Source organism: Microcoleus sp. B3-D2 (assembly GCF_036705345.1).
Taxonomy (GTDB): domain Bacteria; phylum Cyanobacteriota; class Cyanobacteriia; order Cyanobacteriales; family Microcoleaceae; genus Microcoleus.
The window spans coordinates 1-89,601 of record NZ_JAUBUG010000018.1 but is presented as its reverse complement, the minus strand read 5'-3'; the positions used below and the strand labels follow the sequence as shown (position 1 = coordinate 89,601).

74 protein-coding genes, 1 tRNA gene and 1 pseudogene are annotated in these 89,601 nt (G+C 46.2%); 45 read left to right on the top strand and 31 right to left on the bottom strand.

Annotated elements, in window-relative coordinates; genetic code table 11:
• Positions 1–240: pseudogene (locus QUB14_RS09745) on the top strand (hypothetical protein); the annotation flags it as partial.
• 82 nt (positions 241–322) lie between these two features.
• Here the strand turns inward: QUB14_RS09745 and fabG are convergent.
• Positions 323–1,087 carry a 3-oxoacyl-[acyl-carrier-protein] reductase gene (fabG, locus tag QUB14_RS09740; RefSeq protein WP_333218878.1) on the bottom strand — a complete coding sequence of 255 codons (765 nt, stop codon included), beginning with the start codon at positions 1,085–1,087 and terminating at the stop codon, positions 323–325.
• A gap of 73 nt (positions 1,088–1,160) precedes the next feature.
• Between fabG and trxA the strand changes: the two genes are divergently transcribed.
• Positions 1,161–1,478, top strand: a complete 318-nt coding sequence (gene trxA / locus QUB14_RS09735) for a thioredoxin (protein ID WP_333218880.1) — start codon at positions 1,161–1,163, stop codon at positions 1,476–1,478.
• An 87-nt stretch (positions 1,479–1,565) separates the two neighbouring features.
• Positions 1,566–2,159 carry a hypothetical protein gene (locus QUB14_RS09730; RefSeq protein WP_333218883.1) on the top strand — a complete coding sequence of 198 codons (594 nt, stop codon included), beginning with the start codon at positions 1,566–1,568 and terminating at the stop codon, positions 2,157–2,159.
• Between the two features lie 230 nt (positions 2,160–2,389).
• Here QUB14_RS09730 and prmA read toward each other — a convergent pair whose 3' ends face one another.
• Positions 2,390–3,280: a 50S ribosomal protein L11 methyltransferase gene (prmA, locus tag QUB14_RS09725; RefSeq protein WP_333057863.1), complete on the bottom strand. Its 891-nt coding sequence runs from the start codon at positions 3,278–3,280 to the stop codon at positions 2,390–2,392.
• A 184-nt stretch (positions 3,281–3,464) separates the two neighbouring features.
• Positions 3,465–5,048, bottom strand: coding sequence for a phosphoglycerate dehydrogenase (serA, locus tag QUB14_RS09720; RefSeq protein WP_333218885.1), 1,584 nt, complete (start codon positions 5,046–5,048; stop codon positions 3,465–3,467).
• A gap of 671 nt (positions 5,049–5,719) precedes the next feature.
• On the opposite strand from serA, the gene QUB14_RS09715 reads away from it, so the two are divergent.
• The 3 genes from QUB14_RS09715 (at position 5,720) to QUB14_RS09705 (ending at position 10,559) form a co-directional block, all read left to right on the top strand.
• Complete coding sequence (locus tag QUB14_RS09715; protein WP_333218887.1) at positions 5,720–6,226, top strand: hypothetical protein; 507 nt, start codon at positions 5,720–5,722, stop codon at positions 6,224–6,226.
• A gap of 133 nt (positions 6,227–6,359) precedes the next feature.
• Positions 6,360–9,638 (top strand): DEAD/DEAH box helicase, encoded by a 3,279-nt coding sequence (locus tag QUB14_RS09710; RefSeq protein WP_333218889.1) that lies wholly within the window; start codon positions 6,360–6,362, stop codon positions 9,636–9,638.
• Between the two features lie 96 nt (positions 9,639–9,734).
• Positions 9,735–10,559: an SWIM zinc finger family protein gene (locus QUB14_RS09705; protein ID WP_333218891.1), complete on the top strand. Its 825-nt coding sequence runs from the start codon at positions 9,735–9,737 to the stop codon at positions 10,557–10,559.
• Here the strand turns inward: QUB14_RS09705 and QUB14_RS09700 are convergent.
• Entirely contained in the window at positions 10,510–11,580 is a 1,071-nt protein-coding gene (locus QUB14_RS09700) for a site-specific DNA-methyltransferase (RefSeq protein WP_333218893.1), read from the bottom strand. The two genes, QUB14_RS09705 and QUB14_RS09700, sit on opposite strands and share 50 nt — an antisense overlap.
• 171 nt (positions 11,581–11,751) lie before the next feature.
• Between QUB14_RS09700 and QUB14_RS09695 the strand changes: the two genes are divergently transcribed.
• Complete coding sequence (locus QUB14_RS09695) at positions 11,752–12,531, top strand: photosystem II S4 domain protein (RefSeq protein WP_333048915.1); 780 nt, start codon at positions 11,752–11,754, stop codon at positions 12,529–12,531.
• A 250-nt stretch (positions 12,532–12,781) separates the two neighbouring features.
• Here QUB14_RS09695 and QUB14_RS09690 read toward each other — a convergent pair whose 3' ends face one another.
• The 3 genes from QUB14_RS09690 to QUB14_RS09680 form a co-directional block, all read right to left on the bottom strand.
• Entirely contained in the window at positions 12,782–14,236 is a 1,455-nt protein-coding gene (locus QUB14_RS09690; RefSeq protein WP_333218895.1) for a hypothetical protein, read from the bottom strand.
• A 166-nt stretch (positions 14,237–14,402) separates the two neighbouring features.
• Entirely contained in the window at positions 14,403–17,417 is a 3,015-nt protein-coding gene (locus QUB14_RS09685; protein ID WP_333218897.1) for a CHAT domain-containing tetratricopeptide repeat protein, read from the bottom strand.
• A 512-nt stretch (positions 17,418–17,929) separates the two neighbouring features.
• Positions 17,930–18,718 carry an SDR family oxidoreductase gene (locus tag QUB14_RS09680; RefSeq protein ID WP_333218899.1) on the bottom strand — a complete coding sequence of 263 codons (789 nt, stop codon included), beginning with the start codon at positions 18,716–18,718 and terminating at the stop codon, positions 17,930–17,932.
• A 96-nt stretch (positions 18,719–18,814) separates the two neighbouring features.
• Here QUB14_RS09680 and QUB14_RS09675 point away from each other — a divergent pair, with 96 nt between their 5' ends.
• Entirely contained in the window at positions 18,815–20,149 is a 1,335-nt protein-coding gene (locus tag QUB14_RS09675) for a hypothetical protein (protein WP_333218901.1), read from the top strand.
• Positions 20,150–20,207: 58 nt separating this feature from the next.
• Here QUB14_RS09675 and QUB14_RS09670 read toward each other — a convergent pair whose 3' ends face one another.
• The 3 genes from QUB14_RS09670 to QUB14_RS09660 form a co-directional block, all read right to left on the bottom strand.
• Positions 20,208–20,444 carry a 2Fe-2S iron-sulfur cluster binding domain-containing protein gene (locus QUB14_RS09670; RefSeq protein ID WP_333218903.1) on the bottom strand — a complete coding sequence of 79 codons (237 nt, stop codon included), beginning with the start codon at positions 20,442–20,444 and terminating at the stop codon, positions 20,208–20,210.
• A gap of 89 nt (positions 20,445–20,533) precedes the next feature.
• The gene (cobQ, locus tag QUB14_RS09665) at positions 20,534–22,000 is read right to left on the bottom strand and encodes a cobyric acid synthase CobQ (RefSeq protein ID WP_333218905.1); all 1,467 of its coding nucleotides are present in this window, start codon (positions 21,998–22,000) and stop codon (positions 20,534–20,536) included.
• Positions 22,001–22,339: 339 nt separating this feature from the next.
• Complete coding sequence (locus tag QUB14_RS09660) at positions 22,340–23,974, bottom strand: Ycf66 family protein (RefSeq protein ID WP_333218907.1); 1,635 nt, start codon at positions 23,972–23,974, stop codon at positions 22,340–22,342.
• Positions 23,975–24,347: 373 nt separating this feature from the next.
• Here QUB14_RS09660 and QUB14_RS09655 point away from each other — a divergent pair, with 373 nt between their 5' ends.
• A complete protein-coding gene (locus tag QUB14_RS09655) occupies positions 24,348–24,530 on the top strand; it encodes a hypothetical protein (RefSeq protein WP_190657149.1) in 183 nt (60 codons plus the stop codon).
• 373 nt (positions 24,531–24,903) lie between these two features.
• Positions 24,904–25,341, top strand: coding sequence for a DUF6918 family protein (locus QUB14_RS09650; RefSeq protein WP_333040283.1), 438 nt, complete (start codon positions 24,904–24,906; stop codon positions 25,339–25,341).
• Positions 25,342–25,461: 120 nt separating this feature from the next.
• Here QUB14_RS09650 and QUB14_RS09645 read toward each other — a convergent pair whose 3' ends face one another.
• The 3 genes from QUB14_RS09645 to QUB14_RS09635 all read right to left on the bottom strand — a co-directional run bounded on the left by QUB14_RS09645 (position 25,462) and on the right by QUB14_RS09635 (position 29,965).
• Positions 25,462–26,952 (bottom strand): HoxN/HupN/NixA family nickel/cobalt transporter, encoded by a 1,491-nt coding sequence (locus QUB14_RS09645; protein ID WP_333218909.1) that lies wholly within the window; start codon positions 26,950–26,952, stop codon positions 25,462–25,464.
• 275 nt (positions 26,953–27,227) lie between these two features.
• Positions 27,228–28,634, bottom strand: coding sequence for a tetratricopeptide repeat protein (locus QUB14_RS09640; protein WP_333218911.1), 1,407 nt, complete (start codon positions 28,632–28,634; stop codon positions 27,228–27,230).
• A gap of 116 nt (positions 28,635–28,750) precedes the next feature.
• A complete protein-coding gene (locus tag QUB14_RS09635) occupies positions 28,751–29,965 on the bottom strand; it encodes a DUF4331 domain-containing protein (protein WP_333218913.1) in 1,215 nt (404 codons plus the stop codon).
• Between the two features lie 622 nt (positions 29,966–30,587).
• Here QUB14_RS09635 and QUB14_RS09630 point away from each other — a divergent pair.
• The 4 genes from QUB14_RS09630 to QUB14_RS09615 all read left to right on the top strand — a co-directional run bounded on the left by QUB14_RS09630 (position 30,588) and on the right by QUB14_RS09615 (position 33,571).
• On the top strand, positions 30,588–31,154 hold the full coding sequence (locus tag QUB14_RS09630) for a sigma-70 family RNA polymerase sigma factor (RefSeq protein ID WP_333218915.1): 567 nt from the start codon (positions 30,588–30,590) through the stop codon (positions 31,152–31,154).
• A gap of 143 nt (positions 31,155–31,297) precedes the next feature.
• The gene (locus QUB14_RS09625; RefSeq protein ID WP_333297167.1) at positions 31,298–31,918 is read left to right on the top strand and encodes a cupin domain-containing protein; all 621 of its coding nucleotides are present in this window, start codon (positions 31,298–31,300) and stop codon (positions 31,916–31,918) included.
• A gap of 190 nt (positions 31,919–32,108) precedes the next feature.
• Positions 32,109–32,582, top strand: coding sequence for a DUF732 domain-containing protein (locus QUB14_RS09620; RefSeq protein WP_333218919.1), 474 nt, complete (start codon positions 32,109–32,111; stop codon positions 32,580–32,582).
• A gap of 170 nt (positions 32,583–32,752) precedes the next feature.
• Positions 32,753–33,571, top strand: coding sequence for a hypothetical protein (locus QUB14_RS09615; RefSeq protein WP_333218920.1), 819 nt, complete (start codon positions 32,753–32,755; stop codon positions 33,569–33,571).
• Between the two features lie 92 nt (positions 33,572–33,663).
• Here the strand turns inward: QUB14_RS09615 and QUB14_RS09610 are convergent, their stop codons facing one another.
• Both QUB14_RS09610 and QUB14_RS09605 read right to left on the bottom strand, forming a co-directional pair.
• Positions 33,664–34,251 carry an acireductone dioxygenase gene (locus QUB14_RS09610; protein WP_333218922.1) on the bottom strand — a complete coding sequence of 196 codons (588 nt, stop codon included), beginning with the start codon at positions 34,249–34,251 and terminating at the stop codon, positions 33,664–33,666.
• A 221-nt stretch (positions 34,252–34,472) separates the two neighbouring features.
• Positions 34,473–35,681: a NupC/NupG family nucleoside CNT transporter gene (locus QUB14_RS09605; RefSeq protein WP_333218925.1), complete on the bottom strand. Its 1,209-nt coding sequence runs from the start codon at positions 35,679–35,681 to the stop codon at positions 34,473–34,475.
• A 249-nt stretch (positions 35,682–35,930) separates the two neighbouring features.
• On the opposite strand from QUB14_RS09605, the gene der reads away from it, so the two are divergent.
• The 7 genes from der (at position 35,931) to proC (ending at position 42,105) form a co-directional block, all read left to right on the top strand.
• Entirely contained in the window at positions 35,931–37,292 is a 1,362-nt protein-coding gene (der, locus tag QUB14_RS09600) for a ribosome biogenesis GTPase Der (protein ID WP_333218926.1), read from the top strand.
• A 353-nt stretch (positions 37,293–37,645) separates the two neighbouring features.
• The gene (locus QUB14_RS09595) at positions 37,646–38,641 is read left to right on the top strand and encodes an energy-coupling factor transporter transmembrane protein EcfT (protein ID WP_333218928.1); all 996 of its coding nucleotides are present in this window, start codon (positions 37,646–37,648) and stop codon (positions 38,639–38,641) included.
• A 182-nt stretch (positions 38,642–38,823) separates the two neighbouring features.
• The gene (gene acpS, locus QUB14_RS09590; RefSeq protein ID WP_190738677.1) at positions 38,824–39,282 is read left to right on the top strand and encodes a holo-ACP synthase; all 459 of its coding nucleotides are present in this window, start codon (positions 38,824–38,826) and stop codon (positions 39,280–39,282) included.
• A 42-nt stretch (positions 39,283–39,324) separates the two neighbouring features.
• Entirely contained in the window at positions 39,325–39,594 is a 270-nt protein-coding gene (gene pipX / locus QUB14_RS09585) for a transcriptional coactivator PipX (protein ID WP_006634205.1), read from the top strand.
• A gap of 72 nt (positions 39,595–39,666) precedes the next feature.
• On the top strand, positions 39,667–40,332 hold the full coding sequence (locus QUB14_RS09580) for a YggS family pyridoxal phosphate-dependent enzyme (protein ID WP_333218931.1): 666 nt from the start codon (positions 39,667–39,669) through the stop codon (positions 40,330–40,332).
• Between the two features lie 117 nt (positions 40,333–40,449).
• Complete coding sequence (locus QUB14_RS09575) at positions 40,450–41,067, top strand: cell division protein SepF (RefSeq protein WP_190656556.1); 618 nt, start codon at positions 40,450–40,452, stop codon at positions 41,065–41,067.
• Between the two features lie 192 nt (positions 41,068–41,259).
• Positions 41,260–42,105, top strand: a complete 846-nt coding sequence (proC, locus tag QUB14_RS09570) for a pyrroline-5-carboxylate reductase (protein ID WP_333218933.1) — start codon at positions 41,260–41,262, stop codon at positions 42,103–42,105.
• Between the two features lie 36 nt (positions 42,106–42,141).
• Here the strand turns inward: proC and QUB14_RS09565 are convergent, their stop codons facing one another.
• The 3 genes from QUB14_RS09565 to QUB14_RS09555 form a co-directional block, all read right to left on the bottom strand.
• Complete coding sequence (locus QUB14_RS09565) at positions 42,142–44,538, bottom strand: bifunctional serine/threonine-protein kinase/ABC transporter substrate-binding protein (RefSeq protein ID WP_333297165.1); 2,397 nt, start codon at positions 44,536–44,538, stop codon at positions 42,142–42,144.
• A gap of 168 nt (positions 44,539–44,706) precedes the next feature.
• Positions 44,707–47,118, bottom strand: a complete 2,412-nt coding sequence (locus tag QUB14_RS09560; RefSeq protein ID WP_333297162.1) for a bifunctional serine/threonine-protein kinase/ABC transporter substrate-binding protein — start codon at positions 47,116–47,118, stop codon at positions 44,707–44,709.
• Between the two features lie 168 nt (positions 47,119–47,286).
• Positions 47,287–49,650 carry a bifunctional serine/threonine-protein kinase/ABC transporter substrate-binding protein gene (locus QUB14_RS09555; protein WP_333218995.1) on the bottom strand — a complete coding sequence of 788 codons (2,364 nt, stop codon included), beginning with the start codon at positions 49,648–49,650 and terminating at the stop codon, positions 47,287–47,289.
• Between the two features lie 155 nt (positions 49,651–49,805).
• Here QUB14_RS09555 and QUB14_RS09550 point away from each other — a divergent pair, with 155 nt between their 5' ends.
• The gene (locus QUB14_RS09550) at positions 49,806–50,591 is read left to right on the top strand and encodes a calcium-binding protein (protein ID WP_333218997.1); all 786 of its coding nucleotides are present in this window, start codon (positions 49,806–49,808) and stop codon (positions 50,589–50,591) included.
• A gap of 97 nt (positions 50,592–50,688) precedes the next feature.
• On the opposite strand, the gene plsY is transcribed toward QUB14_RS09550, so the two are convergent.
• The 4 genes from plsY to QUB14_RS09530 all read right to left on the bottom strand — a co-directional run bounded on the left by plsY (position 50,689) and on the right by QUB14_RS09530 (position 54,233).
• Positions 50,689–51,369 (bottom strand): glycerol-3-phosphate 1-O-acyltransferase PlsY, encoded by a 681-nt coding sequence (gene plsY / locus QUB14_RS09545; RefSeq protein ID WP_333218999.1) that lies wholly within the window; start codon positions 51,367–51,369, stop codon positions 50,689–50,691.
• A 223-nt stretch (positions 51,370–51,592) separates the two neighbouring features.
• Positions 51,593–52,924 carry a DUF3086 domain-containing protein gene (locus tag QUB14_RS09540; protein ID WP_333219001.1) on the bottom strand — a complete coding sequence of 444 codons (1,332 nt, stop codon included), beginning with the start codon at positions 52,922–52,924 and terminating at the stop codon, positions 51,593–51,595.
• Positions 52,925–52,982: 58 nt separating this feature from the next.
• Complete coding sequence (locus tag QUB14_RS09535) at positions 52,983–53,375, bottom strand: DUF3119 family protein (protein ID WP_333219003.1); 393 nt, start codon at positions 53,373–53,375, stop codon at positions 52,983–52,985.
• Between the two features lie 63 nt (positions 53,376–53,438).
• Positions 53,439–54,233, bottom strand: a complete 795-nt coding sequence (locus tag QUB14_RS09530) for an MlaE family lipid ABC transporter permease subunit (protein ID WP_333219005.1) — start codon at positions 54,231–54,233, stop codon at positions 53,439–53,441.
• Positions 54,234–54,419: 186 nt separating this feature from the next.
• Between QUB14_RS09530 and QUB14_RS09525 the strand changes: the two genes are divergently transcribed.
• The gene (locus QUB14_RS09525) at positions 54,420–54,707 is read left to right on the top strand and encodes a hypothetical protein (RefSeq protein WP_190656534.1); all 288 of its coding nucleotides are present in this window, start codon (positions 54,420–54,422) and stop codon (positions 54,705–54,707) included.
• Positions 54,708–54,752: 45 nt separating this feature from the next.
• On the opposite strand, the gene QUB14_RS09520 is transcribed toward QUB14_RS09525, so the two are convergent.
• The gene (locus tag QUB14_RS09520) at positions 54,753–54,962 is read right to left on the bottom strand and encodes a hypothetical protein (RefSeq protein WP_333219007.1); all 210 of its coding nucleotides are present in this window, start codon (positions 54,960–54,962) and stop codon (positions 54,753–54,755) included.
• Between the two features lie 240 nt (positions 54,963–55,202).
• Here QUB14_RS09520 and QUB14_RS09515 point away from each other — a divergent pair, with 240 nt between their 5' ends.
• On the top strand, positions 55,203–55,646 hold the full coding sequence (locus QUB14_RS09515) for an Hsp20/alpha crystallin family protein (RefSeq protein WP_333219008.1): 444 nt from the start codon (positions 55,203–55,205) through the stop codon (positions 55,644–55,646).
• Between the two features lie 143 nt (positions 55,647–55,789).
• On the opposite strand, the gene QUB14_RS09510 is transcribed toward QUB14_RS09515, so the two are convergent.
• Positions 55,790–55,966: a hypothetical protein gene (locus QUB14_RS09510; protein WP_333219010.1), complete on the bottom strand. Its 177-nt coding sequence runs from the start codon at positions 55,964–55,966 to the stop codon at positions 55,790–55,792.
• A gap of 23 nt (positions 55,967–55,989) precedes the next feature.
• Here QUB14_RS09510 and QUB14_RS09505 point away from each other — a divergent pair, with 23 nt between their 5' ends.
• The 14 genes from QUB14_RS09505 to QUB14_RS09440 all read left to right on the top strand — a co-directional run bounded on the left by QUB14_RS09505 (position 55,990) and on the right by QUB14_RS09440 (position 72,980).
• Positions 55,990–56,271, top strand: coding sequence for a hypothetical protein (locus QUB14_RS09505; protein ID WP_333219012.1), 282 nt, complete (start codon positions 55,990–55,992; stop codon positions 56,269–56,271).
• A gap of 1 nt (position 56,272) precedes the next feature.
• On the top strand, positions 56,273–56,662 hold the full coding sequence (locus QUB14_RS09500) for a hypothetical protein (protein WP_333219014.1): 390 nt from the start codon (positions 56,273–56,275) through the stop codon (positions 56,660–56,662).
• 348 nt (positions 56,663–57,010) lie between these two features.
• Complete coding sequence (locus QUB14_RS09495) at positions 57,011–57,412, top strand: fasciclin domain-containing protein (RefSeq protein ID WP_006634220.1); 402 nt, start codon at positions 57,011–57,013, stop codon at positions 57,410–57,412.
• 205 nt (positions 57,413–57,617) lie between these two features.
• Entirely contained in the window at positions 57,618–62,726 is a 5,109-nt protein-coding gene (locus QUB14_RS09490) for a PAS domain S-box protein (protein ID WP_333219060.1), read from the top strand.
• Between the two features lie 316 nt (positions 62,727–63,042).
• Positions 63,043–63,270: a hypothetical protein gene (locus QUB14_RS09485; RefSeq protein WP_333219016.1), complete on the top strand. Its 228-nt coding sequence runs from the start codon at positions 63,043–63,045 to the stop codon at positions 63,268–63,270.
• 320 nt (positions 63,271–63,590) lie between these two features.
• Complete coding sequence (locus QUB14_RS09480) at positions 63,591–64,676, top strand: amino acid ABC transporter substrate-binding protein (RefSeq protein WP_333219018.1); 1,086 nt, start codon at positions 63,591–63,593, stop codon at positions 64,674–64,676.
• A gap of 194 nt (positions 64,677–64,870) precedes the next feature.
• Positions 64,871–66,085, top strand: a complete 1,215-nt coding sequence (locus tag QUB14_RS09475; protein WP_333219020.1) for an ABC transporter permease subunit — start codon at positions 64,871–64,873, stop codon at positions 66,083–66,085.
• Between the two features lie 50 nt (positions 66,086–66,135).
• Complete coding sequence (locus tag QUB14_RS09470; protein WP_333219022.1) at positions 66,136–66,735, top strand: hypothetical protein; 600 nt, start codon at positions 66,136–66,138, stop codon at positions 66,733–66,735.
• A 16-nt stretch (positions 66,736–66,751) separates the two neighbouring features.
• Positions 66,752–67,987, top strand: coding sequence for an amino acid ABC transporter permease (locus QUB14_RS09465; protein ID WP_333219024.1), 1,236 nt, complete (start codon positions 66,752–66,754; stop codon positions 67,985–67,987).
• 74 nt (positions 67,988–68,061) lie between these two features.
• Positions 68,062–68,814, top strand: coding sequence for an amino acid ABC transporter ATP-binding protein (locus QUB14_RS09460; RefSeq protein ID WP_333219026.1), 753 nt, complete (start codon positions 68,062–68,064; stop codon positions 68,812–68,814).
• A 116-nt stretch (positions 68,815–68,930) separates the two neighbouring features.
• Positions 68,931–70,958, top strand: coding sequence for an excinuclease ABC subunit UvrC (uvrC, locus tag QUB14_RS09455; protein ID WP_333219028.1), 2,028 nt, complete (start codon positions 68,931–68,933; stop codon positions 70,956–70,958).
• A 162-nt stretch (positions 70,959–71,120) separates the two neighbouring features.
• Positions 71,121–71,191, top strand: a tRNA-Gly gene (locus QUB14_RS09450).
• Positions 71,192–71,562: 371 nt separating this feature from the next.
• Positions 71,563–72,240: an actin-binding WH2 domain-containing protein gene (locus QUB14_RS09445; RefSeq protein ID WP_333219030.1), complete on the top strand. Its 678-nt coding sequence runs from the start codon at positions 71,563–71,565 to the stop codon at positions 72,238–72,240.
• A 29-nt stretch (positions 72,241–72,269) separates the two neighbouring features.
• Positions 72,270–72,980, top strand: a complete 711-nt coding sequence (locus QUB14_RS09440; RefSeq protein WP_333219032.1) for a hypothetical protein — start codon at positions 72,270–72,272, stop codon at positions 72,978–72,980.
• A 192-nt stretch (positions 72,981–73,172) separates the two neighbouring features.
• Here QUB14_RS09440 and mutS read toward each other — a convergent pair whose 3' ends face one another.
• On the bottom strand, positions 73,173–75,800 hold the full coding sequence (gene mutS, locus QUB14_RS09435; protein ID WP_333219034.1) for a DNA mismatch repair protein MutS: 2,628 nt from the start codon (positions 75,798–75,800) through the stop codon (positions 73,173–73,175).
• A 641-nt stretch (positions 75,801–76,441) separates the two neighbouring features.
• Between mutS and QUB14_RS09430 the strand changes: the two genes are divergently transcribed.
• The 4 genes from QUB14_RS09430 (at position 76,442) to QUB14_RS09415 (ending at position 79,989) form a co-directional block, all read left to right on the top strand.
• Positions 76,442–77,608, top strand: coding sequence for a zinc-dependent alcohol dehydrogenase (locus tag QUB14_RS09430; RefSeq protein ID WP_333219036.1), 1,167 nt, complete (start codon positions 76,442–76,444; stop codon positions 77,606–77,608).
• 27 nt (positions 77,609–77,635) lie between these two features.
• On the top strand, positions 77,636–77,845 hold the full coding sequence (locus QUB14_RS09425; protein WP_333219038.1) for an acetyltransferase: 210 nt from the start codon (positions 77,636–77,638) through the stop codon (positions 77,843–77,845).
• 370 nt (positions 77,846–78,215) lie between these two features.
• Complete coding sequence (locus tag QUB14_RS09420) at positions 78,216–79,070, top strand: manganese catalase family protein (protein WP_333219040.1); 855 nt, start codon at positions 78,216–78,218, stop codon at positions 79,068–79,070.
• Positions 79,071–79,302: 232 nt separating this feature from the next.
• Complete coding sequence (locus QUB14_RS09415) at positions 79,303–79,989, top strand: HAD family hydrolase (protein WP_333219042.1); 687 nt, start codon at positions 79,303–79,305, stop codon at positions 79,987–79,989.
• A gap of 34 nt (positions 79,990–80,023) precedes the next feature.
• Here QUB14_RS09415 and QUB14_RS09410 read toward each other — a convergent pair whose 3' ends face one another.
• Positions 80,024–81,184: an AAA family ATPase gene (locus QUB14_RS09410; protein WP_333219044.1), complete on the bottom strand. Its 1,161-nt coding sequence runs from the start codon at positions 81,182–81,184 to the stop codon at positions 80,024–80,026.
• Positions 81,185–81,199: 15 nt separating this feature from the next.
• Positions 81,200–81,991 carry an RNA ligase family protein gene (locus QUB14_RS09405; RefSeq protein ID WP_333219046.1) on the bottom strand — a complete coding sequence of 264 codons (792 nt, stop codon included), beginning with the start codon at positions 81,989–81,991 and terminating at the stop codon, positions 81,200–81,202.
• A gap of 135 nt (positions 81,992–82,126) precedes the next feature.
• Here QUB14_RS09405 and QUB14_RS09400 point away from each other — a divergent pair, with 135 nt between their 5' ends.
• The 3 genes from QUB14_RS09400 to hpxZ all read left to right on the top strand — a co-directional run bounded on the left by QUB14_RS09400 (position 82,127) and on the right by hpxZ (position 84,136).
• Positions 82,127–82,996, top strand: coding sequence for a prohibitin family protein (locus QUB14_RS09400; protein WP_333219048.1), 870 nt, complete (start codon positions 82,127–82,129; stop codon positions 82,994–82,996).
• Positions 82,997–83,232: 236 nt separating this feature from the next.
• Positions 83,233–83,652 carry a peptidylprolyl isomerase gene (locus tag QUB14_RS09395; RefSeq protein WP_332982885.1) on the top strand — a complete coding sequence of 140 codons (420 nt, stop codon included), beginning with the start codon at positions 83,233–83,235 and terminating at the stop codon, positions 83,650–83,652.
• Between the two features lie 91 nt (positions 83,653–83,743).
• The gene (hpxZ, locus tag QUB14_RS09390; RefSeq protein ID WP_333219050.1) at positions 83,744–84,136 is read left to right on the top strand and encodes an oxalurate catabolism protein HpxZ; all 393 of its coding nucleotides are present in this window, start codon (positions 83,744–83,746) and stop codon (positions 84,134–84,136) included.
• An 18-nt stretch (positions 84,137–84,154) separates the two neighbouring features.
• Here hpxZ and QUB14_RS09385 read toward each other — a convergent pair whose 3' ends face one another.
• The 4 genes from QUB14_RS09385 to QUB14_RS09370 form a co-directional block, all read right to left on the bottom strand.
• A complete protein-coding gene (locus QUB14_RS09385; protein WP_333219052.1) occupies positions 84,155–84,814 on the bottom strand; it encodes a hypothetical protein in 660 nt (219 codons plus the stop codon).
• 157 nt (positions 84,815–84,971) lie between these two features.
• Positions 84,972–86,096: a THUMP domain-containing protein gene (locus QUB14_RS09380; protein ID WP_333219054.1), complete on the bottom strand. Its 1,125-nt coding sequence runs from the start codon at positions 86,094–86,096 to the stop codon at positions 84,972–84,974.
• Between the two features lie 305 nt (positions 86,097–86,401).
• Positions 86,402–87,748: a TldD/PmbA family protein gene (locus QUB14_RS09375; RefSeq protein ID WP_333219056.1), complete on the bottom strand. Its 1,347-nt coding sequence runs from the start codon at positions 87,746–87,748 to the stop codon at positions 86,402–86,404.
• Between the two features lie 122 nt (positions 87,749–87,870).
• A complete protein-coding gene (locus QUB14_RS09370) occupies positions 87,871–89,349 on the bottom strand; it encodes a TldD/PmbA family protein (RefSeq protein ID WP_333219058.1) in 1,479 nt (492 codons plus the stop codon).
• Positions 89,350–89,601: the final 252 nt, after the last annotated feature.

Genomic DNA, 89,601 nt, shown 5'->3' with positions numbered 1-89,601 from the left:
AAAAATTATGTGTCGCTGAACTTGAATCATTCCTCAATTGCTATCGTGATTTTTCTTAACTTATTCAGCAAGCCCTATTTAGAACGTGTGATTGCCAACCCGAGCGCACTGCGAGTCAAGATCGCTGATGTTACTCATAACCTCGATCTTGGTCGCATCGCCAATCCCACAGAGGCAGATTTTCAACGCATTGCCCAATACAAAAAAGTCCTCAGTCAGTTGCGTGCCGCCTTAAAATAATTATTAACCGCAGATAGCCGCCTTCATCGTGGCACAGGCATCTTGCCTGTGCGATATCTGCGGTTAAAAAAATCCCGAAATCCTAAGCCATTACCATCCCCCCATCCACATTAAAAACCTGCCCCGTTATATAAGCGGCCGCCGCATCTGCCGCCAAAAACTTCACCATACCCGCAACTTCCTCAACTTCCCCGTATCTCCCCAGCGGAATATACTTCAAAATCTCATCAGACTTGACATCCTTAGTCATATCTGTAGTGATAAAACCCGGTGCAACTGCATTCACAGTAATCCCGCGAGTCGCCAACTCTTTCGCCACAGTTTTAGTAAACCCAATTACCCCAGCTTTCGCCGCACTGTAATTAGCTTGTCCGGGATTGCCCATTTGCCCAGCAACCGAAGCAATATTAATAATTCGGCCCCTTCGCTGTTTCAGCATGATTTTACTGGCCGCTTTTGCACACAAAAATACGCCCGTTAAATTCAAATCAATCACAGCTTGCCAATCTTCCAGTTTCATCCGCAGCAGCAAAGTATCGCGAGTAATGCCGGCATTGTTCACCAAAACGTCAATCCGTCCCCATTTTTCCATGACATTACTGGCGAGTAAATCTACTTGGTCAGTTTTCGAGACATCTGCTGCAAGTGCGATAGCTTCTCCTCCAGCCGCGACTATTTCTGCTACCACCTCATCAGCAGCAGCACTCGAACTGGCATAGTTGACGGCGACTTTAGCGCCTTCTGCTGCTAGTGTTAAAGCGACGGCGCGACCGATTCCCCGCGACGCACCGGTCACGACAGCAACTTGACCCCGCAATCTCTGAAAATTCTCTGGCAATAATTCCATAATTGTATCCTCGCAATCTACCAGAGAATTTTGCACTAAAATCGAGCCAGAACCCAAAAAATTATTTTGTCTTATGGCAGTTCAAAAACAGTTCAGCAGTTTTGAAGAGTTACTATCGGGCTCTGACTTGCCGGTGTTGGTAGATTTTTACGCTACTTGGTGCGGGCCTTGTCAGATGATGGCACCGATTTTGGAGCAAGTGAGCGGTCAGACGAAAGACAAGCTCATGGTTGTCAAAATTGACACCGATAAGTACGAACAGTTGGCGTCGCAGTATCACATTTATGCTTTGCCGACTTTGGTGCTGTTCAAAAATGGCGCTGAGGTCGATCGCATTGAGGGAGTGATGCAAGCGGCGCAGTTGATCGATCGACTGCAACCTTTCTTGTAACACGAGCCAATTATCTCACACGTAGGGTGCGTCAGCCAATATCTGATTAATTAGGAATAAGATAATCCTAGTTGACGCACCCTACTTATGAAGACTCCCAGCCACGCTATTATCAATCTGGCAATTCTCGGCAAACCGCAACTGCCGCAAGCTAATCTCATTATTGCGATCGGCGGAATTTTGCCGGATATTCCGATATTTTTATTTTACTTTTGGGCGAAATACATTGCTCGCTTGCCCGAAGGTACAATTTGGTCAAAAGCATATTATGAGCCTTTTGTCCAGAATGTTGTTGCTCTGTTTCATTCCATTCCCATTGCGGTTATTGGTTGGCTAATGGCTTATTACTTTGGCTGGCAAAGCGTGCAAATTCTGTTTATTAGCATGATACTGCACTCTCTGGGAGATTTGCCTGTCCACAATGACGACGCTCACCGGCACTTTTTTCCGTTCAGCAATTACCGTTTTATCAGCCCATTTTCTTATTGGGATAGAAAGCACTACGGTTCAATTGTTTCTGTGGTTGAAATGTTGTTAGTGCTGCTGTCTACTTTCCGGGTTTTTGGTTTTGTTAATTCTTATGTTGGAAAAACGTTGTTGATTTTGGTGAATTGCTTTTACTGGATTGGATATGTGTATTTTTCCGCTCGTGCTTGGTTAAAATTCACTTCCGAAAGATGAAGTAAGCCACTACGCATATAAATTGCTTGCTTTCGGGAGGCAGGAGAGGGCCAGAGGCAGAGAATTGCCCAATTAAGCTCGCTCAGCATTTAAATTGCACGTCAAGAAATAATCAAACCAGGAATGGCCCGTTGCTCTGAGCAAAGCCAAAAATATGCAGTTTAAATGCACAACAGCTTACTAATTACCAATTCTCAATTTCCAATTTCTAATTTCCAATTTCCAGATCGTTAACTGCGCCGAATATTAAAACAACACCAATCTTGGCGCTTCCACAGAGTAGCCACAATCCAGCCGTGCTGTTCGAGAGTGTCGGCAATTGGCTTAGCTTGTTCGAGCAAAATGCCGCTGAGCACGGCCCAAGTAGTTGGTTTGCTAATTGCAGTGAACTGCGGGATTAAATCAATGATTACTTCTGCTAAAATGTTGCAGATCAAACCGTCGATCGGCTCATCTACCATTTCTTTCAAACGATCGATACTTCCGAGCTCTGCAACTAACTGCTGAGAATTAACGCGGTTGAGCAGTCTGTTGCTAATGGTCGATCGCACTGCCAAAGGATCTGTATCCAAAGCATAAACTTTTGTAGCGCCCAACAACACGGCGCCGATCGACAAAATACCAGACCCGCAGCCGATATCCGCAACGATGCACTCTTTGTCATCAAAACCGAGACGCATTTCCAGCGACTCCAGACAAAGTTGAGTAGTAGCGTGAGCACCTGTACCGAAGGCCACCCCCGGATCTAAACGCAAAATGACGCGATCGGTATCAGTCGGTAGGGGCAGCCAGGCCGGATTAATTAAAAAGCGATCGCCCACTTCTTGAGGCTGCCAGTGCTCCTTCCAAGTGCTGCCCCAGTCTTCGTCTTCAATCAAATCCCACTGCATCGCAGGTAGGGGCAAACCTGCACACAGAGCATCTTGGCGCAGCCACAGAGACAGAGCGGCCAAATCCAGCAATCCTGCCTGTTCTTCGGGCAAATAAGCCGACATCAGGCAGGAATTGCTTTTGATCTCAGTAGCAGTTCCCCGACAGTTAAACCGTTCCAGACGCCAAAAGATGATATCTTCCAGCGCCGGATCGCAAAGAATTCTAATTTCCCACCAGCTATGTGCCATAACGATTTTAGATTTTAGATTTTAGATTGTAGATTGGCCTAGGGGAACTGGAGACTGGGAACAGGGGAGTGAGGAAGGAGGATTGGCTAAAAGAAAAATTCCCGCTTTCTTGCCAATGACCAATGACCAATTACCCATTACCAATTATCAGCCCTTGCATCCAAAATCTAAACTCCAAAATCCGTCAAAGATTTACCGTGTAAGCATCCCGAATTCCCGGAACTTTTAGGATCTCAGCCAGTATCCCCTCTGGTAGAGGGTCATCGAGGCTCAAAACCATCACCGCATCGCCTCGCACGATTTTACGGCCTACTTGCATACTGGCAATATTGACATTAAAACTGCCCAATTGGGAACCAATTTTGCCAATAATCCCCGGCATATCGCGGTGCAGGGTAAACAGCATATGGTGAGTGGGGGAAACGTTGACCGGGAAATCGTCAACACTGGTAATCCGAATTTCGCTTTCGCCGAGCACTGCACCTGTCACGGTGTGTTCGCCGAGGGTTCCCTTGGCCGAGAGGTGCAGGGAGCCTGTGTAGTCGCGAATTGAGGCGTCTCTGGTTTCGACGACGCGAATTCCGCGCTCTTTAGCTTCAATGCTGGCGTTGACGTAGTTAACGCGCTCTCGCAAGGCTTGGGAGAGCAGACCTTTGAGGGCGGCGACGACTACGGGCTGACCTTGGTTGGTGGCCAATTCGCCTTGGAGTTGGACGTTGAGGTAATCGACTCGGCCTCCGGCTAGCTGGCTGACGAGGTTGCCGAGGGTTTCGGCGAGTTGCAGGTAAGGTTTGAGTTTTTCGATCGAGTCTGGGAAAATGCCGGGTATGTTGACAGCCGATCGCGCTGGCAGCCCCAACAGAACGTCGCGAATTTGTTCAGCAACATCGATCGCCACATTCACCTGAGCTTCCGCTGTGGATGCTCCCAAGTGGGGCGTCAGCACGATGTTTTGGCCGACACTCCGCAGCGGGGAATCGGCTTGCAGCGGTTCCTGTTCGTAAACGTCGATCGCGGCGCCGGCGATCTTGCCTTCTTTGATGGCTTCTGCGAGGGCTGCTTCGTCGATGATGCCGCCTCTGGCGCAGTTTATGATCCTGGCCGTGGGCTTCATTTTCGACAGCACTTCAGCGTTAATTAAGTGCAGGGTTTCCGGCGTTTTGGGGATGTGCAGGGTGATGTAGTCGGATTCGCGCATCAACAGTTCTAGTTCTACCAAGCGACAGCCCAACTGGTCGGCTCTTTCGGTGGAGATGAAGGGGTCGTAGGCGAGCAGTTTCATGCCCATTGCTTTGGCTGCGGCGGCGAGGTGCGAGCCGATTTTGCCCAAACCGACGATGCCGAGGGTTTTTTTGTAAACTTCTACGCCGATAAAGCGGTTGCGTTCCCATTTACCCGCTTTGACGGATGCGTTGGCTTCCGGGATGTGGCGGGACATGGAGAGCATCATGGCGAGCGCGTGTTCGGCGGCGGCGATCGTGTTGCCTTCGGGGGAATTGACGACTACAATTCCTTTGCGGGTAGCGGCGGGTACATCGACATTATCTACGCCGACGCCGGCTCTGCCGATGATTTTGAGTGAATTGCCGGCTTCTATGATTTCTTTGGTAACTTGGGTGCCTGAACGGATCATTAAAGCGTCGTAATCTGCAATAATTCCTACCAGTTGTTCGGCTGAGAGTCCTGTGTTTACGTCAACTTGCGCGACTTGGGAGAGGATGTCAATTCCGGCTTGGTCGATCGGATCGGATACTAGAACTTTAGGCATAGCAAGCAATTGAGTGGAATTAGTAAAAATAGGCAAGCGCGTTGGCGAGCACAAAGTTGAGGCTTAAACCTGGGGCAGTATCTCACGGCTGAGCTCAAGCTTGCGTTTGTGCAGTTTGAATTGTATCTGCATTCGGTCTTGACCGACCGTTTTTGCTTGAAATATTTTAGGTTTCGGGGCGATCGGACTCTCTGACCGCGTTAAAATCCCCGAACTGCTTAGCTAGTATGTATTTTCGGTCTATAATAGACTTTGGCTATTCAAGCCTAACTATCAGGAATTGTTTTCTAGTCAGTAACTCAGGGCTAAAGCCACTGAGCTTGTAAGAGCAATCAAAGCAAGCTGTACTGACCAGCTTCAGTCTTAACTGACTACGTTATTTAGGTCATGACACCCTGGGATGCGAAGCTAGTCCCCCGCTCTGTCGCTGGTGGTTAAACAGTTTTAAAGTCACTGAAACAGTGCTGCCAGCCTAACAAGCCTTTATAACATTGGCGAAGCTAACTTTGACCCCGCAAGGGAGTTGAGGCAACCATACCTCAAAAAATCGGAGAGGTTGTATTAAATTCCCTCTCCGCCCCGTAAGGGGAATTAAGGCGATTGAAATCGCCTGGTCGTTTTCCACGAGCGGGCTAAAGCCACGCTCGTTTCCCACTTACCGAGTATTTTTTATGAATTATCTTATCGCCGTACTGCCCGATCGAATTCAAGCCGAAGCTGCCTACAGTGCTCTGGAAAAAGAAGGCTTGCCCATGAAGCAAGTGAGCATTTTGGGCCGCGGCTACAAAACTGCTGATGAATTTGGCTTGATCGACCCCAACCAGCAAGCGAATAAACAAGCTAAACTCATGGCTGTTTGGCTGGTGCCGTTTGGCTTTATTGCTGGCGTTACTTTCAGTCTGATGACTCAGTTGAAGACTTTTGCGTGGGCGGGCGAAATTGGCGATCACGCGATCGGCGGAGTGCTAGGTGCGATCGCCGGCGGGATGGGCAGCTTTGTTGTTGGCGGAGCCGGGGGCATGGCTTTTGGCAGCGGCGATGCTTTGCCTTACCGCAACCGTTTGAATGCGGGTAAATTTTTGATTGCGGTTAAGGGTAATGATGATTTGACTGGGAAAGCTGCGAAGATTTTGCAGCAGTTTGAACCGGAAAATATCCAAGGTTATACAGAGACTTAGTTATTTGTTTGTTAACAGTTGACTGTTGACTGTTGACTGTTGACATTCAACTCGTGGAATATTTGGAGGCAGTTATCTTTTCCCACTCATTCATGATATGATAGGCTGCCAAAGGTTGCGTTTGGTATGACCTATGAAAATCCTCCACGGGACTTGGATTCCTCAAGCAGAAGAGAATTTTATTCAACCTGGAACGTTTTATATTTGGGTTGAAACCACTCAAAAGAAAAAACAGCCGGCTAAGGTTCATCCCCGACAATTGGAGACGGCACAGTTAAGAGAGTTTCTAACGAAAGAAGCCGGGATTCAACTGTCAGCAGTCAGCAATACAAGTGCGATGGGGCGAGAATACGCGATCGTCCCTCGGTATTTTTTACTCCCCACTGCCGATAACCAGCCGTTACCATCTTTAGAGTTAGCGCGATATTTAGAGACAGAATTACCCGAAACATTTGAGTTGGAATATTGGGAAGTCGATTGTGTGTGCATCGCCACCCACACTTTGACTAAAGTATTGAACGATTTGCATTTTTTTGCCCTCTACGATTTAGCAGAAGTTCAGTTTGGTTCAGACTTGCTATTTTGGTATCACTACACCCAAACTTTTAAGCAAATTATTCTGAAAGACCATTATATTCCGGCGTTGCGCTATCGAGAAACTGCTCCGATCGCGATCGCACCCATCGAAACATCCGAACCCGCTGAGAAAGCCACGCGCGGGCGTAAGAAAGCGGGCGAGACAAAAACCAAAACAACTGCAAAAACTCCAAAAACACCTGCCCAAATTGCACCCAGCTTTGAGATTTATCCGGGATGGGAAATTGTTTCAACACAGTACGAAACTGATTTACAACGCTATGTTGAATGGATGCCTTTAGTTTGTGTGTCCGGTTTTCGGAAGATCCAGCTACAAGATACACCAAAGTTCTACGATCGCGAACGGTTGCTGCGGCATTTTTCCGAGTGTGCGATCGCGGAAATTGTCACTCAAACCCCCATCCCAGCATCGTTTGAAAATAAGATTGCGGATTCTTTACTGCAAATCTGCCTCAACCAAACACGAAAAATCGCGCGAGTAAGCCTTGAACAATACCGGCAATGGCAAACCTGGCGCGATCGCATTACGCGCAATCAATCTGCTGACTCATTCTCCCTCTGCTTTCAACTACAATCCCCCGAAAACCCCGAACAACCTTGGGTTTTAGAGTTTCAGGTGGCTGCGAAAAAAGACCCATCTCTGCGGATGCCGTTGCAGGATTATTGGCGATCGCGATCGACTCAACAAAAAAAGTTGCAAACACAATTCGGCGACAACTTTGAGCAACATTTGCTGACAAATCTAGGCTACGCTGCCCGCATTTATCCCCAACTTTGGCAAGGGCTAGAAACCGACAAACCCGTTAACATTACCCTCAGCTTAGATGATGCTTTCACCTTTCTGAGCGAGTCTGCTTGGGTATTAGAAGATGCTGGATACAAAGTGATTGTCCCCGCTTGGTGGACGCCGAAGGGACGACAGCGGGCAAAGATTCGCCTGCAAGTCAAAGGAAAGGGCAGCAAAAGCGCTGCAATCAAGGGGAAAGGATTGTTTTCGGCGGATTCCTTGGTGGAATATCAGTATGAATTGGCGATCGGGGGTGAACGGGTTAGCGAACAAGAATGGCAGGCGTTAGTAAATAGCAAAACACCGCTGGTGCAGTTCCGAGGACAATGGATGGAACTGGACAAAGACAAGATGCAGGAGATGCTAAGTTTTTGGCAAAAACATCGCGAAGAGAATCCCGATGTCAGCTTGATTGACTTTATGAAGTTGACGGCAGAAGGAGAAGCTAGTGAAGAGTTAGAGGTGGAGCGCGATCGGGCTTTATCGGATATGTTGGAGAAGCTGAACGATAAGAGTCGGTTAGAGTTAATTGCAGATCCAGCAAAGTTTCAGGGCAAGTTACGGGATTATCAAAAGCGCGGTGTTTCTTGGTTGAGTTATTTGGAAAGTTTGGGATTAAATGGCTGTCTTGCCGATGATATGGGTTTGGGTAAATCGGCGCAGGTAATTGCTCGATTATTGCAAGAAAGGGAAGTTTTATCTACTACAAAACAGACAGAAAAAGCGACAAAAAATGCGGTTCTACCCACGCTGCTAATTGCGCCCACTTCCGTAGTTGGTAACTGGCAAAAGGAAATGGAAAAATTTGCTCCTGAATTGCGATCGCTGATTCACCACGGCCCTCAACGTTTGCAAGATGCCAAAGCATTTAAAGCCGCCGTCGAAGGTTGCGATATGTTGATCACTTCCTTTACCTTGGTGAGAAAAGACGAAAAGCTGTTGAGCAGCGTAGCGTGGCATCGCGTGGTAATTGATGAAGCGCAGAATATTAAAAATCCGAAAGCGGCGCAAACCAAGGCGATTTTAAAGTTACCCGCTACCCATCGACTAGCATTGACTGGAACACCCGTGGAAAATCGATTGTTGGATTTATGGTCAATTTTTAATTTCCTCAATCCCGGATATTTGGGAAAAGAGGCGCAGTTTCGGAAGTTGTTTGAATTACCGATTCAAAAACATGGGAGTCGCACGCAATCTGCAGCGCTCAAAAAATTAGTAGAACCTTTTATCCTGCGCCGTCTGAAAACCGATAAGTCGATTATTCAGGATCTCCCCGACAAAGTTGAGCAAAAGCTCTACTGCAATCTCACCCGCGAGCAAGCTTCGCTTTATGAAGCGATTGTGAAAGAGGTAGAACAAGAAATTGACGCGGCGGAAGGGATGAAGCGCAAGGGGATGATTTTGGCGACACTGCTGAAGCTGAAGCAAATTTGTAACCATCCGCGCCAGTTTTTGCAGGATGAAAGTGAGTTTACACCAGAGCGATCGCACAAACTGGAACGGCTGATCGAGATGATTGAGGAAGTCAAAGCAGAAGGCGAAAGTTTATTGGTATTTACGCAGTTTACAGAATTGGGAAGCGCCTTGGAAAAATACATTAAACACACGCTACATTACAACACTTACTACATCCACGGGGGAACCAGTCGCGAAAAACGGGAACGGATGATTTCAGAGTTTCAAGATCCAGAGTCTGAACCTTCGGTATTTATTCTGTCACTGAAGGCGGGCGGCGTGGGAATTACGCTAACAAAAGCCAATCATGTATTCCATTTCGATCGCTGGTGGAATCCGGCGGTGGAAGATCAGGCGACGGATCGGGCGTTTCGGATTGGACAGGAAAAAAATGTGTTTGTGCATAAGTTTGTAGCGATTGGCACGTTGGAAGAAAAGATTGACCAAATGATTGAGGACAAAAAGAAATTGGCAGGGTCAATTATTGGTGCGGATGAGTCGTGGTTGACTGAGTTGGATAATGAGGCATTTAAGAAATTAATTAGGCTCAATAAAAATGCGGTTCTAGATTAGGAGAAACAACATAAGAGAGGGAGAGGGGGAGAGGGGGAGAGAGGGAGAGGATTTTTGATTGTCATCGAAATATACAATTTAAATGCAGAACAGCTTATGTCACAATTTACTAGGACTTGGTGGGGCAATAAATTTATCGATGCGTTAGAAAGATTTACTGATTCTGGGCGACTCGGACGGGGACGTGCCTATGCACGAAATGGCAAGGTAAAAAGCTTTGGCATGAATGATGGCTTAGTGATGGCACAGGTGAGAGGCTCGGTTAATCCTTATTTTGGGGTTTATAAGGAGCCTCTGTACACAACTCAAATTGAGTTTGAGCCAATTAGTCAGGCAAAGTGGAAAGTGGCGATCGCCCAAATGGCATCAAAAGCCAGCTTCATTTCCCGGCTGCTGCTCAACGAAATGCCCGACAATATTGAAAAGGCTTTTGCACCCCTCGGATTGCACCTTTTACCCAGCAGCCGCGAGGACTTTAAGACTACTTGCTCTTGCCCAGACTATAGCAATCCCTGCAAACATATTGCCGGAGTTTATTATTTGGTGGCGGCCGAATTGGACAAAGATCCATTTTTACTGTTTGAATTACGGGGGCTTTCTAAGGAAGTGCTGCACCGCGAATTGGCAAAAACGCCTTTGGGCTTGGCGCTTTCTGCCGAGTTAACGGCGGATGCAGCGGCCCCTGTGGCGGTGGATTCCTATTACACGCAGGCGATCGCCAGTGAGGCACAAACGGTCAGCCTGAAAGAGTTTTGGCATGGTGCGAAGCGATTACCGCAGACGATTGAGGTGGCAGCGCAAAGTGGGGTAAGTGCGATCGTGGTGAAGAAACAGGGAGATTTTCCACCGTTTTGGCACAAGGATGGTTCGTTTATTGAGGCGATGGAAGAGCTGTATTTGCGGGTGAAGAAGAATAAGTAGTTGGGTGGACAACGCGCAAGCCATACGTCTCCTGCATCCGTTTCAGCGCTAGGTGAGGGTAAGTTGGCTCAACATCTACCCCGATACTGTTGCGCCCCCAGTTGGCGGCGGCGACGCAGGTTGTTCCTGTCCCCATAAATGGGTCAAGTACCGTGTCCCCTGCAAAAGAAAACATCCGCACCAGTCGTTCTGCCAGTTCCAAAGGATATGGGGCAGGGTGTTGCTTGGTGGAAGCGCCTTTGATATCCTGCCAAATCTGTTGAAACCACTGTCGGTGGAGAGTTTCCGGTATTACGGACAATACCCGTGCTGTGAGAGTGGGACTGCGGTAGCCGCCCGGTTTGCGCTGCATCAGGATAAATTCGATGTCGTTTTTGATGACACCTCCGGGCTCATAAGGTTTGCCGAGAAAACTCGTGCCATTCCCGGCTGCTTCCAGGGAAGCATTGGCGATTTTGTACCAGATAATCGGTGCGAGGTTATCAAATCCCAGATGGCGACAGTGTTCCTGAATACTCGCGTGCAGGGGAAATACCATGTGCCTGCCAAACCGCCTGCGGGCAACACAGACATCGCCCACCACAATCACCAGCCGTCCGCCGGGGACTAAAACCCGCCATACCTGCTGCCATACTCGATCGAGCTCCTGCAAAAACTTTTCGTAGTCTGCTATTTCGCCAAGCTGGTTGAGATTTTTGAGATATTCTTTTAAATTCCAGTACGGGGGCGATGTGACTACCAGATGTACGCTTTCATCGGGAATATGTGTCAAGTTTCGGCTATCGCCCTGTAGCAGGGAATGGAAAGATGGCAACCCCTGCACCCGATTCTGAATTTCCTGGATCAACGCCTTATTTTTGCTGATGGCAGGAATGGCGCGTTGCTCGTCTGCTGTTAGTAATGCCGTTGCTTCCTCGGGTACAAGGCTTTTATCCTGTAGCGCTTGTTTCAACGGTTCGGCTGCTTCCTGACACAGCAACCGCGTTGAAATATTAACCTTGCTTAAACTCGAGGACTTCATACATTTGGTACAATAATCATGTTCATCATATCAGCTTTGCGAGTCCCAAAAATCATAAGTTCGTTATTGGATTATCTTAGACTATAATTAAAGTAGTGCGACTGTTAAAAAAGTAGACTTTGTAGTTACAGCAAGCTTTGGCAATTTCAAATTAGAATCTAGCATTAACTGATGTTACAAAGAGAAGAACTGTTAAAAGGCATCGAAAACCGCGAATGTGTGGCGCGGGCGATCGACCAAGCGGAACAAGCAATTAAAACTTGGGAAGTTACTCTGACTGATTTTCTGTCGCCTCCGGAATTGGCGGACACTCTGACGGTATTTAAGCGCTTAACTGATGTGGAATTAGTGGCTTGGGGTGGCTACCCGCAAGCTGAAAGACAAAGAATTGCGATCGCGCGATCGGATATCCCGATCGACTCTGCTAGCGTTAACGTTGCTGCGGTGGAGATTGCTGGCAATTTCTTGTTCGATACAGCTTCTCACCGCGACTTTTTGGGGGCGATGTTGGGTACGGGAATTGTCCGGGAGAAAACTGGCGATGTGATTGTTTTGGGAGAACGCGGCGCGCAAGCCATTGTCATGCCGGAGATGGTAGAGTATTTGGAGATGAGTTTGCAGCAAGTGCGATCGGTTCCTGTACAAACGCGGCGCATTGAGTTGAGCGAACTCAAAATTAGAGAACCCAAAAAGAAAGAAATGACAACCGTTGAAGCATCGATGAGATTGGATGCTGTCGCCTCGGCTGGATTCGCAATGTCTCGCAGCAAAATGGCCGATTTAATTGACAGCGGCGACGTGCGAGTTAACTGGAAAGATGTTACTCAAGCTAGTTATAATGTCAAGTCTGGAGATTTAATTGCTGTTACCGGCAAGGGAAGATTGGAAATTGGGGAAGTTGCTGTTACTAAGAAAGAACGCTATCGAGTGCAGTTAACTCGATATTTGTAATTTATGGGCGGCATCTTCGGCCCAACCCCTCCTCCCCCCAAAAAATTGACTCTTTGTGGAACAGGCATCTTGCCTGTTCTTAAGAATGCTGAGGCGAAGATGCCCAACCCCTACTCCCGACAAAAAATTGACTCTTTGTGGAACAGGCATCTTGCCTGTTCTTAAGAATGCTGCAACCTATGAGTTATACCACCCAAAAACCCCGAAAAACCCGGTTTCTTTGGTTTTATGCGTAAGTCCTAAATCCAAATTATCGGGGAAAAGTTTTCCTTACCCACACGGCGATACCCAGCATTAACAAGCCAAATAGTAAGCCAAACAGCAGACTCCAGATAATTGTCGCAGCAAACGGATGCAGCGGTAGAGAAAAATCGAGTTGCCATTGAATCGGTTTATCCTTAATTAGAGGATAGGCGGCCGAAAAGATTTGTCCGCCGCCGATCGCAGTTCCGACAAAAAAGATGATATTCTCAAGCTGGCGATCGCGCTTTTTCTCCCCGTCTTCCTGTTCCCTGTCCAATTCCACCTGTTCAATTTCCACCATCCCGCGCACAGTGGATATCGACTGCTGGAACAAATCTTGACTGGCAATCAGGTAGTTTAAATCGATTTCAATTTGCCGCTGATATTTATTCTCAGCCAAATCTAGAAACCTCTGCCAAAAATCCAGATTATCGCCTGGGATGCACAAACTTCTAATTTTTGTCAAGGCCTCACCATAATTTTCAGCATTAGTGTCAATAGTATTTTTGTCTTCTTTCAAATACCGCACTTGCTGAGCACAATCAAACATTTTAGTGCGGACTTCAGCCAGCAATTGCTTTAACTTCTGCAACTTAACTTGTCTATCTTGTTCGCTTTCTATTTGACTGAATTCGGGAAGCTTCTTTTCTAACTCGCTGACTATTTGCTGTGCTTGGCGATACTTTTTCCTAGCTTCGCGATACACAAATACGATTTTAGCGCGAGAGCACAGCAGATTCATCAAGTAAGAGTTAAATGTCGGCGTTGCCAATTTCAAAGTTTGGGAATTCTCTTGCAACCATACTAGAAAGTGACATCGCTTATTCGCATCATCTTGGCGGCTATCATACTCAAAAATCGGACTACCGAATAACTTTCCTTCGGCGCGAAACTCTACTGATGGGGGCTGTTTATCTTGTACAAAAGCTTTAACCGATTCGTCAGCTAGTTTCCGGTAAGTATCATAAACTGCTGGTTCGGCATATAACAATAACGTTTGTCCCAGAGACGGTTGAATTGCATTTGGCAACAAGCAACCTTGGGGATTTAATCGAGTTAAGTCCGCTACTTTTATTGTGACATTTTGATAGTAAAATGTCAAGTCTGCGGTGTAAGTGTCGTGAACTCGCAGGGCATAGATAGAACCATCAAGTTTCTGGTTATCGGGCTGAGTTATTGGCTGAAAATTAAGAGTTTTTCCATCGGGCTTTAGTAATTTGCCGTTATTCTGATTTTCCTGTTTATCGTCTGGTTCGTACTGTCCGTTTTTGTAGCAAATTAGCTTGTCTCTGAGGGATTTGAGTTCGTTGAACTTAAATTCTTTGCCGACATTATCTGCTAGATTTTCCCACAAGGATTGAGCATTTTTGGCTACTTGCCCGTAGCCTTCGTCGCTATCATCCCGCAGGTGGAAAGGATAGAGGGTAATGCTGGGATTTTTAATTTGCCATTCTTGGCTCATAATCAAGTTTGTTAATTATTTTAGGGGATTCCGTGGCGGTTCAAAGTCCCCCTTATTAAGGGGGATTTAGGGGTATCAAGACTGGAGTGCAAGCGAGATTTATCTGTGACTCCACATTCCTCCGATCCCCCCTAGCCCCCCTTAATAAGGGGGGGACAAGAGTTTTTTATGTCGATTCTGTGCCCGAAGTATCAGTTTCAACCACCACAGAAGACCCAGACAAACCCAGTCGAATCTGATTTTCCTTCAGCGTTTCGCAAAACTCCCTCACGATTTCCTCCGGTGCATCGCTATCAGTACCACCCGCACCCATTTGATAAATTTCGTTCTCTAAATTCTCTTCAATTTGAGGCCGAGTTTCGCACCAATCCTTGATTGTTTGAGCGATAATGTTGATATTATCGGTCGAACCAACATTAATCGCTGATAATTGTTTGACAAATTGCGGCTCGGATATTTTCAATAACTTACTGAAAGCCGCCACAATTTCTTCTGGTGTGGCATCATCGGGAAGTGACATTACTAATCTCCTTAAATCACTCTTTTCAGTTGACAGCGGTAAAGTTTCGGTTTCGCCAATTAAGGTAAATGCAGCCCAAGCTATGGGACTCGGAAATCGAGCTTTTGTGGTTAGCATAGCACACCGCAAGGCGGCTGCTCGATTCTCGCCCCGTGCTAAATTTTGGTAAAATTCAGTCATTAGTAATTTGGCTGCTGGCGCACCCATATTCCACAGGGAAACAATGATGCTGGGGACTCCGGCGAGGATGAAGCAGCGCGACAATCCGATGACTCCATCTCCGGTGATTTTACCGCCTCCCGTGCTGCACGCGCTTAAAACTACGAGTTCAGAATCGAGTTTTAATTGCAGGATTTCTGCGGCGTTAAGTGCGCCGTCGTCGGTGTCTCCTGATGGTGCTAAAATAATCGCGCCGGGGATGCCGGAACCTTGGAAATCGTCGAGGAGTCCGTGGGCCGATAAATGGACGATGCGGGTGTTTAGCATCCTGTCTAAAATGGCGAGTTTTGTGGCATTTTTTCCGCTAATGGCTTCGGTTACTAAAGTTGCGGCAATGGCTTCGGCGGCTTCTTTTGCCCTGGGAATTTGTCGGAGTTTGTAGGGGTTTTCGTTGAATTTTGGGGCGATGGTTGGATCGCCGACTATCAGGGCGGCTTGTCTCAATCCTCGCACTCGCTGTTGATGTTCGGCGGTTTTTTCTAATACTTGGATGGAAGGGGCGGTGAGGATGGTATGATTTTCGATTAGGTAGCGGTTGTTGCTATCTTGCAAGGCGGCGAAAGGAACTAAAAATAATTCGTAGTGGGGGACGAAGATGATGGGGGAATTGGCATCGGTGGGGAGTAAGTCGATGATAGGTTCGATCAGGATTTGATGGAGGAGTTGCAATAGGGGAAAGCCGCCTGTTTCGTCTCGATTGTACTGGGATTCTAGCTGAATTTTGTTGCCTGCGTCGTCCGTTTCTACGGTGCCGATGGAGATGCGGGTTTTGAGGATGATTTGTTTGAGGGATTGGTTTTGTTGGTTGAGGGGTTCGAGGTTGGCGGCGCGATGGGTGATGTTGCCGTTTGGTTGGATTACCCAGATGTAAATTTCTGGATTGACAATGGAATATTCAACTATTGTGGAGTTTCTGTCGCGGGCGATTTGTTGGATTTTAGGAATTGATAATTTATTTGTTTTGTCATTGGCTGGCAAATCATTGGTTAATAGGGTTTGTTGCAATAACTCGACGAAGGCACGGGTGCGGGACATTTCTGATATTTCTAAGGCTTCATCAAATTTAGATTGGGCAACTAGGACATTTTGTAGGTTGCGATAGGGAGATAGTTGAGTTTCAAAAAATGAGGCTTTGTGGTCGTTACTGACTAATTCAGAACGCAGAGTTTCACGAATTTCAATTGAGGCACGAATCGCTGATTCTGCTTGTTCAAGGCAATAATTATCAAAAATTATGAAGATTTTTTTAAGAATGAAAGCTAGGATTTTGGGAATACTTTTATAACGCATCCCAAGTCCCTTGCTGATTTGATAGTAAACTAAGCCCAAATTGCCAAGGGAATTGGTTTCCCATTGGCGGTGTCCTATTTCCTGTGAAATCTCTAAAGACTGCTGGTAAAACTCGATCGCCTTGTGGAATTGCCCTAGGGAATAGTAAGCAATGCCCAAATTGCAAAGGCAACCCGCTTCCCATTGGCGATTCCCGATTTCCCTGTCAATCTCTAAAGACTGTTCGAGAAATTCGATCGCCCTGTAGTATTGCCCTAGATAATTGTAATCTAAGCCCAAACAGCCGAGGGAATTAGCTTCTGCTTGGCGAGCTCCGATTTCTTGTTTAATCTTTAAAGATTTTTCATGACATTCGATCGCCAGTTGATATTGTCCTAGGGAATTGTAAGCATGGCCCAAACCGTCCAGGGAAGCAGCTTCTCCTTGGCGGTATCCTATTTCCTGTGAAATCTCTAAAGACTGCTGGTAAAACTCGATCGCCCTGTGGTATTGCCCTAGGTAATTGTAAGCCTTGGCCAAACCGCCCAGGGAAGCAGCTTCTTCTGAGCGATATCCAATTTCCCGTGAAATCTCTAAATCCTGTTCGTAAAATTCGATCGCCCTGTGGTATTGGTCTAGGCAATAGTAAGTATTACCCAAACAGCCGAGGGAATTGGCTTCTCCTTGGCGATATCCGATTTCCCGTGAAATCTCTAAATACTGTTGGTGAAATTCGATCGCCCTGTGGTATTGCCCTAAGGAAGAGTAAGCATTGCCCAAATTGCCCAGGGAAGCAGCTTCGTCTGGGCGATATCCGATTTTCCGATAGATAGTTAATGCCTGTTCCCAAGACTGCAAAGCTTCTCGAAATTTACTAATTTTATACTGCTGAATCGCTTGTTTAAACATTCTATCTGCTTCCGCTTTCAGTGCAATTCCCGCTAGGAAGTCGCCCTCCACCTTACCCAGTAGCCATGCCACATGTTTCAACCGATTAGCATTACTTAGTTCGCCAAATTCTCTGAGACGATCGGCCTCTTCTAGAATTGCGGCCACCAAGCCATCATCCAGCAATTCCGGCTGAGTCTCTAATACCTCCGCTTCATCGCCGCTGGGACAGGTTAGCAGTTGATTTATCAGGTTGAGATAGGCTGGTTGGCGTTCAGAGTTCATCGCGATTTAGGATTTGGGATTGTGCGATCCATTAATTTATTATCGGTTAAACTCATCTTTTTGGGGCTGGCGATGCCAAGTTTTTTGTAGGTTCTCGCATTGGGGCGACAATATTTGCAACACCACGGGGATTTATCGTTTATTTGTCGGCCCGATGGTTTGTCCGTGGGTGCGATGGTTTGTCCAGGGGGTCGTTTGTTTGTCCGCGAGTCCGCCAGGGGTTGAAACCCCTGTCTCATAGCTAAAGTCGGTTGAAACCGACTGAAGAATGGTGAAAAATACTCGATTATGGTGACAAATACTTGATTGTTTATTTAATTTGCTTTTGAGTCCTCTTTTAGAGGACTTTCGCTATGAGACGGGGGTTTCAACCCCCGGCGGACTTGTGGGGTAGCGTCGGGGATTTTGGTAGCCCGAATGTGCGATCGACTTTTGGGAAAATTTGGGTTAGGGGGGATCGAATGTTTGTCCTTGGGTGGGGGCGGGTTTATTTATATTGTCAACGATCGCGATTATTCCTCTTTCGCCCGAAACACCTTTTCTACCGACTTCACCAAAAGTTCTCGCGGCATCAATCGAGGCATATTGGCGATGATTTGATTGGGAATTCCCCCTGTGACAACATTAGACTCATTTTTGTCTAAAGCTTTCAAAGCATCTCGCACTACTTCCGCAGCAGGAACGAGTTTTTGCCCGCTGCTGGATGCCATAGCTTTCGGAAATTCAGCTACTGCAAAAAAGTCCGATTCTGTAGGCCCTGGACAAACGCACAAAACGCCAATTCCTAAATCTTTGTTTTCCGCCCAAAGTGCCTCGCTGAAACTTAAAACAAAGGCTTTAGTAGCAGCATACATTGCCAAGTACGGCATCGGTTGAAAAGCTGCGATGGAGGCAACATTGATAATATTTCCTGACTTTCGCTGCCGCATTCCCTGCAAAAATAAGTGCGAGAGTTCAACTAATGCTACAATATTTAGTTGCACCATTGTTAGTTGTTTCGCAAGCGGGCGATCGGCAAAAGCACCGTAATCGCCAAAACCCGCATTGTTCACCAACAAATCAACCGTCCAACCTTTTTTAACAACCGCGTCAAATACAGCAGTTGTGGCTCCTGGTGCGGTCAAATCTTGAACGATAATTTCCACCAAAATATTGAATTCCTGTTGCAGTTGAGCAGCTAGCTGTTGCAATTTGGCTTCGGAACGAGCTACCAAGATTAGATTGTGCTGGCGTTTAGCTAATTCGGCGGCAAATGCTGCGCCAATTCCGCCAGAAGCACCGGTGATTAAAGCAGTCGGCATGAACTTAATTCGGATTATTTGATATAAACTTTATATATTTTAACAATTATTTTGACGGGAACCTGTAAAATAACTAAAAGGGAATAGGTGAGTTTTATGGCGCGTCTTACCGATCGAGCTTTTGAAATTTTGCGGGCCGAAGTTGACAAGTGCGCGGCGGCTAATAGTCTAGCGGGTGAAGTGTACCGACGGATGGTAATCAAGCGGTTGGAGAAGTTACGATCGCAAAACGGCACTTTCGCCTCAAGAGAAGAAATCCGCGATACCTTCAAAGACGAATTTCCTAACTTCAGCGAACAAGCTCTCAAAGCTGCAGTCAAAGCCAACCGCCCGCCCGGATTGTTCGGTAAAATCATCTTTGCTGGGAGTTTGCTGGGAAGTGCTGCGGGGATAATTTGGCTGATTAACCTGCCTTTTCCGATGATTCGCTGGCCCGTGGCGAAAACAATGCCGATATTGTTGCTGCCGAGTTTTAGGAGTATGGATTACAATTACCGGCAGGCGATCGCCCTTGTGGAACAATCCGATCAACTGGTGAATAAAGCCACGGCTGTCGCTGATTTTGACTTGGGCGAAATTAAAGCAAAAGAGGCTCAAAAACACCTCGACGCCTTGCCAGTGTGGTTCCTCGGCTATTACCCAAAGAGGTACTGCTCTTTTTTTAGCTGCCGTTGGCGGTTTACACTCGATGAATTTCAAGCCGCCCGCAAAAATGTCGGGCGGATGGAGGCTCAAATTTTCCAGCAAAAAAATGCTTTTACTCAGTTAAATCAAGTCGAACAAACGCTAAAGGCGGCGAAACAGCAGTATCAGGAAGCAAAAACTGCCGCAGACAGACAAAAAGCGACGGTAAATTGGCAAAGTGCGATCGACCAACTCAATCAAATTCCCGGCGAAACCCTCGCAGGAGAAACCGCTAAGAAAACACTCAAAGCAGCAGAAAGAGACTTTCAAGCAATGGGCGGCGTCGCCACCGGTTCTGTGCAGGCTGACAACTTAATTGAAGCTGCCAAAGAATTTGCTCTCTCCGCCGCCGTCGCCTCCCAAAAACCTCCCCATCCCGCCGCACAGTGGGAGCAAATAGCAGAATTGTGGCAAGAAGGTATTAACAGACTGAAATTGATTTCTGTCGATAACCCTGGGTATCTCGACGCTCAAACCAAACTCGCTGAATATCAAAAAAATTTAGGAATTACCCAGATTAGACTGGAAGCAGAAAAAGATTCTACCACAGCTTTGCAAGCAGCTAAAAACTTGTTTGCCAACTTGCAAAAAGATGTGAATTCTCAAAATCCCGGTTACTCCCTCAGCCAGTTGCAACAAATTATCAATCAATTAGAATCCGTGAAACCCGGCACAACTGTTTATCCCGAATCCCAAAAATGGCTGCAATCTGCTCGCAAAAAACAGCAAGAATGGCAAAAAAATTAGCCCGTTGTCAGTTGTCAGTTGTCAGTCAACAGTTAACAGTCAACCGTCAACTAACAAATTACCAAGTCGGGTCAACATACAGATTAATTGTCACTTGCTTTCTCCCCGAAGGGATGCCGGAAATACAAGCACAAATCGTATCTCCGCCATCAATTTCTACTTCGCAAGCGTGACAAGAACCCATGAGACAGCCGGTAGGAATAGAAACCCCTGCACGTTTAGCTACATCTAGTAAAAGCTCTCCTGGTTCAGCTTCAACTGTCACGTTATCTGGTAAAAAACAAACTTTTGTCATTGAATTTGAACCTCAACTCTAACAAACAATAATCAACAGTTAACAGTTAACAGTCAACAGTCAACAGTCAACAGTCAACAGTTAACTAATTAACCTAAAATATGCTTGATATCTAAATGCTTTTCCACGGTATCTGCTAGAGAGTCTAACAGAGTTTCTCGGTGTTCTCGGTAATTAGGAATACCCGTAGGCAACGCGCGGAGTCCCCGCTGCTGCCGCAAGTGATTTAACCAAGCTCGCCGCCAAGCTCCGTTGTCAAAGATGCCGTGCAGGTATGTACCCCAAATTGATTGAGAAGTATTGACAATGCCTAAACTAGCATCGTCAAATAGCGGTTGAGTCAAATCTGACTCTAGGATTTGCGTTTTTCCTTGATGAATTTCGTAACCGGAAACTGGCAAACCCGGTTGAGGATAGTTAGATGTTACGATGCGTTGGCGGGCAATTTTGTTCGGTGCCATCGCAGTTTTCAAAGGCAGCAACCCCAATCCTGGAAATTCTCCCTTTTCTCCCTCAACCCCTTCTTTATCCGTGATACTTTGTCCCAGCATCTGAAAGCCGCCACAAACTCCCATGACTGTACCGCCAGCTACTAAATAATTTTGAATAGCTTTTGCCATACCTGTTTGGCGCAGCACCTGCAAATCGGAAATTGTAGTTTTAGAGCCTGGTAAAATCACGGCGTCTGGATGGCCTAACTGGTCTTTTGGGCTGACATATTTGACAGTGACGGAAGTTTCCGACTCTAGGGGGTCAAAGTCTGTAAAATTGGAAATTCGGGGCAGGCGGATGACGGAAATATTGATGTCGGTTTGAGCATTGGGAGAACGCCGATCGAGCAAATCGAGAGAATCTTCTGAGGGAAACACTTCGTCTATCCAAGGAATCACCCCAACTACCGGGATTCCCGTCCTTTCTTCTAGCCAAGTCAGGCCCGGATCTAAGATCGATTTTTGTCCTCGGAACTTATTAATAATAAATCCTTTAATTAAAGCTCGTTCGTCGGGATCTAGCAATTCCAAAGTACCGATAATGTGAGCAAAAGCACCGCCGCGATCGATATCAACTACTAGCAAAGTTCGAGCCTTTAAATATTTAGCTACCCGCATATTTGTTAAATCGCGGTGTTTGAGATTAATCTCAGCAGGGCTACCGGCTCCCTCACACACAATCATGTCAAATTCTTGGCCGAGAAATTCTAAAGATTCCCGAATAGCTTGCCAGCCGATATCGAAATACTGCTCGTAATATTGAGATGCTCGCACATTGGCGATCGCCCTGCCCTTGACAATTAATTGAGAAGTCATGTCTCCTTGTGGCTTGAGCAAAATCGGATTCATTTCTACCCAAGGTGCGACGCCCGCAGCCCAAGCTTGCACTGCTTGAGCGTAACCAATCTCTCCGCCGGCCGCTGTGACATAGGAATTCAGTGCCATATTCTGACCTTTAAACGGAGTTACCCGCCAGCCTCGCCGAGAAAAGATTCGACACAAAGCTGCCACGAGTAAAGATTTCCCTGCGTGAGATGTTGTTCCCACGACCATAATTGCTTTCATAATATTAAGGGAGAAGGAAGTTCGGCAACGCGCAGTGTAAGGGATTTAATATCTATTCCCGTTGCACCGTCCGTGATTGTTGATTGTTGAGTGTAAACTGCTGACTCGGAGTCTAAAAACTAAATGGTTGAGTGTTAACTGTTGACTCGATTTTATTATTCCGATGCAACCGGAAACGATATAACGGATTTAACGGATTTAACGGATGGATGTTGAGAGCCGAAGTCAAGCGTGAATAAGGAGGAAGGAAGAGGGCCTAAGTAAGAAGTAAGGAGTAAGAAGTAAGAAGGCAGAAAACAGAATCAAAAAAATTCTGGTTTCTACCTTTTGCTTTTTGCCTCAAGATAACGGCTTATCTTCGCCGGATACATTCTCAGACTTGGATTCATGGGCCGCTTGAGCAGCTTCTACTAGATCCGGAGGGGGGGGATTCGGGCGAATCAATTCCGGGTGTTCTCCCTCAGAAGATGGTTTTTTATCTGTTGATTCGATCGAGATCACTGATACTGAAACCGTTTCCACCTGCACGCTCAACCCAGGTTCTCCCGGTACTTCTATCTCTACAGGCGCTGCCATTTCCACCACAGTCATTTCTATCGATGCTGCAGGGGCTTCTGCTTCCGGTACGCCTGCTGCTGGTTCCGGTTCACCAACCGCAGCCAGCGGTGTCTGGGTTTCCAGAGATACAGCAGGGGCTTCTGCTTCTAGTACGCCTGCTGCTGCTTCCGGTTCACCAACCGCAGCCAGCGGTGTCTGGATTTCAGCGGACGATCGATCTTCGATCGGAGTTTCCCCTATTTTGTCAGAACTCGCGGTTTCTGTGGCCATCAAAAAGGCCATTGCTTCAACATCGTTGGGAAACGGCACTCCTTGGCTTGTTTCAACAGCAGTGTTGCTACTTTCGGCTGCCACTTCCGCAGCCACCTCGGCTAATTCGGATTCTAGAATTTGGTCGATACCGGGTGCAGGAGTTGCCGTTATTTTAGATTCAGGTGCGATCGATTCTGGAGTCACTGAAGGTTTTGGCGTCTGGGGGGTTGCATCAGACTTGTTTTTACCCGCACCTCTTCCCAACATACCGCCGAGACTATTTTTGATATTGTCGAACAGACTTCCGAAACCGCCGGATTTTTTAGCTGGTTTAGGAGGAGTAGGAGGAGTTGGGGCCACCGCCGCCGCTGCCGCTGCCGCCTGCGACTCTTTAACGGCTGTCCTCCATTCTGTTTCCTCGTCAAAATCATCTGCTTCTGGCTGCTGTGGAGGTTCTGGCTGAGCCTCTGCTGGCTCCACACTCGGTGCAACGGCTATTTCTGAAATTTCTAGAGGTAGAGGTAGAGGAGTGAAACTGCTGGCTAATTCTGCTGGGGTTGGTGAAGTCTCAGCAGCAGGAGTTTCGACTGAAAACACTGGTATTTCTGCAATTGCAGGTGGTTTCGAGTCGGGAATTGTCCAGTCAGGGGCGATCGCACTTTCAGTCGTCGGAGCGATCGAACTTTCAGCAATAATTTCAGCTATGGGGGGAATCGTCGGCTGTTCCTCTAGCTTTACCTCGCTCTTATCCAGAGTGGGTGCTGGAACCACATCAGTTTTCGGTTTGGGCGATCGAACAAACTTAGGTTTTTTCGCTGCAGGTTCTTGTTTCTTGGGAAACAAGCCCGCCAACAGTCCACCTGCAGCCCCCGGCAAAATGACCGACTGAGGAATCGGCGTTTGCTCAGCAACGGGCGTCACCTGCCGGCGCAAAGTCAGAGTTTCCCAGGCAAACCAGCCCAACATCGCCACGCCCGCCATTTGACCAAGCAGGAGAGCACCAGTAATTCGTCCCGCACAAGCCCATAAAATTAACGCATAAAAAAGCCCTACCCCGCTCCAGGTAAAATCACTTTTGCGGTGTACTTCTGGAAAAAAGAAGGCCGCCATGTAAATACTGAAGCTGCCTAGACCGACCGCCAACGCCAGAATGTATGCAAGCATCTTGTCGGTACCTCCGCTGTGTCAAATAACTTCTACGCGCTAATTCTACCTTTGAGAGAGACTCAACGGCTTCTTTCTCTAGGACAATTCTTGATTTGGGGGGAAGTTCGGCAACGAACCGATGTAAGGAATTTAACACGTTCAACCGATGTTGACGGTACAACTGCCAGGAAAGATTTCCCACTCTCCCCCAGTTCCCTAGGGTCCATCACCCCCTCTCCCCACACCCCCTATTCCCATCACCCCCTTCTCCGTGGTGATAGATGTCACTTAAACTATGCCCGTGCGATCGCACCAAGCGACTGAGGATGTTTATATGTTGTAGGTGTAAGAGGAATTATGCCTTAGGGCATATGTAATTGGAGACAGTGCCATGTTAGAAAAAGTATTATTAGCTGCTGGCTTAACCTTATCGCTTCAAGTATTTCCCGGACTTACCACTTCCGCGCCGTTACCGAAAAATTTGGTATTGCGATCGAGCGATCGCCCGGCTCAAACCCAGAAAGTTCCCATCGTTGCAGTACCTGCTGCCCTCAAGCCCAACGTCCAATCCTAATGATACGTGCCAGCTCATACGTGCAAGTGCGATCGGACTTAGGCAGAGCCTTTCTAATATTTTTTTCGAGCTGTTCTATTTTTTATGTGACTGTTCACAACTCATCAGTTTGTAGTCAGGGCTTTAGTCCTCATTAATATCACCTAATAAGGACTAAAGCCCTTACTACAAACCGCAGCCAAATAATTAGTAGCAGATAGAACATTAATTCCCATAACATACGAGACAAAACTCAACATTAGGTTCTGTCATAGACACATTCAAACCTTAAAAAACTTGGGAAACCTTGAATAAAGGCTCAAAATAGATATATGATGTCAGATTGAGCTCAAAGCTAATAAGCACATTGACTATTAAATCAAGGAAAGTGAAAATGGGACTTAGTGATATTCTCTTGAATGAAAACCACAGAGAAACTTTTGTTGATGACTGTGTAAAGTTGATAGACCAACAAGTTGCTGCAGCGTCAGGATTGGGTGGTATGGCTCTTAAAGCTGCCTACTCTACTGTCAAGGGGATACGGGCTGACTATTGCGCCCAAGTCGTCGATCAACTTCTGCCAGAAATCTCGATCGCACTCGATCCGATGTGGACGGAAGCCGTAAACAATGGCAACCCAGTCGAATATTTTGCTCAAAGAAAAGGTGAAGTAGCAGACGAATTGCTCCAGATAAGTGACAAAAGGGTCGAGAAAAGCACAAGAGGGATGGTTAAAGGCGCCTATGCCAAACTCCGCCCCTCAGCTAAGACTTACGTAGAAAAGGGAGTACCGGATTTAGCCCAAATTATTAATAAACATAGTGCGGCCTGATAAGTGAGCAACGGCTAAAAAACAGGATACCCAGATACCCGGATTCTTCCAGAAATCGGGTATCTAAAAGCAGACTTATTCGTAAGTTTGCAGTTAGGAGGGAGAGTCCTAATTTTATGCTTATCCATTGCCAATTACCCACTGATTTGCCGCCAATATTTTCAACATCGCCTGTCCGGTAATTCCCAACCCCAATAACATTACAAACATCGCACTAATCGCCGGCAGAAATTTGACTGCTGTTATCTGTTTGGGCAGTTTATCAAAATTTCGTTTGGCATAAACTAAGATTAATCCGATCGCACTCAGCACTAAAGCCAATCCCAAACTAAACGCTACCACTAGCGTCATTCCCAAACCAACATTGCCCAAAGCCGACGCGCTCAACAGCATCACCAAAGCGGAAGGACAAGGCAACAAACCGCCGGAAATTCCCAACGCTAATAAGCTTTTCCAAGTAATAGCAGAACCGTCAGTACCGGGCGGCAAATGCGAGTGAAGGCGGCCGTCGCCGTGATCGTGGTAGTGGTGAGATATATCGGGTTTTACAGGTTTAAATTCTCTCTCCCAACTTCCCCTAGTCAAAAGATTCACTGGTTCTTCACATTCCGCAGTAAGGACTTTACTCCTTAAAAACCAGTTTTTATTAAAATTTTTAGTTTTAATTTTTTTGAGAACTTCAGTCTTCACTACCAACCTAGTCTTAATTTTGGATAAGAGTAAGTTAAACCCGATTACGGCTACTAATAAACCAGAGATTAAACTCAGCCAAGGATCTAATTTTTCCGGGTCGATCAAGTTAGAAGCAAATAAAGTAATTCCGCCCACAGCAAACACGCCTGCAGTGTGAGTAATTGTAGTCGTCGCTGCTAGAAATAAAGCGTGTACCGGAGTAGCCCGCGAACCCACTAAATAAGCGCCGACTATGGTTTTTCCGTGTCCGGGCGACATCGCGTGCACGCATCCCCAAGCAAATGCTCCCGCTATTGCTAGTAAAAAACTCCAACCTGAATCCCAGATAGATTCCTTTCCTGCTAACAAAAACTCGCGGTTTTGTGGCGTAAACACAAAGCTTTTTACAGCACCCGCTTGCACAATCGTAGCTTGACAGCTAGCTGTCACTACTCCGGGCAAAAACAGATTGTAATTAATCCGCAATTTCTCTGGTTTGGAGATGGAAATCGAGTGATGTAAACCGGGGGTTTTATCTTGAGAAGGTGCGGGCCAGGTGTAGTCTAAAATTAAGGTGCTGTGGGTATTGGGCTGCTGGATTAAACTGGCGGTTTTAGCTGCTATTTCTAGCGGTTTTACTGCTACGGAGCCTTGAATATTGCTACTGTTGGTGAGGCGGATTTGTTGGCTAAAAAACTTTTCTAGCTGTGTTTGGTGGCGGCGAACTTCAGCAGGTTGTAGCTGGCTGTCTCGATTGTCGTCGGCGAAGTTTGTTAAGCCGGTTGGGAAAGTTAATGTTACTTCGGTTTGCAAATCGTTGACTACTATTTCTGCTACGGATAAGTCTGACCAGTGCGAGTAAACTGGTCGGGTTGAGGTTGTTAGTAACAAGGAAATTGTCAGTAAAAATAGGAGGAAAAATTTTGCTAGTCGGTTCATTTTGTACTGCATAAATCCCGGTTTTTTTAGTAATTTTTGGATAAATTATTTGTTTTTGTTGTGATTTTTCCAGCGCGCTTACCCACAAGCCCGCCGGGGATTGAAATCCCCGTCTCATAGCGAAAGTCGGTTAAAACCGACTGAATAGCTAATCAAATTCAACAATTGTGCATTTCAGTCCTATGCAAGAGGACTTAAGCTTTGAGCCAGGGGTTTCAACCCCTGGCGGATTGACGGAATGGTGAACTTGGCCGAATGGCTGCTATTAGCTAATCTCAAAATTCATAACTTCCCAAACCCAATGCTTGGCGGGCTCGATCGTCAAAACTCGGGTCAATTTCCTTGGACTTTTGAAAATAAGCGCGAGATTCAGCATCCTTACCTAAAGTCCGGGCGATCGCACCAGCCCGGTAAAACATACCCGCATCCCGAATGCCCGATCGCACTATTTCGGCCATCACTCGATCGGCCTTTTGCCATTCCCCAGCACTCGAAAGCGCCCAAGCCAAAGTATCCAGCGTCACAGCATCCCGCCGAATTTTCACCTCCTCCTGCATTAACGCCAGCGCTTCCGCGACATCCTGCGATCGACCTTTTTCCAGCAGCAAACTTGCCAAATCGCGCCGGTGCCCAAAACCGCCCGATCCAGAAACCTGTTCCTGTCGCAGCCCAGCTTCTGCTTTGTCCCGAAGTCGCCGGGATTCGATCGCATCTCCCTGCAAATCCTTCACCCTCGCCATACCGCGATCGACAATGCGATCGAACACAGTCTCAACCGGGCCAGAATAGGCAGAAACCTTGCTGTAATAGCCTTCCGCTTCCCGATAATTGCCCTGTCGCGTCTCCAAATCCGCCAAATAAATCAGCGCCAGCGGGTATCGCGGCACCAACCGCAGCGCTTCCAAAAACAGCGCTTTCGCCTGCACAAACTGCCCGCGACGCGCGTAAAATCGACCCAAGAGCGATCGAACCCGCGCCGAACCAGCAACCTCTCCCGGTTCCTCCGCCGCCATTGCTTGGCGGTAATCCTGCAAAACCTCAGCATCTCGGCCCTGAGACTCTCTCACTAAAGCTATCAAAGTGAGAGAACCTAAGTTAGGAATCCGGTTAACTAAGGCTTCTGCAGCTGCATTTGCCTCGCTCACTTTTCCCATCGCTAAGTGAGATGTAACTAAAAGGGCGATCGCATCTTCATTGTCAGAACCCGCCTGTTTAGCAAAGCGCAAAGCAGTAGCAAAATCGTGTCTTGCCTCAGCAATTCGAGCTAAAACTAACAGCGCACCTTGGTTGTCAAAAGGCAAATCGGCGATCGACCTTTGAGCTGCTTGTTCTGCCAATAAAAACCAACCTCCCTCCCCAGTAGCGCGCGCCATTTTTAAATAAGATCCCGCCAGTGCCGCCCGGTTCAAACCGCTGCGGGAATCAACAGCCAACCGCTGCTGGTAAAAAGCAATCTCTTGCTGAATTGCTTCCTTTTGATTGGGATTATTTCTCAAACTTTCCGAAAAATGATAGCGGTAATTAGTATCGAGATTTTCGGGGCTTTTGTTAGAAAATTTATCGGAAATAAAACGCAAATTAGGAGGTAAATTCACTAATACCATCCCAAATAAAGGAACTACTATCAGCAGCCACCACCAAAAACTATCCGATTTTATTTCCTGTTTAATTTTAGTTTTCATACATCCGCGTTAATCATCGTTCATCTGCGGTTAAAAAAAGTATTTTCGATATGTCATTAGCCAATAATCAATAACTAATGACTAATGACTAATGACTAATGACTAATGACTAATGACTAATTAGGCGAAGGCACATAAGGAAAATTCGCTTCTACAGGTTTGTGTCCCTGAGCCGGATTTCCCGGAGTTCCGTTATATGAAACGTTATCGCTAACCGGAGAACCCACCAAAGCTCCCAGAGTGATATCAATAACGTCGTCCGTCAGCATACGACCTCCGATCAAACTTCCTTGAGAATTTGTAGCGCTAGCGTAGCCGCTGGGTTTTGTGGTATCGATCCGCATGACATCGGGTAAGAAAGCTCCGGCGATCGCATTTGGATCGACATTATCCCGACCGTCCAAAAGATCCACAGCATTCAGAGTAGCAACAGCTTCCTGCCGCACCGGAGCAGCAGCAGCGCTCAAATCCAATCTCGGAGGAATATTATTGAATGCTTCCAGATACTCGGGAGTAACTATCAAACCCTCATTAATTGCAGGTCTTGCCAAACGCTCGAATTGTTTGAAACCGCCAGCTCCATCCCGGATCGAAATTGTTGACCAAACATCAAAAACATTCGCCCCAGTTCCGGCTTGCAAAAACGCTTTCGGAACGCGCACGGCAATTGTATTGACGTTGTAACCTTTAGTAAAGTCGATCGCTTGACTCGGTTCTTTAAAAGCAGTGCGCGGCCCAGTTCCCAAAGCTGCAGCGCGAACTCGGAAAAATTGTTCGACATCAAAGAAAAACGGGTCTTCCCGCAACCCTGCAAATACAGTCAAGTTAGAACCGGCCACAGGTACTGTATTCAAAACAGGATTAGAATTCAGCGGAGTTGTGGCAATTAGGCCGCCGTTAACTGTAGTCTTAGCAACAGTCTCCGAGCCACCGCGAATAGCAGTCACAGCCACTGCCTGCATACCTCTATTGTTAGGCGGACTGAAGGCAAAGCGCAAGACAATATCGGCGCGTCCAGTCGCGGGAGAATTCACGTCACCTACCTGCGTGATGTGAACTTGGTAGAGAGCAGTAGGGCTGAAATAATATTGATAGCGAGCTACAGACCTGGGATTTGAATTCAGGATAAATACTAAATCTCCCTCGGCGGCCCCAGAATTTTGGTCTTTTTCCCGAAATACGTAGAGGTCAGTTAAATTGACAGCGCGACCTTTGATATCTACTTCGCCGTCGTCGTGGTCGGAAGCGACAATTATTCCTGGAGTTAATAGAGCAATTAGAGCTACTTCAATAGCTAGTATGATTCGGCCAATTTTTTTTGTGAGCTTCACTGTTAGCACCTTTATTTCAATGATATTTTCGCACAAATCAATGGTAAATAACCCGCATTCGCGGGTTTTACTTTTGTAGCAACAGGTTGAAATTTGTCAACCTGTCGGGCTTTTGCGCTGTTGCTGAGCCTTCTCCTATTGGTGGTATACGAAGGTTTCGCAATTTTGGATCTGTGCTGCAAGATTAATTTATGTAAAAAAGTGCGTTATTGAGGATTTATTCGTTCCCAGGCTATTCTTGGGGATGCCTGCTGGGACACAGAGCCTCCCTCCATCCAGTGGAGCCAGAGCCTCGCTTATATGGGTTCCCAGGCTCTTCTTGGGAGCGAGGGGACAAAGATAGGGAACGAGTGGATAGCGCCGTTTTGACTGTTCAAGCTCAGGGCATTTCTTCGTTCTGCATAAAGCGGATTGCTAAGTCTCAAAAAAATCACTAATTCGGTGATAAAATCCAAGATGACTTGGGATTTTTACAATTCAAAGCACGACAAAATTAGCCCGAAAAGGCATACTCTAGCTTGTACCCCCAACTTCAAACTTACAATTATGTTCTGTAGGGATATACGCCGAATTTTTTATTTTGGATCTGTGCAGTCAAAACAAAAATTTTCGGTACACTGAGATGACAGGCCAGAAGTCAGGCGATGAATCGCTGCTTTTAGTGCAGATTGCCCGGAAAGACCAAACGGCATTAGCTAAACTTTACGATCGCTACGGTCGCCCAAGTTACGCTCTCGCTTACAAAATCCTGGGTTCGGTAGAAGAAGCTGAAGAAGTGGTAATCGATGTTTTTTCCCAAATTTGGCAAAAAGCAGCAACTTACGATCCTTCTCGCAGTCGAGCAGATACCTGGTTGTTCATGCTTACCCGCAGTCGTTCCCTCGATCGGCTCCGAGCTGTGCAGCGAACAGTCCGGGCTGCTGAAGCTTGTCTGGAAGAGGCTAAAGTACCCATCTCTAGCGTTGCAGAACCGATGGAAGATGCAATGTTTAAAGAACGCAGGGAACAAGTCAAAGCGGCCTTAGAAAAACTGCCAAAGGAACAGCAACAGGCGATCGAACTCGCCTACTACCAAGGGCTGACTTGCGCGGCTATCGCAGCTAAAACTGGTATCCCGACAGGTACAATCAAAACCCGAATTCGGTTGGGTATTTCCAAATTGCGTCAAGCTTTGAGCGAACAATTTTAGATGATCCAAAAACCCAAGTTAAGTTGTTTAACATCAATCTAAAATTGTGCCATCTCCAATCATCCATCTTGAGTGCGAGGGCAGCAGACAATCTAAAATTTAAAATCAACTTAGGCGGAATTACAATTATTCGCGAAAAACAGATGGAAATGATGCCAGACGAGGAATATAACATCCTTGCAGCCCTTCAAGCTCTCGATATCCTCGACGAGTCAGAACCCGGCGCATTTGCAGAGAAATTGAAAGAGTCCGCAGAACTTAAAAGTGAATTAGCTGCTTTGGAATCAACAATTGCCGCGATCGCCTACACAGCCCCCCCAGTTCCCGTCGCACCAGACCTCAAAAACCGCCTGTTCCAGCGCATAGCCGAACAGCAGCCAACTCCGACAGAATCAGTCAATTTAAAGCCCATTGTGACCTCCCCAACGGAGAACAATACTCCATCTTTAATCGTGCGATCGCACGATGTCAAATGGAAATCTTATGGAGTTCCGGGAGTTTCGTTCGGCAAGCTTTACATTGACAAAAAAAAGCGCGAACTTACCTGCTTGATGCGACTAGAACCTGGAGTAACATTTCCCCTGCACCGACACGCTGCCTCGGAGGAAGTGCTTGTATTAGAAGGAGACTTAATTGTAGAAGGGGAAATTTGCCATCAAGGCGACTACATTCGATCGGTTCCAGGTTCCACACATTCGCCCCTCACACGAGGGGGATGTTTGCTGTTAATGAAAACTTCCCTAGAGAACGAAATGTTCGTCTGATATTATTTTTGTTGAATTGCCGACAGCTTGGAGGGCGGGTTTATGTAGATTTTTAGTTATAAGTATAGATGGTTGGTGAAACCCGCCCCTACAATTATTTCGGTTAATTTACCGGACACGCTCTAACTCAATAACGCCATATTGCTCCGCATTAGGCGGTTAATAATTCCAAATATATCACGTAATTCCCATGCTAAAATACTCCTGTTTAACTGCTGTTCTGTCCGCCGTTATTATACAATTTGTACCCAGCAACCAAAGCGCGATCGCCCAAGAACGCGAAGGATGTTTTCTTGTCAATTCAGCGGGCGAAGTAATTAACTTAAATTTGTTGTGTTCGCCTCAAGAATCAGACATTAAGCTGACAGGAAACGATGGGAAATTTCTCGAAGACTACAAACGCTTAGCAAAAAGCTACTCTCCCGAAGCCACTGATAATTTACTGCAAGCAATCCAAAGGGCGCCCGGTCAAAAAATTGCGGCCGCTAAAAGAATGTGTGCGGAAGCAAAATCTGGAGTTTCTCTGCCGGAAGTTAAATTAAGAGCGATCGGGCAAGCTGTCAGTATCGAAAATCCCACTGTCAAAGAAAGTTTTCTTGCGGATGCCGATATTATTACCACTCTTGCCGCCAACCATTATTGCCCGGAGTTAGCCAGTAAGTAATATCATGAAATTTGGAGAGACACGCTAAGCGAGCATCTCAGTTTTGCTTTTACTATCCGTGTGCGATCGTCCGCCTCCCACTCCTAAAAAATAATTGTTACAAAACTGAGATGCTTCCCACGGTAATGCCGCGTCTCTACTGGCAGCAACGATCCATGAAATTACCGGACATGAAACATTTAAAATCAAGTTCCGCCGACTTGCGGGATTTATTCAAAGACAGCATTACAGTTAAATACCTCGCGGAACCGCTGAAAGCTGTCCCCGCTTGCGAAGACGCAGCCAAATTGCGATCGTGGATGGAGGCCCGCGATTTTGACGTGCTCGGTATCGAAGAAAACGGTACGGTTTGCGGCTATGTAGAACGATCGCACTTAATCACAGGCAAGTGCAGCGACTACCAGCAAATTTTTCACCCCTCAGAATTAATCGCCGCTGCCACTCCTTTGATGGAATTGCTGCCGCTGCTGCGAGAAAAACCGAGATTATTTGTATTAGAAAGCAACAGGATCAACGGTATCGTTACCTGCGGCGATTTGCAAAAAGCACCGGTGCGGATGCTGCTGTTTGGATTGGTGACGCTTCTCGAAATGAATTTATTGCGAATCGTGCGGATTTACTTTCCCCAGGATTCTTGGCAAAAATTGCTTAAGGGCGATCGCATCTTAGCAGCAAAACACCTGTGGGAATTGGGGCGATCCCGAAATGAAGCGATTGACTTAATCGATTACCTGCAATTCTGCGACAAGCGAGATTTAATCCTCACTTCTGCTGAAATAGTCGATCGACTGGGGCTCAAATCCAAACGCTACGGGGAGCGTTTTTTAAAGTCAGCAGAAGCATTGAGAAACAAATTAGCTCACGCTCAAGATTTAATTAACGGTTCTTCTTGGCCGGAAGTAATTTTTTTAGCCCAGGAAATAGAAGCGCTTTTGCAGCGTTGCGAAGAAATTGAAATGACCACACCTCATGAAACAGAAAGCCTTTAATCCTAGTCTCTTAGAGAGAAATTTTGTTGGTTGAGTCGCCCTTTCAATCCCCTATTTCGATAGAGGAAGGTGCGCCGAAGCGCACCCTAAATTTAGTTTTTAATTTTTAGTTTCCTGTTAGTATACTGAGGAACCCAGCCTTGAGCACTGGTGTAATACTGCAACGCTTTCAAGTACAGCGACGGAGTGAGATAAAACCAATGTTCGGTATTAGCCGGCACTTTAATGTATTCTTCAGCTTGCAGCATTAATTGTACCTGAGAGCCGTTAGAATACACAAACCCAAAAACGCATTCCCCAGCTAAAATGTGAAGAACTTCTGCATCTGTGTGGGTATGAGTGCGATCGCTTTGAGTCATCAGCGCGTAAATCTGTTGCGAACCTGGATGCAGCACTTTTAAGTCGCACCACTGATATCCGCTGGCGCGCTTGAACTGTTCAAACTCGCTATTAAATGCTGCGAGAATCTGCTGTTTTTCTGTAACATTGAGAATGTCTTGAACGAGCAGTTCTTGAAACGCCGGATTTTCGTTGGTGGGCAGAGAATCGATCTCAATATTTAAAACGGCCAGTTGACTCGCGATTGCCCGGATATCCGTATATGTTCTACCGTCTTCTAGTTGCAGAACAGCCATATTACCACCTAATGTGTTGAGCTTTGAGGGAAATTTAGTTTCCATTTTTAAGCTGCTGTTTTAAGCTTTGGTCAAAAACTAAACTCCTGCTTATTTTCAATAATAGCCGATCGCTAAAATTCCATGTCCTGCCTCGCCAATCATCAAAGCAATACCACTCATCAAATAATTTGGTGGCTTTTTTAACTTTTATTTAATAACATTTACTGGAGTTAATATAAGGTGCACCATAAGCACCGCAAAGCTTAACTAAAAACTCAAAACTTTCAAATCAGCATTCCCGCGATACAAGCAGTCATAAAACAAGCCAAAGAGCCAGCAATCATCGCCCTCACGCCCAACCTCGCCAAATCGCCTTGCCGCGAAGGAGCCATCGCGCCAATTCCCCCAATCTGAATCCCGATCGAACCAATGTTAGAAAACCCGCACAAAGCATAAGTCGAGATAATTTGCGCTCGTTCAGAAATCGCCTGTTGTTTCACCAATTCCATCAAATCTAAATAAGCAACAAACTCATTCAAAATCGTTTTTTTTCCCAAAACAATCCCCACCTCTGCACAATCAGCCCAAGGCACCCCCATCAGCCAAGCAACCGGAGCCATCAAATAAGCTAAAATTAATTCTAGCGACAACTGAGGCAAACTAATTAGCCCTCCAAACCACCCCAAAAGCGCATTAAAAAAAGCCAACAAACCCAAAAAAGCAATCAGCATAGCGGCCACATTCGCCGCCAATTTCAACCCGTCGCTAGCACCCGAAGCCGCCGCATCCACCGCATTAGCATAAACCTTTTCCACCTTCACCTCCACCCCCCCAGCAGTCAGCGACTTTTCAGTTTCTGGGTACAGCAATTTAGAAATAGCCAAAGCTGCTGGTGCAGACATCACCGACGCCCCAATTAAATGTTGAGCCGGTACTCCAAAAGAAATATAAGCTGCCATGACTCCGCCGGCAATTGTGGCAAATCCTCCCGTCATGACAGCATGGAGTTCCGAGAGGGTCATCGCCGCCAAATAAGGTTTAATTAACAAAGGAGCTTCTGTTTGCCCGATAAAGATATTCCCTGCACAAGAAAGCGTTTCTGCGCCCGAAGTTTTCATGGTTTTCATCATTAACCAGGCCACTGCTTGCACAACTCGCTGCAAAATGCCGTAGTGATAAAGTAGGGTGATAAACGAAGAGAAAAAAATGATAGTCGGCAGCACTTTAAAAGCGATAAAGTGTTCGGCAAAATTGTCTCCAAATATAAACTTTGCCCCCGCATCCGAAAAATTGAGAAACTGCGTCACCAAATCTCCCAAAAATTTAAAGACAGCCAAACCAGGAGCAGTTTTGAGAATCAAAATAGCAAAAATTAGCTGTAAAGCAATTCCCCACAATACGGGCGGCCACTTGACAGCGCGCCGATCGACTGAAAAGGCGTAGGACAAACCGACAAAAACAGCTAACCCGAATACAGAAATAAGTCGTTCCATTTAGCAATTTTTAGAGAATGGGCAGCAAGCATTTATCGTTACCAGGCTCTGCCTGGTAATCCAAATTAACAGTCCGATGGTACTTTATCTCGTTTCCGGAGGTCGCCATGAGTTCGCGGCGCGGGCTGCACAGCCCCGGAGGGCGTATAATACACGATGCAGCCCGATCGCATACAATCCCAGCCAGTTTGGCTTACAATAAAAGGCTAAACCTCAAAATTACGGCGCAGCCTAATTGCTGCTACTTTTATGTCTCTACCTATAGTTGCTATTATTGGACGCCCCAATGTAGGCAAATCGACGATCGTCAACCGTTTAGCCAATACCCAAGACGCGATCGTCCACGACGAACCAGGAATCACGCGCGATCGCACTTACAGACCAGCATACTGGGGCGATCGGGAATATCAAGTCGTAGACACCGGCGGTCTAGTATTCGACGACGAGACAGAATTTCTGCCTTTAATTCGCGAACAAGCAATGGCGGCCCTCGCAGAAGCCAGCGCAGCCATTTTCGTAGTAGACGGACAAACCGGGCTCACCGGCGGCGACGAATCGATCGCATCTTGGCTGAGACTGCAAAAAGTCCCCGTCATTCTCGCCGTCAACAAATGCGAATCGGAAAATACAGGACTCACCCAAGCAGCCGACTTTTGGCAATTGGGACTGGGAGAACCTTACCCAATTTCCGGCATTCACGGTAACGGCACCGGCGAATTGCTTGACAAATTAATAACTTATCTTCCCACCGAAGTATTACCAGAAGTTGAGGAAATTAAAGTAGCAATTATCGGTCGTCCCAACGTCGGCAAATCGAGTTTGTTAAACGCATTTCTCGGAGAAAACCGCGCTATAGTCAGCCCGATTTCCGGCACAACCCGCGACGCGATAGACACCATAGTAGAACGCAACGGTAAAACCTACCGCCTGATCGACACAGCCGGAATACGCAAAAAGAAAAACGTCGAATACGGCGCAGAATTTTTCGGGATCAACCGCGCTTTCAAAGCCATCCGCCGGGCCGACGTAATACTGCTAGTAATTGACGCAATTGACGGCGTTACGGATCAAGACCAAAAATTAGCCGATCGCATCAGCGAAGAAGGTCGAGCCTGCATCATAGTCGTCAACAAATGGGACGCCGTTGAAAAAGACTCCGACACCATCTACGAGTACGAAAGAGAAGTAAGAACCCGACTTTATTTCCTCGACTGGGCAGAAATGATTTTTGTTAGCGCCATGAGTGGACAGCGAGTTGAAAAAATCATTGAATTAGTAGACAAAGCCTCCGACGAACACAAACGTCGCGTCCCTACCGCCGTGATTAACGAAGTCATAGAAGAAGCCACAAGCTGGCACTCAGCCCCAGTTACCCGCCAAGGAAAACAAGGCAAAATCTATTACGGTACTCAAGTGCGATCGCAGCCACCGACAATTGCGCTGTTTGTCAACGATCCCAAACGCTTCACCGAAAATTACCGCCGCTACATGGAAAGCCAATTTCGCAAACACCTCGGCTTTACCGGTACACCAATGCGGCTGCTTTGGAGAGGCAAAAAAGTTCGTGCTACAGAAATGAGCACAACAAATAGAGCACTGCGCGTCAAGTAATTTTCGATTTTCGATTCAATAAAAAAGGCTCTTCCTTACTTAGTGTGCAAAACTATTAGTTTAAGTAGTTAAAACCAAAGCTATGTATGAATCGAAGAAAAAAATGGCTCCAAATTAACTAAAGTAAGACCGGAAATCCTGGTTGTGTAAAAATTTAAGCCATTAATTTCAGATAAATTAGCACACTAAGTACGGAAGACCCATAAAAAACGCAATTTAACGATCAAAGCAAATTGCGTTTTTTTCTATTCTTTTCTCTTCCTTCTCTTGTCTTGCTTCGCGTCCTTCGCGTCTTCGCGGTTCAATAAATTAGTATTATTAATAATCGACAATCTAAAATCTAAAATCGTCAAATGGACTTACTTCGATCGCTCCCCATAGGACTTTACCTAGAACAACCCCTAACCTGGCTTCACCGGCTAGACTCCCGCGTAAAATTAGCTTGGTTGATGACATTTCTGATTGCGCCAATACTCGCCAATCCCATCTGGCGGTTGATGCTAGTAGGAATGTTAATCGTACTGACACTAACAGCAGCAATTCCCTTGCGCGTGTGGAAACAGCAAATGGGAGTGCTGCTGCTATTCTGCCTTTTAGTATTTTGCCTGAGCGCGATCGCCCCCGACGGACTCCGCTCAGAACACCAGCCCCGCATCCCCGCCGACGAATTAACCTTTTCCCAACAGCCCGCAACCCTTCCACCCCGTCAAGAGCCCAAACCCTGGTACAAACCTTTTAACTTAGGCTCAAACTCCCAAATCCCCAATACCAAAGCCCAAAGCCCAAATCAACTCCCCCAACCCACAAACTACCGTTACGTTGTATTCAAACAAGGCCCGATTAAAATCACCCGCCAATCCCTAGATTTAGCTATCAACGTCAGTACCCTATTTTTCACAGTAATTTACAGCACCAACCTCTACCTTCTCACCACAGCCAGCGAAGAAATCACCGCCGCGATTGAAAACTTAATGCAGCCTCTGCGCCGCTTGAACTGGCCAGTCACCGAAATAGCGCTAACATTAACTTTATCTTTGCGGTTCATTCCCCTAGTATTGGAAGAAATACAAAATTTAGTGCGATCGGTCAGAACCCGAGCGATAAACTGGAAAAAACTCGGATTTCGCAGCGCAGCTCAAGTGTGGTTGATGATAGCCGAGCGGCTGTTAGAAAACTTGCTCCTGCGAGCTGAACAAATTGCCAGCGCCATGAAAGTTCGCGGCTTCACCAGTCCCGATCGACACCGTGTAGAATGGCACCAGTTGCACTTGAAAATCCGAGACTGGATCGCCCTCGGCTGCTTGCTCGTCCTCTGGAGCGCCCGCTTGGTTTGGGGTTGGGACAGTTAAGATTTTAGATTTTAGATTTTAGATTTTAGATTGATTAGATTTGAGATTGAAGAATATTAAAAAATTGGGAATGACTGATGAAGCTGGTCGTTTGGATCACGGGTCTAGATTTGAGTAAGTTTTGTCTGGTGCGCGACAGTCCTGCTAAAGTAATGGAGACAAATATTTAGAGAACCAAGACCTTGAACATCTATCTTGGGACAGATATCGTATATGTTCCGCGCATACAAGCCGCATTAGATCGGTTTGGCGATCGCTTCCTCGAAAAAGTTTACACGCCCGCCGAACAAAGGGATTGTAGGTCACTAAATTCTCAACACAGCAGCATTAAAGGTAAAATGAATCGAGTTTCCTGCAACCAACTAGCGGGGCGCTGGGCAGCAAAAGAAGCCGTTGTCAAAGCTCTAGGCACGGGATGGCGGGGAATACGGTATGCAGATGTGGAGATTCGGCGCTCCGAAAACGGTGCTCCAAACGTCCAACTGCACGGAACCGCAGCAGCACGAGCCTCTGTTTGGGGAAATTGCCAGTGGCAATTGAGCCTCAGCCACGACGGAGACTATTGCACGGCTACGGCTATCGCCCTTTGTACCCCGCCGTCAAACAACGCCGTCGGGCGATCGAGCGAAACTAAAATCTAAAACCTAAATCTTTAATCTAAAATTGATCGATTGTGAGTGTGAATGACTACCGAAACTTACCTGAATCATCCAAACTTTGGGCTCCTCTTCAGGGTATCCCAGGTTGAAGACAGCCAAGAATTATTTACCACCCTATACGCCCAGCGCCTGTTTTTTTTGGTGACAAACGGCCCTGGCGGGCTGAGATTTGAACCAATCAGTCGCTCCGACGCTCGCCTCATGGTCGAAATTCGCCTGCGAACCCTGCGTCGCAGCGGTCAATATCAGGAGTACGACCAATTGCAGACCATTCACCAGCGCACCTTTCAATAGCGAAAATCAGTAACTTGGTAATTGGTAACTGTCTTAATTTTCCTTCCCTCCCGTTCCTAGCGTTGAGCACCCATGACCATTGCCTCTCGAATTAACAGCATTCGCCAACACTTGCCCGAATCAGTGCGGTTAATTGCCGTTACCAAACAGGTACCAACTGATGCTATCCGGGAAGCATACGACGCCGGTATCCGGGATTTTGGCGAGAGTAAGGTTCAAGAGACTGCCGACAAACAAAGCCAACTGCAAGATTTGCCGGATATCAACTGGCACTTGATCGGCCACTTGCAAGCCAACAAAGCCGCCAAAGCCCTAGAGCATTTCCAGTGGATTCATTCTCTAGACAATTTAAAAATCGCTCAGCGACTTTCGCGCTTGGCGGGCGAACAGTCGTGCTCTCCCCAAGTCTGCCTGCAAGTCAAAATGTTGCCCGACCCGGACAAATACGGCTGGACCGTTCCAGAACTGCTTGCCGACCTTCCAGAACTCAACAAATGTCAGCATATCAAAATTCAAGGTTTGATGACAATACCCCCACAGGGGTTAAATGACTCGCAAATCCTAGAATTATTTAACAGCACCCGCGAACTTGCTGACAAAATCCAACAGCAAAATTTGTCCTGCATTCAAATGCAGCAGCTCTCGATGGGGATGTCGGGAGATTATCATTTGGCAATTCAAGCAGGTGCTACTATGGTACGGCTAGGACAAACCTTATTTGGCTCTAGGAGGGGATAAATAATTCAAATCTTCTAATAAAGACAATTTAGGTTAAATATATAGTAGTCAGCCACCCGCGACTAACGCGCGACGCGAGTATAGTCGGGGCAGCAAAGTCGTGAAGGAGAGTGAATCATGAATATTTTTTCTAAACTGCGAGATTTTGTAGGCATCAACAATGAGCCTGAGTACGATGACGTGTACGACGAAACCGAAGGGGAGCGCTATCAGAACTTCTACCCAGCGCCTGAACCGAACCCCGCTGCCGTCGCAGCAGCCGAAGAAGAACGTCGTCAAAATCGTAGAATGCGAGAGCGGTCAGTAGTAGGATCGACAGGTATGGATGTCGTTGCACCAACCGGGGGAGTAGGGTCAGTAATGAATAACGTGATTGGAATGCCTGGAGCTATGAACGGGATTTCGGAAGTAGTAGTAATGGAGCCGCGCACTTTTGAAGAGATGCCGGCAGCAATTCGAGCGCTTAAGGAACGGAAGTCTGTGGTTTTGAACCTGACGGTGATGGACCCAGACCAAGCGCAAAGAGCTGTGGACTTTGTGGCGGGCGGTACTTATGCCCTGGACGGTCATCAAGAGCGAATTGGCGAAAGTATTTTCTTGTTTACGCCTAGCTGCGTGCAGGTGAGAACTCAGTCTGGTGTGGTTCACGAAGTGCCTCCTGCTCAAGGACGCCCTCGTGCTGCTGCTCCTGCACCGACAGTCTGGCCGGCAGAACAAGCTCCAATCGCTCAGTAGTCAGTAGTTAGTAGTCAGTTGACAGTGGTGAGTAGTCAGTAGTCAGTAGTCAGTAGTCAATAGTTAACAACTAATAACTGTGGAATAAACACTGCGGATTAATAACATTAGCTAACAACTAAGTAACCAATGACAACTGACAACTGACAACTGACAACTGATAACTCAAAAGTGACAAGTGACAACTGACTAATGACTAACATAAAATTTGGTACCATCGGCGGCGGGGTAATGGGAGAAGCTCTCTTATCCCGCTTAATTGCACAAAAAGTTTATTTGCCTTCTGAAATATTGGTGAGCGACCCACAACTTCAACGCCGCCAATTTTTGACGGAAACCTACGGGATTGGAACAACAGCCAGCAATCTAGAAGTTGCTGCCGCTACAGAAGTGCTGTTTTTGGCGATTAAACCGCAAGTTTTTGATACGGTAGCTTTGGAATTGGCCGTGGCGGCCGATCGCCAACAGGGCAATAATGGAGAAACGGCTAATTCTGAGCCAGAAGCGCTGGTAGTGTCGATTTTGGCAGGAGTGCCACTGAGCAAGCTCGAACCAGCCTTCCCGGGGCGGGGAGTGCTGCGTGTGATGCCGAATACCCCAGCAACGGTAGGAGCGGGAATGAGCGCGATCGCCCCTGGAAAACTCGTTCAACCGCCTGATTTAGAATTGGTAAAGCGCATCTTTCAGGCCGTAGGAGAAGTGGTAGAAGTACCTGAGAGTATGCTGGATGCGGTGACAGGGCTTTCGGGTTCCGGGCCTGGTTATGTAGCAATTTTGATTGAGGCCTTGACAGATGGCGGAGTTTGTGCAGGTTTGCCACGGGCGATCGCCTCTCAATTAGCTTTGCAAACTGTATTCGGTACGGCGAAGCTAATGCAAGAAACGGGAATGCACCCAGCCGAATTGAAAGATCAAGTTACAAGTCCCGGCGGCACGACTATTGCGGGAATTGCTAAATTAGAGAGTAGCGGCTTTCGATCGGCACTGATCGAAGCAGTGAAAGCAGCTTGTTTGCGTTCTCAAGAATTAGGGAAATAACTCAGGAATGACGCCCAGAAACAATCAGAAATGAGTTCAATCGCACTTTAAACCTGCCGCTGCCGCTGTCGGATACTTGACGGGAACAAAAGCTACACCGAATTGTTCTTTTCGACACTTGACAATATGTACCAATTCGCTGGGGGGATTTTTGCGATCGCCATTCTTTCCAAACTGAATAGTTCCTGTTCCTCCTTCCACAATAAAATTCGGAAGAGAAAGCGTTTTTTGCATTCCTTCGCGGCTGGGTTGCTGCTGCATTTCCATTGCCTTAATCAGTGCAATAGTTGCATCGTAAGCTAAGGCGGTATCGGTATTTACCGTTCCTCCCCACAACTTTTGAGCCTGTTGAGGAAATTTTTTATTAACACTGCTTAAGGGATGCCAGGGGACAGACACGATTAGTTTTTCAAAAGATTTTAGCTGGGATACGGCTTCCAAAGTTCTCCACTTGTAGAGTACCCAAATTCCGGCTATCCAATTGCGATTGCCGTTGGCTTTAACCATTGCGATCGCGTTATTTAATGAATTAGTAATTTGACCGTCTGGAGATAACACGATCGCAGTTTCCCCTGTGCGCTGGATTTGATTTAAAGCTGTTTGGGCGTTGAATTCATTTTTGGATAAATCAAACTCGCGACTTCTGACTATTTTTGCTTTTTTGTCATCTTGAAACTGCCGTTTGAAAGCTTGTGTAAAATAAGAACCAGACGAACTGCCGGGATTGTATAAAACTGTCGCTTGATTTTTGCCTACTGACCGCAGATACTTTGCTAAAGTTTGAGCAGCAAACCGACTAGAATAGGATGTGCGAAAGAAAATTTTTCGATGCTTTTCTGTCAGTTCTTCCGTTGTGCTTCCCGGAGAAATCAAAACCAGGTTATTTTGGTCATAAATATCTACCGCTGATAGGGTAATTTCGCTGGCATAGTGACCGACTACTCCTAAAATATCCGGCTGTTTAACCAGTGCATTTGCTGTTTTAATGGCCTCTGTTTTGAGATTTGCATCGTCAGCAATGATGACTTTCAGACCTTTTTCGTTAATAGCTTTGGCTTCAAGAAAGCTGTGACCGGGAAAGCTTTTATTCCTCTCATTAGCAGCGCTTAATCCTAAATTAACTTGTGTTTGGGCTTGGGCAACGCCGCGCAAAATTTCTTTTGCCGAATCTGCATTAATTACAGAACCATCCTGAGTTCTCAGGATGGGAACGGCAACAGCAATTGTGTAATAATCAGCCTTTTTAGCCTGAAGCCAAGCATTGTTCATGTAAATTAAAGTTTCGGGATCGATGCTGTCTTCTTCGTTCCAGGATTTTTTGAATAAATTAAAAGCAGATTGATAATTAGATTTGGCAAACTCCTCAACTCCCCTTTGCTTTAACCGAGGCGAAGAAGTTTTTACTAGGATTTCTTCGCCGCAACTCACAGCATCTCCTTGGATTAAAGGACAAGTTTTAGGTGTAATTGTGCGTAAAAAAATAGGGGTGGCCAGTCCCGCTGTCATTCCCGCAACTGCCAATGGCAACAAGCCAAAGATCGATCGAGAAAACAGCCTGCGTTTCGGTGGTGGTGAGTGCAATGCTGTTAGCGCTCGCAAATCCTGTAACACTTCAGCAGCGGACTGATAGCGATCGTTAAAGTGGTAGCGCACCATCTTATTTAAAACTTTTTTTAGCTTGTCGCTAATTTGTACCATCGGGCGATCGTCAGTGGAGTAATGCCAGACGAGTTCGCCAGTTTTTTGATGGTTGAAAAAATCAGCAATATCTAAACCTGCGATCGCTTGAATGCCGATGATTCCCACAGCATAGATATCGCTGTTAAATCTGGGCTGATTTTTCCACTGTTCCGCCGGCATATAACCCTCAGTACCAATGGCACGAGTTTGAGTTATTTGACCGTTATCGAGCGCCAAAGTACCGATCGCTTTTACCGCCCCAAAGTCAATCACCGCAATTTTGCCGTCTAGCTTGCGCCGGATTAAGTTTGACGGTTTAATATCTCGGTGAATAATACCTTGAGAGTGTACGCAATCTAAAACTGACAAAATGTCCAGCAATAAATCAATAACTTCTGACTCCTTAAACTGCCTGAGAGAAGCGAGTTCTTTATTCAGGGGATTTCCTTCGATGTATTCTTGAATTAAGTAAAAATTTCCCTGTTCTTGGAAGCGATCGATTAACTTGGGGATGCGCGGACATCGATCGAGATACTTCAGGGTTTTAGCTTCTTTTTCAAATTGCTGTTGTGCTTCTTCCAACAGCCGCGCATCCTTAGATTGAGGCGGCTCAATTTCCTTGACGACGCACAGGGGATTTTCGGGGCTGCCCAAAGCGTCGTTAGCCGTATAGGTTTTAGCAAACCCTCCCTCACCTAATTTAGCGATAATTCGGTAGCGCGCGCGCAGAATATCCCCTGGTTTTAGGCACATAAATTCTCCGATTCCCCGACTGGCTGCACTCGTTGAGGTTGATTTTACCATCGGGCGGGAACGGGTTTATATAGTTTACTCACGAGTATGTAACGCCGCCCTCTGGCGGTTCATGTACCGCGAGCGACGGCGGCTAACGCAAGAAAATTGAATCAATCAGAAACGAGTTCAATCGCACTTTAAACCTGCCGCTTTTGCTGTCGGGTACTTGACGGGCACAAAAGCCAGGCCGAACCGCTCTTTTCGACACTTGACAATATGTACTAAGTCCGGTCGAAAATTTTGGCGATCGCCCTTCGCATCAAACTCAATAGTTCCGGTTGCTCCTGTGGCGCTAAAATTCTGACTCGCAATAGTGTGCTGCATCCCTTCGCGGCTGGGTTGCTGTTGCATTTCTATTGCTGTAATTAGCGTCCGAGTTGCATCGTAGGTTAAAGCTGTGCGGTGGTTGACGTTTCCTCCCCAAAGCTTCCGAGCATTTTCGGCAAATGTGGGGTTGGGAGCAGCTAAGGGATGCCAAGAGGATGATGTCACCAGTTTATTAAAAGACGGTAACTGGGAGGCAGTTTCTAAGGTTTTCTGGCTGTAGATTCCCCCGGTTCCCACTACCCAATTGCGATCGCCATTGGCTTTAATAAGTGCCATCGCATTTTTGACTGCATTCGGGACATGACTCGTACTTAAGACAATCGCTGTTTTCTCAGTTCGCTCGATTTCTTGTAATGCTAATTCAACGTTAAAATTTTTCTTACATAAATCGAATTCAGTGATGCTAAAAATATTTCCTCCTGCTTGTCTAAACTGTTTTCTGAATTCTTCCCACAATGAAGAAGTAGCTTGAATCTCAGGACAATAGAAACCCGCTGCTTTTTTGGAACCTGCGTTTTCAATCAGATAGTTCTTGAAGTTTTCAGCAGTAATTTGATGTCTAGGGACAGTGCGAAAGAAAAACTTCCGACGTTTTTCTGTTAATTGTTCCGTTGTACTCCCAGGCGAAATTAAGACTAAGTTATTTTTGTCATAAATATCGACTGCATGCACAGTCATCTCGCTAGTATAGTGACCGACGACGCCCAAAATCTCGGTTTGCTTCACGAGTGAAGAGGCTCTAGCTTGTGCCTCTGCTTTCAGATTGGCATCGTCAGCGATAATGACTCTAATACCCTTGCCCTTAATGGCTTTCCCTGCTAAAAAACCTTGACCGGGAAAGTCGTTATTGCGATCGGAATTAAAGAGTCCTAGGTTGACTTCTGTTTGGGCATGGGCAATGCCGCGCAGCATTTCTCTAGCCAAATCAGAATTGACAGTACCTCCTTCGCTGTTGCTAATGGGAACGGCAACTGCAAGGGTGTAGTAATCAGCTTTTTTTGCCTTCAAAAGGGCATTATTGATGTAAATTAAAGTTTCTGGATCTTTGCGTTCTTCTTCGCTCCACGATTGTTTAAATAAATTAAAAGCTGATTGATAATTTGCATTAAAAAAGTCATCTACTCCCCTTTCTTTCAATCGAGAACCAGATGTTTTTATCAGGATTTCCTCGCCACAACTCGCAGCATCTCCCTTGATTAAAGGACAAGTTTTAGGTGTAAAGATTTTGTGTATTAAAAATACTGCTAGCCCGAGGAATCCTGCGATCGCGATCGGCAAGCAAACTCTCAATGTATCTTGCCATTGGCACTGAGGCTTCGGCAGCAGAGGTTGTTGTGGAGGGGGCGCAGGTGAGTGCAATGCTGTTAGCGCTCGCAAATCCTGTAACACTTCAGCAGCGGACTGATAGCGATCGTTAAAGTGGTAGCGCACCATCTTATTTAAAACTTTTTTTAGCTTGTCGCTAATTTGTACCATCGGGCGATCGTCAGTGGAGTAATGCCAGACGAGTTCGCCAGTTTTTTGATGGTTGAAAAAATCAGCAATATCTAAACCTGCGATCGCTTGAATGCCGATGATTCCCACAGCATAGATATCGCTGTTAAATCTGGGCTGATTTTTCCACTGTTCCGCCGGCATATAACCCTCAGTACCAATGGCACGAGTTTGAGTTATTTGACCGTTATCGAGCGCCAAAGTACCGATCGCTTTTACTGCCCCAAAATCAATCACCGCAATTTTGCCGGATCTGTTGCACCGGATTAAGTTTGACGGTTTAATATCGCGGTGAATAATACCTTGAGAGTGGACGCAATCTAAAACGGACAAAATATCAAGCAATAAATCAATAACTTCTGACTCCTTAAACTGCCTGAGAGAACCGAGTTCTTTATTCAGCGGATTTCCTTCGATGTATTCTTGAATTAAGTAAAATTTTCCCTGTTCTTGGAAGCGATCGATTAACTGGGGAATGCGCGGACATCGATCAAGATACCTCAGGGATCTAGCTTCTCTTTCAAATTGCACCTGCGCCGCCTGCAAAACCTCCGGATCCTTAGATTGAGGTGGCTCAATTTCCTTGACGACGCACAGGGGATTTTCGGGGCTGCCTAAAGCGTCGTTAGCCGTATAGGTTCTGGCAAAACCTCCCTCACCTAATTGACCGATAATTCGGTAGCGCGCGCGCAGAATATCCCCTGGTTTTAGGCACATAAATTCTCCGATTCCCCGACTGGCTGCACTCGTTGACGTTGATTTTACCATCGGGCGGGAACGGGTTTATATAGTTTACTCACGAGTATGTAACGCCGCCCTCTGGCGGTTCATGTACCGCGAGCGAGGGCGGCTAACGCAAGAAAATTGAATCAATCAGAAACGAGTTCAATCGCAATTTAAACCTGCCGCTGCCGCTGTCGGATACTTGACGGGAACAAAAGCGAGGCCTAACTTCTCTTTTGGACACTCTACAATATGTACTAAATCGCTGGGATGATTTTTCCGATCTCCATTTTCTGGGGAGTTAAACTGAATGGTTCCTGTTGCTCCCCAAGCCCTAAAATCAGGAGATGAAAGCGTTCTTTGCATTCCTTCGCGACTGGGTTCCTGCTGCATTTCCAATGCTTTTATGAGTGCGCGCGCTGCATCGTAACCTGAAGCTATACGAGTATTTCCCTCTTCTCCCCACAGCGATCGAGCCTGTTGAGGAAATTCTTCGTTGGGGCTGTTTAAGGGATGCCAGCCGACAGAAAGGATTAGTTTTTCAAACAACATTTGCGGTTGCCCAGATACAAATTCTAACATTTGCGGACACATCAGCATCCATGCCCCGGCAATCCAATTGCGATCGGCGTTAAGTTTTATTATCTCAAATGCGCTGTTTAAGGCTCCCCTAATATGAGGGTCTGGAACTAACACGATCGCAGTTTCTGCGTTCGCCTGGATTTCCTCGATCGCTCTTTGGGCGTTGAAGTCTGTGTTAAATAAATCGAAATCGCGAATGCAGACTATTTTTCCCCCTTTGCGGTCTCGAAAATACGTTGTGTACTCTTCCTTAAAAGATGCGCTGAATGGGCTTTCCTGATTGTATAAAATTGCTACTTGTGTTTGATTTTTTGCGAGGAGGTAGTCCGCTAAATCTTTAGCGATTAAACTGCTCGTATATTGAGTCCGAAAGAAAAATTTTTTAGGCTCATCTGTTAGCTCTTGCGTGGCTGCACCCGGAGACATCAAAACCAGATTATTGTTATTGTAAATATCTACAGCGTACATCGTCATCTCGCTGCTAGCGTGACCGACAACTGCTAAAATCTCCGGTTGATTTACCAGTGAGATTGCTCTTTGTCTTGCCTTTCTTTCATCGTTCCCATCGTCAGCAATAATTACCTTAAGTCCTTTGCCGTTAATGGCTTGACTTGGTAAAAAATCTCGACCGGGAAAGTCCCGATCGCTAGCATTGGACAGTCCCAAATTAACTTCTGTTTGCGCTTGAGCCACTCCGCGCAGAAATTCTTTTGCCTGAGCACCCAGCAGAGCAAAACTGTCCGGCCTTCTCCCACAAATGGGAATGGCTACAGCAATTGTGTAATAAGGAGCGTTGCTGACCTCCAGAAAAGCATTGTTCAGGTAAACTAAAGTTTCTGGATCTTTGCCGTATTCTGTATCCCACGATTGTTTGAATAAATTAAAAGCTTGCTCTGAATTTGAAGCTGCAAATTTTTCAACTCCTCTTTGCTTTAACCGAGGACGAGAACTGGTAAAGAGAATTCTTTCTCCGGCACTTAAATTATCTGGGAGGACTAAACGAGGGTTTGAGCCCACAGGTGTCCTGCTGTCACTGGCGATCGAATATTCCACTCCCACCTGCGCCGCAGTCTCAATCGGCGGTGAGGGCGATACCACCACCGATCGCAAATCCTGCAAAACATCAGCAGCGGATTGATAGCGATGGTTAAAGTGGTAGCGCACCATCTTATTTAAAACTTTTTCCAGCTTGTCGCTAATTTGTACCATCGGGCGATCGTGTGTAGCGTAGCGCCAGACGAGTTCCCCAGTTTTTTTATCATTAAAAAAATCTTGAATATCTAAGCCTGCGAGCGCTTGAATGCCGATGATTCCCACAGCATAGATATCGCTGTTAAATCTTGGTTGATTTGTCCACTGTTCGGCTGGCATATAACCGTCTGTACCGATGACGCGAGTTTGAGTTATTTGACCGCCCTGAATCGCCAAATTGCTAATACCTTTGACTGCCCCAAAGTCTATCACGGCAATTTTGCCGGAGCGGTTGCATCGGATTAAGTTTGACGGTTTAATATCGCGGTGAATAATATGTTTTTTGTGGACGCAATCTAAAACTTCTAAAATGTCCTGCAATAAATCTATAACTTCTGATTCCGTAAACTGCCTGCCTGAACCGATCTCTTGGTTCAGCGCATTTCCTTCGATGTATTCTTGAATTAAGTAAAATCTTCCCTGTTCTTGAAAGTGCTCGATTAACCTGGGAATGCGCGAGCACTCTTCCAGAGATATCAGGGATTCAGCTTCTGTTTCAAATTGCACCTGTGCCCTGTGCAAAACATCGGGATCGTTCGATTGAGGAGGCCCAATTTCCTTGACGACGCACAGGGGATTTTCGGGGCTGCCCAAAGCGCCGTTAGCCGTATAGGTTCTGGCAAATCCTCCCTCACCTAATTGACCGATGATTTGGTAGCGATCGCGCAGAATATCCCCTGGATTCAGACACATAAATTTTTACTAGGCCTTGACTCGCTGCACCCGTTGGTGTCGATCCTACCACAAATATGACTTTTATGAACTCAAAGTTATGAATATATGAATTGACTTTGAGAGTGGCTGATTTAATAATCTTGGCATCGGAGATTTTAGGGAGAAAATATTTTATGGCTTTACAAAGAGACCCATCAGGATCGTCGCGCTTCTTTGGGGACAATACATCCGAATACACTGATTTACGGTTCGGAAGTTTAGGTAATTCCTCTGGCGGAGTTTTGATGCTCGGAGGTGACGATACAGTCGATGGCTCAATAACCAGCGATTTGATATTTGGCAATGAAGGGGAAGATATTATCAGTGGGGGTTTTGGCAACGATTCTTTATTCGGAGGAAAAGGAAGAGACTCCATGCTTGGAGAAGAGGGAAATAATTTTCTCCACGGGGGTCAAGATGCAGATTTTCTTATAGGTGGTGCGGGAAACGATATTCTATTGGGCGGTAAAGGCAATGATTTTTTAGCCAGCGGTAACGGAAATGACACTCTGGTGGGAGGTTTTGGTCGCGACTTTTTAGCAGGTTTGGGTTATAATAATTCAATTAAAATCGAAGGCAGCAACTTGTACGTCCTCCAACCAGAACCCGGAGTGACTAATATCAATAATGTCGATTTCATTACAGCTTTCAGACCCGCTTTCGATAAAATTGGATTAGCAGACGGTTTGACGGTTAACGAGGTAGTTTTGGAAAGCTTGACAAATGTGACAATCTTACTCTCGTTTGACGTTCCAGAAGCAGGGAAACCCCGGGTATCCCCATCAATCTTAAATCCTGCACCGATAGTGACTTCAGGGACTCTAATCAAAGTCAGAAATTCTGGCGATTTAGTAGGTTTTTTTGAAGGTGTAACGCCGGCTCAACTCCAAAACAGTATTATCTCGGTTCAGGGATTCTAAGCTGTAAGATGGGCTGTAAGGCATCCTGCAAAAGCTTAAATCGAAGATTGGACAGAAAAATAGTAATCTGCAACCAGCGGTACAACAATACTAATTATCACTCGCTAGCTGCTGTTTCCAATTTCTCTCCAATCCTTGGTTCAGTACCGTTTAAAAGCCGCTGAATATTGCTCCGATGCCGCACAATTACAAACACACCGCCCGCTATTCCAAACAATACATAAGCCAGCGGCTGATGTAAAGCAAACATCAATCCAGCAACGCTAATTGCTCCGATAATCGAGCTTAAAGAAACAATTCGCGATACCGCAAATACTATTCCGAAAATTCCGAAAGTTCCCAAACCTACTGGCCAGTACAAACCGAGCAAAACTCCCAAACTTGTAGCCACTGATTTACCGCCGGTAAACCCCAGCCAGATTGATTTGCTGTGGCCCAAAACAGCAGAGAAACCCGCCAAAGTTGCCATCCAAGGGATGACAGTTGCAGTATTTTCTACACCGGCTGCGGTTGCTAGCTGGCTGGTAAAACTGAGAGAGTAAATGTAGCGGATTAGGACGATCGCACTTACCCCCTTCAACACATCAACCAGCAACACCCCCAACCCCGGCCACTTCCCCAAAGTCCTCAGTACGTTAGTCGCACCCGTCGAACCCGAACCCACCTCTCGAATATCAATTCCTAGCATCCATTTCCCCAAGGCGTATCCAGTCGGAATCGATCCCTGCAGATAAGCTGCTATTAGCAATGCCCCATTTAAAATTATCCAGCTAGCCATTTTTTTATTTGAGATTTGTTGTACAGCAGAAGGAAGTTCGGCAACGGATTGTGTAACGGATGTAACGGATGTCAGGAAGAAGAAGAAAGAAGAAGGAAGAAGCAATTCCCGTTAGTTTACTCCTGAATTTCTTCAGTCCGCAGAGGCGGACTTTGTTTGTATAGCAGCGAATTCTATTCGCCGGGAATTGCCGGAATTGATGGTATTAAAGCCGGATTTGATCTCAAAATTCTTTCGCCGTCGTCAAAGTTTGCGGGTCAGAAGCAAAGGCCAACCACAGCGGAAATTGCAGCATTGACAAACTAATTAAATCCTCAGTTTCATCAATGACAATTAGCGGCAATTTGCCATCTTTCACCAGTCGATCGGCTTTTTGAGCCAAAGCTTCCGCAGACTCAAACATAATAATCCCCCGTTCCGGGCCAAAATCGCTGCGAGTAATGCCCAAACAGTCCTGCAAACCCCGGCGCCACTCTCCCAAACGTTCGGGACTGTTGGCGAGCACCAAAGTCCGCACCCGCCCGCCGTAGACGCTTCTGAGTACAGAAATAATTGTCGAAGTAATCAAGATATTTTGCAAGCGCGAACCCATAGTCCGCAAAGCACCCCTTCCTCCTTGAGTGAAAAACCAGTTAGAAACTCGTTCCGCGTGGATGGGTTCAAAAGTGCGGCGGAGTTGCCAAGGCGGGCCGTAGTAGTCGGGGACTGTGCGGTATTGATCGAGGGTGCGGCGAATTTGTTTGGCTTGTTCTTGAAATCCCTGTTCGGAAAATCTGGGATTTATCGGTGCTGAGGATTGAGATTCCTCAGCAGGAATTTGCTTGGGTGTCTCTTGCACTGGTGGCGTCAAATCTAAGAGTTCGGCGGTAGCGGCCAAATCCTGCAAACTGCCTACTAGATAGTCTTTGAAACCCTGGACTCGAATTGCTAAATCTTGGGAAACGCCGGCAAAAGTGGTTCGCATTTCCTTTTGAATTCGATCGCGCCGGCGTTCGAGTTTTTCTACTTCGATTTGTAGCGCTTGTTTGCGGTGATCTAATTGAATCAAGCCGTCTTGTACCAAACGCCCGATCGATGCTTGAGCCTGGCCCAACGCTTCTATAGCATTGGCTTTGTCGGCTTCCAATGCGGCAATTTTTTCAGTCAAATTTTGTTCTTGCTGCTGCAATTCTTTGACTCTCTCTGCCAACTGTTCGGTAACATTTTCTGGGATGTGCGTTACCGTTTCTGGGGTTGCTGTTGGCTGAGAGTCTATTGGAAGCTCAATTTGAGCGATCGGACTTTCTGATTCGGCATCGTCGGTGTTGGGCGGAATTTGGGCGATTGCGCCAGCTTCGTCCACGAATTGGGCGATTTCGGCATCTTCCTCGGCCAGCGGCGGGTCTGTTTCTGGCGGGAGTTGGGCTGGCAGTTCATTTTCGTCGATCCACAAATCTCGTGTTTGAGATAGAAGTTGGTACTCCGTCTGATTCACGGGTAAATCGACTTCGCCGTCACCGCTTGGGGCGGCTGGTTGTGGTTGCGGTTCTTGGGTTGGAGATTCGTCTGAATTCATGGGAAATTTTGTTCGGCGTGGGCACGGAAAAGTTAAAAATTAAAAATTAACAACTTTTTTAGTCTTGACGGGGACAGCGCTGTTCTAAGCAGGTCTGTAGCATTTTACGATCGAACAGAACCGGCAGAAAGTGAATGCTGTTAATTTCTTTGAAATAGAACAAAATCGGCACAGCGGGCCAAAATATCCGCCAATTTTGCCATTCTCGGTAAGGAAAGCGGCGGATTAAGTTGGACGATCGATAAATGTCCAAATCTGTCGGGGTAAATTGTAGCCGGATGGTGGCGGCTTGGTACATCAGAAACAAGCCGAACAGCGAAAGCGGCAAACTAGCCCACTTCTGCACGAACAGCAGCGGTAGGGCCGCCAGTACCAGGACTAGGGGAATCGCATAACTCGGAGCGAGTTCGATCGTACTTGTCGGCGCAGTCGAAGAGGCAGTGGTATTCACGGGTTTAAATCAAGGGTAGTAAAGGAATGTTGCCAATTATTCATATTTTATCCGTTTCCTAGCTTACAAGCCTTTGAGTACGCTAGAGCCCGTCCCCTGAAACATCAGCCAAGTCAGGAAAAAGTTCACAATAAAAATAGCCAGTAAAGCCGTCACCACCGCCGTAGTAGTCGATTGACCGACGCCTTTTGCCCCGCCAGTGGTGGTCAAACCCCAGCTAGTGCCGATTACAGCAATCAAACCACCGAACACAAAAGCCTTAATTGCCGCGCTGCAAATATCCCACAGACTCAGGAAATTGCGGACTGATTCTAAAAACACGCTTTGAGAGATGCCGTACATCGTCGTAGCAATCAGCAATCCGCCGAGGATGCCGGTGACGAGACACATGATGGTTAAAATTGGCAGCATCAAGCAGCAAGCAAGGACGCGGGGAATTACTAAATAGTCGATCGGGTCTGTTCTGAGCATCAGCAGGGCATCTATTTGTTCTGTTACCTGCATCGTGCCGATTTCCGCTGCAAAAGCCGAACCTACCCGTCCCGTCACGATGACGGCTGTTAAGACGGGGCCGAGCTCGCGAGTCAAAGACAAAGCTAAAACGCCACCTACGACATTGGCGGCACCGAGGTTAATAAATTCCCTGGCTACCTGAATAGTAAATACCATGCCGACAAAACCCGCCGTCAGCAAAGCAATCAGCAGAGATTCCGGGCCGACTGCTGCCATTTGGTCGATGGTGTTGCGGCGGTGAATTTTGCCTTTCAGCAAGTGCAGCATGACTTGGCCGCCCAATAAAGCTGCTGCCAGCAACCGCTGACTCCACAAACTGAGGCTCGAAGATGTAGTGGTGCTCAAGGGGATTTCGAGTGTAGAACAACTGCAAAAAATGAAATCTATCTACAAATCTTAAACAAGTTTTTTCTATAACATTTAAGATTTCTGACAGAACTGGCCACTGACGGCGATCGCTGCCTATCGTAGAAAAGGACAAGTTTTGTTTGCTTGCACCTTTCGGCAGTTTAGCTGAATTTACTGACTCTTATGAGCATTTTTCCCAATTTTCTTCGCTCTGTACTGCTGACCAGCCTGTTGAGCTTTGTCGCCCCCGTCTTGTTAATCGGCGCGGGATTGACTAGCTTTTCGCTGATCGGCTTCGTGCCTGCTCTCCAAGGAGTTGGTCGTTCTGGAGAAGACATGATTTTGCAGTTCTTAGCTACTTTCGGCAGCGGCTGTCCCCTCCAGGGCTTTTTCGTCATTGGTCTAACTTTTGGTTTGGTGGGTGCTTTGTTTGATACCTACGCTTCTTATCAGCATTCGCGGTGGAGTTAATTTTGTTTCGTTATATGTGGAATGTGAGATTTTAGGTTGGGAATTCTAAATTAAATCTAAAATCTCAAATTGTTGGGTTCCGATGCGATCGAATAGCGCCACCTGCAATGACTTCGCCCACAAACGGATAGTTGCTAGCAGACAGGAGTGGTGGAGAGCAGAAAATTTTAGACCAAAGTTAAAATTTCCCGATTCATGTGTGGAGTCAATCTCAAATCTCAACTCTCCAACCTCGAAGCTGCTGACTTCGCCCAAAAACGGATACTTGAAATTTTCGACTCTTGGTCAAACTTCCAGATTTATCTGTGGAGTCAATCTCAAATCTCCACTTTCAAACCGACTCACTCAACATTATTGCTCGCAAATGTTCGGTAATGCGATCGACCTTTTTGCGGAAAACCGAATCTCCCTATTTCTGAAGCTGAAATATATTAAATACAGGTTGAGTCAAGTGTTTCTCAACCCTAAAAACTTCAGATAGTCGAGGTATTAGTTATGGCACTTATTCGTTGGGAACCTTTGCGGGAAATGGACTCCTTGCAACGAGAAATGAATCGGTTGTTTGATAGCTTGACTCCGGCAACCGATCGCGCATCTAACGGTGTTGCTTTTGTACCCGCCGCCGAACTCGATGAAACTCCCGAAGCCATCCACCTTAAGTTAGAAGTTCCAGGCATGGAAGCTAAGGATTTGGACGTACAAGTAACCGCAGAAGCTGTTGCTATCAGCGGCGAACGCCGTCACGAATCTAAGAGTGAAGATAAAGGCATGACTCGCTCGGAGTTCCGCTACGGTTCGTTCCGCCGGGTGATTCCCCTACCCGCACGGGTTCAAAATGACAGCGTAGAAGCTGAGTACAAAAATGGAGTTTTAAACCTGACTTTGCCTAAAGCGGAAGCAGAAAAGAACCGCGTGGTAAAAGTGCAAATCGGCGGCTAATAATTGTTCCCTACTTTAGTTAGTTTTAGTTAATTAGTAGGGGGGCGCAAGGCACCCCCTATTTGTTTTGGGAATTGATAATTGGTCATTGGGAATTGAAAATTGTGCCGAAAAGCATTGGGCATTGCGAGTTTGAGGAATGATTATTCCTTTTTCCTTCTTCCTTCTTCCTTCTTCCATCCATCCGTTACATCCTCAGAAAGCGAATCCGTTGCGGAACTTCCTTTTTCCGATTCTGCAACTGTGCTAAACTCGAAGATGAATGGTTGGTGAGGAGACTTGCGTGCCGAGTCAGGGAGTTGGAGGAAATGGAATTGCATCTGAGTTTGGAGACTTAACGGGGATGACTCGCCAAGAAGTCGATGATTTTTTGCGGGGATTGGGTGCAGAAATCAGATCTACTAAAGGTGGTTATCTTGAATACGAATTTGCCGATCGTTCGCGAGTTCATATTCGTACTGATGGTGAAGTTGTACGCACCCCAGCTCCAAAATACGCTTCAGATGGCAGCAGAATAAACAAAGGTTTGCGTCTTGACAAAGATGGCAGCTTAGTCAAAACACGCGATGAATTTGGTAACCCAATTTTGAGTACACACAATACTGGAGAAAAAGTGAGTAATTAATATGCCTGATGATTACAACTTGCTTAATTTAGGTGGGCTAACCTCCCTCGTAAAAAATGTCAATGTGTCTTTGTGGGGAAATCAAATTTTATTTGAATTTATTTACGATCCTACAGGAGAGCGATTGCCTTATAGCATAGTATTTCATGACTGCCGAGACATCAGTTGGGAGGTTTTCCATCCTGAAGATGTAAACGATCCCGAAGCTGAATTGATTGGCATTCATTTGGGTGAAAACGCGCACCGGAAAGCAGCTTTGATTCATACAGACATTTTTGAAATTTCTATTGTGTACGGCAGTTTTAGCATTCACAAGGGAGAAAACCTAAATCCTGAAGTAGCAGATTTAGAAACAGAGGTTTTGGTATCACAATCCCCAGCAGTATTGTAGAAATTGTAAACCCCCGCGCGGTTAAATTGCCAAGGCGTTAGTAATATTATGTCGTGTAAAATAACTATTACAGTCCTGGACGCACTCCGACTCCTCGAAACTGGGTTTTTTACCTAATCTGCGGGTTTTAACGAAGTATTTTCGTAAAAAACCCGGTTTCTGGGCCCCCATGCGTAAGTCCTATATTATTAGGTTTGTAGTGAGGACTGAAGTCCTCAGCAAAAATCTGAGGATTGAAGTCCTCACTACAAAATAATTACCAATTTTTCAAAAAAGACAGTAGGTATTGTTGCCAGCCTCAGTTTACGATACTTAAGAGAACATTTTTTGCAAATGAGGTAAAACACAATGCCTGATATTGTTGATATTGCCGTAGGTGCGGGTTCGTTTCAAACCCTGGTAACGGCGGTGCAAGTAGCTAATTTAGTAGATGCGCTCAAGAGTCCGGGCCCTTTCACTGTCTTTGCACCCACTGACGATGCTTTTGCGAAATTGCCGCCGGGAACTATCACAACCCTAGTGCAGAACGTTCCCCAACTGACCAGGATTTTGATGTTTCACGTCGTATCGGGGAAGTTTATGAAGGCTGATTTGGCAAAACTCGGTTTTGTTACTTCCTTAGAAGGTTCGCCGATTAAAATTGATTGTTCTGACGGTTTTGAGGTGAAAAATGCTACAGTTGTCGCTGCGGATATCGAAGCAGACAATGGCGTCATCCACGTCATCGATAACGTGATTTTAATGGGATAATTTCGCCGTCTAATCTCGCTGCGGGAGCCAAGCAGGTGCTTTGCGGTGCCGCTTTGCTCCCGATCGCGCCCTTGTTTTTTTTATCGGTTGAAGGTAATTTCAATATAAAAAAGTTGTTTTTTCGGCGGATGTATTTTAAGATGATTGTTTGAAAAAGTTTAAAAATCAATAATTATAATATAAGCAAACCAGTTTGGTGAGCACTATGCAAATCCTAGCCGCCAGCCTCAAAGCAAAAGTCCGCCAGCGTACCTTGGAACTGCAAGTTCTCCACGAACTTACTGCAAAAGTTCAAGCGGCTCTCAGTGTTGAGGAAATTTGCTCTGCGTGTCTGGCACATCTCGATCGCCTCATTCCCACACAGGCGATCGCAATTTTGACGCTATCGGACGATCAAATATATCTGGAACACTTACAGCCGTTAAGTGCTAGCACTAAAGCCGAAATGGAAGGGCGCTTGCAAGCTGCTCGCGCTGAATGGCTTGCTGGCAATCGGGACTGGGCGCACAACATCACTCCGCCACCAATGGCTCAGTTTCAGTCAGTCTTGATGGCACCAGCCAACCTGGATGACAGTGAAGAATTGTTGGGAGTATTTTTCATTGGTGCAGAGCAAGCAACTGCTTTTAATTTGGAACACCTTTGTTTGCTCCACACTGTAGCTCAAATTTGTGCCAAACAGTTAGTAACTTTAGCACGTCAAACGACCAGTGCCAAGGATAGATTTCCAAATAATTTTGCTCTGGATTCTGAAAGTCAAGAACTATTGTTGCGGGCTGTAATGGAGGAGGGCCCGGACAGAGTTTTTGCGAAAGATAGAAACTTTAGATACATTTTTGTAAATCAAAGTTTTGCTGAATATTTGGGAAAAAATGTTGAGGAAATTATCGGCAAAGATGATATTGAATTAGGGTTTTCAGCGGAATTAGTATTTGGCGATCGCAACAGCCAAATTAGGGGCATCCGCGAGGAAGATCGAGCTGTGCTGGCTGGGGAGAGGGTTCGCAATCCCTACCAGGCGATCGTCTTTGAAGGCGGAAAACAGCACGTCTTTGACACGCAAAAAGTGCCGCTATGCGATGCAGAGGGTAATATATTTGGGGTTTTGGGTTTTTCTAGAGAGATTGGTCAATTGCAGGCCACAGATGAAGCCAGGAATCAAAGCCAAGCCAAACTGCAAAAAATTACTGCTAGCGTACCGGGTACGGTATATCAAATTGACTTACATCCAGACGGCTCAATGGCTTTCTCATTTGTGAGCGCCGGCTGCCGAGAATTGTATGAAATCGCACCAGAGGAGGCTCAGCAGGATATTAATGTAATTGTTAACATGATTCATCCCGAAGATCGAGATGATTTCCTTAACTCGCTGACGCTTTCTGCTGAAAATTTGCAGCCTTGGCGCTGGGAAGGAAAAATTGTCACTCCGTCAGGAAAACTTAAATGGGTTCAAGGAGCTTCTCAGCCAGAATTCCAAGCATCGGGAGAGATAGTTTACTACGGTTTGTTCACGGATATTAGCGCCCGGAAACAAGCTGAACGGAAGCTGCAACTTTATCAACAAATCTTTTTGAAATCCAACGATGCGATCGCGATTTTAGACCCCCAAGGCTATTACTTAGAAACAAATCAAGCTCACACGGCTTTGCTGGGTTACAGTGCGTCAAAATTGTGGGGAAAAACCCCGGCAAATCAGATGGGACAACAGGCATTTGCGTCGGTACTGCAAAGCTTGGCGGAAACAGGGAGTTACCGAGGCGAAATCACCTTTATTAAGGCTTTGCAAGAGGGAACAGTTGAGGTGGAGCTTTCGGCTTTTGCGGTTCTCAATGATGCTGGGGATGTAGTTTGTTACGTAAGTGTCAAAAGAGACATAACCGAACGCAAACGAGCTGAGGAAAAACTAAAGCTTTACCGAGAAATATTTTTAAACTCCAACGATGCGATCGTGATTATCGATGCTGACGGGTTTTTCCTCGAACAAAATCGTGCTCACCAAACGCTTCTAGAATACACAGACGCGGAATTAGAAGCAGAAGCGTCGCCGCTGGTTGCGGGCGAGCGCTTTTCGGCAATTGCCCAAAGTTTAGCGGAAACTGGAAGTTTTCGGGGCGAAATTACTAACTGCACTAAAAAAGGCCAGACGCTGGCGATCGACGTTGCGGCATACTCTGTGATTAACAACGCCGACGATGTAATTTGTCATGTCTGCGTCAAGCGCGACATTACCGAACGCAAAAAAGGAGAAGAAGAACGGCAAAAATTTGTGTCGCTGATTGAAAACAGCAGCGATTTTATCGGTATGGCTACTCTAAAAGGCCAAACGCTGTTTGTCAACGAAGCCGGACGGAAAATGGTGGGGGTAGAGAATCTTTCGGAAGTGCTTAATACCGAGATATGGGAGTATATCGGCCCAAATTTTAAACAGAAATTCAGTCAAGAGATTTTGCCAACAATTAGCAACCAGGGCCAGTGGCAAGGAGAAGGTCAAATGCAGCACTGGCGCAGCGGAAGACGCATAGATGTTTTGATAAATGCTTTTCTGGTCAAGCACCCTCAAAGCACCGAACCGCTGTGCTTTGCTGCGGTAATTCGCGATGTCACCGAACGCAAGCAAGCTGAGAGAATGCTGCAGGAACAAGCAGAACAAGAACGGCTTGTTTCGGCGATCGCCCAGCGAGTCCGGCAGTCTCTCAACCTCACTCAAACTCTGAGCACTGCTGTACAAGAAGTGCGGCAGTTGCTGGCAACTGACCGCACAGTAATTTATCGTTTTGAGTCCGACGAAACAGCGGTTGTTGTTGTGGAATCTGTAGGGGATGATTGGATGCCACTGCTGGGCAGAGAAGTTCCAATGACATCCTTTGGGGAAAGTTATGTATCTCTATATAGTGCTGGACAAATTCAAGCAATGGCAGATATTTATACTGCCAGTTTGAGTGAAAAACACCGAGATTTACTTGCTAGTTTGCAGGTCAGGGCTAATTTAGTTGTACCAATTTTTATAGGCGATGAAAGTCAGGAGTTGGCAACAGAATATTTGCCGAAAATTCCCAGAATTTGCTCCCATGGAAGGAGTTTGGAAACGAGTCAAAATCGGTTGTGGGGATTGCTGATTGCCCATCAGTGCAGAGGTCCGCGCGTTTGGACTGATTCTGAGGTGGATTTACTAGGAAGGTTGAGCGTACAGTTGGCGATCGCCATTCAGCAATCTACTCTTTTTGAACAAGCGCAGCAAGCCCGAGAAGCCGCCCTAGAAGCGTCTCGAATGAAGTCGTTATTTTTAGCAAATATGAGTCACGAAATCCGTACTCCCATGAATGGAGTGATGGGGATGACTGATTTGCTGCTGAAAACGAATCTTACTCCCGAACAGATTGACTTTGTACAGACGCTGAAACTCAGCGGTCAAAATTTACTCTCCATCATTAACGATATTCTAGATCTCTCCAAACTGGAAGCCGGAGAAATGCGCTTAGAAATACTAGAATTTAACCTCAGTATCTGTATGAATGAAGTGCTGGATTTGTTGGCAACTCCCGCACAAGAAAAAGGTATAGAAGTGGTGGCACTGATTGACAACGACGTGCCGCTGCAAATTAAAGGTGATGCAGCACGGTTGCGGCAAATACTCACTAATTTGATCAACAATGCTATAAAGTTTACAGAAGCAGGAGAAGTGGTCATTGAGGTGGCTAATGCTAGTAATCCTGAGTTATTGGCAGCCAGCGATAATCAGAAAATTTTAGAGAATATCGAACCGTTAAAAATAGAAAACAAGGACTCGATGCTCCTGCTGTTTAAAGTCACAGATACAGGAATAGGGATTGCTCCCGAAGACCAAAAAAAGCTGTTTCAATCTTTTACTCAAGTTGATGCCTCTACAACAAGAAAATATGGTGGAACAGGTTTGGGCCTGGCTATTTCTAAGGAGTTGGTGGAGTTAATGGGTGGACAAATCGGTGTGGAAAGTACCCCTGGCCAAGGCTCGACTTTTTGGTTTACTGTGCCGACAGTTAAGGAAAATTTAACTGGTGTCGGGACAGCGTGCGAAGTGAATTTGGAAACGGTGCTGGCGGGGCGAAAAATGTTAATTGCTAGCGACAAGCCGACAGTGCGAAAAGTGTTAGTGAGAATGGCAGTTGTGTGGGGAATGGAGGTGGAGGAGGTTGAGAACGGTTGGATGACGATCGCATCTCTGTACAAAGCTGTCAGCCTTAATTCCCCTTACGATATCGTTTTGGTTGATATTCAGTTGCCGGAAATGGTGGCGGGAAGTCTCGAACGCTTGAGGATTTCTGAGCCGGCAATGCAGCAGACAAAATGGGTGGTGCTGACTTCAATGACTCAGCTTGGAGAAGCGAAACGCTTGGTAGATAGCGGTTTTAGTGGCTATTTAACTAAACCTGTGAAAGCTCACCGACTATTTGATTGCTTGGCGAATGCGATCGCCCCGAGTACACTGATTGATGAGCCGCTGGCAAATTCAACGTCCAATCGAGCCTCGGCTATTGACAACCGGGACTTAGCAAGTTTAAAGATTTTGTTAGTTGAAGATACTCCAATCAACCAAAAAGTTGGTCTCAATCAACTCAGAGTTTTGGGATGCGCGGCGGATGTGGCCAATAACGGTGCAGAGGCGCTATCTATGGTTGCTCTGAAAAAGTATGACATTGTGTTGATGGACTGTCAGATGCCGATTTTGGACGGTTACGAAGCAACGCTGGAATTGCGCCGCCGGGAAGCTGCAGATGTTGCTGCTGGCAAGATGCAGCCGCATCAAAAGACGGTGGTGATTGCGATGACGGCGAATGCTTTGAAGGGCGATCGGGAAAAGTGTCTGGCGGCGGGCATGGACGATTATATTAGCAAACCTATTGCGATTGAAAAGTTAAAATCGGTACTAGAAAATTGGTCGGCCAAGCTAAAAATTGAAACTCCCAAGTTTAAGGGCGAGGAACTTCAAAATTCTGAGCCAGATATCGAATCGGTAGTCGATATGGCACGTTTGCACGAAATTTCGGGCGCTGATTTAGAGTTTGAGCGGGAAATACTGCAAGTTTTTGTGGTGGATACTGGTAGTTATTTAGAAGCTGCTAAGGAGGCGATCGCCTCGGGAGATATGGAGACACTCGCCCGCCAGGCTCATCAAATTAAAGGTGTCAGCGCTACGGCGGCGGTGCGGTTAATGCCGGAGATGGCAGATCAGCTTCAAAGTCGGGCTGAATCAAATGATTTGGAGGGGGCTACAAAAATCATCGCTGAATTAGAAATAATTCTGGCGGGGGTTCAAAAGTTTGTGGCTACTGAGTAATCAATCAATTTTCTCTTGAACCGGGCTATCGGGCCCGATCCCGGACAGCTCTTGGCAGCCCCCGCGAGCGAGCGCGTGTAAAGATTTTTAATCTTTTATCAAGATATTTATCTCAATGTGAAGGAATTGGGAACTCTTATAACATCTTGTGTGTTGTAACTTATGACACTACTGTATTAAGTTATTGTGGTCAAATATAAAATAATCATTAAGCCGATCGCCCGGAAGGTGCTTTTCGTCGATCGGCTTGAGACACCAAGACCAGCTTTTCGCTATGCCCGCCCATTAAGTGCGTATTTACGCTCAACGAGGTTTTATGACTCCAGTCATGTTACGCCAACTCTGGTCATTAATTGAGACCACCCAAGCTACTCTGTTAGTCAATTTAGACGATGCGACCTTGGTACAGTGGCTGCTAAAGCAGTTAAAAACGAACTCTGCGCTTAATGGCAAAGAAGCAGATGTGTTGGACGAATACATCCAGTCTCGGCTTTCCCTAATCCGCGATTTAGCTGAGCAGCGGCTAGCACCAGAGCTACGGTGAGCGCATTCAATCAAAATCGGATAAATATTCCAGGGAAAGGCGATGAGCCCTTGCGCTGGCCAGAAAAAGCAGAAAAGAAACCCGGTTTCAAGGATAAATCTTGGGTTTGACGACGAGGCCTCCAGCCGGAAACCGGGTTTCTAACTCTGGGCTCCCAGTTTGCTCAAAAAAAAACAGGCGGGTAGTCGGTGCAGTTGCCGCAGTGCAGCACCGGATGCAGAACGGCTAATTTGAAGCCTGAGGCTTTTGTAGTTCGCAGATCGCCACAGTTCTCGACAGCTACAAGGTAGGATTGTCAGGAAAGCGTTCTACTAAAATCTATGCGTAAATGGGGATTTCTGCTACTAGCAAGTGTGTTATTTGTGGCACCGTTGGCGTCTTGTAGGGATCGATCGGCACAAACCGGACAAACAACAGCAACAACTACTGCAGGCGGCAACTCGCAACAAGGTTCAAGCCGGATAGATACAATTGTCAGCCGCGGCAAACTGATTTGTGGCGTCAGTGGCGAACTGCCGGGTTTTAGCTTTTTAGACGAAAAGGGCAAATATTCGGGACTGGATGTGGATGTGTGCAGGGCGGTAGCGGCGGCAATATTTGACGATCCCGAAAAAGTCGAGTACCGAAAGCTCAACGCTAAAGATAGATTTACAGTTTTGCAGGCCGGAGAAATCGACATTCTCAGCCGAAATACCACCTACACGGCGAGTCGGGACAGCACTACCGGACTGGAATTTGCCCCAGTGATCTTTTATGACTCTCAAAGCATCATGGTCAAAAAAGACAGCGGCATCAAAAGTTTAAAAGATTTTGCGGGCAAATCTATCTGCGTGCAGACAGGTACGAGCACGGAACAAAATTTGTCCGACCAAATGCGAAAATTAGGAGTTAAATACACTCCTGTGGTGTTTGAAGATGTGAATGCTGTCTTTGCTACTTATCAAGAAGGTCGCTGTCAAGGTGTTACTGCCGATCGATCGCAGCTAGTCTCGAAGCGGACAACTCTGCCGAATTCCGAGAATAATGTTGTTTTGCCGATCGTGATGTCAAAAGAACCGTTAGCCCCAGCGGTAAAAAGCGGCGATCCTAAATGGTCTGACGCGGTGAAATGGATTATTTTCGCGGCGATTGAAGCTGAAGATTTGGGAATTAATTCAGGAAATGTAGACCAACTTGTTGCAAGCACTACAGACCCTAACGTCAAACGTTTGCTAGGAACAGAAGGAGACTTAGGTAAAGGTTTGGGGCTCCCGAACGACTACGCAGTCCGCGTTGTGAAGAAAGTCGGGAATTACGGGGAAATGTACGATCGCAACCTCGGGCCCAAAAGTACACTCAAGTTAGAACGGGGTCAAAACAGACTCTGGAAAGATGGCGGTTTGCTTTACTCGCCGCCGTTCCGCTAATTTTAGTTAACTGTTGACTGTTGACTGTTGACTGTTAACTGTTGACCGTTGACTGTCAACAGTTAACCAACAAGATATTTTAGACAGCAAGGTACTCCGCGCTTACCCGACTTTTAAGGTGCTTGTTAGGCGCACCCTACAAGATATTTTAGGCAGGCTAAAGTTAGGTATAGTTCGCTCTACATTAAACAGTTATGAACCCAGAACCTCAACCGGGCAAATCGCAGAAATTGCCCAAATTTAAAGATATATCAAAACTGCTGCGGGACGATCGCTTCTGGAAAATAGCCGGACAGGCGATCGCCCTAATTTTAGTAATAGTTGTGATCGCGATTCTTTGGGACAATCTCAGTGCCAATTACTCGCAACTGGGGATTGCGTTTGGATTTGATTTTCTCAATTCCCAAGCATCTTTTGACATCGGCGAAAGCGTGATTCCTTACAGTCCCGAAAACACTTACAGACAAGCTTATTTTGTGGGTTTAATCAACTCGCTGCGGGTGATGGGTCTCGGCATTATTTTCGCAACTGTTGCGGGTTTGACTGTAGGAATTGCGCGCCTTTCCGACAATTGGCTGCTGCGGAGTTTGGCTGGTTTGTATGTGGAAATTTTGCGAAATACGCCGTTATTGCTGCAATTATTTTTCTGGTATTTTGCAGTTTTCATTTCCCTGCCAAAACTGGAAGACAATCAGCAGATGAGGGGGCCGATTTACTTGACAAATCGCGGCATTGCTGTACCTTGGCCGGTGGCTTTGCCGGGTTTTGAGATTTGGTTGATTTTGCTAACAGTCGGAGTTTTGGCGGCGGCGGGGCTGTGGATGTGGCGGGCACGGGTGATGTTGGAAGAAGCTAAGCCGGGAAGACAGTTGTTTTGGGCTCTAGGTGCGATCGGGCTCAGTGCAATCTTAGCTTTTATTATCACCAAAAATCTGCCTTATCGTCTAGATTTCCCCCGCCTGACACCAGAATTGCAGCTCGAAGGAGGATTAAAATTAACTCCAGAATTTGCCGCCCTGGTGACAGGACTCAGCTTGTATACTGGCAGTTACATTGCAGAAATTGTCCGGGCCGGAATTCAGTCAGTATCGAGAGGCCAGTGGGAAGCGGGAAAGTCTTTAGGGCTGAAGTCTGGAACAATGATGCGGATGGTAATTTTGCCGCAAGCTTTGCGGGTGATTGTGCCGCCTTTAACCAGTCAGTATCTGAATTTAGCTAAGAATTCGAGTTTAGCGGTTGCGGTTGCTTATCCCGACGTTTATTTTGTGGTGGGCTCTCCGACCTTGAATCAGACCGGTCGGGCGATCGAAGCAATGTTAATTATCATGGTAACATATCTAACAATTAGTTTGATAGTTTCTCTGTTCATGAATTGGTACAATAAAACCGTACAAATCAAGGAAAGATAAATAGGGGAGATTTAATCTCTTTTAATTGGAATAAAAGGAGAGCGCGTCAAATGGCATACAGTGACTTTAGCTTAGACCGAGTAACTAAAACTTTTGATTTAACGATTTCCGATAAAATTGATATGTTCGCTGCTGTATCAGAATTAGACTCTAGTACATTACTGGCAGAAATTCTCAAAGATAATGTACCTTTAGCATTGAGCAGCAACACTGAAAAAGCTCGCTCGGAAATGATTATCGCACCGATTTTGATCGAGCTTAGGAAACAGTTAAACTTGGAAATTAGTTTGTTTTCGGGAATAGACTTTACAGTAGATGTGGAAAAAGGATTAAATGGAAGTTGCGATTTTCTGATAAGCCATTCCCCAGAATTACTAATTGTTAGAGCGCCAATAATTATCATTGTAGAAGCCAAGAAGGAAAATATCAATGGCGGATTGGGACAGTGCGTAGCAGAAATGTTGGCTGCTAGAATATTTAATGAACGTGAAGGCAACGAAATTCCTGCGATTTATGGGACTGTTACTACAGGTACTATCTGGAAATTCATGAAGTTGCAAGAACAAATTATTGAGATTGATTTAGGTGAATATTACTTGAGAGATGTGAATAAAATTTTAGGAATTTTAGCTAACAGTATTAGAAATTAATAACAACTCACAATCTATGGAAACAATACCTGTACTTCCGCCCCCAGCCACCGAATCGCCTACCCCTTGGAATTGGGCGCGCAAAAACCTATTTAGTACCTGGTACAACAGCATTCTGACAGTAGTTTGCCTCATTATCGCCTTCCAAACTATTAAAGGCATTATTGTTTGGGCAACAACAAAAGCTCAATGGCACGTCTTAGAAGCCAACTTGCCGCTATTTTTTGTCGGCCGATTTCCCAGCGAATCCTACTGGCGATTGTGGATAGTAACGGCCATAATTGCCTTGTTGGGAGGATTAAGTTGGGGAAACATTCAGCGGCAAGAACGTCTTTGGAATCCGCCTTTACTAATTCTAATCGGTGCTGCGGTTGTGGGTGCGGTGATTTCGCCGATCGACCTAACCTCTCGCCTCTACCTCTTAGGAATTATTATCGCAGCCGCCGCCAGCTATGCCATCGGCAGGCAAATTCACCCCGACCCCCCCTCGCCCCCCCTTAGCAAGGGGGGGTTGGGGGGGGTTAGCTGGATGCCGGCAGTTTGGGCTCTTTCCTTCCCCATAATTTTGTGGCTAATTAAAGGCGGGTTGGGTTTGGTCGAAGTGTCAACAAATGATTGGGGCGGTTTAGTGCTGACACTGTTTTTAGCAGTTATTAGTATTGTGCTTTCCTTTCCTTTAGGAGTATTGCTAGCACTCGGCCGACAAAGTTCTTTGCCCGTTGTGAGACTGTTATCAACCTTATACATTGAAATTATTCGCGGTTTACCATTAATTGGCATTTTATTTTTAGGTCAAGTGATGCTGCAACTCTTCTTGCCACCCGAATATCCCAAATTGGATAGAGTAATTAGGGCGATTGCTGGACTGACTCTATTCAGTGCAGCTTACTTGGCGGAAAACGTGCGCGGTGGCTTGCAGGCTGTGCCCAGGGGACAGATAGAAGCAGCCAGGTCGATCGGACTCAATACACCCCTGCTTACAATTCTAATTGTACTGCCTCAAGCACTGCGAATAGTCATTCCTGCGATCGGCGGTCAATTCATAGGATTATGCATGGATACATCCCTGCTATCTCTATTCGGAATGTTAGAATTAATCGGAATATCCCGCGCAGTTTTAGCAAATCCATCCTATATTGGCAGATACGCCGAAGTTTACATATTCGTAGGCATCATTTATTGGATATTTTGCTACTCAATGTCCCTAGCCAGCCGCAAAATAGAGCGAACATTAGGAGTAGGCCAGCGCTAAAAAATCATCAAAAATCATCAAATTTCATCAAATTTCATCCCCCTTCATCTGCGGTTAAAAAATAAAAAAATATTATGGCAACTCAACTAACAACCCCAGAACAAGTAATCGTAGCAGAAAACGTCCACAAATGGTACGGACAATTTCACGTACTGCGCGGCGTCAGCATGACCGTAAACCGGGGTGAAGTCGTGGTCGTGATGGGGCCCTCTGGTTCGGGAAAATCGACGTTTATTCGCACATTCAACGCATTAGAAGAATACCAACAAGGTAAAATTACGATCGACGGAATCGAACTTTCCCACGACTTACGCAACATCGAGACAATTCGCCGCGAAGTAGGAATGGTGTTTCAGCAATTCAACCTGTTTCCCCACTTATCAGTTTTGCAAAATGTCATGCTAGCGCCGGTGTGGGTGCGCCGGTGGCCGAAGAAAAAAGCCGAAGAAGTGGCGATGCAACTGTTAGAAAGAGTTGGAATTTTGGAACAAGCACAAAAATATCCCGGACAGTTGTCTGGGGGACAGCAGCAGCGCGTCGCTATTGCACGTTCTCTAGCAATGCAGCCTAAAATCATGCTGTTTGATGAACCGACATCAGCATTAGACCCGGAGATGGTGCGGGAAGTGTTAGATGTAATGCGAAATTTGGCTCAAACAGGAATTACAATGGTAGTGGTAACTCACGAAGTTGGGTTTGCGCGCGAAGTTGCCGATCGCATTGTATTGATGGATGGCGGTGTTTTAGTTGAAGAAGCTGAGCCGGAAGAGTTTTTTCAGAACCCGAAGGAAGAACGCACGCGCAAGTTTTTATCTCAGATATTGTAACTGATTTTAAAGTGTAGTCGGTGGGTTTGGCGACGGTAGCAGCAGTAAAAATCGACCTAATTAAGGTACAATAAAAGAGTGTACAATCAGTCTCTATTTTGCTGAGATAGCTTGCAATGCCATCCACAAAAACTCTGCCGTTAGTAAAAGACTCGGAACGCCTAGAAAGTCGCCTCAAAGAAATCCCGGCGGTTCCGGGTGTATATTTAATGCGAGACGAGAGCGATCGCATCCTTTACATCGGCAAATCAAAAAAACTCCGAAACCGGGTCCGTTCCTACTTCCGCGAAAGCCAAAATCTCAGTCCCCGCATCGCGATGATGGTGCAGCAAGTGCGCGAAATTGAATTCATCGCCACCGACACAGAAGCGGAAGCTTTAGCGTTAGAAGCAAACCTCGTAAAACAGCACCAACCTTACTTTAATGTCCTCCTCAAAGATGATAAAAAATATCCTTATTTGTGTATAACTTGGTCGGAGGAATACCCGCGCATTTTTATCACCCGCAAACGCCGCGCAGGTAGTGCAAAAGACCGCTATTACGGCCCTTACGTCGATACAGGGGCGCTGCGGAGTACGCTACATTTAATTAAGCGAATTTTCCCGCTGCGGCAGCGCCCTCAACCGCTGTTTAAAGACCGTCCCTGTTTGAACTACGACATCGGGCGCTGCGTTGGAGTTTGTCAAGGGTTAACTTCGCCGGAAGAATATCGAAAAATCATCCAAAAAGTAGCGATGATTTTCCAGGGAAGAACTGAGGAATTGCTCGCTTTGTTAGCGCCACAAATGGAACAAGCGGCGGAAGATTTAAACTTTGAAACGGCGGCGCGCATTCGCGACCAAATTAAGGGTTTGCAGTCTTTGAGTGCGGGTCAAAAAGTGTCTTTGCCTGACGATACGGTTTCCAGAGATGCGATCGCACTTGCGGCCGACACCCAGCACGCTTGCGTTCAATTGTTCCAAATTCGTGCCGGTCAATTGGTCGGAAGATTGGGATTTATGGCGGAAATATCCCCCCAACCCAGGGCGGGCACGGGGGCACCGCCCCTACAATCGGGGGGGGAAGAGTTATCTCAGCTTTCTCTTTCCTCCTCCCCTTGGCAAGGGGGGGTAGAGGCCGGAGCGATTTTGCAGCGGGTGTTGGAAGAACACTATCAAAATGTCGAATCTGTAGAAATTCCCAGCGAAATTTCAGTGCAGTACGAATTGCCAGAAGCGGAAATATTAGCAGATTGGTTGAGCAACCGTAAGGGACGAAAAGTTACGATTTTGACGCCGCAGCGGCAAACTAAGGCTGAGTTGATTGAGATGGTGGAACGCAATGCTGAGTATGAATTGGCGAGAATGCAAAGATTGAGCGATCGCAATTCTCAAGCAATGGAAGATTTAGCAGAAATTCTCGATTTGCCTGAAGTTCCTCGCCGCATTGAAGGTTACGATATTTCTCACATTCAAGGTTCTGACGCCGTAGCTTCCCGCGTCGTATTTATTGACGGTTTGCCCGCCAATCAACACTACCGCCACTACAAAATTAAAAATCCTGAAATTAAATCTGGTCATTCTGATGATTTTGCTAGTTTAGCAGAAGTTATCGGTCGCCGATTCCGAGGATTGAAGGAAGAAGAAACAGGCAAGATGGAAGATGGATTTAGCGATTTAGAAGAATCGGCAGAAATCAGCAATTTATCCTCGGTTTCTCATACTATTTCCGACAAACCCGACTTAATTATGATAGATGGCGGCAAAGGTCAACTGTCAGCAGTTGTGGCTGTTTTGCGGGAGATGAATTTGCTAGAAGAGTTGCGCGTTGTTAGTTTGGCAAAGCAGCGAGAGGAGATATTTTTGCCGGGGGAATCTTTGCCACTGCCAACCAATTCTGAGCAACCGGGCGTACAATTATTGCGCCGGGTGCGGGATGAGGCGCACAGATTTGCTGTGAGTTTTCACCGCGATCGAAGAAGCGAGAGAATGAAGCGATCGCGTCTTGATGAAATTCCCGGATTGGGACACCACCGACAAAAACAATTGTTGGCACATTTTCGGTCGATCGACTACCTCCGTTTAGCGACTACCGAACAGTTGGCAGAAGTTTCTGGGATTGGCCCGCGTCTGGCGCAGCAAATTTACGATTATTTCCACCCGTAAAGTCTTACGCAGCATGGGAGACGGGGATTTTTGGGGCGAGGGGGCGATCGACCCGCAAGTCCCGATTCAGCCCCGATTCAGCCACTGTGAGGGAGGTCTTCAAAATTTTTGCACAGGCCTATTGCAATTCCCAGAGGCTTGTGGTATGTTTAGTTTCTGTGCGCGGGCATAGTTTAGTGGTAAAACTTTAGCCTTCCAAGCTAACTATGCGGGTTCGATTCCCGCTGCCCGCTTGAGCCTATAAGAACCTCAAACCAACGAGAAATCAACGGTTTGAGGTTTTTTATTGCCCAGAATAAGGCTGATTCGGCGGTCAAAGTGACTATCAAATGACTATCACATGACTACGAAATGACTATCAAATGACCTTTTTGGATACAATTTGGAGACAATGTGACTAGAATTTGACTAGAAATATCCAGCCGATAGTTAATAGCGGTAAGGTGCGCGGCCCAAGAGCACCCTACATAATTAGGTTCTGTGTAAGCCCTGTATCTGCAAGAATAAGTGGTTAACATAGAGTGCCCTGATTTGACAAGATTGCCGATCGAACTCAGCTTGAGTTATGACTGATTCGGAGTCGCATCAGTCACAAGGAGGGCCCGTGAAATATTTTTCAGTAGTAATGTATTTGCTGCGGGAACGGCAACAGTTTCTCGAAGAAATTCGCCAAGGTGTCAAGCTCAAATCTAAAATTTTCGGTTTGTTGATTTCTAGTACCCTATTTTTTGGCATTTACGGAGCGATATTAGGTGCATCTAGTACGTGGATGCAATGTCTGGTTTCAGCAATTAAGTTGCCAGCACTTTACTTGCTGACGCTGATTATCTGCTTTCCCACACTTTACTTTTTTAATGTCATGTTTGGTTCAAAACGAACTTTTGAGCAGTATTTGACATTGTTGATGACAGCGATGGCGATGATTAGCGTTTTGCTGTTTGGATTTGCACCTGTTAGTTTGTTTTTCCTCATAAGCAGTACCAATTACAATTTTTATCTGGTGCTGAATGTTGCTATCATGGCAATCACAGGATTTTTGGGAGTAAGTTTCATTTATCAAGGAATGCACTTTCTTTCAGAACAAGATGCGGAAGGCAAAGACATCAGGCTAAATATTTTGCGCTTCTGGTTGGGACTTTATGCGTTTGTTGGCAGTCAATTGGGATGGACGCTAAGACCGTTTTTTGGCGCACCGGGACAAGCTTTTCAACTGTTCCGAAACCGAGACAGCAATTTTTATATGAGTCTGTGGCAATCAATTATGTCTCTGGGAGGATCGTAATTAATCCCAATTTAAGGAGATTTTAAAGAGTGATACAAGCGGATTTGGAACAGTTAAAAATTCCTGAGAAGGAGTTGGAGGATTTGAGCGGAATAGCTTTGAGCGACGGTTTTGCAGCGGATTTTTACCGACCTGCTGCATTACGGGACGGCAAAAAGCTGTTTTCTCTTTTGTTGAATGAGTTGCTGATATTTTGTGTGACATTAGTTGTTTCGCTGCCTGTTGCTTTACTGGCTAATAAACCTAATGTTGGTTCATTTAGCGATGCTGAGATATTTGTCCGGGTTTTACAAATAACTTTGGGTTTGTCGCTGGCGATTACTCTTGCTTGGAATGTCTATAAATGGGTTAAGGCCAAGCCTCTGGCAACGCTGGCGGGTCTGCTGGATGAAGTTGAGAAGTATCATGAGGTAATTCAGGCTTTAGATATTATCGATCGCCTAACGGCTGCTGGCAATTTACAAGCCAATTTAATTAACCGAGGAGATGCAATTGAAGCATTAAAAATTACTAGAGAAAGTTTAGTTTGTGCTTTGAAAACAGAAAGGATTCTTAGGGAAAATCAGCAATTTATCGGCCGCCGTTACGAGCTATTTGCTAATATTGAAAGTAATTTGGCTGCTTTGATGGCGCTGGATGTGAGCGATCGGGCGACTGAATACGGGCGGTTGCTAAATGAGGCTTTAGAAATTGGGATGAGCGTGCACAAAGAGGTAAGAAAGTTGCAAAATGGGCGTTAGAGTTGCTGGAGAGTTCCTGGTTTGTAGTAAAAGTAGTAACTGAGATCTTGCACCATGCTCAAGAACAGGCAGGATGCCTGTTCCACAAAAATTAAATTTTCTTGTGGGGTGGGCATCCTGCCCGCCCCTGAAAGGCTTATTGAAAATGGTGGAATATAGAAGTTACTACAAATTTTTTTCCCACCGGAAATTTCAATCATCAAAAATATCCAACTGTTCGCCCTCACACTCTTTTTTACCATCTTTTTTAACACCTTTCCGCAGCCCGATCGCAATTTTGCTATGTTTCTCAATCTGCTTCATCACCTGTCTCGCCCTGTCAATCACCGACGGCGGCAAACCGGCCAATCTCCCCGCTTCAATTCCGTAAGATTTGTCAGCACCTCCCGGCTGAACTTGGTGCAAGAATACGATTTTATCCGGCAATTCTTTCACTGTCACCTGATAATTTGCGACATTATCTAAAATAGAAGCTAACTCATTTAACTCGTGATAGTGAGTCGCAAAAATTGTCCGCGCCCGAATCTCAGTTGCTAAATATTCTGCCACAGACCAAGCAATCGAAAGTCCGTCAAACGTCGCCGTTCCCCTGCCAATTTCATCTAACAAAACCAATGATTGCGGCGTCGCGTGATTGAGAATATTTGCAGTTTCGTTCATTTCCACCATAAACGTAGATTGACCCGTTGCCAAATCGTCTACTGCACCGACGCGGGTAAAAATGCGATCGCAAATTCCCAAACTCGCAGCTTTCGCCGGCACAAAACTACCCATCTGCGCCATTAACTGGATCAAACCCACCTGCCGCAAGTAGCAGCTTTTCCCGCTAGCATTCGGCCCGGTTAAAATAATTAAATCTGGGCGGTTTAACGATTCTTCCCGACCCAAAAAAGCAGAATTAGGTACAAAAAATCCCGGCGGCAAAGACTTTTCCACCACAGGATGACAACCTTCAATAATTTTAATTTCCCGACTTTCTGTCATAGTCGGGCGGCAGTAATTCTGGTAAACTGCTACTTCTGCCAAACCGCACAAAACATCGGCCGCCGCCACGGCGCGGGAAACGTTGCGAATAATTTCGGCGTGTTCTCCTACCTCCGATCGCACTTGAGCAAAAATATCGTATTCCAATTGATTTAAATCTTCCCGCGCTGTCAGAATTCGCACTTCCCTTTCTTTTAATTCTTCAGTGCTATAACGTTCTTCATTGGTGAGAGTTTGCTTGCGGGTGTAGTCCTTCGGCACTTGGTCTACTTTCGATTTGGTAATGCTGATGTAATAGCCGAAAGCTTTATTGTAGCCTACTTTTAAATTAGAAATTCCGGTGCGTTTTCTCTCAGTTGCTTCTAAATTTGCAATCCATTCTTGGTCGGCTGATGCAGTGTGTCGCATTTCATCTAGCATGGGATTGATTCCCGCTCGAATCAAACCTCCTTCTTTTAAATGAATCGGCGGTTCATCAACTAAATGAGCGTGAATTTTAGTGGCTAATTCTTCTAAAATTGGCGGTACATTTTGCAGCGCTTTCAAATAGGGCGAGATCCCTTGGGCTGCGATCGAGGCTAATGCCGGCAGTTTTCCCAGAGAATCAGCTAAAGCTACCAAATCCCGCGCGCTAGCTGTTCCAGAACCAGCGCGGCCGGTCAGTCTTTCTATGTCGTAAATTTGGCGCAGCAACTGCTGCAAATCTTGGCGCAGGGCGTTATTTTCTACTAATTCTTGAATCGTGTCGTGTCGGGCGCCAATGCCTTTAATGCTGAGCAAAGGTTGCAGCACCCAGCGGCGCAAAGCGCGGCCTCCCATTGCGGTGCTGGTTTTGTCAATAGCCCACAGCAGCGAACCGTGAAAAACCCCATCTCTCACTGTTTGAGTAATTTCAAGATTGCGGCGGGTTTGGTAGTCGAGTATGAGAAAATCGGTGAGAGTGTAAGTGTGCAATCTTTGCAAAGAAACTGCTTTTTCCTTTTGAGTTTCTTCGAGATATTGCAGCAAACCGCCGGCGGCGCGGACTGCGAGGGAAAGGTGCGCGCATCCCATGCCTTCGAGCGATCGCACTTTGAACTTTTGCAGGATTCTCTGTTTTGCTTCGGACAAACTAAACGGAATTTGCGATCGCAAAGAATAGCAAAACGAATTCGGCAAACACTCTGGTAAATGCTCGGATTTCTCTCCGGGTCTCAACATAGTCACCAAATCCGGCGCATTAGTCGGTACCAAGACTTCCGAAGGCTGCAAGCGCAGCAATTCTAGGGTTAATTGTTCTAAACTGTCTGCTTGGGTAGTGACGAATTCTCCCGTAGAAATATCTGTATAAGCTAATCCCCAATGTTCCCCAGCAATGACGACTGCTGCTAAAAAATTATTTTGTCTGGGTTTGAGCATTCCGTCATCAGTCAAAGTTCCGGGAGTGAGAATGCGGGTAATTTCTCGCTTGACTTGGCGGCCTTCTTTAGCAGCAATCGAGGCATCTTCCACTTGGTCGCAAACTACCACAGCATAGCCTTTTTCTACTAACATTGACGTGTAGCGATCGAGGGCGTGGTGTGGCACTCCTGTCATCGGCACTCTGCCGATTTCTTTGCCGCTTTCTTTACTCGTACAAACAAGTTCTAATTCCCGCGAAATCGTAACTGCATCTTGGAAAAAACACTCAAAGAAATCTCCGACTCGAAACAATAAAAGTGCGTGGGGATACTGTTCTTTCACTTCCACATACCGCTGCATCATCGGCGTTAGCTTGGTGAATTCTAGTAGGCGGTGGTCGGCATTGCGGATGTTGGCTTGATTGGGGTCTGTTGGGGTAGATGCAGTGTAAGGCATAAAAGGCGATCGATAAATTTTAATCTTTAACAACTTTACCGCAAGCTCGGCTTTTATTTATAACTAATGATACAATATTTGACTATTAATCATCCTTAAGCAGGGTGCGTGATTCTCCTGATTCCGGTGGAGTGTGGAGCGATACAAAAGTCATGCACTTTACTTAATAATCAATAAACCCGCTTTTACTTGAGAAGTTTTTGGTCGCTTTTTATCTAAAGTGAGCCAAGACATCGGCTTTAGTGAGATTAAGTGAGAAAATTTATTTTTTGTGAGATGAAAGCGATCGCCGATCGACAAAAACAATCTCATCCATCTCGCTGTTAGCTGTTATGGCAGAAGGAAGAAGCAAGGATTTCAGCAATTAAGAGCGTCCTAACCGTCGGGCGTGGTTGCTATAACTGTTGGTGGTTAACAGAACAATGGGAAATCTCCTGCACTTTAGTTGGAGGATAAACTTTACATTTTTGTTATTGAAAACAGCCGGAAGATAGATTTATAAATTATACCTCGGATAGAGAGAGAATATATTTTATATGCTTAAAATTAAAACATCCAAGCAGATAATTTATCGGCGTAGTAAATTTAAGATTTAGAATCAAAAATCTGCTAGCTAGTAGTTAACTAGAGGAAAAAAAATAATGAAAGCTCTTTGCTGGCACGGAGCAAATGATGTGCGAGTTGATAATGTACCAGACCCAACAATTATCAACCCGCGCGATGCAATAGTTAAAATCACGTCTACAGCAATCTGCGGCTCAGATTTGCACCTTTATAACGGCTACATCCCGACAATGCAATCGGGCGACATCATGGGCCACGAATTTATGGGGGAAGTAGTCGAACTCGGCAGCGAAGTCAAGAACTTAAAAAAGGGCGATCGCATCGTCATTCCTTTTACTATTTCTTGCGGCAGTTGCTTTTTTTGCAACCGCGATTTGTGGTCGCTGTGCGACAACTCCAACCCCAATGCAGGATTGGCTGAAAAACTCTACGGTCATTCGCCGGCAGGACTGTTTGGCTTCTCGCATTTAACGGGCGGGTATGCAGGAGGTCAAGCAGAATACGCGCGGGTTCCGTTTGCAGATGTCGGCCCTTTAAAAATTCCCGACGGACTTTCGGACGAACAAGTATTGTTTCTCACCGATATATTTCCTACCGGTTACATGGCGGCCGAAAACTGCAACATTCAGCCGGGGGATACTGTAGCTGTTTGGGGATGCGGGCCGGTCGGACAATTTGCGATCAGAAGCGCGTTTATGCTGGGGGCCGAGCGAGTAATTGCGATCGACCGCGTACCCGAACGCTTGCAAATGGCGGCCGCGGCCAAAGCTGAAATCATTAACTACGAAGAAATGGACGCTGGGGAAGCCGTCACCGAAATGACGGGGGGACGCGGACCCGACTCTTGCATCGACGCTGTAGGAATGGAAGCCCACGGCACCGGTCTCGACGCTTTGTACGACAAAGCCAAGCAAGCCGTGCGCTTGGAGACCGATCGACCTACGGCCCTGCGACAAGTGATCGTAGCTTGCCGCAAAGGTGGCACAGTCTCAATTCCCGGCGTTTACGGCGGCTTCGTAGACAAAGTGCCCTTAGGTGCAGCTTTCAACAAAGGCTTGACCCTGAAAATGGGACAGACGCACGTTCACCGCTATTTGCGGCCTTTGCTCGATCGCGTTCAAAAAGGCGAAATTGACCCGTCATTCGTAATTACGCACCGAATGAAATTGGATGAAGCGCCCCACGCCTACGAGATTTTCCTCAACAAAAAAGACAACTGTATCAAAGTTGTCCTCAAACCCTAACTCGCATTTACCCTTCAAGGAAAAACCATGCTTTTACAAGAAAAAGAATCAGGCGACTTGATAGAAATCCTCGATGTAGAGGCTTTACTCAGCCCTACAAAAAATGAAGTGCCGGGAAAAAATCAAGCTGGTCAAGAAGAGCAAGAGACAGCAACTTTTCCCAAGAGTAATTTAGTGTTTCCTTCCGGTGAAGCTCTACCGCGCTGTTGGACTGAGGAAAATTATCAAACTCATTGATTCAACTGATTCTCCCAATCCCGCTTAACAAGGGGGGGACTCGAAGCTAGGGGGATGGACACCACACATAGGTGTCCGCTCAACCCAAAAAACCGCTCTCCGATAGGGGCTAAACCCCCTGCAGGAGGGCGGTTTTGACGTGTTTTTTGACACCCGGAGGACACAGCGCTGTGTTTGTTTAAATAGAATGTACGATCGACCAAATTTAATATGGTCTTTAGTTCGCGGGCGCGAGAAACCGCATTAAACCAAAGTGATAGAAATAACCGGATTTGATTGAATTTCTTTATGACTAAAAGCTGATTCCCTGCCTCACTGGCAGCGTTACAAATAAGGAAAGTCGATCAAAAACCTCTGGTAGGAATTCTCCATGTTTTACCATAAGAAGCCACTACAGTATTACAAAAGACCAGAAAAGCCAGATGCCGTTTACGCCAAGAAAATACAAGAACTAATTGGCGGTACATTTGGCGAAATGACCGTGATGATGCAGTACCTATTTCAAGGTTGGAACTGCCGAGGCCCAGCTAAATATCGCGATATGTTGCTTGATGTCGGTACAGAAGAAATCGGGCATATCGAGATGCTAGCAACTATGATTGCTCACTTGTTAGATAAAGCTCCTGTATCTATGCAAGAAGAAGGTTTCAAGGATGCTGTGGTGGGTGCTGTGATGGGGGGAAACAGCCCGCGAGATGCGATCGCCGACAGCATGAATCCGCAGCACGCAATTGTATCGGGTTTGGGCGCACTTCCTAGCGACAGCGTAGGGTATCCTTGGAACGGCCGTTATATCGTTGCTAGCGGCAATCTTTTAGCAGATTTTCGCTCAAACTTGCACGCCGAATCGCAAGGAAGATTGCAGGCTGTGCGGATGTATGAAATGTCAAACGATCCCGGCGTGAAAGACACCCTCAGTTTTATGATCGCCCGCGACACGATGCACCAAAATTTGTGGCTGGCGGCGATCGAAGATTTAGAAAGTTCGGGAATGGAAACAACGCCCGTTCCGAGTTCCTTCCCGCAGGAGTTGGAAAAGTCCGAATTTGCTTATCAGTTTTGGAATCATTCTGAAGGTACCGAAAGTAGCGAGGGACGCTGGGCGAAAGGCAAATCAATGGACGGCAAAGGCGAGTTTGAATATGTAGCCAATCCCCAACCGTTAGGGCCAGAACCAGTACCGCCGCCGCCCGAACCAAAATTGCACGGCACCGGCATGAAATAGCCCATCAAAAAGTTAATAGTAAGCTTGCCAGTCCACCATTGACTAATTAAATAATTAAGGACTAAAGTGCTTACTCCCAACCTAACAAAAACTAAAGTTCTTACTACTAACCTTTGGTTAGTGGTAAGAACTTTACTCGCTAATTAGCTAATTAATTAGTTAGTTAGGGAATTCAGTCCTTACTAGACACCAGGTTTTGACAATAAGTCTAATAACTAACCACTAATAAGTTATGCAATTGCAAGCAGTAATTCTCGATATTGACGGTACTCTGACGCTCAGCAATGACGCCCACGCTCAAGCTTGGGTAGAGGCATTTGCTGCTTACGGCTACGACGTGGCGTTCGAGAAAGTTCGCCCGCTAATTGGCATGGGAGGCGACAAAGTTATACCCAAAATGGTATCAGAACTTTCCGACGAAGAAGGCGACGGGAAAAAGATTGCACAGCGGCGTAAAGAACTGATTATTAACCGCTTTTCTCCTGAGCTTTCTCCAACCCCCGGTTCGCGGGATTTGCTGTTAAAAATGCAGAAAGAAGGATTGCGGCTAATTATTGCTACTTCAGCTACCACCGAAGAACTTTCCGGTTTGCTGAAAGCTGCACAAGTTGACGATTTATTGGATCAAGCGCAAGCGGCGACATCGAGTGATGCGGAAGCTTCTAAACCGGAACCGGATATTGTGGAAGCTGCTTTGAGCAAATTGCAGATGGAAGCAAGTCAGACTGTGATGTTAGCTGATACTCCTTACGATATCGAAGCTGCGGGCAAGTGCGGGGTGCCAGTAATTGCTTTTAGGTGCGGAGGTTTCGATGATGCTTCGCTGGCAAATGCTGCGGAAATTTACGATCACCCTGCGGATTTGTTGGCGCATTATGACGATTCTCTTTTAGGGAAAAAGGAGTTGGTAGCGCGTTGAAGAAATAAGAGCGATCGCGGTTGGATTGGCACTATTAAGGGCGATCGCTCACAATCCACTCGACTTGATGGGCTTCTGTGATGTCTGGAATATCCAGTCGGGCAGCTAACTTGCGAATGACTGCTTCCGGTACGGTTACTGTGCGCGATCGATTCCGCTGCAATACTTCCTCCAAAGGAACTTCCAGGTAAACAATGCGAATTCGCGCTTGATAATCGGCAAAAAAATTAATTAATTGCTGGCGCATTTGTTTAGTAGTGTTGGTAGCATTCCAGATAAAAGAAAGCCCCACTCTCATATATTCCCGCGCTCTATTTTTGGCTTCCATTATTACATTGCCGGGAGTTTCGTCGGGAGGGACGTTCATCTCTTTCCGCAGTGCATCCAGCGAGATTACCGGCAAATCTGGAAGATTTTCCAGAATCCAATAATCTTTACCGCTTGCCGGCAAGCCAGACATCAAGATTACTTCGCATCGAGTATCGTCAAATGCTTCGTAATCGGGATTTCCGTTCTCTTTGCGGAAGTAGATAAATCGGCTGTGTGCTGATGGAAACAGTCGGGGAGAATCCAAACAATTATTTTCTTCACAAAACTCCCGAAATAGTTCTATTTTATCGAGCAATTCTTGTCTGTCGCTACACTGTCGGCCGCGCACGTCTGCTTCGGCTAAAAGTGCGAGGAAATCGCAGCGGACAACTTGACTGACTTTAATTACAGACTGCTGGGGGTTGGGTTTGTCGATCAGCCAGATGGGTAAACTGCCGAATTTGACGATCGCCACCACTGTTTCGCGAATCTCAAACTGCACTGGCGGCTCGAATTGAGATAAAATTTGTCTGACCATTCTCGCACCTTGGCGGGCGTGACCTTTTGAGCTAATTCTGCCGTCGGCTTCTATTTTTGTAAAGGCTGGTTTGGCGACATCGTGCAGCAAAGCGGCCGCAAAAAGTATCGATCGTTCTTTTTCGGGTAATTGCCGCCAATTCGGGGAAGATATTAATGCTTCGCAGACCATTCTGGTATGAATTAAAACGTCTCCTTCGGCGTGATAAATCGGGTCTTGCTGACATCCTCTTAAGTTTTGAATCCAATCGAAATGATTTTGAATGCTGTCCCAATCCAGAAACCAATCGGGCGGTTCGGGACAAAAGGGAAAAGTCCAAGTTGCCGATGGCGATAACAGTGCATTCATAAATTCACCTGCTGGTTAACTAAAATTAAATAAATCGGTGCCTGGACGCAGAAGATTGGGTATGATTGGGCGATTTAGCCAATGTCCTTCTGCATTTTTAATAGCTGTCAAAAAACTGGCACGCACGTATTTGTAACGCGCTTTTACTATGCCATCTTCTTCGACTTTAATATACAAACCTTCCCTAATCTCGCTCTTGTCAGTCTCTTTTAAACACCGCTCTTCATCTAATCCCAATTCGCCGCAGTACAAACGCAATCGTTCCAAATGTCCGGGTTGAATAAAATGAGATTTTTCCATAAACTGCATCATTTGCTTGGGCGATTTCAGCACTCCAGAAAACAGCACGGGAACGGACACCAACGGCAGTCCGCTTAACAACTGGCGGCGAGATTCTGTACTCAGAAATTGACTGGTTTCTAAGTCGAGCACGTCGTATTCCATAAAATAGTGCGGCAAAAAATCATAAAAAACAGTGTGTTTGGCATAAAGCCATTCGCCGTAAAGAATGTAGCGATTTCCCAGCACTTCTCCCAGGGTTCCGCTGAGACTGAAAGCCCACTGTTTGAATAAGTTAAAATGTTTTTCCCTCGGTCCACCGGTGAGATAGTGGCCGCGACTTTGCAGCAGCATTTGTCCATCTGGTGCGAAGCTGATGCCTGTATTAGCGCCGTCTACCTTTTCTTCAATCACTGTCGGGCGATCGCTCAGGGCGCTAAATGGCACGCTGTCGAGGTCTTCATCGCCTGGTTGGAAACGCGAACCTTCGATGTGATAAGTTCTAGGATATTTAACAATTTTGAGCATCAGCCCATCCATTATATATTTGAGATTTCCGAGGCAACCCCATCCATTTTAGATTGTAATTTTAGATTTTAGACTTGAGAGGCGACCGAATCTATTTAACCATTATAATGGAATGAGAACAAAGGAGCGTGTAAGTTGAAAACTCAAAGCTTTCAGAGCATATCATCAGCAATCGCTGGGATTCTATTAGTAGGCGCGCTACTCATCGGTTTAAACTCTTTTGTCGTCATCAATCCAGGCGAAGCAGGGGTGGTCAGCGTTTTAGGAAAAGCCACAGATGGAGCATTGTTAGAGGGGTTTCACCTCAGACCCCCGCTAATATCCAAGGTAGATGTGTACGATGTAACAGTGCAAAAATTTGAAGTTCCCGCCCAGAGTGCTACTAAAGACCTTCAGGATTTAAATGCTAGTTTTGCGATCAACTTTCGCCTCGATCCTGAGAAAATAGTGGAGATCAGAAGGACTCAAGGAACTTTGGAGAATATAGTCTCAAAAATTATTGCTCCTCAGACGCAAGAAGCATTTAAGACAGCCGCTGCACTGAGAACCGCCGAACAATCTATTACTCAAAGAAGTGAACTGAAGCGAGACTTTGATACTGCGCTGAAGGAGAGGCTATCAAAGTATGATGTAATAGTGCTCGATACGAGCGTTGTTAACATTCGATTCTCCACAGATTTTGCGAAAGCGGTTGAGGAGAAACAGGTTGCGGAACAGCGGGCGCAAAGGGCTGTTTATGTGGCTCAGGAAGCAGAACAACAGGCTCAAGCTGATATTAACCGCGCTCAAGGTAGGGCGGAAGCTCAAAGACTTTTGGCTGAAACTTTGAAGGCTCAAGGCGGCGATTTAGTGCTGCAAAAAGAGGCGATCGAAGCTTGGAGAAGCGGGGGGGCTCAGATGCCAAAAGTGCTGGTTATGGGCGCAGGTTCGAGTCGGGTTCCTTTCATTTTTAATATGAGCGATATTCAGGAAGAACCCGATCACCCGCAAGTGACCAACAATTAAAATATGACTGAGGGTAACAAACCCGGTGTCTGGGAAAATATTGGCTTTGCTAACCAGAAATCTCGCAATAAACCGGGTTTCCTCAGAAAGCACACATAAGTCCTATGAGAGTTGCGCGAATATGCTACACTTCTGAAAGCCACAATATAACGACAGTTTTAAACCTGTCCTTATAAAAGCGAAGTCCGCAATTAAAACGCAGGCAACACACTCATTTTAGAAAGCAAGGAAAAATCATGACCCGCGCTATTATGGAAACCGACAAAGGCACAATCAATTTGGAATTGTTCGATGCGGATGCGCCTAACACAGTGAAGAATTTTGTTGATTTGGCGGAAAAAGGTTTTTACGATGGATTGGCCTTTCACCGAGTCATTCCTAACTTTATGATTCAAGGTGGCTGTCCAAAAGGCAATGGAACAGGCGGCCCCGGCTACAAAATCAAGTGCGAAATTAACTCCAACAAACATTTGGCAGGAACTTTATCGATGGCTCACGCAGGTAAAGATACGGGTGGTAGCCAATTCTTTATTTGCCATTCTCCCCAGTCTCATCTAGATGGAGTGCACACAACTTTTGGCAAAACTGAGGATATGTCTGTCGTCAATGCTATCCGCCAAGGTGACAAGATTATTTCGCTCAAAATTGAGCATTAATTTCCAGTAATTAGTTTTGTTGGCAATAAGGAATAAAGTCCTTATTGCCAACAAAAGTTGTGAAAGTTAAGAGTTTTAAAATCTACAATTCATGACTGTTATCAATGATTCTGCTGTGGTGGCTGAGTTAACTGAACTATATTTAAAATACGAAAAAGCTCTTTGTACGAATGATATTGAAACTCTCGATAATTTGTTCTGGGATGCGCCGGAAGTCGTGCGGTTTGGGGTGACGGAGAACCTGTACGGGAGCGATGAGGTGAGGGCTTTTCGCAAAGGACGATCGCCTGTAAATGTCGATCGAGAAATGTTCAACCTCAAAGTCGTGACTTTCGATGCAGACACGGCGGCTGTGACGCTGGAATTTCGTCGTGTGATGGATGGAGTGGTGCGGCTGGGGCGGCAGAGTCAGATGTGGCGCAAGTTTCCCCAAGGGTGGAAGATTGTTTCCGCTCACGTTTCTTTTTTGCCGCTGGAGGGATGAGCGGTGACACACCTCCGATCAAGGTGAAAAAATTTCCCCAGTCGGTATTTGAATTTGATTATTGTTGAGCCATTTAATTCGGCAGATATTCTTTTTTTCCTTTACTATTAGTGCCTTTGTTTTGTCACCTGTATTCTTCATAGGCAAAGGGGGCACATTAGGTTCGTTTTCATGTTCGTTTACTCTAAAATAAAGCTCTTGCCCGTCATAAGAGTAAATTTTTTTTTCAATAAAAGGGACTAACTTGTATCTTAACCTGAGACCGCATGACCCTGTGGTATCATCGCGATCGTTTAACATTAAATCTCCGTTGTAGTAGCAATAAATAGATTTTAATTGATTGGGTGATGGTACAACTTGTACGATGTCTCCTCTTCCTCCAACAATCACGGAAACAATCAAAGTTCCCGGTAATTTAATATAAATATAATAACTTAATGTCAAGCACGAAATAATCAAAGAAATATTGACAGTTTTCGGCGCTAAATTCGGAACATCTTCTAAAATCTTGGTTCTGTTGAAAGCTATATAAAATACATAAATTACCCCAAAAACCATACCAAATAATCCCAGCCATAAGTCAATATCCACACCAGCTAAAGAATAAGGACAGAGTACGACTATTAAATTTAATATATTAAAAATTATCGCACCCCACACTATAAATTTTGATTTCATATTCTTAGAAGCTGTGAATAAAAATGATTCTCAAGCAGTATCAAAACGCTCAACTTAACTGTAGCCGGAGCAATTCTACCATAGCTGCAGGTCTTTCTTGGTTATCCAATTTTGCAGTAGCTTGGTCATTAGCGCTGTTTTTCCCATATCCCATCCCCTAATACAGTTCATACTTGAGCAAAGTACACGGAATCGAGCCATTAAAAACCGGAATTCGTCGCGATGTCCTGAGTCCCACCTTTTTACCCAACTCCTTATTTCCAGTCAAAATAAAGGCATTCCAACCTTTAAAACGATTCTTGAAAATATCCCCCAACATCTTGTACAAATCTCCCAATTCGCTAGCATCTCCCAGGCGCTCTCCGTAAGGAGGATTGCAAATCAGAACACCTCTGTCTGCTGGTGCTTCCAACTGAGATAACTCGGTTTGAGCAAACTGAATCTTACCAGAAATACCAGCTTGCTGCGCGTTCGTGCGAGCTTGGCTTAACATATCGGAATCGCGATCGCACCCTGCAATCACCTCTTTAAGCTCCGGTAACTCACTATTTTCCGCTTCTGCCCACAATTTATCCCACAAAGGTTCGTCAAAATCCCGCCAAGTCATAAATCCAAAATTTTCTCGAAACAATCCCGGTGCAATATTCAAGGCCTTTAAGGTCGCTTCCAAAGGCAAAGTTCCCGAACCGCACATCGGGTCTAAAAACGGCAAATCTGGCGTCCATTCTGCCATCTCCAACAAAGCGGCAGCTAGGGTTTCTTTGAGGGGAGCAAGCCCCATCGCCGGTCGATATCCCCGGCGGTGTAAACTGCCGCCCGAACTGTCTAAACTTAAAATAGCTCTATCTTGATGAATGTGAATGTTAATTAGCAAATCGGGATGCTCTACATCAACATTAGAACGCTTGTTAAATTGAAGGCGCTGTTGGTCGGCGATCGCATTTTTGACCTGCAAAGCTGTAAAGTGAGTGTGGTTCAAGTTTTCGTTGCCACCGGTGCAGTTTACTGCTAAAGTATTGTCGGGATCTAAGTATTCGTCCCAAGGGATTTTTTGCACTTCGCGGTAGAGCATATCCGAGTTGTAACACCGGAATTCGGCGATCGGCATTAGGACTCGAAAAATTGTTCTCGACCACAGATTGACGCGGTACAATAAAGCGCGATCGCCCGCAAAGTAAACCCCAGTAAAATCTGGCTTAACATCCTGCGCCCCTAAACGTTCTAATTCTTGGGCGGCAATAGTTTCTAATCCGCGCGCAACTGTAGCAAAGTATTGATTCATTGATAATTGGTAATTGGGAATTGGGAATTGGTTTTTCTCGATCGCCCTAAATTATATCAAATCCGGTACCATCGGAATTGTAAAATCGAGTCAACAGTCAACAATCACGGGCGGTGCAACCGAAATTGAGTTCATTCATCTGCGTTAATCTGTGTTTATCTGCCTGTATCTGCGGTTTAAAAAAAGATAAATTCTCGAACCGCAGATGACAATAGATTAACGCGGATTTACGCTGATAAAGAGAATAGAGATCTGAATAATTCCGACTCATCCGGGTGGGTTTCCGCGCACCTCACCCTTGCAAGTCACAAACTGTCAGTAATACTCGTGAAATTAAAAGCTTTCACGCGCACTCCGGGCACGACACTACCGCCGTAACGCTTCACCGCACTAACTGCATCCACATCGCGCAACATATCAGGTAAAACTTGATTGAAACGCAGGTTTTTAATCGGGTAAGCAATTTTGCCATCCTCAATCCAAAAAGTACCGTCGCGAGTCATTCCCGTTACTTCCAAGGTTTTCGGATTAACGTAGCGCACGTACCAAGCTCGACTGACGAAAATTCCTCGCTCGGTTTGAGCAACTAAATCTGCTAAACTTTGGTCTGAGCCGGTCATTACGATCGGGTAATAAGCACCTTTTGCCTCTTTGCCTTTTTGTGCGGCCCAGTAGCGGGAATAAGACAAACTTTGAGGCACGCCATCTTTGATGATTTCCAAATAGTTATTGCTCAATCCGTCGCCGAAAAAAGTATTCGATCGCAACAAAGGATGAGCCGGATCGCGCTGCACTTGCACTAACGGGCTAAAAAGTTGTTCCCCGGCGCGGTTTCCCGCTGGTTTTCCCTCTGCATCGGCGATCGACATAAACGATCGCCCCTCATCCGCCGCCCTCGCATCCAGCCCCCAAATCACCCACGGTAGCAAGCCCGCAAAAGCAGCGCCGTCAAAGATTACCGGATAAACGCCGGGAGTGATGGGACGCGGGTTGCGGGATGCGATCGCCCGATCGAGCACTTGTTCTGCTAATTGGGCGATCGGCAATTCGTTGATACTCCAAGCAGTGCTCTGAGCCCAACTAGAACCGTCTTCAACGCGAGCAGTAAAGCTGAAATCCGCCTTTGTAGACTGGTTGCAGGCGCGGAGTCCGGTTGACGAGGCGATCGCGTACAGCGACGCCTCAGTGCTCAAAGTGCCCGAACCATGAGCGCCCCCCTGGGAGGATCTGGCGCACGCTTGCTGCACCATTTCGGCCCGTGCTAGAGGCGATACAGTTGCCGTTGCTGCGTCGAATGCGGGCGATCGCAAATCGTAGGTTTGAGGCGGCAGCAGCGGCATCCATTCGGGGTCTGCAGGCGCAATTCGGGCCAATTCTTCCGATCGCTTGACTGCGGAGGCGATCGCATCTTCATCAAATTCTGTAACAGCAGCAGAGGCGCTTTTGTTGCCAAAATAGCTAGTAATGCTCAGGCTAAATACAGTTTTGCTGATATTTTGACTGATTTGATTTTCCGAGAAGCGGGAAAGAGATTCTTCGCCAGTAGAGAGACTGACAAATACTTCCTCTGCTTTGGATAGTTTGACTGCTTTTTCTACTACAGATAAGGCTTGGTCTTCACTTAAAAGTGCGGGCGATGTTGTTACAATCATGATTTGTAATTAGGCATTGCGAATTGGGCGCGAATTGGGCATTGCAAATTGGGCATTGCAAATTGGACATTGTTAGCAATTAACTAATAACTAAGAACCGATCCCCCATGTCCCATGTCCTATTACCCAATTTGAATATTCCTCACTCGCACCGGTACACAAGCGTGAGTCATCTGAGCAACCTGCATCGGCTCGCCCTTGCCGCATATATTCGTACCGCACTGAACCAGCTCCGAAGCTGGCCCGATGGCATCTATTTGATTCCAGAAATCAGTAGTCATCGCCTGATAAGTTACATCCTTCAACATACCGACAACTTTACCTTTTTCCACCTTCCAAAAAGCATCGCCGCCGAATTGAAAATTGCGCCGCTGCTGGTCGATCGAATAACTACCCATACCGTCGATTAAAATCCCGTCTTCCGTATCAGCAATCATCTCTGCCAAAGTAGCAGTATGGCTGCCGCCATCCGGGCCCGGCTCCAATCCCAAATTGGGAATTCTCACCATCGGCACGCTCGACCAACTGTCAGCGTAAGCAGAACCGTTGCTGCTACCGCGTCCGAGGCGATAAGCCGTCTCTCTGTCAGTGAGATAATCAACTAAAATTCCATCCTTGACAACGTACCAATCTTGTGATTTAACGCCCTCATCATCGTAACCCATTGTACCGCGGCCGCCCGGTTGAGTGCGATCGCACTTAAAATTCACCCAAGGTGCAGCGTATTGCAGTTTATTTAACTTATCAGTAGTAGCAAAGCTCGTGCCAGCAAAATTAGATTCGTAGCCGTAAACCCGGTCTAATTCAGTTGGATGTCCTACTGATTCGTGGATTGTCAAAAACAAATTTGTCTGCTTAAGAATCAGGGATTTGCAAATACCAGCAGGGATTTTAGGAGCGCGGACTTTCTCAATAGCTTCGGCAGCAACTCTTTCAACTTGACTCAACAAATCATCGGGATTAATATGTTCGTAACCGATATTAAGTGGCGGGCGTTCGTAACTGCGACTTTGGGCATCGCCGCCCGCAATTGCCGTACAGTCAAAGCCCGGATAGCTGCGGTAGATTGTTTGTTCGATTAGCGAGCCTTCTGTAGAAGCAAAAACCTTGTCTTCGCGGCTGGACTGCAAAAAAGAATCAGCTTTTTTGATGCCTTGTGCGCCGTGTGCTAGCAGCTTCTCGTTGATAGTTAGCAGCAGTTCCGCTTTATCAGCAACTGGTACCGAAAAAGGGTCAATGGCGATGGGAGTAATGTAGGTATCGACATATTTTTCGACCGGCACTAACCGCACCGGTTCCTTTTGAGTCAAGCGGCTGCCTTTAGCGATTTCTACAGCCAAAGCGACTATTCTTGCAACCTCTGCGGGTGTTTTGCTGTGACTGGCGGCAAACCCCCAAGCGCCGTCTAGAAGCACTCGCACGCCAAAACCGGAACTTACATTATCTGACAGTTGACTTAAAGATCGATCGCGCGCGTAAAGATTCTGCCTTCGGTAAGTGCAAAAACGCACATCACCGTACTCGCAACCTGTTTTACGAATCAAATCTACAGCCAAATTTGCTAACTCATTAGCAGAGATTTTTGCCGTTAATTGCACCATAGTTATTCGTCATTCGTCATTACTTGTTAATTATTATAGCGCTTTTTAATTATTTGAACGAACCGCGAAGACGCAAAGAGCGCGAAGGAAGAACTGCATCTTCTTCTTTCTCCTCCTTCGCGTCCTTCGCGCCTTCGCGGTTCATTTAGTCTAATATCTTGCACCATTATCCATAGATACAGCACTTCCGGATGTTATGAGGTACAGTAGCAGCAATTAGTAAACCAGTTTTTGAGATGTTTCGGATTAATT

Excerpts from the sequence above, each read along its gene's own strand:
- fabG (WP_333218878.1), bottom strand. The coding sequence starts at position 1,087 with ATGGAATTATTGCCAGAGAATTTTCAGAGATTGCGGGGTCAAGTTGCT.
- trxA (WP_333218880.1), top strand. The coding sequence starts at position 1,161 with ATGGCAGTTCAAAAACAGTTCAGCAGTTTTGAAGAGTTACTATCGGGC.
- QUB14_RS09730 (WP_333218883.1), top strand. The coding sequence starts at position 1,566 with ATGAAGACTCCCAGCCACGCTATTATCAATCTGGCAATTCTCGGCAAA.
- prmA (WP_333057863.1), bottom strand. The coding sequence starts at position 3,280 with ATGGCACATAGCTGGTGGGAAATTAGAATTCTTTGCGATCCGGCGCTG.
- serA (WP_333218885.1), bottom strand. The coding sequence starts at position 5,048 with ATGCCTAAAGTTCTAGTATCCGATCCGATCGACCAAGCCGGAATTGAC.
- QUB14_RS09715 (WP_333218887.1), top strand. The coding sequence starts at position 5,720 with ATGAATTATCTTATCGCCGTACTGCCCGATCGAATTCAAGCCGAAGCT.
- QUB14_RS09710 (WP_333218889.1), top strand. The coding sequence starts at position 6,360 with ATGAAAATCCTCCACGGGACTTGGATTCCTCAAGCAGAAGAGAATTTT.
- QUB14_RS09705 (WP_333218891.1), top strand. The coding sequence starts at position 9,735 with ATGTCACAATTTACTAGGACTTGGTGGGGCAATAAATTTATCGATGCG.
- QUB14_RS09700 (WP_333218893.1), bottom strand. The coding sequence starts at position 11,580 with ATGAAGTCCTCGAGTTTAAGCAAGGTTAATATTTCAACGCGGTTGCTG.
- QUB14_RS09695 (WP_333048915.1), top strand. The coding sequence starts at position 11,752 with ATGTTACAAAGAGAAGAACTGTTAAAAGGCATCGAAAACCGCGAATGT.
- QUB14_RS09690 (WP_333218895.1), bottom strand. The coding sequence starts at position 14,236 with ATGAGCCAAGAATGGCAAATTAAAAATCCCAGCATTACCCTCTATCCT.
- QUB14_RS09685 (WP_333218897.1), bottom strand. The coding sequence starts at position 17,417 with ATGAACTCTGAACGCCAACCAGCCTATCTCAACCTGATAAATCAACTG.
- QUB14_RS09680 (WP_333218899.1), bottom strand. The coding sequence starts at position 18,718 with ATGCCGACTGCTTTAATCACCGGTGCTTCTGGCGGAATTGGCGCAGCA.
- QUB14_RS09675 (WP_333218901.1), top strand. The coding sequence starts at position 18,815 with ATGGCGCGTCTTACCGATCGAGCTTTTGAAATTTTGCGGGCCGAAGTT.
- QUB14_RS09670 (WP_333218903.1), bottom strand. The coding sequence starts at position 20,444 with ATGACAAAAGTTTGTTTTTTACCAGATAACGTGACAGTTGAAGCTGAA.
- cobQ (WP_333218905.1), bottom strand. The coding sequence starts at position 22,000 with ATGAAAGCAATTATGGTCGTGGGAACAACATCTCACGCAGGGAAATCT.
- QUB14_RS09660 (WP_333218907.1), bottom strand. The coding sequence starts at position 23,974 with ATGCTTGCATACATTCTGGCGTTGGCGGTCGGTCTAGGCAGCTTCAGT.
- QUB14_RS09655 (WP_190657149.1), top strand. The coding sequence starts at position 24,348 with ATGTTAGAAAAAGTATTATTAGCTGCTGGCTTAACCTTATCGCTTCAA.
- QUB14_RS09650 (WP_333040283.1), top strand. The coding sequence starts at position 24,904 with ATGGGACTTAGTGATATTCTCTTGAATGAAAACCACAGAGAAACTTTT.
- QUB14_RS09645 (WP_333218909.1), bottom strand. The coding sequence starts at position 26,952 with ATGAACCGACTAGCAAAATTTTTCCTCCTATTTTTACTGACAATTTCC.
- QUB14_RS09640 (WP_333218911.1), bottom strand. The coding sequence starts at position 28,634 with ATGAAAACTAAAATTAAACAGGAAATAAAATCGGATAGTTTTTGGTGG.
- QUB14_RS09630 (WP_333218915.1), top strand. The coding sequence starts at position 30,588 with ATGACAGGCCAGAAGTCAGGCGATGAATCGCTGCTTTTAGTGCAGATT.
- QUB14_RS09625 (WP_333297167.1), top strand. The coding sequence starts at position 31,298 with ATGGAAATGATGCCAGACGAGGAATATAACATCCTTGCAGCCCTTCAA.
- QUB14_RS09620 (WP_333218919.1), top strand. The coding sequence starts at position 32,109 with ATGCTAAAATACTCCTGTTTAACTGCTGTTCTGTCCGCCGTTATTATA.
- QUB14_RS09615 (WP_333218920.1), top strand. The coding sequence starts at position 32,753 with ATGAAACATTTAAAATCAAGTTCCGCCGACTTGCGGGATTTATTCAAA.
- QUB14_RS09610 (WP_333218922.1), bottom strand. The coding sequence starts at position 34,251 with ATGGAAACTAAATTTCCCTCAAAGCTCAACACATTAGGTGGTAATATG.
- QUB14_RS09605 (WP_333218925.1), bottom strand. The coding sequence starts at position 35,681 with ATGGAACGACTTATTTCTGTATTCGGGTTAGCTGTTTTTGTCGGTTTG.
- der (WP_333218926.1), top strand. The coding sequence starts at position 35,931 with ATGTCTCTACCTATAGTTGCTATTATTGGACGCCCCAATGTAGGCAAA.
- QUB14_RS09595 (WP_333218928.1), top strand. The coding sequence starts at position 37,646 with ATGGACTTACTTCGATCGCTCCCCATAGGACTTTACCTAGAACAACCC.
- pipX (WP_006634205.1), top strand. The coding sequence starts at position 39,325 with ATGACTACCGAAACTTACCTGAATCATCCAAACTTTGGGCTCCTCTTC.
- QUB14_RS09580 (WP_333218931.1), top strand. The coding sequence starts at position 39,667 with ATGACCATTGCCTCTCGAATTAACAGCATTCGCCAACACTTGCCCGAA.
- QUB14_RS09575 (WP_190656556.1), top strand. The coding sequence starts at position 40,450 with ATGAATATTTTTTCTAAACTGCGAGATTTTGTAGGCATCAACAATGAG.
- proC (WP_333218933.1), top strand. The coding sequence starts at position 41,260 with ATGACTAACATAAAATTTGGTACCATCGGCGGCGGGGTAATGGGAGAA.
- QUB14_RS09565 (WP_333297165.1), bottom strand. The coding sequence starts at position 44,538 with ATGTGCCTAAAACCAGGGGATATTCTGCGCGCGCGCTACCGAATTATC.
- QUB14_RS09560 (WP_333297162.1), bottom strand. The coding sequence starts at position 47,118 with ATGTGCCTAAAACCAGGGGATATTCTGCGCGCGCGCTACCGAATTATC.
- QUB14_RS09555 (WP_333218995.1), bottom strand. The coding sequence starts at position 49,650 with ATGTGTCTGAATCCAGGGGATATTCTGCGCGATCGCTACCAAATCATC.
- QUB14_RS09550 (WP_333218997.1), top strand. The coding sequence starts at position 49,806 with ATGGCTTTACAAAGAGACCCATCAGGATCGTCGCGCTTCTTTGGGGAC.
- plsY (WP_333218999.1), bottom strand. The coding sequence starts at position 51,369 with ATGGCTAGCTGGATAATTTTAAATGGGGCATTGCTAATAGCAGCTTAT.
- QUB14_RS09540 (WP_333219001.1), bottom strand. The coding sequence starts at position 52,924 with ATGAATTCAGACGAATCTCCAACCCAAGAACCGCAACCACAACCAGCC.
- QUB14_RS09525 (WP_190656534.1), top strand. The coding sequence starts at position 54,420 with ATGAGCATTTTTCCCAATTTTCTTCGCTCTGTACTGCTGACCAGCCTG.
- QUB14_RS09515 (WP_333219008.1), top strand. The coding sequence starts at position 55,203 with ATGGCACTTATTCGTTGGGAACCTTTGCGGGAAATGGACTCCTTGCAA.
- QUB14_RS09510 (WP_333219010.1), bottom strand. The coding sequence starts at position 55,966 with ATGCAATTCCATTTCCTCCAACTCCCTGACTCGGCACGCAAGTCTCCT.
- QUB14_RS09505 (WP_333219012.1), top strand. The coding sequence starts at position 55,990 with ATGACTCGCCAAGAAGTCGATGATTTTTTGCGGGGATTGGGTGCAGAA.
- QUB14_RS09500 (WP_333219014.1), top strand. The coding sequence starts at position 56,273 with ATGCCTGATGATTACAACTTGCTTAATTTAGGTGGGCTAACCTCCCTC.
- QUB14_RS09495 (WP_006634220.1), top strand. The coding sequence starts at position 57,011 with ATGCCTGATATTGTTGATATTGCCGTAGGTGCGGGTTCGTTTCAAACC.
- QUB14_RS09490 (WP_333219060.1), top strand. The coding sequence starts at position 57,618 with ATGCAAATCCTAGCCGCCAGCCTCAAAGCAAAAGTCCGCCAGCGTACC.
- QUB14_RS09485 (WP_333219016.1), top strand. The coding sequence starts at position 63,043 with ATGACTCCAGTCATGTTACGCCAACTCTGGTCATTAATTGAGACCACC.
- QUB14_RS09480 (WP_333219018.1), top strand. The coding sequence starts at position 63,591 with ATGCGTAAATGGGGATTTCTGCTACTAGCAAGTGTGTTATTTGTGGCA.
- QUB14_RS09475 (WP_333219020.1), top strand. The coding sequence starts at position 64,871 with ATGAACCCAGAACCTCAACCGGGCAAATCGCAGAAATTGCCCAAATTT.
- QUB14_RS09470 (WP_333219022.1), top strand. The coding sequence starts at position 66,136 with ATGGCATACAGTGACTTTAGCTTAGACCGAGTAACTAAAACTTTTGAT.
- QUB14_RS09465 (WP_333219024.1), top strand. The coding sequence starts at position 66,752 with ATGGAAACAATACCTGTACTTCCGCCCCCAGCCACCGAATCGCCTACC.
- QUB14_RS09460 (WP_333219026.1), top strand. The coding sequence starts at position 68,062 with ATGGCAACTCAACTAACAACCCCAGAACAAGTAATCGTAGCAGAAAAC.
- uvrC (WP_333219028.1), top strand. The coding sequence starts at position 68,931 with ATGCCATCCACAAAAACTCTGCCGTTAGTAAAAGACTCGGAACGCCTA.
- mutS (WP_333219034.1), bottom strand. The coding sequence starts at position 75,800 with ATGCCTTACACTGCATCTACCCCAACAGACCCCAATCAAGCCAACATC.
- QUB14_RS09430 (WP_333219036.1), top strand. The coding sequence starts at position 76,442 with ATGAAAGCTCTTTGCTGGCACGGAGCAAATGATGTGCGAGTTGATAAT.
- QUB14_RS09425 (WP_333219038.1), top strand. The coding sequence starts at position 77,636 with ATGCTTTTACAAGAAAAAGAATCAGGCGACTTGATAGAAATCCTCGAT.
- QUB14_RS09420 (WP_333219040.1), top strand. The coding sequence starts at position 78,216 with ATGTTTTACCATAAGAAGCCACTACAGTATTACAAAAGACCAGAAAAG.
- QUB14_RS09415 (WP_333219042.1), top strand. The coding sequence starts at position 79,303 with ATGCAATTGCAAGCAGTAATTCTCGATATTGACGGTACTCTGACGCTC.
- QUB14_RS09410 (WP_333219044.1), bottom strand. The coding sequence starts at position 81,184 with ATGAATGCACTGTTATCGCCATCGGCAACTTGGACTTTTCCCTTTTGT.
- QUB14_RS09405 (WP_333219046.1), bottom strand. The coding sequence starts at position 81,991 with ATGCTCAAAATTGTTAAATATCCTAGAACTTATCACATCGAAGGTTCG.
- QUB14_RS09395 (WP_332982885.1), top strand. The coding sequence starts at position 83,233 with ATGACCCGCGCTATTATGGAAACCGACAAAGGCACAATCAATTTGGAA.
- hpxZ (WP_333219050.1), top strand. The coding sequence starts at position 83,744 with ATGACTGTTATCAATGATTCTGCTGTGGTGGCTGAGTTAACTGAACTA.
- QUB14_RS09385 (WP_333219052.1), bottom strand. The coding sequence starts at position 84,814 with ATGAAATCAAAATTTATAGTGTGGGGTGCGATAATTTTTAATATATTA.
- QUB14_RS09380 (WP_333219054.1), bottom strand. The coding sequence starts at position 86,096 with ATGAATCAATACTTTGCTACAGTTGCGCGCGGATTAGAAACTATTGCC.
- QUB14_RS09375 (WP_333219056.1), bottom strand. The coding sequence starts at position 87,748 with ATGATTGTAACAACATCGCCCGCACTTTTAAGTGAAGACCAAGCCTTA.
- QUB14_RS09370 (WP_333219058.1), bottom strand. The coding sequence starts at position 89,349 with ATGGTGCAATTAACGGCAAAAATCTCTGCTAATGAGTTAGCAAATTTG.